Origin of the sequence: Acinetobacter sp. NIOH-H-8 (assembly GCF_046635365.1) — a bacterium.
GTDB lineage: Bacteria > Pseudomonadota > Gammaproteobacteria > Pseudomonadales > Moraxellaceae > Acinetobacter.
The window spans coordinates 1-115343 of the sequence record NZ_JBHDVN010000001.1 but is presented as its reverse complement, the minus strand read 5'-3'; the positions used below and the strand labels follow the sequence as shown (position 1 = coordinate 115343).

Annotated in this window: 86 protein-coding genes, 24 pseudogenes and 3 other annotated features (1 of these 113 running past the window's edge); of the genes and pseudogenes, 45 read left to right on the top strand and 65 right to left on the bottom strand. The window is 39.2% G+C overall.

All coding sequences use genetic code 11. The features are described 5' to 3' along the window. Both ACEWB7_RS00550 and ACEWB7_RS00545 read left to right on the top strand, forming a co-directional pair. Positions 1–938: pseudogene (locus tag ACEWB7_RS00550) on the top strand (arylsulfatase) (it extends 703 nt beyond the left edge of the window). A 224-nt stretch (positions 939–1162) separates the two neighbouring features. Beyond that, positions 1163–1909, top strand: coding sequence for an IS5 family transposase (locus ACEWB7_RS00545; RefSeq protein ID WP_411580329.1), 747 nt, complete (start codon positions 1163–1165; stop codon positions 1907–1909). Positions 1910–2020: 111 nt separating this feature from the next. Here the strand turns inward: ACEWB7_RS00545 and ACEWB7_RS00540 are convergent. From ACEWB7_RS00540 to ACEWB7_RS00500, 9 genes and pseudogenes are all read right to left on the bottom strand, one after another. Continuing rightward, a pseudogene (locus ACEWB7_RS00540) lies at positions 2021–2250 on the bottom strand (hypothetical protein); the annotation flags it as partial. Positions 2251–2805: 555 nt separating this feature from the next. Next, complete coding sequence (locus tag ACEWB7_RS00535) at positions 2806–7854, bottom strand: tyrosine-type recombinase/integrase (protein WP_159124517.1); 5049 nt, start codon at positions 7852–7854, stop codon at positions 2806–2808. Further along, the gene (locus ACEWB7_RS00530) at positions 7851–8522 is read right to left on the bottom strand and encodes a hypothetical protein (protein ID WP_034706010.1); all 672 of its coding nucleotides are present in this window, start codon (positions 8520–8522) and stop codon (positions 7851–7853) included. Before ACEWB7_RS00530 ends, ACEWB7_RS00535 begins: the two co-directional genes overlap by 4 nt. 149 nt (positions 8523–8671) lie before the next feature. Beyond that, a pseudogene (locus ACEWB7_RS00525) lies at positions 8672–8767 on the bottom strand (IS5/IS1182 family transposase); the annotation flags it as partial. A 165-nt stretch (positions 8768–8932) separates the two neighbouring features. Further along, on the bottom strand, positions 8933–11599 hold the full coding sequence (locus ACEWB7_RS00520) for an excinuclease ABC subunit UvrA (protein WP_159124516.1): 2667 nt from the start codon (positions 11597–11599) through the stop codon (positions 8933–8935). Between the two features lie 42 nt (positions 11600–11641). Continuing rightward, positions 11642–12864, bottom strand: a pseudogene (locus tag ACEWB7_RS00515) (IS256 family transposase). A gap of 93 nt (positions 12865–12957) precedes the next feature. Beyond that, entirely contained in the window at positions 12958–13935 is a 978-nt protein-coding gene (locus tag ACEWB7_RS00510; protein ID WP_004647831.1) for an MDR family oxidoreductase, read from the bottom strand. An 82-nt stretch (positions 13936–14017) separates the two neighbouring features. After that, positions 14018–14662 (bottom strand): TetR/AcrR family transcriptional regulator, encoded by a 645-nt coding sequence (locus tag ACEWB7_RS00505; RefSeq protein ID WP_004779976.1) that lies wholly within the window; start codon positions 14660–14662, stop codon positions 14018–14020. A 341-nt stretch (positions 14663–15003) separates the two neighbouring features. Beyond that, entirely contained in the window at positions 15004–15903 is a 900-nt protein-coding gene (locus ACEWB7_RS00500) for a LysR family transcriptional regulator (RefSeq protein ID WP_004779974.1), read from the bottom strand. 101 nt (positions 15904–16004) lie between these two features. Between ACEWB7_RS00500 and ACEWB7_RS00495 the strand changes: the two genes are divergently transcribed. The 6 genes and pseudogenes from ACEWB7_RS00495 (at position 16005) to ACEWB7_RS00470 (ending at position 19880) form a co-directional block, all read left to right on the top strand. Further along, positions 16005–16448: a CidA/LrgA family protein gene (locus tag ACEWB7_RS00495; protein WP_034706843.1), complete on the top strand. Its 444-nt coding sequence runs from the start codon at positions 16005–16007 to the stop codon at positions 16446–16448. Between the two features lie 2 nt (positions 16449–16450). After that, on the top strand, positions 16451–17134 hold the full coding sequence (locus ACEWB7_RS00490; RefSeq protein WP_411580327.1) for an LrgB family protein: 684 nt from the start codon (positions 16451–16453) through the stop codon (positions 17132–17134). Positions 17135–17368: 234 nt separating this feature from the next. After that, positions 17369–17533 (top strand): annotated as a pseudogene (locus ACEWB7_RS00485) (IS1 family transposase); the annotation flags it as partial. A gap of 12 nt (positions 17534–17545) precedes the next feature. Continuing rightward, positions 17546–18180 (top strand): annotated as a pseudogene (locus tag ACEWB7_RS00480) (IS3 family transposase); the annotation flags it as partial. After that, positions 17832–17948, top strand: a sequence feature (AL1L pseudoknot). Its footprint overlaps the pseudogene before it by 117 nt. Further along, positions 18167–18857 (top strand): annotated as a pseudogene (locus ACEWB7_RS00475) (IS5 family transposase). The pseudogenes ACEWB7_RS00480 and ACEWB7_RS00475, both read left to right, overlap by 14 nt. A gap of 65 nt (positions 18858–18922) precedes the next feature. After that, positions 18923–19880, top strand: a pseudogene (locus ACEWB7_RS00470) (IS5 family transposase). A 132-nt stretch (positions 19881–20012) separates the two neighbouring features. Here ACEWB7_RS00470 and ACEWB7_RS00465 read toward each other — a convergent pair. After that, a complete protein-coding gene (locus ACEWB7_RS00465) occupies positions 20013–21185 on the bottom strand; it encodes a replication initiation protein (protein WP_125278535.1) in 1173 nt (390 codons plus the stop codon). A gap of 858 nt (positions 21186–22043) precedes the next feature. Between ACEWB7_RS00465 and ACEWB7_RS00460 the strand changes: the two genes are divergently transcribed. From ACEWB7_RS00460 to ACEWB7_RS00435, 6 genes and pseudogenes are all read left to right on the top strand, one after another. Continuing rightward, on the top strand, positions 22044–22817 hold the full coding sequence (locus ACEWB7_RS00460; RefSeq protein ID WP_001274705.1) for a ParA family protein: 774 nt from the start codon (positions 22044–22046) through the stop codon (positions 22815–22817). Positions 22818–22830: 13 nt separating this feature from the next. After that, positions 22831–23742: a ParB/RepB/Spo0J family partition protein gene (locus tag ACEWB7_RS00455; RefSeq protein WP_034706701.1), complete on the top strand. Its 912-nt coding sequence runs from the start codon at positions 22831–22833 to the stop codon at positions 23740–23742. Positions 23743–24390: 648 nt separating this feature from the next. Next, positions 24391–25056, top strand: a pseudogene (locus ACEWB7_RS00450) (IS1 family transposase). Between the two features lie 253 nt (positions 25057–25309). Beyond that, entirely contained in the window at positions 25310–25663 is a 354-nt protein-coding gene (locus tag ACEWB7_RS00445; protein ID WP_252720869.1) for a transposase, read from the top strand. A 44-nt stretch (positions 25664–25707) separates the two neighbouring features. Then, complete coding sequence (locus tag ACEWB7_RS00440; protein WP_159124470.1) at positions 25708–26067, top strand: transposase; 360 nt, start codon at positions 25708–25710, stop codon at positions 26065–26067. An 842-nt stretch (positions 26068–26909) separates the two neighbouring features. Continuing rightward, positions 26910–27599, top strand: coding sequence for a GntR family transcriptional regulator (locus ACEWB7_RS00435; protein ID WP_004812055.1), 690 nt, complete (start codon positions 26910–26912; stop codon positions 27597–27599). Between the two features lie 227 nt (positions 27600–27826). Here the strand turns inward: ACEWB7_RS00435 and ACEWB7_RS00430 are convergent, their stop codons facing one another. After that, entirely contained in the window at positions 27827–28039 is a 213-nt protein-coding gene (locus ACEWB7_RS00430) for a hypothetical protein (protein ID WP_004812056.1), read from the bottom strand. 309 nt (positions 28040–28348) lie between these two features. On the opposite strand from ACEWB7_RS00430, the gene ACEWB7_RS00425 reads away from it, so the two are divergent. Further along, positions 28349–28495 carry a hypothetical protein gene (locus tag ACEWB7_RS00425; protein WP_171505623.1) on the top strand — a complete coding sequence of 49 codons (147 nt, stop codon included), beginning with the start codon at positions 28349–28351 and terminating at the stop codon, positions 28493–28495. 450 nt (positions 28496–28945) lie between these two features. Here the strand turns inward: ACEWB7_RS00425 and ACEWB7_RS00420 are convergent. Next, positions 28946–30177 (bottom strand): annotated as a pseudogene (locus tag ACEWB7_RS00420) (IS3 family transposase). Beyond that, positions 29785–29902, bottom strand: a sequence feature (AL1L pseudoknot). (Overlaps the previous pseudogene by 118 nt.) Positions 30178–30274: 97 nt before the next feature. On the opposite strand from ACEWB7_RS00420, the gene ACEWB7_RS00415 reads away from it, so the two are divergent. The 4 genes from ACEWB7_RS00415 (at position 30275) to ACEWB7_RS00400 (ending at position 33937) form a co-directional block, all read left to right on the top strand. After that, complete coding sequence (locus ACEWB7_RS00415; RefSeq protein WP_411580358.1) at positions 30275–30436, top strand: hypothetical protein; 162 nt, start codon at positions 30275–30277, stop codon at positions 30434–30436. 63 nt (positions 30437–30499) lie between these two features. Continuing rightward, positions 30500–30979 carry a plasmid replication DNA-binding protein gene (locus ACEWB7_RS00410; RefSeq protein ID WP_159124592.1) on the top strand — a complete coding sequence of 160 codons (480 nt, stop codon included), beginning with the start codon at positions 30500–30502 and terminating at the stop codon, positions 30977–30979. Positions 30980–31914: 935 nt separating this feature from the next. After that, positions 31915–32469: a hypothetical protein gene (locus ACEWB7_RS00405; protein WP_411580326.1), complete on the top strand. Its 555-nt coding sequence runs from the start codon at positions 31915–31917 to the stop codon at positions 32467–32469. A 133-nt stretch (positions 32470–32602) separates the two neighbouring features. Beyond that, positions 32603–33937, top strand: coding sequence for an ISNCY family transposase (locus tag ACEWB7_RS00400; RefSeq protein ID WP_411580325.1), 1335 nt, complete (start codon positions 32603–32605; stop codon positions 33935–33937). A 177-nt stretch (positions 33938–34114) separates the two neighbouring features. Here the strand turns inward: ACEWB7_RS00400 and ACEWB7_RS00395 are convergent, their stop codons facing one another. From ACEWB7_RS00395 to ACEWB7_RS00360, 8 genes are all read right to left on the bottom strand, one after another. Then, positions 34115–34453, bottom strand: coding sequence for a hypothetical protein (locus ACEWB7_RS00395; RefSeq protein ID WP_411580324.1), 339 nt, complete (start codon positions 34451–34453; stop codon positions 34115–34117). After that, positions 34450–35967 (bottom strand): PepSY-associated TM helix domain-containing protein, encoded by a 1518-nt coding sequence (locus ACEWB7_RS00390; RefSeq protein WP_411580323.1) that lies wholly within the window; start codon positions 35965–35967, stop codon positions 34450–34452. Before ACEWB7_RS00390 ends, ACEWB7_RS00395 begins: the two co-directional genes overlap by 4 nt. After that, the gene (locus ACEWB7_RS00385; RefSeq protein ID WP_375726193.1) at positions 35968–36252 is read right to left on the bottom strand and encodes a hypothetical protein; all 285 of its coding nucleotides are present in this window, start codon (positions 36250–36252) and stop codon (positions 35968–35970) included. A gap of 73 nt (positions 36253–36325) precedes the next feature. Continuing rightward, positions 36326–38521, bottom strand: a complete 2196-nt coding sequence (locus ACEWB7_RS00380) for a TonB-dependent receptor (RefSeq protein ID WP_411580322.1) — start codon at positions 38519–38521, stop codon at positions 36326–36328. 405 nt (positions 38522–38926) lie between these two features. After that, complete coding sequence (locus ACEWB7_RS00375) at positions 38927–40375, bottom strand: NAD-dependent succinate-semialdehyde dehydrogenase (RefSeq protein ID WP_411580354.1); 1449 nt, start codon at positions 40373–40375, stop codon at positions 38927–38929. Positions 40376–40391: 16 nt separating this feature from the next. Beyond that, entirely contained in the window at positions 40392–41654 is a 1263-nt protein-coding gene (gene gabT / locus ACEWB7_RS00370) for a 4-aminobutyrate--2-oxoglutarate transaminase (RefSeq protein ID WP_411580321.1), read from the bottom strand. A 281-nt stretch (positions 41655–41935) separates the two neighbouring features. Beyond that, positions 41936–43120 (bottom strand): hypothetical protein, encoded by a 1185-nt coding sequence (locus ACEWB7_RS00365; protein WP_411580320.1) that lies wholly within the window; start codon positions 43118–43120, stop codon positions 41936–41938. Between the two features lie 142 nt (positions 43121–43262). Next, the gene (locus ACEWB7_RS00360; RefSeq protein WP_411580353.1) at positions 43263–44534 is read right to left on the bottom strand and encodes a Glu/Leu/Phe/Val family dehydrogenase; all 1272 of its coding nucleotides are present in this window, start codon (positions 44532–44534) and stop codon (positions 43263–43265) included. A 318-nt stretch (positions 44535–44852) separates the two neighbouring features. On the opposite strand from ACEWB7_RS00360, the gene ACEWB7_RS00355 reads away from it, so the two are divergent. Both ACEWB7_RS00355 and ACEWB7_RS00350 read left to right on the top strand, forming a co-directional pair. After that, on the top strand, positions 44853–46355 hold the full coding sequence (locus ACEWB7_RS00355; protein ID WP_411580319.1) for a PLP-dependent aminotransferase family protein: 1503 nt from the start codon (positions 44853–44855) through the stop codon (positions 46353–46355). A gap of 417 nt (positions 46356–46772) precedes the next feature. Further along, positions 46773–48218, top strand: a complete 1446-nt coding sequence (locus ACEWB7_RS00350; protein WP_411580318.1) for an amino acid permease — start codon at positions 46773–46775, stop codon at positions 48216–48218. A gap of 150 nt (positions 48219–48368) precedes the next feature. Here ACEWB7_RS00350 and ACEWB7_RS00345 read toward each other — a convergent pair whose 3' ends face one another. Further along, positions 48369–48728: an NAD(P)H-dependent oxidoreductase gene (locus ACEWB7_RS00345; RefSeq protein ID WP_411580317.1), complete on the bottom strand. Its 360-nt coding sequence runs from the start codon at positions 48726–48728 to the stop codon at positions 48369–48371. Positions 48729–48732: 4 nt separating this feature from the next. Beyond that, entirely contained in the window at positions 48733–48969 is a 237-nt protein-coding gene (locus ACEWB7_RS00340; protein WP_411580316.1) for a hypothetical protein, read from the bottom strand. A 115-nt stretch (positions 48970–49084) separates the two neighbouring features. On the opposite strand from ACEWB7_RS00340, the gene ACEWB7_RS00335 reads away from it, so the two are divergent. Beyond that, entirely contained in the window at positions 49085–49708 is a 624-nt protein-coding gene (locus ACEWB7_RS00335) for a TetR/AcrR family transcriptional regulator (RefSeq protein ID WP_411580315.1), read from the top strand. A 429-nt stretch (positions 49709–50137) separates the two neighbouring features. Here the strand turns inward: ACEWB7_RS00335 and ACEWB7_RS00330 are convergent. Then, positions 50138–50794, bottom strand: a pseudogene (locus ACEWB7_RS00330) (IS5 family transposase). Positions 50795–51561: 767 nt separating this feature from the next. On the opposite strand from ACEWB7_RS00330, the gene ACEWB7_RS00325 reads away from it, so the two are divergent. Continuing rightward, entirely contained in the window at positions 51562–53637 is a 2076-nt protein-coding gene (locus ACEWB7_RS00325; protein WP_411580352.1) for a TonB-dependent receptor, read from the top strand. 32 nt (positions 53638–53669) lie between these two features. On the opposite strand, the gene ACEWB7_RS00320 is transcribed toward ACEWB7_RS00325, so the two are convergent. Further along, positions 53670–55004, bottom strand: coding sequence for a PepSY-associated TM helix domain-containing protein (locus ACEWB7_RS00320; RefSeq protein ID WP_411580314.1), 1335 nt, complete (start codon positions 55002–55004; stop codon positions 53670–53672). A 242-nt stretch (positions 55005–55246) separates the two neighbouring features. Here ACEWB7_RS00320 and ACEWB7_RS00315 point away from each other — a divergent pair. The 3 genes and pseudogenes from ACEWB7_RS00315 to ACEWB7_RS00305 form a co-directional block, all read left to right on the top strand. Beyond that, a pseudogene (locus tag ACEWB7_RS00315) lies at positions 55247–55386 on the top strand (ISNCY family transposase); the annotation flags it as partial. A 596-nt stretch (positions 55387–55982) separates the two neighbouring features. Continuing rightward, positions 55983–56369, top strand: a complete 387-nt coding sequence (locus ACEWB7_RS00310; RefSeq protein WP_411580313.1) for a diacylglycerol kinase — start codon at positions 55983–55985, stop codon at positions 56367–56369. A gap of 39 nt (positions 56370–56408) precedes the next feature. Continuing rightward, positions 56409–57119, top strand: coding sequence for a phosphatase PAP2 family protein (locus ACEWB7_RS00305; protein WP_411580312.1), 711 nt, complete (start codon positions 56409–56411; stop codon positions 57117–57119). 27 nt (positions 57120–57146) lie between these two features. Here the strand turns inward: ACEWB7_RS00305 and ACEWB7_RS00300 are convergent, their stop codons facing one another. The 9 genes from ACEWB7_RS00300 to ACEWB7_RS00260 form a co-directional block, all read right to left on the bottom strand. Continuing rightward, entirely contained in the window at positions 57147–58460 is a 1314-nt protein-coding gene (locus tag ACEWB7_RS00300) for an ATP-binding protein (RefSeq protein ID WP_288689180.1), read from the bottom strand. Positions 58461–58466: 6 nt separating this feature from the next. Beyond that, entirely contained in the window at positions 58467–59138 is a 672-nt protein-coding gene (locus ACEWB7_RS00295) for a response regulator transcription factor (protein ID WP_411580311.1), read from the bottom strand. A 1-nt stretch (position 59139) separates the two neighbouring features. After that, complete coding sequence (locus tag ACEWB7_RS00290; RefSeq protein WP_288689179.1) at positions 59140–60816, bottom strand: phosphoethanolamine transferase; 1677 nt, start codon at positions 60814–60816, stop codon at positions 59140–59142. A 300-nt stretch (positions 60817–61116) separates the two neighbouring features. Next, positions 61117–62034, bottom strand: a complete 918-nt coding sequence (locus ACEWB7_RS00285; RefSeq protein WP_034705598.1) for a LysR family transcriptional regulator — start codon at positions 62032–62034, stop codon at positions 61117–61119. Between the two features lie 107 nt (positions 62035–62141). After that, a complete protein-coding gene (locus ACEWB7_RS00280; RefSeq protein ID WP_034171263.1) occupies positions 62142–62942 on the bottom strand; it encodes a sulfite exporter TauE/SafE family protein in 801 nt (266 codons plus the stop codon). Positions 62943–62985: 43 nt separating this feature from the next. Continuing rightward, entirely contained in the window at positions 62986–63480 is a 495-nt protein-coding gene (locus ACEWB7_RS00275) for a flavin reductase (protein ID WP_034705604.1), read from the bottom strand. 97 nt (positions 63481–63577) lie between these two features. Further along, positions 63578–64621 carry a methionine synthase gene (locus ACEWB7_RS00270; protein ID WP_004281804.1) on the bottom strand — a complete coding sequence of 348 codons (1044 nt, stop codon included), beginning with the start codon at positions 64619–64621 and terminating at the stop codon, positions 63578–63580. Between the two features lie 51 nt (positions 64622–64672). Further along, entirely contained in the window at positions 64673–65656 is a 984-nt protein-coding gene (locus tag ACEWB7_RS00265) for a putative oxygenase MesX (RefSeq protein ID WP_034705603.1), read from the bottom strand. Between the two features lie 168 nt (positions 65657–65824). Next, positions 65825–66556 (bottom strand): hypothetical protein, encoded by a 732-nt coding sequence (locus ACEWB7_RS00260; protein WP_411580310.1) that lies wholly within the window; start codon positions 66554–66556, stop codon positions 65825–65827. Between ACEWB7_RS00260 and ACEWB7_RS00255 the strand changes: the two are divergent. Continuing rightward, positions 66550–67299 (top strand): annotated as a pseudogene (locus tag ACEWB7_RS00255) (IS5 family transposase). The gene ACEWB7_RS00260 and the pseudogene ACEWB7_RS00255 overlap by 7 nt on opposite strands. A gap of 239 nt (positions 67300–67538) precedes the next feature. Continuing rightward, complete coding sequence (locus ACEWB7_RS00250) at positions 67539–68207, top strand: epoxyqueuosine reductase QueH (RefSeq protein WP_004647714.1); 669 nt, start codon at positions 67539–67541, stop codon at positions 68205–68207. On the opposite strand, the gene ACEWB7_RS00245 is transcribed toward ACEWB7_RS00250, so the two are convergent. The 3 genes and pseudogenes from ACEWB7_RS00245 to ACEWB7_RS00235 all read right to left on the bottom strand — a co-directional run bounded on the left by ACEWB7_RS00245 (position 68204) and on the right by ACEWB7_RS00235 (position 71289). Continuing rightward, complete coding sequence (locus tag ACEWB7_RS00245) at positions 68204–69595, bottom strand: methylenetetrahydrofolate reductase C-terminal domain-containing protein (RefSeq protein WP_411580309.1); 1392 nt, start codon at positions 69593–69595, stop codon at positions 68204–68206. The genes ACEWB7_RS00250 and ACEWB7_RS00245 overlap by 4 nt on opposite strands. Before the next feature lie 169 nt (positions 69596–69764). Further along, positions 69765–69881 (bottom strand): annotated as a pseudogene (locus ACEWB7_RS00240) (hypothetical protein); the annotation flags it as partial. A gap of 193 nt (positions 69882–70074) precedes the next feature. Then, positions 70075–71289 (bottom strand): tyrosine-type recombinase/integrase, encoded by a 1215-nt coding sequence (locus tag ACEWB7_RS00235; RefSeq protein ID WP_341256522.1) that lies wholly within the window; start codon positions 71287–71289, stop codon positions 70075–70077. Between the two features lie 302 nt (positions 71290–71591). On the opposite strand from ACEWB7_RS00235, the gene ACEWB7_RS00230 reads away from it, so the two are divergent. Then, a complete protein-coding gene (locus ACEWB7_RS00230; RefSeq protein WP_159123499.1) occupies positions 71592–72023 on the top strand; it encodes a PPC domain-containing protein in 432 nt (143 codons plus the stop codon). 118 nt (positions 72024–72141) lie between these two features. Here ACEWB7_RS00230 and ACEWB7_RS00225 read toward each other — a convergent pair. The 5 genes and pseudogenes from ACEWB7_RS00225 to ACEWB7_RS00205 all read right to left on the bottom strand — a co-directional run bounded on the left by ACEWB7_RS00225 (position 72142) and on the right by ACEWB7_RS00205 (position 76154). Then, positions 72142–73107 (bottom strand): annotated as a pseudogene (locus ACEWB7_RS00225) (IS481 family transposase). A gap of 202 nt (positions 73108–73309) precedes the next feature. Beyond that, positions 73310–73660, bottom strand: a complete 351-nt coding sequence (locus ACEWB7_RS00220; RefSeq protein WP_004281821.1) for a hypothetical protein — start codon at positions 73658–73660, stop codon at positions 73310–73312. A gap of 150 nt (positions 73661–73810) precedes the next feature. Then, a pseudogene (locus ACEWB7_RS00215) lies at positions 73811–74310 on the bottom strand (IS3 family transposase); the annotation flags it as partial. Between the two features lie 169 nt (positions 74311–74479). After that, positions 74480–75118 carry a glutathione S-transferase family protein gene (locus tag ACEWB7_RS00210; protein WP_159123500.1) on the bottom strand — a complete coding sequence of 213 codons (639 nt, stop codon included), beginning with the start codon at positions 75116–75118 and terminating at the stop codon, positions 74480–74482. A gap of 16 nt (positions 75119–75134) precedes the next feature. Next, entirely contained in the window at positions 75135–76154 is a 1020-nt protein-coding gene (locus tag ACEWB7_RS00205) for an NADP-dependent oxidoreductase (protein WP_159123501.1), read from the bottom strand. A 144-nt stretch (positions 76155–76298) separates the two neighbouring features. Here ACEWB7_RS00205 and ACEWB7_RS00200 point away from each other — a divergent pair, with 144 nt between their 5' ends. Both ACEWB7_RS00200 and ACEWB7_RS00195 read left to right on the top strand, forming a co-directional pair. After that, positions 76299–76907, top strand: a complete 609-nt coding sequence (locus ACEWB7_RS00200; protein ID WP_004281836.1) for a TetR/AcrR family transcriptional regulator — start codon at positions 76299–76301, stop codon at positions 76905–76907. Between the two features lie 111 nt (positions 76908–77018). Further along, the gene (locus ACEWB7_RS00195) at positions 77019–77249 is read left to right on the top strand and encodes a hypothetical protein (RefSeq protein ID WP_001087973.1); all 231 of its coding nucleotides are present in this window, start codon (positions 77019–77021) and stop codon (positions 77247–77249) included. Positions 77250–77332: 83 nt separating this feature from the next. Here the strand turns inward: ACEWB7_RS00195 and ACEWB7_RS00190 are convergent, their stop codons facing one another. From ACEWB7_RS00190 to ACEWB7_RS00180, 3 genes are all read right to left on the bottom strand, one after another. Then, positions 77333–78460, bottom strand: a complete 1128-nt coding sequence (locus ACEWB7_RS00190) for an alkene reductase (RefSeq protein ID WP_159123502.1) — start codon at positions 78458–78460, stop codon at positions 77333–77335. A 200-nt stretch (positions 78461–78660) separates the two neighbouring features. After that, a complete protein-coding gene (locus ACEWB7_RS00185; protein WP_004915316.1) occupies positions 78661–79338 on the bottom strand; it encodes a type 1 glutamine amidotransferase domain-containing protein in 678 nt (225 codons plus the stop codon). Positions 79339–79413: 75 nt separating this feature from the next. Beyond that, complete coding sequence (locus ACEWB7_RS00180; RefSeq protein WP_312317422.1) at positions 79414–80571, bottom strand: iron-containing alcohol dehydrogenase; 1158 nt, start codon at positions 80569–80571, stop codon at positions 79414–79416. Positions 80572–80755: 184 nt separating this feature from the next. Between ACEWB7_RS00180 and ACEWB7_RS00175 the strand changes: the two are divergent. Continuing rightward, a pseudogene (locus tag ACEWB7_RS00175) lies at positions 80756–81090 on the top strand (IS3 family transposase); the annotation flags it as partial. 85 nt (positions 81091–81175) lie between these two features. On the opposite strand, the gene ACEWB7_RS00170 reads toward ACEWB7_RS00175, so the two are convergent. The 4 genes from ACEWB7_RS00170 to ACEWB7_RS00155 all read right to left on the bottom strand — a co-directional run bounded on the left by ACEWB7_RS00170 (position 81176) and on the right by ACEWB7_RS00155 (position 84280). Next, the gene (locus ACEWB7_RS00170) at positions 81176–81478 is read right to left on the bottom strand and encodes a putative quinol monooxygenase (RefSeq protein ID WP_010326125.1); all 303 of its coding nucleotides are present in this window, start codon (positions 81476–81478) and stop codon (positions 81176–81178) included. Positions 81479–81811: 333 nt separating this feature from the next. Continuing rightward, positions 81812–82642, bottom strand: a complete 831-nt coding sequence (fghA, locus tag ACEWB7_RS00165) for an S-formylglutathione hydrolase (RefSeq protein ID WP_159123504.1) — start codon at positions 82640–82642, stop codon at positions 81812–81814. Positions 82643–82870: 228 nt separating this feature from the next. Beyond that, positions 82871–83983, bottom strand: a complete 1113-nt coding sequence (locus ACEWB7_RS00160) for an S-(hydroxymethyl)glutathione dehydrogenase/class III alcohol dehydrogenase (RefSeq protein ID WP_000842149.1) — start codon at positions 83981–83983, stop codon at positions 82871–82873. 21 nt (positions 83984–84004) lie between these two features. Beyond that, the gene (locus ACEWB7_RS00155; RefSeq protein WP_001133624.1) at positions 84005–84280 is read right to left on the bottom strand and encodes a metal/formaldehyde-sensitive transcriptional repressor; all 276 of its coding nucleotides are present in this window, start codon (positions 84278–84280) and stop codon (positions 84005–84007) included. Positions 84281–84747: 467 nt separating this feature from the next. On the opposite strand from ACEWB7_RS00155, the gene ACEWB7_RS00150 reads away from it, so the two are divergent. Both ACEWB7_RS00150 and ACEWB7_RS00145 read left to right on the top strand, forming a co-directional pair. Further along, positions 84748–85743 (top strand): zinc-dependent alcohol dehydrogenase family protein, encoded by a 996-nt coding sequence (locus ACEWB7_RS00150; RefSeq protein ID WP_125278545.1) that lies wholly within the window; start codon positions 84748–84750, stop codon positions 85741–85743. Further along, on the top strand, positions 85733–86749 hold the full coding sequence (locus ACEWB7_RS00145) for a zinc-dependent alcohol dehydrogenase family protein (protein ID WP_159123505.1): 1017 nt from the start codon (positions 85733–85735) through the stop codon (positions 86747–86749). Before ACEWB7_RS00150 ends, ACEWB7_RS00145 begins: the two co-directional genes overlap by 11 nt. Before the next feature lie 50 nt (positions 86750–86799). On the opposite strand, the gene ACEWB7_RS00140 is transcribed toward ACEWB7_RS00145, so the two are convergent. After that, entirely contained in the window at positions 86800–87699 is a 900-nt protein-coding gene (locus ACEWB7_RS00140) for a LysR family transcriptional regulator (protein WP_411580308.1), read from the bottom strand. Between the two features lie 135 nt (positions 87700–87834). Between ACEWB7_RS00140 and ACEWB7_RS00135 the strand changes: the two genes are divergently transcribed. From ACEWB7_RS00135 to ACEWB7_RS00120, 4 genes and pseudogenes are all read left to right on the top strand, one after another. Beyond that, positions 87835–88575 (top strand): SDR family oxidoreductase, encoded by a 741-nt coding sequence (locus ACEWB7_RS00135; protein ID WP_034706153.1) that lies wholly within the window; start codon positions 87835–87837, stop codon positions 88573–88575. 73 nt (positions 88576–88648) lie between these two features. After that, positions 88649–89647 carry a zinc-binding alcohol dehydrogenase family protein gene (locus tag ACEWB7_RS00130; protein WP_411580307.1) on the top strand — a complete coding sequence of 333 codons (999 nt, stop codon included), beginning with the start codon at positions 88649–88651 and terminating at the stop codon, positions 89645–89647. 20 nt (positions 89648–89667) lie between these two features. Then, positions 89668–89952: a putative quinol monooxygenase gene (locus tag ACEWB7_RS00125; protein ID WP_045795876.1), complete on the top strand. Its 285-nt coding sequence runs from the start codon at positions 89668–89670 to the stop codon at positions 89950–89952. Positions 89953–90137: 185 nt separating this feature from the next. Further along, positions 90138–90377 (top strand): annotated as a pseudogene (locus tag ACEWB7_RS00120) (integrase core domain-containing protein); the annotation flags it as partial. A gap of 681 nt (positions 90378–91058) precedes the next feature. Here ACEWB7_RS00120 and acnA read toward each other — a convergent pair. From acnA to ACEWB7_RS00105, 3 genes and pseudogenes are all read right to left on the bottom strand, one after another. After that, a pseudogene (acnA, locus tag ACEWB7_RS00115) lies at positions 91059–93815 on the bottom strand (aconitate hydratase AcnA). 245 nt (positions 93816–94060) lie between these two features. Beyond that, complete coding sequence (locus ACEWB7_RS00110; protein WP_004780103.1) at positions 94061–94372, bottom strand: chaperone modulator CbpM; 312 nt, start codon at positions 94370–94372, stop codon at positions 94061–94063. Positions 94373–94383: 11 nt separating this feature from the next. Further along, positions 94384–95301 (bottom strand): DnaJ C-terminal domain-containing protein, encoded by a 918-nt coding sequence (locus tag ACEWB7_RS00105; protein WP_005237571.1) that lies wholly within the window; start codon positions 95299–95301, stop codon positions 94384–94386. A gap of 232 nt (positions 95302–95533) precedes the next feature. Between ACEWB7_RS00105 and ACEWB7_RS00100 the strand changes: the two are divergent. Further along, positions 95534–95656 (top strand): annotated as a pseudogene (locus tag ACEWB7_RS00100) (ion transporter); the annotation flags it as partial. Then, positions 95652–95891, top strand: a pseudogene (locus tag ACEWB7_RS00095) (ATP-binding protein); the annotation flags it as partial. The pseudogenes ACEWB7_RS00100 and ACEWB7_RS00095, both read left to right, overlap by 5 nt. On the opposite strand, the gene bioD reads toward ACEWB7_RS00095, so the two are convergent. From bioD to ACEWB7_RS00060, 7 genes and pseudogenes are all read right to left on the bottom strand, one after another. Continuing rightward, complete coding sequence (bioD, locus tag ACEWB7_RS00090; protein WP_034705926.1) at positions 95869–96522, bottom strand: dethiobiotin synthase; 654 nt, start codon at positions 96520–96522, stop codon at positions 95869–95871. The pseudogene ACEWB7_RS00095 and the gene bioD overlap by 23 nt on opposite strands. Further along, a complete protein-coding gene (gene bioC, locus ACEWB7_RS00085) occupies positions 96519–97274 on the bottom strand; it encodes a malonyl-ACP O-methyltransferase BioC (protein ID WP_159123509.1) in 756 nt (251 codons plus the stop codon). The genes bioD and bioC overlap by 4 nt, the downstream gene beginning before the upstream one ends. Next, positions 97271–98440, bottom strand: a complete 1170-nt coding sequence (locus ACEWB7_RS00080; protein WP_411580306.1) for an 8-amino-7-oxononanoate synthase — start codon at positions 98438–98440, stop codon at positions 97271–97273. The genes bioC and ACEWB7_RS00080 overlap by 4 nt, the downstream gene beginning before the upstream one ends. Continuing rightward, complete coding sequence (bioA, locus tag ACEWB7_RS00075) at positions 98437–99714, bottom strand: adenosylmethionine--8-amino-7-oxononanoate transaminase (protein WP_034705935.1); 1278 nt, start codon at positions 99712–99714, stop codon at positions 98437–98439. The genes ACEWB7_RS00080 and bioA overlap by 4 nt, the downstream gene beginning before the upstream one ends. Positions 99715–99787: 73 nt before the next feature. Continuing rightward, positions 99788–100513 (bottom strand): alpha/beta hydrolase, encoded by a 726-nt coding sequence (locus tag ACEWB7_RS00070; RefSeq protein WP_034705932.1) that lies wholly within the window; start codon positions 100511–100513, stop codon positions 99788–99790. Between the two features lie 65 nt (positions 100514–100578). Continuing rightward, the gene (bioB, locus tag ACEWB7_RS00065) at positions 100579–101568 is read right to left on the bottom strand and encodes a biotin synthase BioB (RefSeq protein ID WP_004812090.1); all 990 of its coding nucleotides are present in this window, start codon (positions 101566–101568) and stop codon (positions 100579–100581) included. Between the two features lie 147 nt (positions 101569–101715). Next, positions 101716–102327: pseudogene (locus ACEWB7_RS00060) on the bottom strand (IS982 family transposase); the annotation flags it as partial. 253 nt (positions 102328–102580) lie between these two features. On the opposite strand from ACEWB7_RS00060, the pseudogene ACEWB7_RS00055 reads away from it, so the two are divergent. The 3 genes and pseudogenes from ACEWB7_RS00055 (at position 102581) to ACEWB7_RS00045 (ending at position 105481) form a co-directional block, all read left to right on the top strand. Continuing rightward, positions 102581–103522: pseudogene (locus ACEWB7_RS00055) on the top strand (IS5 family transposase). A 258-nt stretch (positions 103523–103780) separates the two neighbouring features. Continuing rightward, the gene (locus ACEWB7_RS00050; RefSeq protein WP_034705466.1) at positions 103781–104053 is read left to right on the top strand and encodes a hypothetical protein; all 273 of its coding nucleotides are present in this window, start codon (positions 103781–103783) and stop codon (positions 104051–104053) included. Positions 104054–104308: 255 nt separating this feature from the next. After that, positions 104309–105481 (top strand): iron-containing alcohol dehydrogenase, encoded by a 1173-nt coding sequence (locus ACEWB7_RS00045; RefSeq protein WP_159123511.1) that lies wholly within the window; start codon positions 104309–104311, stop codon positions 105479–105481. 144 nt (positions 105482–105625) lie between these two features. Here the strand turns inward: ACEWB7_RS00045 and ACEWB7_RS00040 are convergent, their stop codons facing one another. Both ACEWB7_RS00040 and ACEWB7_RS00035 read right to left on the bottom strand, forming a co-directional pair. Further along, a complete protein-coding gene (locus ACEWB7_RS00040; RefSeq protein ID WP_159123512.1) occupies positions 105626–106687 on the bottom strand; it encodes an RNA-guided endonuclease InsQ/TnpB family protein in 1062 nt (353 codons plus the stop codon). 235 nt (positions 106688–106922) lie between these two features. After that, positions 106923–108104, bottom strand: a complete 1182-nt coding sequence (locus tag ACEWB7_RS00035) for a helix-turn-helix domain-containing protein (RefSeq protein WP_159123513.1) — start codon at positions 108102–108104, stop codon at positions 106923–106925. Between the two features lie 201 nt (positions 108105–108305). On the opposite strand from ACEWB7_RS00035, the gene ACEWB7_RS00030 reads away from it, so the two are divergent. Continuing rightward, a complete protein-coding gene (locus tag ACEWB7_RS00030; protein WP_125278538.1) occupies positions 108306–109817 on the top strand; it encodes an aldehyde dehydrogenase family protein in 1512 nt (503 codons plus the stop codon). A 172-nt stretch (positions 109818–109989) separates the two neighbouring features. Here ACEWB7_RS00030 and pnuC read toward each other — a convergent pair whose 3' ends face one another. The 4 genes from pnuC to ACEWB7_RS00010 all read right to left on the bottom strand — a co-directional run bounded on the left by pnuC (position 109990) and on the right by ACEWB7_RS00010 (position 114640). After that, positions 109990–110559 (bottom strand): nicotinamide riboside transporter PnuC, encoded by a 570-nt coding sequence (gene pnuC / locus ACEWB7_RS00025; protein WP_034705460.1) that lies wholly within the window; start codon positions 110557–110559, stop codon positions 109990–109992. Between the two features lie 28 nt (positions 110560–110587). After that, the gene (locus tag ACEWB7_RS00020) at positions 110588–112768 is read right to left on the bottom strand and encodes a TonB-dependent siderophore receptor (protein WP_159123514.1); all 2181 of its coding nucleotides are present in this window, start codon (positions 112766–112768) and stop codon (positions 110588–110590) included. Between the two features lie 40 nt (positions 112769–112808). Further along, positions 112809–114014 carry a phosphotransferase enzyme family protein gene (locus ACEWB7_RS00015; protein WP_159123516.1) on the bottom strand — a complete coding sequence of 402 codons (1206 nt, stop codon included), beginning with the start codon at positions 114012–114014 and terminating at the stop codon, positions 112809–112811. A 299-nt stretch (positions 114015–114313) separates the two neighbouring features. Then, positions 114314–114640, bottom strand: coding sequence for a hypothetical protein (locus tag ACEWB7_RS00010; RefSeq protein ID WP_004779940.1), 327 nt, complete (start codon positions 114638–114640; stop codon positions 114314–114316). Here ACEWB7_RS00010 and ACEWB7_RS00005 point away from each other — a divergent pair. Further along, positions 114627–115343, top strand: a pseudogene (locus ACEWB7_RS00005) (IS3 family transposase); the annotation flags it as partial. The gene ACEWB7_RS00010 and the pseudogene ACEWB7_RS00005 overlap by 14 nt on opposite strands. After that, positions 114639–114755 (top strand) — a sequence feature (AL1L pseudoknot). Its footprint overlaps the pseudogene before it by 117 nt.

Here is a 115343-nt window from a genome sequence, read left to right as displayed (position 1 = left end):
AATGAAGGTCCTGAAGTATTACGTCAGAAGCGTTTAGCTAAAATCAAAGAGCTCGGTTTAGTAGGTAAGGATGTTACGATTCATCCAGTATTGGCAAAAACTAAATTTTGGGACAGCTTAACGGATGAAGAAAAGCAGTTCTCGGCACGTACCATGGAAGTCTACGCAGCAATGGTTGATCGCATGGACCAGAATATTGGTCGTGTGATTAAACATTTAAAACAGACTGGTCAATACGACAATACCATTATTATTTTTCTTTCGGACAATGGGGCAGAAGGTGCGCAGCTGGAAGCATTACCAGTCTTTGGTCCTGATATTGAGACAGTGATTGCCAAATATTATGACAATCGTCTGGAAAATATTGGCAAGGGTAATTCCTATGTCTGGTATGGTGAGCATTGGGCACAGGCGGCCACAGCGCCATCTCGACTTTATAAAGCGCATACCAGTGAAGGTGGAATTCGTACACCGGCATTTATCAAGCATCAGGGCTTTGCACGTCAAAATGGCATCAGTCATGAGTTTTTAACGGTGATGGATCTACTGCCTACTTTACTGGAAACATTAAATATTCAGCATCCGGGACAGCAGTATAAAGGTCGGAAACTGGTGACACTACGTGGTAAAAGCATTCTGCCGTATTTGCAGCAACAGCAGGCCTATATTCATGCTGAAGACCATGTCACGGGTTGGGAACTCTTTGGGCAGAAAGCCTTACGCAAAGGGATTGGAAAGCCTTGTTTATTCCTGCACCGAATGGCCCAAACAAATGGCAACTCTATAACCTGGCAGAAGATGTCGGTGAAACAGATGATCTGGCAGAGCGTTATCCAGAAAAATTACAGGAGCTGCTGGCCGACTGGAAAGTTTATGTACGAGAAAATGGTGTGATAGAAATTGAAGGCGGGGGAATTTTATTAAATAAAACTGCTTGAGCTAATCTTATTAGGGTATCGAATTTCAAAAATAAACGGATATTCGTGAGAATAAACTAAAAATAAAAAACAGGTCAAACGGCCTGTTTTTTTATAAAGCAATAATTTTGATAGAAAGTAAATCTTAATCTGTAAGCTGAATAGTTAGGGTGTGTTGACACTTTTAGCTTAAAAAATAGCGAAGTAGTAAAATCAAATCGCCAAACCCAATTTTACTATTCGCCATGCCTCGTACCATGCTGACAGATCAACACTGGCAAAAGTTGAAAACTATTTTGCGTAATTTATCTATTCATCACAACTCAAACTTACGTAATTTTATTGAAGCTATTCTCTATAGAATTAGAACAGGCTGTCCGTGGCGAGATATTCCTTCCTATTTCGGTCAATCAAACTCTATTTTCAAACGTTTTAATCGTTGGTCAAGCAGCGGTAAGTTGCTTAGATTATTCAAATTATTAGCATCATGCCCCGATATGGAGTGGATTTTTATTGATGGCTCTCACGTACGTGCTCATCAACATTCTGCCGGTATAGCGAATCAATCCATTTCTAAAAGTGTAGGAGGAAACTCCTCAAAAATACATTTGATTGTTGATGCAAATGGCAATCCTGTTGATTTCATGATTACCGATGGAACCACACATGACGTCAAAGTTGCACCTGATTTAATATCAACATTAGACTTAAAAGAGACAAAAGTGGTCTGCGCAGATAAAGGCTATGATTCAGAACCACTGCGTGAACAGGTCAGAAAAACAGGGACTAAAGCGAATATACCAAAGAAAATAAATAGCCAATCGAACAATGATCATATGGACTGGTATTTATATAAAATCAGGCATTTAGTTGAAAATATGTTTTGTAGATTAAAGCAATTTAGAGGAATAGCTACTCGATATGACAAGCTCAAAAGAAATTATCAAAGTGCTGTTGCCTTAGCCTGTATATTTTTATGGCTACCTTTATAGGTTTAATTATGAACAGCAAATGTCAACAGACCCAAATAAGAAATAGTAAAATAAGCTATTGTTTATTAAAAAAAACATAATTTTTTATTGAGAATTTAAGTTACTAGAATATAAATTGATGTTTTGATCTTCTGTACAATCCTCAATAAATTTTGCAATTTCTTGCACGCTCCAATATTCTGTAGAACGCTGGTTATTCGCTTTAAATAAACATTTGATGATTGGATGTTTTTCAAAATCAGTTAGTGCTACTTCAAAATTGTCACGCTGCATTGAAGGTGACATTTCTTCTGCAACATGACTTTATGCTGAATGATATTTAATAATAGCAAACTAAGCATAATAGGCACAAAAAACTGTTAAAGCGGTTTTAATACTTCTGTAGTAATTTTCAGGTTTCCACGCCTGATTACAGATTTTGCTGTAACCTAATTATCAAATGGGTATCTTTTTCTTTGATCAAACCAAATTAGAATTTTTTATTGCTTTGTAAATGAAAAATATAAATAAATAACGTATGGATCAAATTGAAAGCGAAGAAAAAAATCAAATTTGCAGATTTTTAGCGCTTTTAATCACTTATTAAGCTTAGGCTATTTCCCCTAAGGAATCATGTTATATAGCTTCCAGCAGCAGACAAAACACAATAGATAATGCGATGTTTTTTGATTCTGTTGATCCATAAAAAATACTTAAGTCTCTATTATTAAGCTATGAATGAGCAGCAAGAAATTTTCCTAGTCAGGTAAATGATATTCATGTACGCGTAGCTATCTCGAACGAATTCACAGAATTTGGCAGCACTTACATCCAAGTTGTCACTTGAAATTAGCTCAATTAAGGTAGCGCTGTCTTTCAAACCTTTGTGTAACAAAGCTTGCGTAAGTCATATATACTTAGATTCTGATATGATCTCCAATCGCTAAATATCGTACACTCAACCACGCAAGTACCCATCGCACGGCGCTTAATGACGCTTGTTGAGACATAATTCTAAAATAATCATATTTATTATGTTTCATCACTATCGGAAAAAACTGATGTTCTGTAAGGATTGAAAGCATAGGTTCATCCTCTGCCGTAAAATGCATCAATACTTTTGTTACATTACTTTCATACAACCATTTTTTTATTAACCAATTATAAGTTTCTGATTGGTTTTGTTCTAAATAATCAAATCGCTCTAAAATCTCTTGTGCAGAATTAAAATCTACAGCACTGAGTAATTCAGGCAAACGTGCTAACTTTCCTTGTGTCGATAATGGATGTCTTCCTATATTTGAACCACGTTTACCTGACGGAATGTTTGCCATCATAATTAAAGCTTTCTTCCAGGACTCAATATCTAATCGTGGCTGCCCCTGCCCAGAAATAAGATACCGCTCAATATCTTCAAACTTTTGAAATAATTCGTGTTTAATTACTTTTCCAGTCGAATTCCCTCTTTTTTGAGCATAGATGACCCACCTCTGACTTTGTCTTTTTTTGAGTACATATTTTTCGATGGTGTCTCTCAACTCATATTTTAGATTACCATTCTGTTGATGAATCGCTTGGAAATGCCTGAATAAATTACTCCGACTCATGACTCGCTTAAAAAATGCAGTATGTAAATTGGGTTGCTGTTGTTGCATGCTATAGGCATAAGTAGCCAGAAATAAGATATGAACATAATGCTTTAATGTTGTCGATTCATGTAAATGTCCAAGCACTCGACTAATCGCCTTAATCCCTTGCCCAACCTGTCCTTCATTGCCTACTAGCGTATTAAATTGCTCATTCGATGGAATCCAATTTTGTAGCCATGGCAATTCTATCGTGAGCGCTTTAAAATCCACCACTGTTTGCAAACACTTTAAAGTATATGTACTTGCAAACGTATGTCTTAAATGATGTAAGCTGAGATCAACATCTCCAGTGACTTTCTTTAATATTTGAGATATTTGAGCAAAAAAAGGCCTATGCTCACTATTCTCATCAGACATTAATATCGAATATTTTTTATTCTTATAAATATCATTTAATCCATTTTGAATCGTCTGACTTAATAAATTCATCGGAACAACACGTTCTGATCCAAGTGTTTTTAACTGATGCTCACCATAAGGACGAATTCGGAGCATATCCTCATCAATATCTAAGGGCCGTAAATGAAGTGTCTCTGAACGGCGTACACCCATCGCTGCAGATAAACGAAAATGACGCTGAATCTCTAGACGTAAAGCAGCATCATTCACCCCAGATTCTACAGATTGTAATATTTGAACGATCTGCTGCACTTCATTTTTTGAAAAAACTTTAGCACTTGCTTGATGCGCTGTACGCTTGTGTAACTTTATACGATTATCATTTAACTGAATTAAAAAATCTCTAAAGCGATTCCACGCAGCGAGATGCTTGCGGTGTGGAAAATGCTCTTGCGTCAACTCCATCCATTTTTGAAATACATCTTCATCAATCTGGCTATCTTTTGTTAAATCTTCTGAAAACCCCAATATACCTGCACTGACGATGGCCAAATGTAGATGAATCATATTTCGATTCTGTAGACTTAACTCTTCTGCATCACAGCGTAAAATCAGCCATCGCACAAAGCACGTTAATAAATTGACTGAGTAGTGATTCGTTTTATTATTGGCAAGCTGTTTAAGCCAAATGCTTGATCTAGATTCACCTTTTAGTTGCTGAATCATCGCTAAAATATCAGACAAATGTAGTTGCTCATCGTCTATTTCTATTTCACTTTCTGGCTCAGTGCTATCTAAATTTGTGGTTAATTTTTCATATTCGAATAAGCGTAATAATTCATTTATTGAAAGATCTTCAGTCAGGACTTGGCCTGATATATAACCTGCAATCAACGGAGTGCTATTTAACATCACATTTTGCTGTAAAGCTTTCAACCATTGAGCTAACGATAGAGTTGACTTAACCCCTATTTGTTTTAAATATGTATTAAAACACTTTTGCCAAGCCGTTCTTTGTTGATTTCTTGGCTGTGCTAAAATCTCTTTTAATCGGGGCTGTAGATACTGTCGGTCTACTAAAATTAACGTCGAGACATAAGGACTTAACATTACTGTACGGCGTATCTTTGTCACAGATCTATCATTATTCACTGTCAGTTCAACGAGCCGACTATTCCCCATAGCGACTATATGTTGATCAGAAGCAATAAACTCCAACATCGCTTGTAAATGGCTCACTCTGCACAGTTGTGAATACATGGAGAGTACAACCAGCAAACGTCCTATTTCAACATCACAATTTTGATGTTCAGGTAAATGTTCTAAATCCTTCTGAATATGATCAAGTAAGTTTTGTTCAATATAACCCCATGTACTAAAACTATTTTCAGATGTCAGCCATGTACGATTAGCTTTTTGAGGAAGTTGAACGAATAAAGGAATTTTCGTTTTATCGCGAATATAAGCACAATATGCCTTGATCGCTTCTGGCAAATCAATGTTTGTATTTTTAGCTAAATGTGAAGCTAATACATGTCCAAGCTCTAAAGCTACTTGTGGCTCAGGATTTTCCCCAAAAATCAACGGACAATAGGACTTATACTCTGAGTTTTTCAGCCATTCTTTTACATCATTTTCTGAATATTGTATTCTCGGCTTCGTCTCTACTTGAGCTGTTTTAGTCTCTTGGGTTAAAACAAATGTTGGAATATGCTTGATTTTAAAAAAATCAAAACCTTCAAGACATTCGAAACCTAATTGTTTTTGCAGGTTTTCTTGTACATCAAGCCACTGTTGTTTAAAAACTGATACAGGAAATACAGATAACATATCCCATGGATGACGCCCCCGTATCCAGTGCCCAAGTCCAGCATCCTTGAACCGTCCAGGTAACTGATTATGATCAGAGCGAACCAACTTCCGTGCCCAATTTCTAACTAAACCTTCAATCTGATGAGGATCACAAAGTTGCACAGCATAAGATGATAAATCAACACGTGGTTCAACTTGCTCCCCTAGCATTCCCATCAAACCACGTAAACCTTGAATCTGTTTGATCAATGCTTGCGTCAATGGCACATAACGATCGGTTGATTCATCTTGATGATGTTTATCTTGAATCAATGCCCAGCCTTGCTGACTGATCCACTTTGGAAAGGGCTGCTTAATTCCTCGTCCTGCAGTTGCAAGATTCATCCATAATGCTGTATACAATGTTAAGTTATCAAAGAGCGTCTGCCAATCTTTCTGTTCGGCAGCATGATTTATGCTCTTTTTTATTCGTGTAATTTCATTTTGTATTTCAATAATCTTTATTCCAATTGGGCTACCCACCCGCTTATTGGAAGAGTATTTATATTCAGGAATATTAATTTTTATCGTGCTTAAACAAGCAGCCCAGAGTTGCTCAAGTTGCCTCTGTTCAAAAGAGGCATAATGAATCAAGTTATCATAATTTCGACCTGATGCATTCGTCACTGCTTTAACGACAGCTAAATCACCTTGGCTATGATCATATAACAACCGTGGAAGAATATCTCGAATGCTTTTGAGGCTGATTTCTAGCTCTTGAGGTAAACGGTTAATCAGTTCACTCACGTCACGTTCAACTGCCATATGACGTCTTGTAATCCCAAGATTTTTGACTTGACTCACCAAATCATTGAGTTCACTTGGTAAAACCAAATGTAATTCATTGGTCCATGGCACATGAAATTTAGAATGTTCTGGTTTTTTTTTGAGTGTCGGTGTCCCTGCAAACACACTTAATACATATGCAGATAAAGTATGATCATACTGAATAGCAATATTATTCTGATCTGCATTTCGACTAAAACGAGGCGCTGTTAATTCAGTAACCGAACGTCCTGTGAGTAAACTCAATATTAAAGCTAATTTTGCGCGTAAGATTAAGCTGGCATCAGTATGAGATGGTTGACAGAGCCTAAATACTTCTTGAATTGAATTTAAGGACAATCGCGATTTGGTCCAAACTAAACCAACATTTGCAGCTTCAATATGTTGAGAAGTAGACTTAGATGCATAAAGCCCTCGAATTAAATCGGATTGTTCTGCCAAAAAAAATCTAAACAAGGGCTCCAATGGTGTTTCATCTTCTTCAATCTCATCATGCTCAAATACATCAGAGACTAGACCACGATGAATTTCATCTACATCCTCTAAAGGTTGGATAGCAATACTTAATGAACCATATCGTTGCAGGATCAATTTTTTGTGCTTTAACCCTATACAGTGTACAAACTCTGGACGTTTCTTCTTATTTTTTAGAGGATTGTTTTCCCAAATTTGGGATAAAAATAGCTTTAATGGATAAAAAACTTCTTTAAATCGTTTATCTTCAGAACGATCGGACATTGAACGAATCCATTGTTCCGGTCCGTTTTGAGTGATTAAGTCTTTGACTCGTTCTAAAATATCCTCATGACTTGGATCACCCAACAGCCTAATCGCTAAAAAGGCGTTATACACACGAGATCCTTTTTGACCTTTCAGCTTTATGCTTCCATCACCCTTTAAATAACTACTATAAAGCCCTAGGGTATGTACTTTTTTTTGAAAGTGAAAGATTTGGTCTAAAAACCACCTTATTACCGTATTAAAACTCTCATTATTTTGACTTATTCCTGCTTGAATCAATAGCAAGTCACAAATACCACTGTCTCCAGTGTAGGGGCGTAATGGCGTAAGTATATTATTTCTATCTGTTGTTTCTGAGAAAAAATGTGAATATTCCTCAGAATCCTGTAATCTACTAATGATCTTTAACGTATTAAGCTCATCACGAAATTCTGATAATTCATCATCCCCAATCAATGTGAAGATTCGCTGACAAATGACAACAATGCCAGCTAAGCTATAGTGTGCACGCAACAAAAATAATGCTTGGATCAGTTGTTCTTTTTCTATATTTTCATTCTGATTAATACATTCTAGGAGCTGTACCAAATACTCATTCATGAACTACTCCGAATACGATAGACCCATGCCTTCTTCCAGTCTGTTAAAGCTAAAGCAACTTCTGCAGTTGGTGCCGCACAAACAATTTGCTGCTGATGTTTTTGATAAAGTTCCTCCAATTGAGGTAAAAATACAAAAAAGTCAGCTAAATGAAAATATGGTTGCACAGACTTGTCCAGCTCTTTCACTTTAATTCTTTCTAATGGCAAAAGCTTCTGGGCGATATAACCAGCTAAAACATTTTCGATTAAAAAATTACCACTCACCACCGGTGATGCCCAATTAACCAATTCTTGAACAAAGGAAATCGGCAGCTTTTTCAAAAAATGCTGTGTATTTAAAAATAAAATCATTTCTTCTGGATCTAAACTCTTTAGTCGAAGTTGGCCTGCAACCACCATCTTGTCCTGTGCTTTATCCACTTTACCCCAGTGCCTTCTTTTCACACTATCCTTTAGAGTTTTTACCTTACATACATCCCTATCGACAGCAAGCAGTAACTTACGATATATCGCGAGCAGTAGTAAGGCTTGATTTTTAATTTTTTTTGAAGACTCACTGCTCATTTCCTCATTGAGTAACATCATTTTCAAAACTAAAACTGGGCATGGTTTTTCAAACCTACCTTCAGATATTGTTAATGCATCAATGAGCAATGGTGTCATCATTTTTTTCTGCACAGGCAAATTATTTTTAGCGTTACAATAATAGAATAACACAGTCCCAAAATTAACAAAATTAATTCAAATAAATTTTATATTTAATAAAAAAGTATTTGATTTATATGATTTATTTACTAACTTTATTTTTATACTAAATCAAACCAAATGGCAATATTTCCGCGACTCATGAGTGCTCGGTTATATGCGGGCCATTTGGTTGTGCGGTAGATTTTGTGTGTAGGCTTCTTCATTTGAAAATTATATCGCTGAAAAAGCCGTTACAGATAGGTTTGTGCAACAAAGCCCTTAGTTGAAAAAACTTTTAGATTTCATGCTCACACACCACCTAAAACGAAAAATATCTAATTGATTTTACAGGCTTTTAATTTAAGGTTTTATTCTACCCACTCGCAATATCAAAGTTTAGTATCACGACTCACTAACTCATTAACTAAATATGGAGCAGTACGGCTATCTTGATTTTCTGTTATTTGTTTTGGTGTTCCTGCCACAACAATATTCCCACCAGCATTTCCAGCACCTGGTCCCACATCAATCACCCAATCTGCTTGTGCAACGGCACGCATATCATGCTCAATCATAACCACGGTATTACCCGCATCGACTAATCGCTGCAATTGAACTAACAATCGATCTACATCTGATGGATGCAAACCTGTAGTTGGCTCATCAAGTATATACAGTGTATTTCCACGCTGATTGCGTTGCAGCTCGGTCGCCAATTTAATACGTTGCGCTTCTCCACCAGATAGTTCAGTCGCTGGTTGCCCTAAACGTAAATAACCAAGGCCAATTTCCTTTAATAATTGTAGTGAACGAGCAATCGAGACCTCTCCATCAAAAAAATCACGTGCTTCATTGACGGTCATTCCTAATACTTCAGCAATATTACGTCCATTCCAGCGAATTTTCAGAGTGTCATCATTATATCGAGCACCATGACATGTCGGACAAGGGGCATATACACTTGGCATAAACAATAATTCTACACTGACAAAGCCTTCACCTTCACAAGTTTCACATCGCCCTTTAGCCACATTAAACGAAAAACGTCCAGCATCATAATGAGCTTGGCGAGCTTCAGGAGTCCCAGCAAATAACTTTCTAACATGATCAAATAAACCCGTATAAGTTGCCAGATTAGAACGTGGAGTACGGCCAATTGGTTTTTGATCAACCTGTACCAGACGCTGTATAGCCTCCACATCACCAGCCAGAGAACCCTGTGTAACCTCGGTAACCAACATTCCTTCATTTAAAGGATTATTTTCATTATTGTTTTCAGTTTCAGATTCATTGCCTAAATATGAAAGTACTAACTCGGGTAAAGCTTGAGAAACGAGACTAGATTTACCTGAACCTGAAATACCTGTAACTGCTGTAAGTACACCAAGAGGTATACGAGCATCAATATTATGCAGGTTATGTCGGTAAATATTGTTAAGTTCAAGCCAACCAGAGGGTGTACGTCCATAACTTTGAGTAACTGGGATTTTATTAAATAAATAACTTGCAGTACGTGAAGCTGAAATCTCACTTAAACCCTGAGGTACTCCACTATATAAAATATTACCACCTTGCTCTCCTGCATCTGGTCCAACATCCACTAACCATTGAGCACGACGCATGAGCTCTAAATCATGCTCTACAACAAATACGGAGTTTCCAGCGTCTCTTAATTTATCGAGAGAATCATATAATGACTGACTATCTGAAGGATGTAATCCAGCAGACGGTTCATCCAGTACATAAACTACACCAAATAGCATAGAACTTAATTGTGTTGCTAAACGCAAACGTTGTAACTCTCCCGCTGAAAGAGTCGGTGTGGCTCTATCTAATGTTAGATAACCAAGACCTAACTGGCGTAATTGATTTAAACGCCCCACCACACCATTTGCTAAACGCTGGGCAGCAATTTTCTTTTCATCTGAAAGTGCTGACGTACGTCTTACATCTGGAGATACAGAATGCACTGCTCTACCTGTTGTTGCTCGTTCAGATCTATCAAGTTGGGTTACTTTATTATTAGTCTTTTCTCCAGCATCATGAGCGTCGAAATTGCCAAGAACAATGGGCTCAAGCAGGCAAGTTAACTTATCCAAAGAAAGTTGCATAAACTCACCAATATCTACTCCAGCAAAGGTAATAGATAAGGCTTCTGGTTTAAGGCGTTTACCATGACAGGAAGGGCATATTTTTCCTTCCATAAAACGTGAAACACGTTTTTTCATCAACGTACTTTGGGTATTAGCAAAAGTATGAAGGACATAGCGACGAGCACCAGTGAAAGTGCCCATATAGCTGGGTTCTAGTTTACGTTTAAGTGCAGATTGAGTCTCAGCGGGGCTTAAACCAGCATAGACAGGAACTGTTGGGGTTTCTTCAGTAAATAAAATCCAGTCTCTATCCGATTGCGGTAAATCTTTCCATGGTCGATCAACATCATACCCTAGGGTTACTAGGATATCGCGTAAGTTTTGCCCGTGCCAAGCAGGTGGCCATGATGCGATAGCTCTCTCACGAATACTGAGTGTTGGGTCAGGAACCATTGTCGATTCTGTAACTTCATAAATGTGACCTAAACCATGACAGGTAGGACAAGCACCTTGAGGAGTGTTCGGTGAAAAGTCCTCGGCATATAACATTGGCTGATCGGCAGGATATGCACCAGCACGCGAATAAATCATTCGCACGAGATTTGATAAAGTTGTTACACTTCCAACAGAAGAACGGGTATTACTTGCACCACGTTGTTGTTGCAATGCTACTGCTGGTGGTAGACCATCAATAGCATCAACATCTGGTACTCCGGCCTGATCTATTAAGCGTCTTGCATAAGGTGCAACAGATTCGAAATATCTTCTTTGTGCTTCAGCAAAAATAGTTCCAAAAGCAAGTGATGATTTTCCTGAACCCGATACACCTGAGAAAACAACAAGTGCATTTCTTGGGATAGAAACATCTACATCCTTAAGGTTATGCTCACGTGCACCTCGAACTTCAATACAATTATTAGATAAAGTAATGTTATTGTGTTCACCAAAAGAATGTATTTTCATGTTTCTACGAGCCTGTAAATTATTTTGTGTAAGTCTCATTTTTTATAAATGATCTTTTAATCGATCATCGAACTGAATCGTAAACCAATTCATTGCTAAACGCCAATTTTGAATTGGCATGGTCCATTTTTTAGCAGCATTTGAAGTTGCTAAATAAATGACCTTTTTCACTGAATCATCAGAAGAGAAGATCTTTCTCTTTTTAGTTGAATGGCGGATCACGCTATTCAATGATTCAATTGCATTTGTTGTATAAATCGCATGATGTATTTCAGCCGGATAGCTAAAGATCGTTCGGATATTTTCCCAATTTGCCCGCTAGGATTCTCCAATTTTTGGATACTGGTGATTCCATTGATCGCAGAAGATATCTTGGGACTTTAAAGCATTTTCCTCTGTACTTGCCTGATAGATCGCCTTCAATCCTGCTGTTACAACTTTGTAGTCCTTCCAGCTCACAAATCTCAGGCTATTGCGTACAACATGTACGATACACAGCTGGATATCAGTATGAGGGTAGACAGAAGCTATCGCATCAGGAAAGCCTTTTAGTCCTGAGAAGCGCTGCTTCGCAAGGCAGGCTACAAGAATATCTTGCACTCCTCGATTTTTAAGCTCTGTCATGACTGATAGCCAGAATTTGGAACCTTCTGTTTGAGCAAGCCACATGCCAAGAAGTTCTTTTTGGCCATCCAGGTTAATGCCTAATGCTAAATAAACTGATTTATTGATTACTGTTGAATGCTGACGAACCTTAACAACAATGCAATCTAAATAGACAATAGGATAAAGACTATCGAGTGTTCTATTTTGCCATTCTGTCACTTGTTCAATGACAGCATCCGTCACCTTACTAATAAGAGAGGCAGATACATCGGCATCGTACATTTCTTTAAAAAAGCAACAATTTCTCTATTTTTCATTCCTTTCGCATATAACGAAAGAATTTGATCATCCATGCTAGTAATGCGTGTTTGATGCTTCTTAATAATTTGTGGTTCAAAAGAGCCATCACGATCACGAGGGATATCTAAAGCAAGCTGCCCATCTTGTGTTAGAACTGTTTTGGAGCTAAAACCATTACGTGCATTAGATCCTTTCTTAGGTTGATGCTTTTCATAGCCTAAATGTTCAGAAAGCTCAGTATTCAGAGCGGTTTCGATCATGAACTTTTTAAATATGGCTGTCATTTGGTTTAAATCTTCAGGAGTTTTTAAACCTTTAGCTAATTCAGCTGCCATACTTTTGATTGTAGCTTCATCCATGTGAAGTAACTCTTTTTATTATCCTCAGTAGGATAAATGAAAATTAAGTACTTACACAAAATTTAGAACAGTCCCACAAGTCATTTTGTTGAACTATATCTGTACAACAACTCTACCTCGAATTTTTCCATCTAAAATTTCATTTGAAATATTTAAAGCATCTGTCAACTGAATTTCAGTCGTTACTGTTTCTAATTTTGTCTGATCTAATTCTGTAGCCAAACGTTCCCATGCTTCTTTTCTTAATTCGATTGGTGCCATCACGCTATCAATTCCATATAAGGTAATCCCTCTTAGAATAAATGGAGCAACTGTTGCTGGAAAATCCATTCCGCCTGCCAAACCACACGCAGCAACTGCACCACGATATTTTGTACTAGCACATGCATTGGCTAAAGTATGGCTTCCAACAGTATCAATTACGCCAGCCCAAACTTCTTTGTTTAATGGCTTTCCTGGGGAAGATAATTCAATACGATCAATAATTTCACTCGCACCTAGATAAGTTAAATATTCTGACTCTTGAGGTCGACCAGTTGAAGCTGTAATCTCATAACCAAGATGATTCAAAATAATAATGGCAATACTACCTACTCCACCATTTGCACCTGTCACTAAAATTTTTCCATCACTTGGTTTAATACCATGTTTTTGTAAAGCCATGACACACAACATTGCGGTATAACCTGCTGTACCAATAACCATCGTATCTTTAAAAGAAAAAGCAGAAGGTTTTTGTATGAGCCAATCACCAGAAACAGTGACTTGCTCGGCTAGCCCTCCAAAATACTTTTCACCCACTCCCCAACCATTCAGTAGAACTTCATCTCTTTCTTTCCATGCTGGATGTTTTGATTCAATCACAACACCCGAAAAATCGATGCCTGGGGTCAAAGGAAAACTACGCACCACTGGTGAACGCCCAGTAATGGCTAAAGCATCTTTATAATTGAGTGTTGAATATTTGACTTCGACTCTAACCTCTCCTTCTTGTAAAGGCTTTGATGCAATCTCAGTAATTTGCGATGTGTAACCTGCTTCATCTTTAGTAATTACAATACCTTTGTACATAGAACTTCCTCTCCATTTAATTAGACTGCTTGTCTAGAATTAATTAAAAAATAAATACAGACGTCTGCATTTATTTTTTTAATTAACTTTTTACGTGATTTTGTTGTTTTACAGCTAAAGTAAACAAGCGATAAAATGCATCTAAGGGACTTGTTGATTTGACCAAACGTGCTCTTAGAACTGCACCTTCCCACCCAATCCAAAACTGATAAGCAGCTTCATCGCAATCAGCTAGGCTATATTGTGAATTTGACTGATGTAGGCAATCAGAAACTAATTTCTCCCATACCTTAAAGATACTTTCGATTCGGGCAATGATTTCTTGTGGCAAATACGACACTTCTTGTCCTAAGTTACCTAAAATACAACCTCGTTTAAAATCATATTTTTGCATTTTTTCACCCGCATCTTTTACAAAATTTTGCAGCTTTTCTAGTGGGGAAAGATCAGTTTGACTTAAAAACTTATTCAATCGCTTCACAAAATAAAGTTCATAAGCATCTAAGACTTCTAAAATAAAAGCCTCTTTATTTACAAAATAATGGTAGAAAGACCCTTTAGGAACTTGGACTGATTTCATGAGATCGTCCAAGCTCATAGCATTCATTCCACGTTCGGTCAGTAACTCGATACCTCGGTGGATTAAAACTTCTTTAGTGTCTGCATAGTTACAACCGTGTTTGGTTGGTCGACCACGTGGTCTTTTGGGTGAGGAAGAATAATTCATATAATAAAAATAGACTATGTGACTAGAAATAACAACAATAAGATTATTTGATTGAAAATTTTATCTAAACGTCATCTAGTTCTCTTTTTTCACAGTACTTAGTCATTCATATAAATGCTCTTAAAAATCCTATAAGTTCATGAACTAATTTTTTATAAATTTCTATTATTTTTCTTCAAAATATTGAAATTAATAAATATATTGTAAAAATAATTTATAAACTAGATTTTAGGTAAACATAAGTTAAATGGACCTAAATTCCTTAATGCGATAGAACCGATGAATTAAACAGCCAAAACTGATTGTAACGACAATCAAAAACTGGTTGTAAAAGCATTGAACTAAAAGTGAATTTTCTGTTTATGATCTTTTACAATATTTAGCCATGCTCTAGTTGCAGGACTCATTGCTATAGTCGTATTCCAGGCCATACTTAAAGTCCAATTTAAACCTGGATTTTCCAATACGGCAGTGTTGAATTTTTCCTGATCTAATTGCTGGCAATATATTTGAGGAAGTAATGCGATTCCCATATTTGATTCAACCATTTTTGCAATAAAGTCCCATTGACTGCTTTTACAGACAACTTTAGGTTCAAAACCTACTGTATTTGCTGCTTTAATAATCATACTATTCAAAGTAAAGGTATCAGAAAATAATAGAAAGGATTCTTCTTTTAATTCGATCAAGTTTACAGTTTTCCTATTTCTCCACTGTGAATCTTTTATGGATAGTAAGCACATTGCTGAATCAACAACTGGGATTGACGCAAAAGTCGGTCGAAAATTACCAAGTAAAATACCAACATCAATACGTTTATCTGCAATTGCTTCCTCAATACTATTTGAGCCTACCTCTAAAAAACTAAGCTGTATATCCGGATGTTGCTTATGAAATAAGGCAATAAGTGAACTAAATAAGACAGAACCTAATGGTGGTAAACCTAAAGTCAGTTTACCCTTTTTAAGTAACTTAACTTGCTCAATCGTGTTATATATTTTTTCATGTTCTGACAGTATGTTTAATGCATGCTGATAAATCAGTTCGCCTGTATAAGTCAGTACGACTTCACGTTTTCTTCCTGCTTCACCTTTTTTAAATAGTGCTGTTCCCAACTCTTCTTCTAAGCTTTTAATGATCTTGCTTAAAGTCGGTTGCGTCATAAACAAGCGTACTGCAGCTAAACTAAAACTCTGGCTATTAACAGTTTCAACAAAAATTTTAAGTGATTTTAGATCCATAAATTATTCCAATATAGAATAATATTTATAAAATTATTCATTATTTCACATACGTACAGCATATAAAATTACCTTATCTTCAAAATCAAGCTGTGATATTAATGCCTGTACAAATCGAACATCCGACCCGATTCAAATATATCAGTAAAATCATTTTGCAAATCAGTTTATTACTTGCTTTCTGGTGGATTGGCAGCATACTTCAATCCTTATTTAAACTTCCAGTATCTGGTGCAGTGATCGGGCTTTTTATTGTTTTAACAGGTTTATTGACTGGATTTTTTAAACTTGAATGGATCAAGAGTGGCTCCGATTTTATTTTGGGTGAATTGGTTTTATTCTTTATTCCCTGTTTTGTTGGACTAATTAAATATAAACATCTTTTTTTAACAGAAGGCTGGCAATTAATCTTTGCTGTTATTCTGGGCACCATTTGTGTCATGGTGGTTACAGCATATAGTGTACATCTTGGCTTTCAGTTTGAAAATAAAATCAAGAATAATCGCTCCCAATCTCTGCGTAATATAGATCAGGATGGAAAATAATCATGACTTTAATCGCCATTGTTTGTCTGATTTCAACTTTACTTTTTTATACTGTCGTAAAAAAAATCCATCAAAAATATCCTTATCTCATTTTATCACCAGCGATACTACCCCCTATCCTTCTGATTATTTTAATCTTATCTTTGAATATATCCTATGATACGTATATGCAAGATAACCAATGGATTGTCTGGATGTTAGGCCCTGCAACAGTCGCCTTTGCCATTCCAATTTATGAATACCGTGAAATAATCAAAACACATCTACTTTCTATCAGTATGGGCGTGGTGATAGGGATGCTAGCAGGAATGATCAGTTCATTTTATTTGGCTAAGCTGTTTAATTTTGATCAGTCAACGACCTATAGCTTAATGGCGCGTTCCATTTCTACACCTTTTGCAATGGAGTTGAGCAATCATATAGGTGGCTCTGTCGAACTGGTTATTTTGTTTACCATGATTACTGGTGTTATAGGTATGATCATTGGTGATATTGTGCTAGCCGTCTTACCGTTAAAATCTCATTTTGTCATGGGTGCATCTTTGGGCAACGCAGCACATGGATTTGGAACGACTAAAGCCTATAGTCGTGATAAAGAAGAAGGGGTGATTGCCAGCTTAACAATGGTACTTGCTGGTATTTTTATGGTTTTGGTAGGTCCTTTTCTGGTTCATCTGCTTGTATAGTTTGGTTCTGTCCTATTAAGGAATTTAGCTACATTCAAGATAGTGGTGATTATATGAATGCAAAAATGCGAGCTTATACCTCTCATTTTAGTCTTTAATTCACTTTTTCGCTTCGTCATAAACTATGCTATCAGCTCGTTTTCTAACGGTGTTCAGCAAGATAACTACCTAATCATCTTCGGTGGTGTTTCAATATGCTGAAAAAAACAGGTTGGCTTTTGATAAGATAGTGAGATGCAAATAACACTAGAAATCAAATGTCCAACCTGTCTAAGTGACAGTATAAAGAAAAATAGCCTCAAACTATATGGTAAGCAAAAATATCAATGCAAAAACTGCAAGCGTCACTTTATTGGTGATCATGCTCTTAGTTATCGAGGTTGTCATTCTAGTATAACGTGTAGTGTTCCGATGAAAGAACCCAAATATACCCCTGAAATCAGAGAAAGAGCGGTTCAATTATTGATTGAATTCGAAAAAGATTATACATCGAATTGGGCCACAATCACAGCTATTGCACCTGAGCAATACTGCGCAAAGGTTGCACTCCTGAAACACTTCGTATTTGGTATCACAAATATTTAGATCAACAAAATCCTGTCAAAGTACAATAGATATCTGATCAAGAAAAAATGAAGCAAATGGAACGTGAAATCAAAGAATTAAAGCGTGCCAATGAAATTTTACGTAAAGCAGCCGCTTTTTTCGCCCAGGCGGAGCTCGACCGCCCACACAAATAATGGTGGATTTCATCCATAACAATAAAGATCGATATAGTGTTGATGCAATTTGTAGGATTTTACCGATCGCACCTTCAACCTATTATCGAACACTAGATATCGCGGACAATCCAGAACATCGAGCGAAAAGAGATTTACACGATGTGCATCATGCTGAGCAAATCAAACGAATTTGGAAGGAAAGTTCAGGTCGATATGGTGTACGTAAAGTCTGGCAAAAGTTGAAAACGTGAAGGCTATGTTATTGCACGTTGTATTGTGGTTCGCTTTATGCAGAAGCTAGGTATACAAGGTGTTGGGTGTGGTTAAGAATAAACAAAATCTTGAAAATTTTATTGAAGTTATTCTTTTTAGGATTCGTACGGGCTGTCCATGGAGGGATTTACCTGCTGCCTTTGGAGAACCAAATTCCATATTCAAGAAGCTTTCCCCATAGTCAAAAGACAATCACTTATTAAAAAATATTAAAGTTAATTTGATCTGATGCTGATTCGGAATAGGTGTCTAGTGATGCCCGTAATGTGAGGGCTCTGCAGCACGCTACAGGAATCAAGGATCAAGCAATCTCAAAAAGTATCAGTGGAAACAGTTCTAAAATTCATTTGAGGGGTGATTCTAATGGGAATCCTGTTTAGTTTCTAATAAAGGATGGCACAATACACGATATAAAAGTGGCATAGAACTTAGTTAACAACATAGACCTAAATAAGACAAAAATTCTCTATGCTGATAAAAGGTATGACTCTGAGTCATTGAGAAAACAGATAGAAAATACTGGTAATAAAGCCAATATTTCCAAAAAATCTAATACGCTTTCAAATAATGATCATATGGGTTGTTATTTTTATAAAATCAGGCATTTAATTGAGAATACTTTTGCAAGGCTAAAGCAATTTAAAGTAATCACCACACGCTATGATAAATTGGCTCAAAACTTCTTATCAGCGATCTACCTGGCTTCAACAATCATCTGGCTTAATTGATGACACGCCCTAGTAATTTTAGAAATAAATTTACAGATAAGATTAAAAGTTCTAAAACGATTTTGTTGCACGAAACTACTTTACTCTTAAAGGCTTTTTCCAGGACGCCTACATCTAGAATCCACCGTATAACCAATTGGTCCTCGTATAACTAAACTTTAATCAAGCGAGGAAATATATCAATCTGGTTTGACCCTAAGACCCAATGGTATGCACAACCACAAGACAAGCACGAACGAAATCAAACTTATTCCGATAAAGCCATTAAATGCTATTTAATGATCAAATCCTTTTTCAATCTTTTTTTATTCATGGCCACAGGCTTTGTTCGAAGTCTAATTAAACTCTGTAGCTTGAATTGGAGAGTACTAGATTACTGTGTCCTCTGTAGATGACAAAAGCATATTGATATTGCGATAAGCTATTAAAAAATTCGTGATAGGTTACTGATAAGTTACACCTATTCATCGACTCTACGGGCTCAAGATCTTTAGGTGAAGGTGAATGGAAGCGTAAGAAACATCACCCAGAATACCGTCGAATGAGATAAACTTATTGTATAGATGTTGAAACTATGCAAATTGGAGCCGTTCACCTTACGACAAATAATATCAGTGATTCACAATTATTCAGGAGTTTGCTGGATCAAATTCAGTCAGATGAGCGAATAGATTCTGTCTATACCGATGGGGCGTAAGACATAAAATGCTGCAGAGAAGTGATTTCAGACCGATGAGCACATACTGTCATTACTCCAGAAAAAAAAATGCAAAATTCTAAAAAGATCAAACAACAGAATCTTTAGAGAAAAACGAATTATTAAAAACAGTCAAATGTCTAGGTAGAGCTGTTTGGGAAAAAAGCCAGGTTATCACCGATGCAGTTTGATTAAAACCAAGACGCATTGCATTAAATTATTAGGAGAGGAGTTGACGGAAAAACCTTTTTAAAGTCAGGTATGAGATTCATCTACGGGTAGCAGTTTTGGATAGATTTACGAAATTAGGCAAACTTTATACCTAATTTGCCTAACTTAGGAAGGATCTATCTCTAAAGCCTATATGCAATAGAGCCGTTTTTCTTCTATAGTCCTTACCACTTGTATTTTTTAAGAATATATACCTCCAAAAGTGTAGCAAGTTGCTACACTTTTTTCTAAATAAGGTCTTTACCAAAAATATCATTCAGTCTTTCACGAATACTTTGAACGAATTCCGGATTATTTTTAAGTTTATGCTTCATGTTTCGTTTAAAGTCATTCAGCCCTATACCAATTTCAGCAAAATCCATTTGGAATAAAGTATCATTAATGACAATATTTGCTTGAGAGTCAGTGAGACACCCTACTTTTTTAAACCACTTCTTGAACTGCTGATAATTTTCATCATTATTAAAAATATACCAGGAACGTACATTCATATCGAATTTAGCACCTAACTCTTTTACGAATACATTGTCTTCAAATGGAACATCAAGATAGATTTTTTCAATTACTGCCATTTCATCCGGTGCTTTATCAGCGATCCGATGATGCAGTTTAAAAATCACACCTACAATTGGACGGCCTTTCTTAACAGTTTCATACTCTAATTGTAGATCTGTATTTTCATTAATTTCTGCCACTATTTTGTCTAATACATAGCGCCTGAAATCTACCCAACGATCATATTTTGTTTCATTAATATCAATCAGTGCTTTCAAGTTTTCTAAAAGTAATGGCACTTCATAACTCTTCTGGTTGGCATACTTGAATTCGTTTTTAATGAAATAAGTATAAAGACTCATACTAGCAACAGAATCTAGGGCAAAAAGATGTTTTAGCTGATAGGTAGTAAAATTACCCCCAGCCAGTTGAGTGAAATACGGCAACACTTCACTAGTAAAACGAATCTGAATCGCATTTTTAGAGTCATCTTCCCATCTTAACTCACGGATAATGGGAACGACAGAATGTACTTTTTTAGTCTTTCTCTTACCATTATCAGCAGGCTCCTCAATAATAAAATGAGCTACCCGGGATGAAAGCTCTTTATAGATCCGATCTATTGCAACATTAATTGAGTTACGTTTATTTAATCCTAGTAAATCTGCCAAATCATCCTTATACAAATAAATATAAGTTTGTTCGGTAATTTCACCATCTACCCTATTTTTCTCACTATAATTCGCAACCGCCATTGCATATAGAAGTGCCTTATATTCATTGGATGACAACTCGATTGGGCGAATTAAGCGGTTACTGGTACTGACAACGCCATTATGGCGAATGTTGCCTATACAGTAGGGAATATAATTCGTTTCTTCTTGCAATGGTTCAGATTCTGTCATAACCGTGATATTTATAATTTGACTTAGTTTTTATATACAAAAGTGGAAAAACTTTCAAGACTTTCACCACAAGATTCTAAAAGTGGAAGGTCCGTCATCAAAAAAAAGCGTTATTATCCAGTTTTTTGCCTTTAAAGTGGAATTTAATACAGTATTTCCACCCTACAATGACAAACCTTCCACCTTTAGCCCCCGAAATTACAGTTTAGAATGACTATTTTTACTTTTTTCACCCACATTCAGATAGGTTAAGTTAAATAGAAACCCTGATGTGACAAGGCTTCCACCTTTCAGTTAGATTTGGAAGGTATAACTGCACATATAATCATCAGGAAATATCCAATAAAAACAGATTATCCACAGGTCAAAAATACACAGTGACAACCTTTCCACCTTTAAAGCTTATTTACGGGACTTTATTAACAACCTAAATTATTGTTTTTTTAATATATTTTTTAAAAAAATAGCAGTTTAAAAAATAGCAGTGACAAACCTTCCACCCTAGTGACAGACCTTCCACTTTACAGTGACAGACCTTCCACTTTACGATGACAAACCTTCCACCTTAGAGTGACAGACCTTCCACCTTACGGTGACAAACCTTCCACTTTACGGTGACAAACCTTCCACTTTTAAAGAAATAAGTATTTGTTTTATATAATAAAAATATGCTCTTAATTATTAATTAGCTAAATAACTAATTATTCTAATTATTAATTAAGCTAGCCTAGTTAAAGATTTATTTTTTAAGCTGTTTTACATCTGAACAAATAGGATTTATAAATTTAAAAACTATAGTAAGATGAGTGAAAGTTATTTATATTACTAGACATTCAAATACGGAAGCATCTGACACGCATGTCTGCAAAAATTATTACTGTTGCTAACCATAAAGGCGGATGTGGCAAAACAACGACTGTTGTGCACCTCGCCTCAGAACTTGCCAATCTGGGCAATAAAGTTTTAGTCATTGATTTAGATCCTCAAGCAAACGCAAGTTTACATATTGGGATCCAACATCCAAGCGAAATTGTTGTGACTACAGCAGAATTACTGGTGGGCGATATTTCGTTGTTGGCAGATGCATTACAAGAAGAAACGAACTTTGAAAAAGTGTCATTAATTTATGGTTCCTTGAATTTAGGAAAAACAGAAGACCAACTAAAAGAAGAAGCTCCCCGTCCTTCTGAAGAGTTAAATATCAAGCTAGAACTGTTAAAAGATCTTTATGACTTCATATTGATTGATTGTCCACCTAGTCTTAAATTATTAACCAGCAATGCGCTGGCATCTTCAACCCATGTTATTATCCCTATCGAATCCGGATCACAATATGGACTGTATGGGGTAACAGATCTTTTAAACCACCTTGAAAAGATCAAACGTATTAATCCAGATTTAGAGCTTTTAGGCGCTTTACTGATTAAGCATGATGAACGTCAGAATGTTTGTAAACTGATTCGGGATGAAGCCTTGAAACAGGTGGGAAAAATTTTAGAAACCACCATTCCTCAAAGTACTAAAGTCAATCAAGCAGCGATTCTGCAACAATCACTTTTGAAAGTAGAAAAAAATTCAAAAGTACGTAAGGCTTTTGAAAGCCTTGCCAATGAAATTGTAGCGAAAGTTTAAACCTGAGAGCATTATGGCAAGCACCAAGGAGCTTTTAGCTCAGAAACTGAAACAGAATACAGAAAAACACCAGCAAGCACAGAAAGACAATATTAAAGAACTAAAAGAGTTTAGACGTAATGTCCCTATTGAGGATATCAGCCGCAGTCCAAACCAGCCGCGTAAAGTCTTTGAAGAGTCACAGTTAAAGGAACTGGCGGATTCTATTAATGAAATCGGCCTCTTGCAGCCCATTACAGTGCGTAAACTGGATAATCTGAAATATGAACTGATTGCAGGCGAGCGACGCTTACGGGCGCATCAGTTACTCGGTAAGTCTGTGATTGAAGCCATTATCATTGATGCAAATAATGTAGAAGCATCTTTGTTAACCTTGGCAGAAAATTTAAAGCGTCAGGATCTAACAGATTATGAAATTTTTATTGGCCTGAATTCTCTCGATGAGAAATTAAAGAAAAACAAGCAACGTTTAGCCAATTCACTGGGTTTAAATCGCGAAGATATGTACAAGTATTTAGCGTACGAAAAGCTGCCTCAAGCAATTTTAAATGACCTTGATGTGGAACCAGGCCTGCTAGGTCGTACTGCTGCAACTGCATTCAAAAAATTTCTATCGGATCATCTGGAACAACTTTCTGAGGCCGAAACGGCTTTACTCGGGGCTTGGGAAAAAGTAAAAGACAAAAAACTTGAACAAAGCAAAGTTACTGCCTATGCTGAAAAATTATTGAGTCAGGATCCAGAAAAACTGACCAAAACATCTGTGGTTAGAAAAATTGAATATGCAGGTAAGATTGCGGGGAATATCAAACTCAATCAAAAACAGCTTAAGGTTTCTCTGAATATCTCGGAAATTGACGAAGCTAGTCTCTTACAACTAGAAGATTTTTTAAAACAGCTTATTCAGAAAAGTGAAAAAGTGTAGCAAGTTGCTACACTTTTTTATCACCCTTAAACTAATTACATCCTCATGCATTATTGAGATTTATTTTCTTCAGTACACTCATTTGTATTTGATCTTTGAGAGACTATTGCTGCGGCCAGATATTAAATTCTGATGTTCTTCTAGCCGACCAATTTTAATTTTATAGTTATCCGGAAATGTTTTTACATCCTACATATTCATTCCCTATTTTCACGTTCTTATATGAGAATGATCAATCAATATCAGGTTTTTGATGGATAAATTTATATGCTGGTCGAACACAAATAATTTAAATTCGCTTGATGGCGGTCTTTAAATTTAAGTTATTAATGTCAGCTGGAGGACCAGCTAAGCCAAGAACCATGTTAGATAACAGACTACCCGGAAAAAGCTTACAGGATCGAGTCGTAGTAAATTTGGTAAGAAAGATGGCTTGAATCCACTTTAAATTCGGCTAGAGATTTAATGAGAATAAAATAGCAACTAATAATATATAGTTGTTGAAGTTCAGGTTTTAGTTCATTTAGCTGGTAAGTTCGAATGAATTAAATAATTTCTCTTTGATTAAAGTTCAATCCTTATATTCATTTGGTGGTGTCTTAAAAAGTATGCTGAAAAAAACAGGTTGGCTTTTGATAAGATAGTGAGATGCAAATAACACTAGAAATCAAATGTCCAACCTGTCTAAGTGACAGTATAAAGAAAAATGGCCTCAAACTATATGGTAAGCAAAAATATCAATGCAAAAACTGCAAGCGTCACTTTATTGGTGATCATGCTCTTAGTTATCGAGGTTGTCATTCTGGTATAACAAATAAAATACTACACCTGATGGTTAGAGGTAATGGTTTAAGGCATATTGCAGGCATTGAGTAAATCCACTTATCAAATTCCTCTTGAGCAAAAATATTATGAATGTCTGGAAGTTGATGAGTTTTGGACTTTTGTAGGGAATAAAAGAATAAATAATTACTTATTTACGCTTACCATAGAGAAACAGGAGAGATTGTGACTTATTTTTGGGATAAAAAGATCTAGCTACAGTCCAACGACTGAAGGAAAAGTGGAAGCAGTTAGGTATTCATTATACCCGAATTTCAAGTGATCAATGGGATAGTTTTATCACTGCATTTAAAGATTGTGAGTAAAGTATTGGTAAGTTTTTTCACTGTAGGTATTGAAGGAAATAATTGCAAAATAAGGCATCAGATTAGATGTTGCTTTAGGAGAAGTTGTAATTTTTCAAAAAAGCTTGAAAACCACTTTAAAGCTTTCGACTTAACCTTATTTTATATCAATAATGGCTTCATTTAATCTCAGCATACTTTTTGGAACACTACCTATTTATTTAAATCAATAGACCTCTTGCGTTAGTCAAAATTTAATCAGTGATAAACGTTGATTTTTAAATAAATATCAAAGTCTAAAATAGTCAAAATAATACTTTCGCAAGAGGTCTAATATAGGAATTAAAAAGTGTAGCAACTTGCTACACTTTTTAGTAGCGAACAAATCGCAGTAAATGAAATGCTGGCTTATATAGCCAAGTTCTAAAATATTAACTACAATGCAAACTATGGGATATTCAAAAGATTTTAAAGACAAAGTCATTGAAATTATGACTAGAGATAAAATGTCTGTGCGAAAAACAGCACAGCATTTCAGTGTTTCTACACGTACGATCCAACTGTGGCAAAAGTCCACAGAGCGAAAACCTATTCCTGGGCGTCCAGCTAAAATTATTGAAGCACAAATATTGGCAGATATTGAAAAATATCCTGATGATTATCAGTATGAACGAGCTGAACGTTTGGGAGTGAGTACTCATACTGTATTTAATGCATTACATAAAGCAGGAATATCACGTAAAAAAGACGTTAACTCCTCCAAAATCAGATGCTCGTTAACGAGAACAATTTAAAAATTTAATTGAAGATTTAGAACCTGAACTTCCCTTAACTTAATATTGATGAAAGTGGGTTTCAGAGTAATGATACCCGCTCCCACAGCTATAGTCATAAAGGTGCACGAGCAGAAGGTACATTTAATTGGCAAATTAAGAACCGTTGTAATGCCATTGGAGCCTTGATTAAAAATAAGTTACTGACTGTGAGTTTATTCAACTGCTCTATCACGACAGAAGTATTTGAGGGTTGGATTGAGCATGATCTATTGCCGAAATTAAAAGAGAAAAGTGTTCTCATCATGGATAATGCGACGTTCCATAAAGGTAAAAGTCTTAAAAAATTAATCCAAGAAGCAGGCCATTACCTTGTATGGTTACCCAAATATAGCCCTGACTTAAATCTGATAGAAAAAATGTAGGCTCAAATAAAATCAGTTAGGAAAAGACTTAGAATTAAGGATATAGATTTATTATTCAAAGAACATTACAGTAACTTATTTGGAATTTAGCTATAGCTATAGTGTATAGAGGCCTAAAAAATTAATTAATTTATGTCTATGAAAAAATAAAAATAAATTTTCATATATCAAAGATGTATGGTTATTTTTTATAATAAATAGCCTAAGCAATTATTAGTAAATAGATGTTTTTTGGATACGGTATAATTAGCTAAAAATCCAGACATCAGTGGTAAATTAAAATAAATCTTAAAGGATGCCAGCCTTAAACTACAGCTTTAATTTTTGTCTACATACAGCAGTCCAAGACGTTACCCAGTGTCACGTTACGGAACCGCACTCAGTGCGCTTGCCGGATTCAACAGTCTGGAGATCTTAGTATATTGCCCTATAAAGCTCATTTTATTAAAGATAATCTTTAAGAGTCAAAGGCATTCAAATGTATAGATAGGGACTGTGTCAGGAAATGTGCTAGTAGAGGTGGGCAATAATGTCTAGAATCAAGGTACGTGATTTTCTCAGTCGATTATTACGAATAGCCGCCGATTTTGTAGATGCCTTTTAATTAGATTAGACTGTCACCACTCTCCTAGACAAATTTAGTCTATTCTTTTTGCATAAATGAGAACATTATGAGTGGACAACGATATTCTCTCAGAATCACGTATCAATCATGCTGCTAAACATTCTCATTAAAACAAGGGAATGCATCTTTTACTGATCTGTACCTTGTTTTCAATTTTCCTCTGTTCTTTAATTTAGTACTATCTTTATCACTTATGAGCACTCACTGGATTCACTGAATGAAGTATATGGAAATCAGAGATTTGATTGAGGCTGAATTAAAAAATTACAGTTCTAATCAAATGATTCCATCCGAACGGTACTTGGCATTAAAGTTTGACTGTTCAAGGGAAACAGTGCGTAAGGCCTATGAACAGCTTCGTGCCGAAGATAAAATTTTCAAACGGCAAAATCTCGGCTGGTTTGTGAGTAATAAAAAAATTCAATACTATCCAAACTCAATTGAAAATTTTCGTTCTTATATGAAGGCACAGGGTTTTAATGCCAAAACTGAACTGATCTCGACCAGACAGCTGGAGCGATTTGATCACAGTGATCTTTTTAGTGAAGAAAATCGTAAATTGGGCTTTATTGAAATTATCCGTTTACGTTATGCTGATGATGTACCAGTACTTCTAGAATATAATTATTTACCTGTTGCGCTGTTTCCAGATGTGCTGAATTATAATGTGATTACTTCGGTCCAAGACGTCATTAAAAATCACTTTCATTATAATTACACGAGTAGTCAGTTAAAAATTAAAAATACCGGTGTGTCTCATTTTGAGAGCCAGCACTTAGGTATTCCTTTAAGTCAAACCGCCACTTATATTGAACGTATTTCAAAATCAGATGATCTAGTGATTGAATATGACATCGAAATCTGGTCACAGGACAAAATTGAAATGACTTTAGATATTCAAGCATAAGCTTATATTTATATCCTGCCCATTCAAATCCTAAGAAGTTAAATGGTTTTAGGATTTTTTTTATTTTCTTAGATTAGACCTCCTTCATAAATCATTCTTACTCAGTTGCAAATTATAAATTCCAGCAACTAGATTGAATCTCAAAAGAGGGGGGCTTTTAGCTCTATTGCGATAACGTTCTGAAAGCATTTTGAAAGTTTTTAGACTGCCAAATACATACTTAATTTCTATTCTTCTTTATTGATTTCCTGATTATAGATTTTTAGTTCAGGATCCAGTTTACAGCGGCTTTTGGCCTCTAATGGCAACAGGGTATTGGGATACAAAGTATAAATCCTTTGATAACCTCTATCTGTAAGAACAAAGGCTCCTGAAGGGATCTGGTTTAAATTGTGTTTGAACAATTCTAAATCAAGCGTAATTCTCAGCATGACTTTCATATCAGGATGCCAATATCAGTAAATGCCAAGAAACTTAATCCAATATTAGGGGGTATTGGGAAGTGCATTTGATTGAAGTTGAGCAGGAAGGGAAAATTAGACGTTATATCACTTCATTAATGGATCCAAGTTATAGAACCTTGGGTTTATGTAAGAATACTTATCAGATGAGCTTTTTTGTAGTATTGATCGGCCAAATACGGACCGATTTTCTTGAAAATCTTTTATAGGGAATAAAATTTAATGGCAAATTATAAAAAGAGCATAGTAATAGTCAACTACAATAGAATCCAAGAAGACATAAACAATATGAAACTAGGTACGATGAAATGGCTCGGCAATAATATTGAGTTAAATGATATGCAGGGTGTTCATACTTTCTTATTAAGTTTAGAAGAAGAAGGTGGTGTTGATATGATCGCAGTAGGTCATGAGTCTTATACAGGACATCGCTGATACATAAGGTTAAGTTTGAAAAGAATTAGCACCTCCTCTGAGAGATTTTTCTTTACCAGCCCCATCTTTGAAACATCAAGTAATTTTTTGTAACTTTATTGTTATTTATCGTTTACTTTGTTTATCATAGAGAACATGAAAGGTGGAGAATTGAAGATGCTCACTAAGGTCGAAGCCATTGTCATTTCACTAATGGTAATTGCATTAATACTCATTATTTATGAGATGGGACAAGGACTTAATTGGACTTTATAAAGGTTTTCTCAGCTTAAAAAAGTCCTCAATTGATGGCATTAATTTATTTATCAGAAGTTTAAGAATTTTAATCTTACACTTAGCTGACTAAAGATGAATAATATCTATATTGGTGATATTTTTTACCTAGTTTACGGTAGTCATCCAATGATGGTTGAACCGTACCGGGTTTGTCGGAGATTTTTTTTATTTAAGTTAGGCCACCTGACCTAACGGGTTAATCTTATCATAGTACATTGCTTCAAACTCAAAAGGCGATACATAACCCAGTGCACTGTGTACATGCTTTTTATTAAACCAATCTACCCAATTTAATGTCGCAAGTTGTACATCTGCTAAACCTTGCCAATCTGCTTTTAAATATTCAATCATCTCTGTTTTGTATAAGCCATTCACCGTTTCAGCCAAAGCATTATCGTATGAGTCCCCGTTGTACCGATTGATGCTCGTAAATTTGCAGCTTCTAAACGATTGGTATAGCGAATAGAAAGATATTGAACACCTCTATCGGAATGATGAATCACATTCTTTGGCATGCCTCGATCGTGCAATGCTTGCTCAAGTGCATCGAGCACCATATCTGTATTCATCCGTGTAGATACTTTCCATCCAACAATTGCTCGTGAGAAGACATCAATAATAAAGGCGGTATAGACCCAGCCTGAATTTGTTTGAATATAGGTAAAGTCAGCAACCCACAAGTGATTAGGCTGATCAGCTCTAAAATTCCGTTTCACCAAGTCAGGTGCTCGTTTTTGGTCATCTCGGCTACGGGTGGTTTGTTTATTCTTACCACGCCAAACACCTTGTATACCTAGCTTCTGCATCAATCGAGCAACTGTACAACGTGCGACAACATAACCTTCACGTTTCAATTGTTGCCAGACCTTACGCACACCATATCGACCTGAACTTTCTTTCCAAATTCGTTTAATTTGTTCAGCATGATGCTCATCATGTAGATCTCGTTTTGCTCGATGTTCCCTTGCAAAGCGATGCTTTTCATCAACGATCTAGGGTTCGATAATAGATAGAGGCTACGATCGGTAAAATCCTACAAATCGCATCAACACCATATCGATCTTTATTGTTATGGATGAAATCCACCATTATTTGTGTGGGCGGTCGAGCTCCGCCTGGGCGAAAAAAGCGGCTGCTTTACGTAGAATTTCATTGGCACGCTTTAATTCTTTAATTTCACGTTCCATTTGCTTCATTTTTTCTTGATCAGATATCTGTTGTACTTTAATAGGATTTTGCTGATCTAAATGCTTTTGATGCCAGGCACGAAGTGTTTCAGGAGTACAACCAATCTTAGGCGCAATTGCTGTGATTGCAGCCCAATTCGATGGATAATCTTTTTCAGATTCAATCAATAATTGAACCGCTCTTTCTCTGATTTCAGGGGTATATTTTAATTTTGTCATCGAACCTTGCGAAGCAGTGCTTCTCATTCAGAATATTGACTCTCCGACAAACCCGGTACGGTTCAAACTCTTGATAAAAATTTTACAGCAAGCTTACATGTTTGGTAACAAGCTGTCTCGATTACCTGAATTTTCTAATTTAGCTGTAGGAGGTGAAATTTATGAATCTCTCGCTGTCAAAATCAAAGAAATGCTCAGAGATCCAATACAACAAAAGCAATTTTTACCAAATCTAAGAAACTTAGGCTTCAAACCTTGAGTGTATTGGAGAATACACTTATTGTATTCTCCAATACGTATCGTAAATACACAGTAATACACCATGAAAACAAGTACAAAATACAGTGTTAGTGATGCAGCCACACTGTATAAAAAATCTCGTGCTATACTTTATAAAGATATAAAAAATGGGGTATTAAGTCGTGATCATGATGGCTCTATCGACTTCTCTGAGTTACTCCGCGTTTATGGTGAACCTTTTAGTGGAAAACACTCAAAACACACTGATACGTCTCCAACACAAACTATAAATACACCTGAATACACCGACAATACAGTTATTGAACTAAAGAATCAGATCGATTTTCTAAAGAAACAGTTAGAAAAAGCAGAAGATCGCGAAGCTAAAGCAAATTCTCGTATTGATACATTACTTACCCTAATTAAAATGAAGCCAACTCAGGTTCATTCCACACCAACTTCAGATCAAAAAGAAAATAAGCGCATTCTGGTGCCTAAACACATTGAACCAGAGCCTGAGAAAAGAGGCTTTTGGAGCCGTTTTTTTAGACCCTATGATTAACCACGATTGTTTAACCCATATGAATAAAGTCTTGAAACTTTGATTAAATAATAAGCGTGGAACGTGAAAAATCATAAAAAAAAGCCCACCTTGGGGAGGTTGGGCAAAAAAGGAACTACAGCTTTGATTTGTAAGCGGAATTATAACGCATTTCGTATAAGGTGTATTATGTTAATTTTAGAGAAACTTAAACCAAATCGATAAAATGATGAGAAAAAAATCAGCCTATTTCTATTATCTGGATGTTATAGCACCACTATATTATTTTTATCTCGTCCCCCTTGTAATCGCATTGGTCATAGTCAGTTTTGATTTCTCATTTCATGGTTTATTCCCACACACAATTGCCGCTTCAATTTCAAGCCAACATAAATTTTTAAATGACTATTTTGCAATATGTAGTTTTTTCATGATTGGGCTTATTTTTATTAATTACTTAAGATACCCACTGCCTGCTACACAGATAAGACAAATACGTCAGCATTATGCAACATTGAATAAGAATCAGCAGTCTCTCAATGGCTGGCTTGGCATTGTATTTTTCTGTTTTACTTTAGGACTGATCAGCCTAAGTTGGTTTTTAGTTAATGATGAGCCTCTTCCACCATATAAAGAATGGCGTAGGGGCGATACATGGATCTACTTAACTACTTTCGCACATCCATACATTTCTACTTTTGCCGTTAGTCTTCATTATTTAATTATCGTGATAATCACATTAGTGTTTATAAGTATACTGAATAACATAAGATATAGATCGAAATAAAATATTCACCGCTATTTAACATAATGGCGATTATACGAAATTTTTAAATTTCCTTAATTATCATAAGGATAATCTCATTTTTTAAATTTTGTATAACGTGCAGTATGTTAATTTTAGGGAATCTAAACGTTTCTTATTTATTTAAATTTTAGAAAAATGTAGGCTATTTATGTCATTTGACTTCGTAAAAATCTTTAAAGAAATTGATCTTCATAAAAATGATCTAGATATTGATAATTTCATGACAACGATCATCAATCATTGTCATGAAATGCAGCCAAACAAAAGTTGGGACCTATTCAAAGAATTAGATTACACAACAGAAGTTAAAAGTTTAGCAGCCCACGTAATTGACTCTTTAGAAAAAGAGGCTTCTCCCTTTATTGAGCAAGGGTTTTGGTTTGGTCTTTCTGATAATGGATATCTATATTTTGCAGTATCAGATCAATACATTGCAGAAGAAGATAACTTAGATTGGATGTCTGAAGCTAGAACATACTATCCTGAGCAAGGCGCTTTTAGCTCTGAAATTTTACGATCTATTGAAGATTTAGCATATGAAACAGAGCTGGATAATTATGCTGAATATCCTTTGTTCTTAGCTTATGCACTTAAACTGGCACAAGCGTCAATGAATCATTATAAAACCGCTTACCCACAAAGAAAGGTTGGGTACTCTATTGGATATGATTCAGGAGATTTTATTACTGGAGGATGGATCTAATCCTCCCATTTAACATAATAGAGCTTACACGAAATGAGAGTGTTAGAAACCATTTAAAGTGTCTATATTCTCACCAATAAAAATGTCTAGTTTATGATGGTTTTTACCATCATGGACTGGATATAAATTAGAGATGTTGATCACTATATCTGACAAGGAAATTCAACGTCTTGCAGTTCTGCAAGACGTTCGAGATCATCGTATTACCCAGGTCCGTGCTGCTGAAATCCTGAATCTTTCCACTCGTCAAATTACCCGGTTATTGCAGAAACTCAATCAAGACGGTGTTTCAGGTCTGGCACATGCCAGTCGTGGTCAACCTGGCCATCATCGCCATGATGAGTTATTAAAATCAAAATGGCTTTCCATTATTTCTGAACATCTGCTGGCTTTTGGACCTACCTTGGCGCATGAGAAGCTCAGCAGCATATTTGACCTGAATATCCCGGTAGAAACGGTTCGGCGCTGGATGATGGCCAATGACCTCTGGATTCCGCGATCCAAGCGCCTTAAACGTCCATATCAGCCACGTTATAACCGGGATTGCTTCGGTGAGCTGATCCAGATTGATGGCTCATATCATGACTGGTTCGAAGGACGCGCTGCTAAGTGCTGTTTATTGGTGTATATCGATGATGCCACTGGAAAGCTGTTGCATCTACGCTTCTGTGAGGCGGAAACCACCTTCGACTATATGCTTTCAACCCGAGCCTACATTGAACAATACGGCAAACCTCTGGCCTTTTATAGCGACAAACATTCGGTATTCAGAGTTAATCAGAAATCCAGGAAAGACAGCCAGATCACGCAATTTGGGCGGATTCTGAACGAGTTAAATATTGATATTATCTTTGCCAACTCACCACAGGCTAAAGGTCGCGTAGAACGCGCGAATAGAACCCTTCAAGACCGTTTGATCAAGGAGATGCGTCTGGAAGGCATCAGTTCAATTGCCGAAGCCAATGCATGGCTACCCTGCTTCATTGAGCACTTCAATCAGAAGTTTGCCAAGTGTGCGAGAAACTCGAAGAATTTACATCGATCTTTAACGGAATCTGATGCTGAGCTGGAGGATATATTCACTTGGCAGGAACCGCGTAAGGTCACGAAGAACCTAACCATCACCTATGACAAGTGTATTTATCTGCTTGAACCGACAGAGCTGAATCATAAGCTTGTTGGGCAATACATTTCATTTCTGGAGTACCCGGATGGCACTGTGGCCCTCATGCATGAAGGACGGAAGATCAACTATAGCGTCTTCAATAAACTGGCTGGACTACAGCAGAATGAAGTGGTTGAGAATAAAAGATTAGGCTCAGTTCTGGCGCATATCCAGCAACAACATGAAGAGTTGGAGAAACAGAATAAACGTTCCCGTCTCAAGAAAAGTATGCCGAGTCGTAAAGCTCAGAAAGCTGTTATTGAACAAAGAAAGTTAAATCCTGTGCTTGACTCTTGTGGTTAAAAACAGGACATTTCAAATGGTTTATCACATAGACATTTTAATTGGTGAATAACAGGTGCATTTCATATAACAACCATTATGTTAAATGGATAGTGAATTAGTGGAAAATTCACTCTTTCCTTTAAGAAAAACTTACAGACCCTTTTTTAATTTGTATTCTGGACTGCCATCTCTTTACTAAATAAATTTATACATTGAATAAGATAGAGCTAAAAGAACAGAGGACATCCACAGAATAAAGAAATATTCTCTAAATTTATGAAAAAATAAAATATGTATAAAAAATGCTAAAGTTATGACTAGGAAAATCCAAGTCATTATTCCCACTGAAAAACCGTTATCCAGACAGTTCAGATATAAAGACAGTGCCAGAAAAATCACTGAGTATATTTTTAACAAAGGTTGAGAGTAATGAAAGCTTAAAAAAGGATACCCAAGTTTTTTCATTCCACTTTGAGTGGTCATACACAGCTGCATCATTGCAACAATTGCCCACAATATTGCAGCCAGGCTCATTTGGCCACCTCACGAAGCTTTATTTTCTTGAAATAAAAACAGGCAAATATATATCCCATGGCGATGAGCATCAATACAAGATCAACTCCTGCTACAGACCATTGCTGATGCCGCAAGGTATTAAAGAAGAATGTTTGAGGAGCCAAGACGATCGGGCTGAATACTGTCATCCATAAAATAACAGCAGTGAAGATAAAGGCCAAAACTATGGCTTTTTGCATTTTAACCAGCATCGCAATGAATACAATACCCACCCAGCTGATAAAAAATATGCCTAACTCATACTGAATCCGCTGTTCAAGACTGGCCGTTAAAATCCGGTTAGCCAAAAAATACATGGCTGTCGCAAATGGCAAGCCCAGAAAAGTGAAATAGTTAAGGTAAGCAACCACATTATAACTTAAGGTATGTTGTTGTTTAATACGTTTCTTTTGCCACAATAAAGCCCCTGCGACCAGCATGATGCAACCGACGAGACCTAAACTCGCTAGTATCCCCCTCATCCATTGACTGGCGTAATATCCTAAATGAATACCATAAGTTGCTGAGCTTATTTGAGCGACAGGATGCAGATTTCTTTCGGAATTCAGATTCTGTCCGGTATTTGCTGCAAAAATAAATTGCGGATTATTGAAAGTAATTAATTTGTTATATCCATAATTAAAAGTAATTAACGCTTCTGCAGTATTTGGGTTTTTGACTTCAATTTTTTCCAGAACAGCCCCATTACTCCCCTGCTGAGGTAATTGACGAGAAAATACGGAGAATTCTTTTAATTGAATACCTGAATCTTCTGCCGGTTTTGGAACATTGCTATATTGTATTTCACTATAAAACTTTTTTATTCCATTCTGGCCATATTGTTGATTAATACCCATAGGCATGAGCAGATAGAAGAAAATCATGACACCGGTAAAGGCCATAATCAGATAAAAAGGCAGGGTCACTACACCGGTAATATGATGTAAATCCAATAAGGTACGCTGTCCCTTGAAACTCCGGAATACAAAAAAATCTTTAATTATTTTTTTATGGGTAAATATCCCGGTGATTAATGCGATGAGAAATAGAACCCCTACAATCACCACAAGCGTTCTACCCACGACATCAGGCAAAGGATAAAGACTGTAATGTAATTTAAAAAAGAAGTCGCCCCCCAGACTTTCCCGACCCTCTGTTAAAATTAAGCCTGTATTCGGGTCTTGAAGTTTATGGTACTTACTGGCTTGGTCTTGCCATTCCAAAGTGTTAAAAGGCATTCGGGAAGTGGCAAGATTCACTCGCCATCTTTTTGCATCGGGCGCATGGGTATTTAAATAATCATAGGCAACCTGGGCCGACTCAAGGGAACTGGGAGGTGCTTTTAGATATAAAAAATTTTCTGGTTTAGACCAGAGATTGATTTCAGTTCTGAAATAGGCAATAGACCCGGTAAAAAAAATCAGGAAAACTGACCACAATACAACGATACCGAACCAGCTGTGTAAAGTTGCCTGTACCTGGCGAAATTGCATTTAATGTTCTCCCAGTTTCCTTATGATCCAATAGCCCAGCAGTAAAATATAACTAAGATAATTGATTCTCTTTTGCCATAATTTAGAGGGATTACAAGGAACTAAAACAATATAAAAAATGAGAAAAATAAAACTTAGAAGAGCGGATAAATAGATATTTTCAGCTTTTGCAAAGGGCAAATAATCCGGTAAAACCCAAGAGATCCATAGGCTATAGCCATAAGCGGCCAAGCAGATATAAAAAATTTCTTGAATAGATAACCATTCCGGTTTCTGTTTATCCATTGACCTTATCTTTCATCACATATCAGGAAATGAGGAAGTATCTGTACGGCGACAGATACTTCTTGGGTGAGTATTAATAATTAATGGTATAGCTCAGGCCAAAAGTACGACCCTCAGCAGGGATGGCCAACAGGGAGTTGCCATTGGTTACGGCTGCTTGCTGTGCAAATACATTTTTATACTGCTTGTCCCAGACATTATAGACACCAAAATCGACACGGCCTTTCGCTACAGGGAAACGGGCCAAGACATCCATAGTGGTATAGCCTTTAATCTCTGCTGCACTATTACCATCAGTTAAACCCGCGGCTTTTAATGCCTGGTCATCTTTGTAGGCTTCGTCTGTGCCTTTAATGGCTTGCATTTGCGCACGCACACCATAGCCTTCATCATTATTCCATTCAGCAAACAGAGTGCCTTTCACCGGGGAAACAGCAAAGGCATTCAGTTCATGCCAGTGATCTGCGGCATCTTTATACTGTCCCCGCGTATAACCCAAGGTACCACCGACCTTATAGTTTTCCATAAATGGGTAGCTTACAGTCGCTTCTGCTCCATAAATGCGTTGATCGGTATCTACCACATTTACTGAACGGTCAGCGTTGAACTGTACAACTTTATCGGAAGTGTTATAGAAACCCGTTAGACCCAAGTTGAGGCCGTCGTCCTGATTTAAGCGCCAACCCAATTCATAGCTATTGACCGTGATCGGTGCAATACCTGACGTCGTTAAGGTATAGGCGGCTACATCACGCAGCACCCGTTGTACATCGGGATAACTATAACCTTGTGAGAAGTTGGCATAAACTTGCTGCGAGTCTGTTAACTCATAGACTGCACCTAAATTGAACAGGAACTTGTCAGCATCGGTAGAGTCAGCCGCCATTAAAGTAATCGGATTGCGTGCAGTTAAATAACTGTCAGTGTCTGCCTGAACGTACTGATAGCGCACACCAGCCTGAACATTTAGACGATCCGTCAGTGCATAATCCCCTTGTACAAATGTGCCAATATTCTGGATTTCTGTATCCGGTCCAGAACCTTGTTTTTCACCTGTCGGGGTATAGACCAGGCCATTGTGACTTGGCGTATAGAAATCAGCCCACTGATGGTCTTTTTCCCAGTCATAGTCCAGACCATAGGTCAGCTTTAAATCTCGCTCGGCCACCTGCAGGTCAGATTGAACAGTAGAGCGAATTCCTGCATAGTCCACATTGGATTGGCTTTGCTTTACATTCACGCCATCTTTGGAATAACCATACGGTACAAAACGCGCTTTTTCATTACGGTAATACGCTTCAACATTCAAAATTTGTCCCAGGAAATCCTGGTTTTGATACTGGGTATTAAACGCATAGCGTTCTGTAAAGGGTTGTTGATCTAAACTCCACCCTTTAATGGCTTTATAAGAAGGCTGTGTCCCGGTTTGCAGATAAGAATAGTCAGGACCATATTCGGTATCCTGTTCATCATGATAGTATTGTGCACCAAAACTTAAGCTTTGCTTATCGGTTAAATTAAAGTTTAAACGACCATTCACATCAAGCGTATCGGTATCCATCGTGCTGCCCTGCCAAGGGCTTAACGAGATACGGTCGCCGTTACCATCAAACTGCGAACCCCGACTGGTAAAATCTACCCCTAAAAAACCGTCCATCTTGTCATGACTAAATGAAGCAGTCTGCCCCACTTGATAAGCTAAACTGTCACGACGGAAATTATCAGCCGATGTCAGGCCTAACTTGGTCTGAAAGCTGACCGGTTTAGATTTGTCCGCACGTTTGGTAATAATATTAATAATCCCGCCCGTCGCACCTGAACCATAAATACTGGTCGCACCTGAAACCACCTCGATATGATCAATCATATTCGGACTGATGCTGTTGAGCTGACGCGCCACATCGCGCGAACCGGTCTGTGAAACTCCGTCAATCATCACCAGTACATTCCGCCCACGCATGGTCTGACCGTAATTACTGCTGGTCCCGCTGCTTGGGGCCAATGAAGGTACCAGCTGCGCTAAAACATCTGCGACTTTTCGGCTCGCTCCAGCCTGTTGAGCAATTTCTTTACCTTGAATAGTCTGTACAGTTCCTGCAACTTCAGCAATCGTTTTAGGGGTACGGGTTGCTGTGACCACAATAGGAGAAAGCTTTATTGTTTGATCTGAACCTTCAGGCTCCTTCGATGCAGGACCAAACTCTTCTGCGTACAGTTGTGAAGAAATAGCGACACTAAGAAAACACAGACTAAATTGAGATAGTCGCATTTTTAATCCCCTTACACAAATATTAATAATGACGCAAATAATAATCATTACTATTATTAATGTAAATTTTTTATTGCCATATTTACTGTTTTTTATATCCTTTTTCGATTTGCTCTTTATGAATTAAGCTAAATCCCTAACTAGGAAAATCCGAATTTTAAAAACGATAAAAAATGGTGAAGTGTGTCTGGAATTTTGGCTAGGATCAGAAGCATTTTAGCCAATAAAGATGTTTGGCAGAAAATCAATTCCTGTTCTTGCTATAGATAAATTTTGTTGCTTAAAAATATTTTTTAACTGCTGTGTGAGTTAAATTTAAACTATTTTTATTGTATAAAAAACAGTTAATTAAAAATCAGCCCTGAATGGGCAGGGCTGATTTTTAACTGGTTGATGGAGCATTTATTATGAAGATAAATCTACACACAGATATTTCATTTCGAGATATTCATCAATACCGAATTTAGAACCTTCACGTCCTAAACCAGATTGCTTCACACCACCAAATGGCGCAACTTCATTAGAAATGGCACCGGTATTAATTCCGACCATGCCATATTCCAATGCTTCACCCATACGCCATTGACGCGCTGTACTCTGTGTGAATATATAGGTAGCCAGGCCAAACTCGGTATCATTTGCCATCGCCACCGCTTCTTCTTCCGTGTGGAAGCGGAATAACGGAGCCAATGGACCAAAAGTTTCTTCTTTAGCCACTTTCATGTCCTGGGTTACTTCAGTCAGCACGGTAGGCTCAAAGAAAGTGCCCCCTAGACTTGAACGCTGGCCACCAATTTTAATCTGCGCACCTTTGCTCGCGGCATCTGCAATATGCGACTGCACTTTGGCAATTGCATCTTCATCAATTAACGGGCCTTGAGTGGAACCGTCTTGACGGCCATCACCCACTTTTAAATTGGTCACAGCTGCAGTCAATTTCTCAGCCAGCGCATCATAAATGCCATCTTGCACATAAATACGGTTGGCACAGACACAGGTTTGACCGCTATTACGGAACTTGCTGACCATAATGCCCTGAACCGCCTGCTCCAGATTGGCATCATCAAAAACCAGTACTGGCGCATTGCCACCCAGCTCGAGTGACAGTTTTTTGATGGTTGGCGCACATTGCTGCATGAGAATGCGGCCAACTTGAGTCGAACCGGTAAAGCTCAGCTTTTTCACCGTGTCGCTTTCGCACAAGGTTTTGCCCACTTCAATGGCATCGCCACTAATGTGCAGCAATACATCTTGTGGTAAACCTGCCTGCAAAGCCAGCACTTCCAGAGCATAGGCTGTTAATGGCGTTTGCTCGGCCGGTTTAACCAGCATAGAACAGCCGGCAGCAATTGCAGGGGCAGCCTTACGGGTAATCATGGCTGCAGGGAAATTCCACGGCGTAATTGCAGCGGTGACCCCAATCGCCTGTTTGATGACCAGCAAACGCTGATTCGGCAGCGTTGGTGTCAGCACTTCACCGTCAATACGGCGTGCCTGTTCAGCAAACCAGCGGATGAACGAGGCAGCATAAGCAATTTCACCGCGCGCTTCAGCTAAAGGTTTGCCTTGTTCAGCAGTCAAAATCTGAGCCAATGACTCTTTATTTTCCTGCATCAAATTAAACCAGGCCCACAGCACATCAGCGCGTTGTAATGCTGTTTGTGCTTTCCATGCCGTCTGTGCCGTCTGTGAACGAGCAATTGCTTGTTCTACCGACGCACGGTCATGGGATTTCACCCATGCCAGCGTGTCATGTGTTGCCGCATCTTTTACTTCGATGTAATCACCTGTTTCAGGCTGATCAAAATGAATATCTGGATGCTGTAATAAATCTTTATATTGCGCTTGAAGCATAGTCATTACTCTTCAATTATGCTGCAGCAGAAAGTGCAAAACCTTGTTTTAAAATGTTTAAGCCAGCACGGAATTGCTCTGCAGGAATCGTTAAAGGATATAAGAAACGAATTACATTACCATAACGACCGCAGGTTAAAATCAGCAGGCCATTTTGCATGGCATAGTTTTGAATCGCTTTGGCTTGATCAGCCGTTTCCAACTCAACAGCAACCATTGAACCTAAGGCACGAATATCTTTGACAATAGAAGAAGACTGTTTCAGTTCATTTAGAACCTCAACTAACTCTGCACCTAATACATTGGCGCGTTCACACAGACCTTCACCTTCAATCACATCAATAACTGCATGTGCTGCAGCAACGGCAATCGGACTGCCTGCATAAGTACCGCCTAAACCGCCAGGATTCGGTGCATCCATAACTTCAGTACGACCAACCACGCCAGAGATCGGGAAACCACCGCCCAGGCTTTTTGCCATCGTGATCAGGTCTGCTTTGGTTTCGTAGTGATTCATGGCAAACAGTTTACCGGTACGAGCAAAACCTGTTTGCACTTCATCTGCAATCATCAAAATACCATGCTGATCACACAATGCACGTAAACGCTTTAAAAATTCTGCCGGTACAACATTAAAACCGCCTTCACCTTGCACAGGCTCGAGTACAATTGCCGCCACATCATGTGCAGCCACATCTTCAGCAAAAATGTCTTCAATGCTTTGGATGGCATCGTCCACAGTAATGCCTTTTGACTCTACCGGATAGCGTGCATGGAAAACACCCGCTGGCATTACCCCAAAGTCACGTTTGTAAGGGGCAGTCTTACCCGTCATTGCCATGGTCATGAATGAACGGCCATGGAAACCGTTACCAAAAGTCACAATGCCGTGACGGCCAGTATAGGCACGGGCAATTTTAACTGCATTTTCTACTGCTTCAGCGCCGGTAGAAAAGAATGAGGTTTTTGCAGGGCCATCAATCGGTGCACGCTCATTGATGCGCTCAGCAAGAGAGACATAACTTTCGTAAGGTACAACCTGATAGGCGGTATGGGTAAATTTTGTTAATTGTTCAGTAACAGCAGCAATAATTTTAGGGTGACGATGACCGGTATTCAGTACCGCAATACCACCTGCGAAATCGATATATTGATTGCCTTCGGCATCCCAAATTGTCGAGTTCTCTGCTTTCTCCGCGTACCATTGACACATGACACCAACACCACGAGGCGTCGCTTGCTGTTTACGTGCATTCAGTGCAGAGTGTTTACTGTCCATTTTGTATCCTCATTCTTGATTCATACATTGTAAAATTTTGGCATCCATATCATGTGCTTGATGATATGCAAATGACTGATTGATCTTCCTCATTTTGCGCTTTTATCGGCCTGATACGAGAGCCACTTTGAATCAGATAGACAGAGCCAATTCACCCCACCCCGAAGATTTTAAAAATCAAAAAACAGGATAATTATATACAAATCATAAGCTTGAAATTACACCATAAAAAATGGCACCTTTTTTTAAAAGGTGCCATTTTGATAACTAAGAGCAAAAATTTAAAAATTATACATAAACAGTAAATTCAGCAGCCGGCTATGGCCTGCTGCATCTCCTTGCGCCAAAGAACCAGCATCACCACCAATGAATACATCATTTTTACCGGTGATATATTCGGCTGCCAGCGAAAACTGCTTAACATCCAGCTGAGCACCCAAAATATTGCGTGTAGATGTGGCAAAACCGGACTTCTCTTTGTCAAAGACGGTATAGCTGACATAAGGCGTCAGATCGTAATCTTTGTAAAAATCAGTCATTTGATAATCCAGATTCGCCACATAATAATTGGCTTTATTGGCCACATGATACTTCGATTCAAAAGAACCTACCGTGGCATAATCTGGATTCTCTACAGTCTGGGTATCTGCGCGATTCTGTCCGGCAGTCAGGGTCAGGTTTGCATTCTGGTAGTTTAAGCGACCAAACACATTCCATGCATTGCGATGCCCGGTTTGACCATTGCGGTTATTTTCCAAATCTGAATACCAGTAAGAGCCGCCGACATTCAGCTTAACCGGGCTGTCCTGCAGCAGAATCTGCTGATTGATGCGTGCAACCCACATGTTTTTTTCTTCAACGTCATCGGTGCTAGCATCTTCCGGCTTGACATAATTGGCCGCATAACGCGCCGCATCGTCACCAGTGCCGGCAAAACTTCCCCCATCACGCACAAAATAAGCCACATTGACTTTGGTATTTGTACCGAGCTGCTGCTGCCAGTTAATACCCAGATTATGCACATCTTCCAGTCCGGCATTGTCCATTGAACTGCCGTACCAGCTGCTGCTCCAGAAGCGGCCAATACCAAAAGGCATATCTTGCAGACCCAGGGTGATGCGGCTGTCATCATTCAGCTTATAGCCCAGGTTGGCATTCACCAAGGTTGAAAAATCACACAGGGTATCATTTTGATAGCAACGGTATTCCACATCGCCGAACAATGACTTGGCATCATATTTCAGGCTGAGTTTCGCCGCATTAAACTTTAATTTATGGTCACTGTCTGAATAATCCTTATCCTGATAATTCGCTCGTAGCCATCCCGATACGGTCAGTTTGCCTAAATCGGTATCGGCATCTCCCCAAGAGAGCGTATCTGCCTGCACGGTGGCAGATATCGTAATGGTACTGGCGACAAGCGCACAGAACGAAAATGGTTTCACTAAAAAACGTTGCGACATCATAGAAGCCCCAAAAAAGAAATAATAATCTTCAAAACCAGATCGCTGGCATAAGCAAAATTTCTGACTAACTGGAATCAGCAAAGGCGTTAAATATCCAAACTTATGCCGGGTCAAATATTGCATCCTGCAAGAGACCCTACCCTTAACCTGGATAGATGCCGCGCTCTTGGCGAGCCATCAAAATCCGTTCACATGCCAAAATATAAGCTGCGGTACGTAAAGAACATCCGGCCTGCATGGCTTTGAGCCAAACGTCATGCACGGCATTTTTCATGATTACATCCATACGCTGATTGATTTCTTCTTCTGTCCAGAAATAGCTGGCAAGGTCTTGTACCCATTCGAAATAGCTGACAGTCACGCCACCGGCATTGCAGATCACGTCTGGTACAACCGTGATTTGACGTTGACTCAGGATTTCATCCGCTTCAGTGAGGGTCGGACCATTGGCCCCTTCCAAAATGATCTTAGCTTGAATGGTTTGGGCAACCTGCACATCAATCACCCCTTCCAGTGCCGCCGGAATAAATACTTCTGCGGGAATTTGCCAGAATTTTGCCGCCGCGATTTCGTCGCTTGCAGCAAACCCCTGAATCTTGTGATGGGTGTTTGAATATTCCATTAACTTGGGGATATCAATTCCTTGTTCCTGATATAGGGTTGCGGAGTGATCCTGTACACAAATCACTTTGCTGCCATTTTCATGAAACAGCAAGGCGGCTTCGCTACCGACATTACCATACCCCTGCACACACACCCGGGCATCCTTTAAATCCAGGTCAATTTGCTGAGCCACTTCACGTCCGCTAATATACACGCCACGTCCCGTAGCTTTACTGCGGCCTAAAGAACCGCCAAGATGCACGGGTTTCCCGGTCACCACACCGGTAATGGTAGAACCGGCATTCATGGAAAAGGTGTCCATCATCCAGGCCATGATTTGCGGATTTGTCCCCACATCCGGTGCCGGAATATCTTTTTGCGGCCCAATAACCAAATTGATTTCTGCGGTATAACGTCGTGTCAATCGTTCCAGTTCACGCTTGGATAACTGGCTTGGATCAACCCGTACCCCGCCTTTGGCACCACCAAAAGGTAAATTCAGCGCCGCACATTTAATCGTCATCCATGCAGACAGCGCCATCACTTCATCTAGATTGACATCAGGATGGAAGCGTACACCGCCCTTGCCCGGACCGCGGGTCAAATTATGCTGAACCCGATAACCTTCAAAATGCTGAACGTTGCCATCATCCATAATCACCGGAATATCCATAATCAGGCTTCGTTTCGGGCGTCGCAACATATCCAGTCTTTCGCTGAGTTCACCCAGATAAGGAGCCACTTTATCCAGCTGTTTCAGATAATTGTTCCAGGCCGTCGTACCGTGCTCGGTATAGGTGAGCCCCTTCATCATTGTGTTCATTGCATGATCCTGTTTTTTGTATGCAGACGCATTTCCTTGCGGCCGCAAAAATATAAATTTATCTCTGCTTGTCAGCATTTATTGATTCAGGTGTCTAGCCAGCGTGATCTGGGCTAAAACATTCAGCGTGGATTTTTCGCTTTGGCTTTAACCAAGATATGTGTATATTGCCTGCCGTTTACAGGCCCGTATTTACATCCACTGCGCAACAACGGGATACTTTACAATTACTGCCTGACCAGATTATTTTGCACATACCGATATCGCTCTCACGAGAGCCACTTTGAATTTGTAGGAGAGAGCCAATTGCGTAGCTTGCTTGGAGACTATTTGCTGCAGCGATTACAGCAAGATATCGATGGAACATTGCAGCTGCGATTATTTCGCTGCTTGCGCAATGCCATAATTGATGGCGTATTGGCACCCAAGACTCGTCTGCCGGCATCCCGCGATCTGGCCAAAGAGATCAAGGTTTCCCGCAATACGGTATTAAGCGCGTATGAACAATTACAGGCACAAGGCTATGTCGATGCCCGCACAGGACAAGGCACCTGGGTCACAGATAAACTGCCTGAATCCTTTTTAGTCAAGGCGGAAAATAGCAACGCCCCTATTCAAGAAAAAAAATCTCAGCAAAGTTACAGCTTGTCCCAGCGCGGTTCTTACTTAATCGGCTATTCAGCAGCTTCGCCTTATCAATGGGGTGCCTTTGTCCCTGGTGCGCCAGATGTGACAGAGTTTCCGCATCACATTTTTAGCAAAATTCAGACCCGTTTGAGCCGTGAACCAGAAATTACCCGCTTGATTTACAGCAATGCCGGCGGCTGTCTGGAACTGCGCCAAGAACTTGCGGAATATCTGAAAATTGCACGTTCGGTACAATGCGATGCCAATCAAATCATTATTACCGAAGGCACGCATCAGGCGATTGATCTAGTCTCGCGTACCTTGAGCGACATTGGAGATGAAGTCTGGATCGAAGACCCAGCCTACTGGGGCGCCCGCAATATTTTGCGCATTAACGGGGTCAATCTGCGTTCACTACCGGTCGATCAGGAAGGCATTATTCCTGATCTTGATCCGAAAGTACCCCCTAAGCTGATCTTTGTTACACCTTCCCACCAGTATCCCCTAGGTTCACATCTCAGCCTGGAACGGCGCAAACAGCTGATAGCAATTGCCCGGCAGCATAAAAGCTGGATTGTGGAAGATGATTATGACAGTGAATTCAGGTTTTCAGGCCAGCCCTATCCGTCTTTACAAGGATTGGAACCTGATTCCCCGGTCATTTATATGGGCACATTCAGCAAAACCATTTATCCTGCACTGCGTATCGGCTATCTGGTGGTTCCGAAGAAACTGTTTTCCCCGCTGCGCATTGTGGCCTCAGAACTCTATCGCGGTGGACATTTAATTGATCAGAAGGCACTGGCAGAATTTATCCGTGAAGGCCATTATGAGGCGCATATCCGGCGCATGCGCTTACTCTACAGTAAACGCCATGCATTTCTGATTGATTTAATTCACCGCCATTTAGGTGAAGATTTTCTGCACGAATACAACACGGCAGCAGGCCTGCACCTGATTTTAAAACTGCCAAGCAGCAGTGATGATGTCCTGATTGCGTCGAATGCACTTGATCAAGGTATTAAGGTCAGAGCCCTGTCGCAATACTATACCAAGCACTATTCTACCCGGCAGAAAGGATTACTGCTCGGTTTCGCCTGCGTGAGCGAACAAGAAATATTGGTGGCTTTCGGCGTACTGTTGAAATGCTTGCGCGACAATGGAATTCATACTTTAAATTAGTAAAATTTCGATTCTAATTAAAATTTTATTTTTAAAATTAATATATTCTCGGCCTGTTTTTAAACAAGGAGTAAAACCTTTTATGGCCCCTTCATTTTATTTAGTCTTTATTTTTCTGTAAACATTTCTTTCGGTAATTTTCACCTTTTTAACGCAATTGGCTCCCTTCAATAGCTAAAAAATGGCTCTCGTCACCTGATAACAAAAAAGAGAAATTAGCAGCATACATACACAGCATGTAACAGTTTTGTAATCTAAGTGTGATTTTTCCTGTGTTTATAGAAACATCGGTTTTATTAAGTTTAACTTAAAATTAATGAAGTGATTGCGAATTCGGTTACAGTTTCAAAGGATAGATAGTGTACACAAGGTAGAGAGCTCTATTGCTGTTGCACTATGGAGATTAAGGGAAATTATATGGCAGAACATCAACATGTCTCCACGCGCGATTCATCACACGGCTTAAAAAGTGGACTTAAGTCACGTCATCTTACAATGATCTCGATTGCCGGGGTAATTGGTGGCTCACTGTTCATTGGCTCTGGTAATGTAATCTACTCGGCAGGTCCCGCTGCAATTTTGGCCTATGCCTTTGGTGGATTGCTCATTCTATTAATCATGCGCATGCTGGGTGAAATGGCCGTTCTCAACCCGGATAGCGGTTCATTCTCAACTTATGCTGATCGCGCAATTGGCCGCTGGGCAGGTTTTACCATTGGCTGGCTGTATTGGTGTTCTTGGGCATTACTGATGGGCTGGGAAGCGTATGTCGCAGGTAAAATCCTCAACAGCTGGTTTCCGTTTATCCCCATCTGGGGCTACATGCTCCTAGTTATTGTGTCATTGGTTGTCGTTAACTTACAAAATGTCAAAAACTATGGCGAATTTGAGTTTTGGTTTGCCCTGATCAAAGTGATCGCAATTGTTATTTTCTTAGTCATTGGTAGCTTGGCAATTATGCACTTATGGCCGTGGAGCCAAGCAGGTGTGTCAGGTATTACCCATTTAACCTCTGAAGGTTTCATGCCCAATGGTTTCTCTGCGGTAATCACGGCATTACTCGGGGTTATGTTTGCCTACATTGGTGCTGAAATTGTGACGGTGGCTGCCGCAGAATCACAAAACCCTGCACGTGAAATCCGCAAAGCATCTAACTCAGTGGTATGGCGTATCATGTTGTTTTATGTCGGTTCAATGCTTATTACGGTCTGCCTTATTCCACATAACAATCCACTACTCAAAGACCCAACTTGGGGAACCTATAGTGTGACCTTAACTGCACTCGGTATTCCGGAAGCAAAACACATTGTCAATTTTGTGGTCCTCACTTCAGTGTGTAGTTGTTTTAACTCTGCACTCTATACCTGTTCACGTATGCTGTTTTCATTGTCAAAACGTCACGATGCACCGAAAAGCTTTGGTTTAATCAACCGTAATGGTAGTCCTTGGATGGGTGTTCTGGTGTCATCATCATTCGCTTTATTGGCAACCTACCTGACTGCCACTGAAAGTATGAATGTCTACGACATCTTTATGTTAGCGACAGGTACAGCGGCACTTTATGTCTATCTCACCATTGCCTTTTCTCAATTACGTATGCGTAAGAAATTAGAAGCGGAAGGACAAGTGATTGACTTTAAAATGTGGTTATTCCCTTGGCTGACTTATCTGGCAATCTTCTTTATTATTGGTGCCCTGATTACCATGCTGGTTGAAGGAACATATTTCAAAGAAGTGACTTATACCAGCTTGCTTGCGCTCTTTATTGTCGGATTAGGCATCTGTGCACAAAAATTCAATTGGGGTAAAGATTCACAAAGAAAAATTTCACAAAATAGAATAAACTTGAGCGACAATATTTAATGCTCAAGCTGATAAAATAAATCTTGCTGACAGAATCAGCCCGGCTGGTAGGTGAATGTTTAATCTAAATTTTCACCTATCAATCGCAATAAAAAAAATCTTTTATCATTCAAAAACTGCTCTTCTTTGATCAGCAGGCTTTCCAGGCCATTAAACCGCTGCATCCTGTTTGGCATACTTTTCCATTAGTCTTAACCATTTTTCACGTTTTAGCTCACTTGAACCGCGAACAGAACCAATATAAGCCGTCTTGATCTTTTTTATACCGCAGAACGCTAAGGTGGTTTTTTTCAGCTGCCGAGTACTCGGTTCACCATAATACCATTTATAGAACCAGCCCGGCTGGTCCAATGTGGTGATGATTCTGGCTGTTTTATTGAATAAATGCCCTTGGATACGGTGGCTGTTCTCCACATAACTAAAAGCAGTACGAGGCAAAAATACACGGTCAATAAAACCCTTTGTTATTGCAGGTAGTCCGCCCCACCATACTGGAAAAATCCAGACCAAATGATCAGCAAGCTGAATTTTTTTTCCAAGCCTCTTTTAAATCCGGCTCGAGCTCCATTCTCTTTTCATAGCCATGTTTCAAATTAGGATCAAAATGCAAGAGCCCTACTTCAATCAAATCAACCTGTACATTGGACTTTACCAGATAGGATACATAGGCTTCGGTTAAGGCAGCATTAAAACTGGTTTTTGAAGGATGCCCATCAATAACAACGATTTGTTTATCTGTACTCAAACTCATAACAATCTCTATAATTGAACCATATTTTTCAAATTACAAGTGATATCTGAAAACAAGTAGCAAATTTATCGTATAAAATTTAAGATATCAACTGTTATCTCATTTCTTTTATCTTATGAATCCAGCAAAACTTTCACGCGATGAAAAACAGCTTAAAACCCGTCTGGCGCTCATTGAATCTGGATTTTCACTCATTTCCAGTCATGGTTATGGGGCAGTTTCTATTAGAAATATCTCCAAGCATGCCAATTATACTCAAGGGGCTTTTTATTCTAATTTCAGCAACAAAGAAGATTTTTTATTGGAATTAATGCGATTACAGTTTGAAAAGGAAAATATTCAGCTTCAGAAAATAATATCCACAGAAGACTCAAATATTGATCATACTATTGATGGACTCCGGATTTGGCTTAGTGATTTTTTTAATAATTTTGAATGGTTAAAAATATCCATTGAACTGCAATTATATGCAGCTCGTGATCAAGCTTTTGCATTGGAATATCAAAAAATTTGGCAGACACATCAAGATGAAGTCACCAGAATTTTAAGCAGACTCATTCCAGCAACGCAATTGTTCGATCAGAAGCGTATTGAGAATATAACTGTTGAACTCATCTCGTTAAGTTACGGTTTAGCCTTGCAATATATGATTTTTAAAGATGACATTGAAAAATATATAGATATTATTATTAAAAGTTTAAACCGCAGTCTTGAAGTCCTAAATACGGATATAAATTGAAGCCAATGTCTAACAACTGGAAGTAAGCTATATTTTTATAATAAATATATGAAAATAAAAAAGACACTTATGTAAGTGGTTGATTTATAAAAAGAATTTTGGTGGGGTGGCGTCAATTGAACTCAAATCCTAACCTATTAATTCTAAAGTAATTTTATTGAATAAGAAAGTTCACTGACCCAATTTTGACCCAAATTAGATTTAGTGTATTGAATCACTTTAAAATCTTGTTCAAATCCAAATTCAAGATTAGAACTGGTGTACACATTTTAACACGTAAAGACTGAAGATCAAAAGAAATGTTATAACATTGCATTTATTTACTATTCAGTATTTTCTATAGGCCATCTTTTTTCAATCTGTATTTCTGCTTAGAGCTCTTGGTTTATCAGGAATTATTCGTTCAATTAATCTAGGGTCTGTTGACACTTACTGTTCATAATTAACCCTATAAAGGTAACCATAAAAATATACAGGCTAAGGCAACAGAACTTTGATAATTTCTTTTGAGCTTGTCATATCGAGTAGCTATTCTTCTAAATTGCTTTAATCTACAAAACATATTTTCAACTAAATGCCTGATTTTATATAAATACCAGTCCATATGGTCATTGTTCGATGGGCTATTCGTTTTCTGGCGCAACTTTAACATCATGTGTGGTTCCATCGGTAATCATGAAATCAATAGGATTGCCATGTGCATCAACAATCAAATGTATTTTTATGTATTTTTGAGGAGTTTCCTCCTACACTTTTAGAAATAGATTGATTCGCTATGCCGGCAGAATGTTGATGAGCACGTACATGAGAGCCATCAATAAAAATCCATTCCATATCGGGGCATGAGGCTAGTAATTTGAATAATCTACGTAACTTACCGCTGCTTGACCAACGATTAAAACGTTTGAAAATAGAGTTGGAATGACCAAAACAAGAAGGAATATCTCGCCACGGACAACCTGTTCTAATTCTATAGAGAATAGCTTCAATAAAATTGCGTAAATTTGAGTTGTGGTGAATGGATAAATTACGCAGAATAACTTTCAACTTTTGCCAGTGTTGATCTGTCAGCATGGTACGAGGCATAGCGAATAGTAAAATTGGGTTTGGTGATTTGATTTTACTACTTCGCTATTTTTTAAGCTAAAAGTGTCAACACACCCTAATTATTTCTCGACAATAAAATTGCTTCAGGGCTTACACTTGTGTTAGCTTTTCCGCGCTCATAATTTTAGGTGAGATTAGGTTGAGAGTATCTGTGCTTCTCTCTTTTTCGGCGATGCTTATACATGTAGCAGTTTTTCTGCAACCACTGTTACCTGAGAAAATTCAGATTGCTCAAGTATGCGTCACTATTGCTGAATTAGTAGTTAAAGCACAAACCTCTACCAATATTAGCCATCATAAGCATTCCACAATTAAACAAGTATATAAAATAGAAAAAGCACATCACTCAGATTATTTACATAAACATACAGTCGATGATCACTGTATCTTTTGTACAGTCTATGGACATTTGGTTTCCCATCTAAACTTAGGAATCACAGAAGTTTTTCAACGGTTTCAAATTCGTTTACTCACATTCCAGAAAAACTTCAAGCACGTCTTTTTTGTTTTACAGAGATTATTTCTCAATCCTCAGGGGAGAGCCCCACCTTTATTTGTATAAATTCTAAATAATTTTTAAAAGAGAATTTCTATATTTAAGAAATTTTCATGGAATTTTACATATTAAAGGAACTGAAATGGTTCAATTCAAGTTAAACCCTTTTCTTCAAGGAAACGGTGTCATTGTTTTTTCACATACTCAGATTTATATGGGTAGTCGAATATTAAAAATATCATGCGGTCTAATGCTAGGTATTTTAATTTATGGCTTGAATGTACAACATAGCTCGGCTGCTGGAACAGACGTACAGTCAGAAATATCTCAATTACCAATCATCACCATAACTGCTGAAAAGCAGGATGAACGTCATTCTTCTTCTCAAGCGATTACACAGTTCAACCACAATTTATTGGAAGTACCATTTACCAAATCACATGTTTCAAAAGAAGATATTCAAAACCATAATATTCAGCGTATTAATGATGCTTTGTCCTTAGTGAATGGCGTGGTCTATCAAGACAGTTATGGTGGTGGTTTTTGGGATAACTATTCCTTCCGTGGATTTAGCACTGATCCCAATATGGGCACCATTTATATGCGCAACGGTTTAAGTTCTGTGAGTGGAATTCATACTCCGCGAGATATGGTAAATATACAAGCCATTGATTTTTTAAAGGGTCCCATGGCTGCGATGTATGGGCAAGGCGCAATTGGTGGGATCATGAATATCACCACCAAACAACCTGAGTGGCAGAAAAAAGGAAGCTCAAGCTTCAGCGGAAGTTCACTCGAAGAATATCGAGCAGACTTAGATAATACGGGGGCGATTAATCAAGATTTAGCTTATCGTCTTGGGCTTGCTTATGAAAAGAATCAAAGCTTCCGTGATCATGTTGATAATCAGCATTATTACATTGCACCACAATTAGCATGGAAAATTTCTAAGCAAACCCAATTGAATCTTGATACTGAATTTTCAGAGTCTAAAGGCGTTTTTGATCGTGGCGTACCTATGGTCAATGGGAAATTCCCAGTCAACAAGAAAACCTTTTTAGGTGAGCCAAACGACGGTGATATTGAGATCAAAGATCAAATGTATCAACTCCGTTTAAACCATGAATTTAATGATGATTGGAACAATACAACTGCAATCACTTATAACCATGGTGAACGTGCAGGCACATCAACCGAAATTTCGTCCATTGCGTCAGATGGAAGAACGGCAAATCGATTCCGCCGCTCTCGTCAATTTGAGACAGACACGACAAACTTTCAATCTATCTTAAGAGGTAAGTTTGATACTGGTGCAATCAGACATGAACTAGTTACAAATGTCGAAGCGGGGCATTATACGATTGATCAACTGCAACGTCGGAGTGCTGTTGGGGCTTCGAGTCAGATAGATATTTATCATCCTGTTTATGGTCAAAATATTCTTCCATTAACCCGAATAACCAAAGATACAAAAGAAACCCAAAATATGTTGGGGTTTAACGTTCAAGATCAAATTTTCTTGAGTGATCAATGGAATGTACTAATAGGCGGACGTTTTAATCGTTTGGAACAACAAATTGATGATCATCGAACTGGAAATACATCAGAGCAAGCATTTACACCATTTACGCCACGTGCAGGGATAAATTTTCAGCCCACTGAGCAGTTGTCTTTTTATAGTAACTGGGGGAAGGCATTTGAACTTAATACAGGGTTGAATAAGGACAATGAGCTGTATGAACCAGAGAAAACAGAAAGTTGGGAAGTGGGTGGTAAATATAAATTTTTACCTCAAAGTTGGTTCGGTTTAACGTATTTTGATATGGAAAAACAACATCTACTCACTGAAGGCATTACTGATAGCTATGTGGATAGCGGGAGAGTACAGAGCCGGGGGATTGAGTTAGAACTACAACATCAATTCACTGACAACCTACGTGTTAATGCTAACTATACTTATACTGATGCTGAAATTGTAGAAAGTGAAGTTGAGGATAAAGGCGCAAGGCTTAAAAATATTCCAAAGCATACTGCAAATTTAAGTACTGACTATCAATTTGATCTTGTAGGCTACGATGCTGGTTTGGTTGGCAATATTAATTACTACGGTAAACGCAGTGCAAATTATATTGATAATGGAACCAGTCTTCCTGATTTTACTATCGTTAATATTGGGGGGTATTTACAGTTACGACCAGACCTACGTGCGCAACTGAATATTGATAATCTATTTAACCAAGATTACTACGTCGCAAGCTATACCAACTATTGGGTAATGCCAGGTGAGCCGCTTAAAGCAAAGTTGAGTTTAAATTTTGATTTTTAAATAAAAAAAATCAGCATTAACGTCATATATCTCTAGGATTCATGACGTTTTTTACTACTTAAATAATGAATCAGCATTACAGTAAACTGTAGTAACAGCACACTGATGACCCATACAGGTACTAAAAAATAGAGTCCAATTAAAATGCTGATGTAAGTAATCTTTTGGAAGTAAGTACAGCTTTTCCATTCTCTCCATACTTCTTGATTAAATCTTCGCAAGGTATGCAACGGACGTTGATAAGCCCACCATGCTCGATAAGAAAAAACCAATAGTAATAAGATCAGCATGGCAGAAAAAACTAATATCAGTTGATTCACTAAGCCAAATAAAACACCAATATGCAGGTCTACCCCCCAACGTGTCAGCTTTGCAGACAATGGGAAATCATTAAATCTTAAATGGTCAATGATATCGTAATTTTGCATATTTACAGCTAAGGCATCGATCTGAATAGGCCAGCGATGGTCCATTTCTTCTATCGACCATGCACGGTCTGTACGATAACTTGGTTTAATTTGTAATGCTTGTGCACTCAATCCATTTTGATAGGCAATTGCTAAAATGCGATCGAAATCTTTAAGATTTAATGTGTTCGAAACACGCTGTTCTGACATATCGATATGCATATGATGTTCAGCATGAGGGTCCACTACATTTAGAGTTGTTGGCGTTAATGTCAGACTTAAACTTGGTGTGTCGCTATTCAATAAATGCCGGAGTTCTGCAATGTTTGCTCCAGTCCATTTTGACCAAGTTAAGCCTGTGATAGAAAAGAAAAATAGCATCGGAAGTACAGTTAAACCGATAATATAATGCCATTTGATATTAAGGTGCCGTGAGTGAGCTCTGTTATTTTTTTTACGGTAGTTCCACCATTGAATCAGTCCTGTTAAAGCAAATACTCCTAACCAACTTGCTGCAAATTCACTATATACACGACCATATTCACCGAATAATAAACTGCGGTGTAGCTCGTCTAGAAAAGTTCTTAAAGGTAAAACACCACTTGTCCCATAAACAGGAAGCTGACCCTGCACATCCAGAGTATAGGGATTTATAAAGATTGCTTTGGTTATATTAGCCTGGTGGGGTAATTGATAGAGAATACGCGTTGTATGTTCAGGAGTTATGGGCGTTCTAACTGCAAATATTTTTGCATTAGTGGGTAAAATAGTTAAAGCAGATGAAACTTGTTGGCTAAGCGGTAGTATTTTTTGTTTAGGGAAATGTTCTGCAAAAAGCTGTTCTTTATAGATAAAATTTTCAGCTTGAGGTGTTAATGCATAAAGTAACCCTGTTAGAGAAGCAATAAAAATAAAGGGAGCGATTAAGATCCCTAATTGATTATGAAGCAGCCTTAACAATGAATATCCAGCATATGACTATAAAAGTAAATTATATTCAAAAATTCGTACCCGAAATGAAATTAGTTTATACAAGTATGCAAATAATTAAGTTAAAAAGGCATTAACCTTCTCCATTTAACATAATGGTTGTTATGCGAAATTTCTATTGTTAGAAACCATTTAAAGTGTCTATATTCTCACCAATAAAAATGTCTAGTTTATGATGGTTTTTACCATCATGGACTGGATATAAATTAGAGATGTTGATCACTATGTCTGACAAGGAAATTCAACGTCTTGCAGTTCTGCAAGACGTTCGAGATCATCGCATTATTCAAGTTTATGCTGTAGAATTTTTAAATCTTTTGACTTTCAAATCACTCGTTTGATTAAATTTTTAATTATTAGAATTTTTCAAGAATCGTATTGCATTAAGTGCAAAGTGACTCGATTTAAAATATGGTTTGAATCCTACTTTAAGATCTCGAGCTGAGATGCTAATATTTATTAAGTTATTTCTAATAGAAGTATACAAATGAAGGGCAAAATAAGCATTCTTATCATAATAATTATATTAGCTTTAGCCATTAAGATAGAAAATGACAGGGAAAAACAAAGGATTAATGAGTCGATTCTGAATGACAAAAATACTCGAGTACCTTAACCAAATAGCTGACCTACTCCTTGAACAATAGACCTCTTGCGAAAGTATCGTTTTACCTAATTTTTAAATTGGCTAAAACCTTATAAAATGTAGCTCTGGGCTGTTTAAATTTTGACTAACGCAAGAAGTCTAATCATGATATTAGTACTTTTGATGATGTTTAAGAAGATGTGTAATGAGGGATACCTTAGAGCATTTCAAGACATTAAAAACCATTGAAGTGGGTTAAGCCATTTTTTGCGCCAAAACAATCAAATAAACATCCATTTTTAAGGGAGTTTTAAGGTTAAAAATTTAAATTAATCAAATCTCGTCTTAACTGAATCACTTCTATGTCCCCCGATCGTTCACTCTACAAAGGTACTTCCGGAACACAACGTATTTTCAATGCTACTCGTTATTCCGCGACCGGCCTTAAAACAGCCTTCCGAACTGAAGCAGCCTTTCGGCAGATCGTGCTGATTAACCTGATTTTGATTCCTCTTAGTTTTTGGATATCACAGAGTCTAGCTGAGCAAGCACTCATGGTGGCTGTGTGCCTGCTAGCACTGATTGTTGAACTGATTAACTCAGCAATTGAGGCAGTAGTGGATCGTATTTCCCTAGAACAGCATGAGTTATCCAAAAATGCTAAGGATATGGGCAGTGCCGCCCAGTTTGTCGCACTCAGTTTAATTACCGTAACTTGGGGCATCATTTTAATCGGTCATTCGTTTTGATCTCATTTCTGCTACAACGACAAGAATGGAATATTTAAAATGTCGTCCGAACGCTCTCGTTTTTTACTGAATCAAATATTGCTACTGAGTTTCAGTTTTTTGCTTCTCTGGAATTTTTTTGATGTGGGTGGAGTCATTGATTTAAAACTAATCTATCCATTTATCGATGGTCAGGGACAATTTCCCCTCCGGCAAGATTGGGCACTGGCAGAGTTGAATCATCGTTATATCAAAGATCTGTTAATTCTAGTTTATATAGTGCTATTCATTGGTTGGGTGGTCGCACTAAAATGGCAATCTTGGCATAAGAGACGTTGGGAATTAGGTTATTTCTTTATAATGGTAGTGCTTACAACTGGGATAATCGGAATTATCAAATCCCAGTCAGTTCATGCCTGTCCTTGGGATATGGTAACACCTACATCTAATGGGTTTTTATGGGATTTCAGTGCTACCGCTGGACATTGTTTTCCTGGTGGACATGCATCTAGTGGTTTTGCATTAATGACAGGCTATTTTGTTTATCGCACTGTAAACCGTCAGCGGGCTTATTTTTTTCTAATCGCTGCAGCGATCTTGGGCTTCGCTATGGGCTGGGCACAAATGATGCGGGGGGCACATTTCCTGAGTCACAACCTGTGGACTGGCTGGGTGACTTGGTGCATTAATATCATTGGTTATGTTTTATTTAGCCACAAAATGCCAGTTGAAAAAAACGCTTCCTTGCTCGCTAGCATCAAACAGCCTTAAATACCTAAAAGACAAAAGTCTATCTAGTTAGGCTTCGACCAAGGCAAATTTCACCTGTACACACAGACCACCTAAGCTGCTACTTTTTGAAAATTCTAAAGTACCGCCCAAACGTTCAGTTGCTTTATCCACAATTGATAAACCTAAACCACTACCAATTTCAGCATGGTTATGAACCCGATAGAATCTCTGACGAATTTGGTTAAATTGCGCTGGATCAATCCCTGCTCCACTATCTTCTATCTGTAGAATCGCCTGTTGACCTTGCTGCAATATCGATACATTGATCACGCCATGCTCTGGGCTGTATTTAATTGCATTATCAATCAGGTTATAAATAATCGAGTGTAGGGCTGAAGCCTGACCCTGAATCAACAATTCTTGCTGTTGTTCTACTCCTAAATCAATTTCTTTTTGTAGTGCCAGCTGGATCAACTGCTCAATGCAGGCGACTGTCATTTGATTCAGAGACAGGGATTGTACAGGCTCAGTTAAACCTTCTGTGACATCCTGTTTAGCCAGACTTAACAGTTGATTTACCAGATGTTGCATCCTTAAGATGCCCAGACTCAAGTTGTGCAAGGCATCACTTTGTGGAAATTGCTGTAATAAGATCTGCAACTGTAAATTCAAAGCTGTCAGTGGTGTACGTAGTTCATGTGCAGAGTCTGCTACAAATTGACGTTGCTCTTGTTGGGCTAAGGAAATACGGCCAAACAGGTAATTCATTTCTTGAATGGTCGGTTCTAGCTCCAAAGGATATTCTTTCATTTCAATTGGTTTTAATTCTTGAGCCTTACGGCTGGCCAATTCTGTTTTAAAATCAATAAGAGGCTGAAAATTTCTCCGAATTACCCAGCTTAAACCGAATATAGCAAAAGGAAGAAATAGTACATAAGGGAGAAACATATTCACTGCGAGCTCCAATGCTAGATCTTGCCGGACATTTTTTTGCTGGCTTACTTGGATCTGTAATTGGTCTCCAGGAATGATATAAGTTAGCCAGGTCCCGTATGGGGTTTGATGTGTATAGAATCCTGCTTTCTTGACCGATGCAACCAAAACATCCTGTGGATGTAATGTAGTATCTGTATAAGACCAAATATCTACAAATAAATCTTCTTCACTATACTGTTTTTCTAAATCAATCTCGCTTTGTAGCGGTTCAGGATGATTTTCTGCAATGCGCTCTGCGAGACTTTGCATCTGTTTGTCCAAGACTTCATTAATTTCTTCAAGTGCAATCCGGTATGCCGCAAAGATTAGTACACAGCCTAATACTACGCTAAACAATGAAATATAAATAATTAGACGTTTTTGCAAGGAATAGCGTTTTTTCATCATGCTTTACCCTAAGCGATATCCTAGTCCACGAATCGTCCGGATAAAGTCTTTCCCTAATTTGGCCCGCAGATGATGAATATAGACTTCCACAGTATTACTACTTACATCACTATCGAAATCATAAAGTTTGTCTTCTAAATCATTTTTAGAAAAAATTTTGTTTGGATACGTTAATAGTGCGGTGAGAATAGACCATTCTCGATTAGATAATTCGATAGCCTGTCCGTTAAATAATGCGATGTGTTGCTCAATATCCAATTCCAAACCACTGTGTAATAACTTCTTATTAGTATCTTTCTCAATATTTATACTTCCACTTCGACGCATTAAAGCGTGAATACGTGCCAGTAGCTCGTCAAATTCATAAGGTTTAATTAAGTAATCATCTGCCCCATCATTCAGTCCATCTACCCGGTTTTGTAGCTGATCTCGAGCAGAAATAATCAGGACAGGTAAACTTGGGAACTTTTGACGGATATTCTTAAGTACCAGCATACCATCCATCATTGGCAAACCCAGATCTAGCAGGACAATATTATAATGTTGCTGTTGTAGCTGTTTTAAGCCATCAATGCCATTGTTGACCCAGTGCACATCAAATTGATGGAGCTTGAGCAATGTTTTAGTTGACTCGGCAATCATGAAGTCATCTTCAATAATCAATATTTTATGCATCTCAAGCTCTGTTCTTTAATGATGATGAGCATTGTGCAAGCATATCATTTTTAGCTTCAATCACTTGCGTTTTTATACCCAGCAAACTCAATAAACTCGGGAACAGATTATCCTGACTGAGCATCTTACCGGTTTGTGCTTTGAGACAGTTGACCTGCTGGGTATTGTACTGTTGCCAATACTCTGAAAACCACATCAACATTGGAACATGGGTCTGTTGCGTTGGTGCTATGCTATAAGGGGCACCGTGCAGATATAGACCATGTTCTCCGGTAGATTCACCATGATCAGACAGATACCAGAAACCAGTTTGATATTGTTTTTGATCCTGCAACGTTTTGATCATCTGAGCAAGGACATAATCTGTATAGACAATAGAATTATCATAGCTATTTTTTAGCTCATCGGCGCTACAGCCCTGAATGGCATTGGTATTACAGGTTGGTTGGAAAGGTTGGTATGGTGATTTGGAGCGTTTGAAATAAGCCGGACCGTGGCTGCCCATTTGGTGCAGAACGATCAACTGTGGTTTTTGATTATTTTTATCGAGATGTGACAAATAATCTTTCAGACTATCTACCAATATTTCATCAAAACATTCACCTTCAGCATCACACCACTTTTGTTTCAGTTGAGTGGGAATTTGATAATTTTGAATCCGGTTACAGGCACCTTTACAGCCAGAATTATTATCAATCCAAGTCACTTGATAACCAGTACGCTGAGCAATATCTAGTAATCCTTCACGATGGCTAGCCAACTGTTCATCATAGTTTTGACGTGTCATCCCTGAAAACATACACGGTACTGAAACAGCTGTGGCAGTTCCGCAAGAACTGACTTGATTAAAATTTATCACCTGCAGTTTGCTCAGTTCAGGATTTGTATTACGTGCATAGCCATTTAGAGCAAAGCTCTCAGCACGTGCAGTTTCCCCTACTACTAGCACCATCAATTTAGGTTTGCTTTGCATTTGAGTCTGCTGAAGTAGATGTGCATCTTCACCAAAGGTCACCAATGGCAAATTTGCTTTAGGGGCTTTTTTCTTATAATAGGATAATGTAGATGCAATACTGTTTTGTGGGGAGATCATCCCTTTCAGGTCACGATGCTCACGAAAGATGGCAGCATAATCGACATAAAAACAGAATAATAAGCTGAGTATTAATCCGAGTGAAAGTACACTGCTCAAACTTTTATGCAACAATTGACGCCCCAATGATACAGGCTGAATTTTAAGTATCCACACGATAAAGAGTGGGAAAATGACAAATACCAATGTCCAGATAATTAATCGTATTGACCAAAGATCCCGAATTTCACGAACATCAGTTTGTAACATATTCTGGATCTGGTCTGGGGTAATGACTACACCTAGACTATTAACAAAATAAGCACTAAAGCCACCCAGAATGATCAGAATACTGGCTAGTATTTTGGCATTCCACTTCCAGATAAGCCATTGTAATACCAAATAATAAAAGCCAATAACAACCAAGACTGTCGTAGCTAATAATGCCCATGCTTTGAAATTGCTATGGGGCGTCAGTTGATGAATGTTTTGATAAAAAGAAAAATTCAAAACTAATCCCAACCAAATAGCGAGCATCAGATTAAATCTTGCTAAACGAATTGGTTTGATTTGAAGAAGGCTTGGAAAAGAAGTCAGTTTAAGCATTTTTTAAGTTCGAAGACTTTAATATGCTTTAGCCTAAAATTTGAACCTTAAAAATGACTTAAAATAATCTGAGAACTACAAAAACTCAGACATATTTTAATTTCAAATCGGCTTTGTTGCATAAATATGTAAGCATCTGATTTAAATAAATTTAATTTTGGATCAAAAAATAATCAAAAATTTTAAAATCATATAGTTATGAAATCTTTGTGCAACAAAGCCATTGGTGAATAACATACAAATCTACTGTACACTTTTTAGCATTCCTTTGACCCTGAAGTAAAGGAAAAAAGCCTAGATTTAAACATAATAGCTATTTCGTTTCTTAGAAAATCGTTCAAGCTGCTTTAAGAACCCTTCAAAATAGTCTCTCTGTTTTTCATCCGTTCTAAAACCTGCATATAAGGTTCGGCGTAATCCTTCAGGTGAAACACATTCTAGACGTCGTGACGTGACCCAGCCTTTCGCTTCATATTCATTTACTACCCAATCAGGTAGCGCTGCAATACCACGTCCGCTCGCCACAAGCTGAATCAGCATTTGGGTTAAGTCAGTGGTTCGAATGTTTTTAGGTTGAATATTTTCAGGAATAAATAGTTTCGACATGATATCTAAACGATGTTTATCCACTGGATAAGTAATCAGTGTTTCTTCAGCTAACTCTTGAGCGGTAATTTGTTCTACACGTACCAATGGATGGGTTGTTGATAAAACAAGTCGCGATTCATATTCAAATACCGGAAAGTATTCAACACCTTTTAAAGCGATTGGATCTGCTGTAATCAGTAAGTCAAATTCGCCATTTTGCAATAACTCATGTGGATTCGCTTCAAATCCTGATGCAAAGTCTAAATCGACATCTGGATATTGAATACGGTACTGATTTAATAGTGGCATAAGCCAATCGAAACAACTATGGCATTCAGAAGAAAATGTGATTCGACCTGTTTGACCATGCAGAATTCTACTGATATCAGCTTGTGCGATTTGTACTTGTGGCAAAATCTCATCTGCTAGTTTTAGTAGACGTTGACCAACATTAGAAAAAGTAATAGGCCGAGTCTTGCGGTTCACGACCTCAATACCCATCCACTGATCAAGCTCACGTAGCTGATGAGATACCGCCGAAGGTGTAATGCAAAGATCGCTCGCAGCTGCGACTAAAGAACCATGTTCTCTTAAAGCTGAAAGCATTTTTAAGTGTTTTAATTCGATCATCTTGGGAGAAACTCAAATCATTGTCCTTGTAAGGATACATTAAAAGCAAAGATTAAAAGCCCACATGAAGCAGGCTATTTAACATGATGAATGATCATTGCGTAATATCAAATGAATCCTTTCACAAGGAAAAAGCATCCAACAATGACCAATAAAAGGGCAAAGCATTTCTTCAACATTACTGGCGATAAGGCATGTGCAGCCTTCGCACCAAATTTTGCAGTGATGAAACTCATGATACTGATGCCAATGAAGGCATAAATATGAACATAACCAATAGTATTCGGCACATTGATTTCAGCATTCATGCCAAAAAGCATAAATCCTAATGCACCTGCAACCGCAATCGGTAACCCACACGCCGCAGATGTTCCAACAGCCTTCTGCATGACCACACCATAGCGATTCAGATATGGAACCGTCAGACTTCCACCACCAATACCAAAGATTGCTGATGCAACCCCAATCACACTACCTGCAGCAACTTGTTGACCTGATGAGGGTAACGTTTTCGTTGGGTCAATTGCTTTTTTGGCACCTGTAAACATCGTATATGCGACCCAAATCAGAAATAAGCCAACAATGATTTGTAGATGTAATCCTGATATCAAACCAGCAATACCTGCCCCAAAAAAACAACCAATTACCATAGGTGGCGCTAGATTTTTAAAAACAGGCCAAATCACAGCACCAGTTTTATGATGCGCCATCAATGAGCTAATCGAGGTTACAACAATGGTTGCCAAAGATGTGCCTAATGCGAGGTGCATAACCACATCGGGGTCATAGCCCATTTGGGTAAAGACAATAAAAAGCAGTGGTACAATAATCGTACCACCGCCGACACCAAACAGCCCTGCCGCAAAACCAGCAAAAGCACCGATGATTAAAAAGGTTATAAGTTCCACAATAGACTAACTTTTAAAAAGATGAAGGAATTAAGGCATTGGGTTAAACGTGTTCCAATTGACCCACTTGATGATAAGCACGGTTAAAATACACCAGACTTTCTTCTTGATCGCTTTGTTGAACTTTAAGAACACGACACATGAAAACACTGTGTGTACCGACTTGCTGAATATCTTGAATCTCACAGTCAAAACTGACCAAAGCATTTTGCAAAATCGGCGAGCCTGTCTCTAAACCGCCCCACTCGCCCAGTTGAAAACGCTGTTCAGAACTGAGTTTACTTGAAGCAAAGGCATTTGAAAGCTGTTCATGCTGCGAACTCAATACGTTTACAGCCAAGACTTTATTTTCAACAAAATGTGCATGTGAACGAGAGGATTGATTCATACAGACCAATAAGGTTGGCGGGGTATCGGTCACACTACATACCGCAGATGCAGTAAATCCATGCATCCCTGCTTCACCTTTCGTTGTAATGACATTCACTGCTGTGGTGAGTAAAGACATTGCATTTCTAAAGTCTGTTGCTTCAATCATCTCTTTCATCTCAAATGTACATATCACGTGCTCGTGCATAAAGCTGGACAAATGACCTTGCGATGATTTGTTCTGCTTCGCACGAGACTACGTTTGATTAAGCTTCTAGCTCTTTACGAACAATAGCAGCACCTGCGCTTAAAGCTTCAAGTTTGCCACGTGCCACTTGGCGAGATAGCGGTGTCATACCACAGTTAGTTGAAGGATACAGTTTATCTGCATCAACAAATTGCAATGCTTTGCGTAGCGTATTTGCTACTTCCTCTGCAGTTTCCACTTGAGTGGTTGCCACATCAATTGCACCCACCATCACTTTCTTACCACGGATCAATTCGATTAAATCCATTGGTACACGTGAGTTTTGGCATTCAAGTGAAATAATATCGAGCTTAGATTGTTGTAGTTTCGGGAATGACTCTTCGTATTGACGCCATTCATTACCTAAAGTTTGTTTCCAATCTGTATTGGCTTTAATGCCGTAACCATAGCAAATATGAACTGCAGTTTCACACTTTAGACCTTCAAGTGCACGTTCTAAGGTTGGTACACCCCAGTCATTCACTTCATCAAAGAATACGTTAAACGCAGGTTCATCAAATTGAATAATGTCTACGCCTGCTGCTTCAAGTTCTAAAGCTTCTTGGTTCAAAATTTTGGCAAATTCCCAAGCCAGTTTTTCACGGCTCTTGTAGTGTCCGTCAAAAAGTGTATCAATCATGGTCATTGGACCAGGCAACGCCCATTTAATTGGCTGACTGGTTTGGCTGCGTAAAAATTTCGCATCGTCTACAAACACTGCTTTTTTACGAGAAACTTCACCCACAACTGAAGGTACACTTGCATCATAACGATTACGAATACGCATGGTTTCACGCTTTTCGAAATCTACACCTTCAAGATGTTCAATAAACGTGGTTACAAAGTGCTGACGGGTTTGCTCACCATCACTCACGATATCGATACCTGCAGTGACTTGCTCATGTAATGATAATTTCAAAGCATCACGTTTAGCTTCTAATAATTCTTCGCCTTCAAGCTTCCATGCAGACCATAATTTTTCAGGTTCAGCTAACCAAGACGGTTTTGGCAAGCTACCCGCAGTTGAAGTTGGGAGTAAAAGTTTCGGTTGTGTAAGCGCCATGTCTAATCTTCTTTCTCTAAAATTCGTCAGTCTGTGTGTCAATTCGATGTCTTAAGCAGCTGTTTCGACCTTAAAGTTTGCTGCCCATTCATTTAAAATATCTTGATATGGTTTGATGAAGTTTTCTTCTGTCCATTTACCTTGCTTAACCGCTAACTCACCACGTTCCACACGGTCATAGACCACACGTGTAAGTGAATAATCGCCATAGCTCAAGCTTGGTTGATACTCCACACCTGCCGGAGAGTTGGTGTTGTAAATTTCAGGACGATAAATTTTTTGGAAGCTTTCCATGGTTGCAATCGCGCTGATCAATTCAAAATCAGTATAATCACGGACTAAGTCGCCAGCGAAATAGAATGCTAATGGTGCATTACCACCTTCCGGTCTGAAGTAACGTACACGTAAGCCCATTTTGGCGAAATATTCATCGGTACGTGAATATTCATCATTGGTATATTCCTCACCTAAAATAGGATGTACGTTTGCCGTACGGTAATAGGTTTTAGAGGTTGAAACGCTTAAACAAATCACAGGTGGCTTGGTAAATTCTGCCTTAAATACATCTGAATTCACCAAATGTTGATACAATTTACCATGTAGATCTCCAAAATCTTCAGGTTTTTCACCTACACCACAACCCAATTGAGGCAATACTACGCTGAAGTCGTAATCACGCACATAAGATGAGAAGCTATTGCCGATCATGCCTTCAATACGCTCCCCTGTTTTATGGTCAATCACTACACTTTTCAGTGTTTCAATAAATGGGAAAGTTTGACCATTACCTTCGATATCAATTTCAGCAGAAATGATGTCAATCTCAAGTGAATAGCGATCACCTTTCGGGTTATCAACGGTTGCCAAGCTATTAAAACGGTTGTTGATCATCGCAAGGGTACGACGCAAGTTTTCTTCACGACTTTCCCCACGTGCCAAATTGGCAAAGTTTGTGGTTAAACGTGTGCTTTCTGCTGGTGTATAATTCTCATCAAAACGGATACGTTTAATTGAACACTCAAATGCTGTACTCATGGAGATTGCCACCTAAAAATTTTATAAAAAGCTAAATTTCTGAATGGCTTTATTTAAACGTGAATAAGAAAGTGAGTAAAACGATATAAATTCAGCTTAAGATGAGAAATACTCATCTTAATAAATTAAAGATTCTGAGGATTTTTAGTTATTCAGTAAGTTAAGCGGCTATCTAAAATCTTTATCTGAAATTAATAATGTTTTTTGCAACTCTACCAAAGATAATAAATCTCCAACTATCAAGTATGTGTAAATAACATAATGATCAGCTTCTTGCCTAGAAGTAATAATATCATGAGAACCTTTCTGAGCAGCTTTGAAAATAGTATCTAACCGCTCGCCCAAATATTTCATCTGTGAACCAACGATTTCCTCAAATCTTTTAGAGTCTGACTGCTCATCAACATATGCAATAATTCGATTTATATAATTATCCACACCTAATTTAATAATTTTAGTTTTATCATTGTCTAAATTAATAGTCTTATCCTCTCTAGCAGGATAAATCACATCAGCAGTATCTTGAAATATTTGCCTACAACTATGAACAGCATTTGACCAATCCTCTGAATTTTCGGACGTTAAATTCTCATAAACAGATGCAAATTTTTGTGCTGATAATGGTACTAAATCTCCAATTTTTCCGTCTACAAACTTTCTTGTTCTAGAAAAAATATCTGACGTAATTTTTGAATATTTTAGCTCATAATATTTATTAGACGCATATTCGTATACAAAAGGTTGTCGTTTAATTAGAAATTGAGAGTTCGTGCTAATACCATCTCTTAAACTCTTTCTTTCTAAAAAATTACTAGGGCGTGGCCTCATTTGAAGAATTGGTTTTAAATACTTATAATCCTCTTTTAAGCTCTTTTCATTTCTATATTTTTTCAATGGCACGTACTCTTCTCACTGATGATATTTGGCAGCAAATCCAGGATACTATGCGATTACATGGTTGTTACTGTTCAAAAAACAGTAGAAATATCATGGAAGCCATCTTATGGAAACTGCGCACAGGCGCCATATGGCGCGATATTCCTCAAGAATTTTGCCCTTGGCAAACTGCTTACAATCGCTTTAATCGCTGGGCAAGTAAGGGATTATGGGATAAATTTTTTTTAGATTACGAGGCGTCTTGGATCAAGAATGGGTATTCATTGACAGAAGCTACATACGCGTGCATCAACATGCAAGTGGAGCTCGGTATGGTTTCGAAAGAGCAATTGGACAATCACGCGGTGGACAAACAACAAAAATACATCTTGCAACCGACGCGAATGGATTACCGATTGATTTTAAAATCACTGGGGGTGACGTCCACGACAGTCAAGTTGCAAAACAACTGACTGATATTGTAGGCGAGGCAACATATTTCATTGCTGACAAGGGATATGATGCTGAGCACATTCGAATATGTGCTAAGAACAAGAATATGATTCCTATTATTCCATTGAGATCAAACAGTAAGAGATCGAATAAAGAATTTGATAAATATCTATATAAATTAAGATATTTAGTTGAAAACGCTTTTGTGAGATCAAAACATTTCCGTGCTATTGCAAACTCGATTTGATAAACTAGCACGCAATCATAAATCTATGCGTATAGCCTGCATATTTATTTGGTGCAAAGCCAAATGAGGACACGCCTTAATAATTTCTTCACTTAATTTTAAAGCTTCATACAATGATTCTTGATTAACTTGCAATGTTCTAATTCCAAAGCATTATTGTAGTTATTCTCTTATATAATTTAGTTCTTATTAAATTTCAATTAGTGAATTTCTTTCATCTTAACCTTAGAAAATATCAGTATATCAGATCTTTACTATCTAATTAAATCGTTAAAATATAGGGTTTAGATTTAAACCCATATAACTATGTCAAACAAACTTGAACGTCAGAAATTGACTCTCCCAGCAGGTCATGACAAGCTTCTGCTTCACTCCTGCTGTGCACCATGCTCGGGTGAAGTGATGGAAACCCTAATTGAATCAGGCATCGACTTTTCGATCTTTTTTTATAATCCCAATATTCACCCTGTCAAGGAATATGAAATCCGTAAGGAAGAAAATATTCGCTTTGCAGAAAAACATAATATTCCTTTTATTGACTGTGATTACGATACAGACAATTGGTTTGCACGTGCCAAAGGCATGGAAAATGAGCCAGAGAAAGGTATTCGCTGTACCATGTGTTTTGATATGCGCTTTGAACGGACTGCCCTTTATGCAGCTGAAAATGGCTTCAGCCTAATTAGTAGCTCATTGGGTATTTCTCGTTGGAAAGATATGAAGCAGATCAATGATTGTGGGCATCGTTCTGCTTCACATTATGAAGGTATCACCTATTGGGACTACAACTGGCGTAAAAATGGTGGTGCTGTTCGTATGCTTGAAATCAGCAAGAAGGAAGAATTCTACCAACAAGAATATTGTGGCTGTGTATACTCCTTACGTGATACCAACCGTTGGCGTATGAGCCAAGGTCGTGATCGCATCAAATTGGGCGTGAAATTTTATTCGAATGCCATGGATGATGAAAGCTAAGCTTCAGTCGCCAGATACCAATTTTTCCAGGAACTGGTTCCACGGACTTCAATGGGTACAGTTGGAATCAGTTTTTCTTTTAGAACGTCAGTCTGTCCCACGGCTTTGGCAAGTCGGGCTTTCACAGAATGAATGCATTCACGATCTCCAAACTCACAGCGATCCAATGTCGTACCACCACAAGGACCATTCGCCAATCCTTTGGGGCAAGTTTCAGGGCAAATATATAAAGTATCTCCTAACCTACATTGACCACAACTTTCACAACCCACAACCCCTTGCTTAGAGATAAATTCAGTTTTTAACAATGCTTTTGCTGCAGGAGTATTTTCCCAGAGTGAGGCTTTAAAAATAAAATGCCCCACACCTTTGGCAATTTTGGACTCAAATAGAGCCTTGTGCATGAAATGCAATTGCTGATATTTAATAAGCTGGCTAGAGGATGGTTGGCGGGAATAATAAGCTAATTCTGGCACGAGTTCCTTTTTAGTCTCCACTTGCCACAGTGCATTCCAGAGTGCTTCGAGTTCCTGTAAACCATAATGTCGATATTGTTCAATATATTTTTCTAAAAGCTTTTGCTCTTCAGGCTTATGGCATGCTGAAAGATGCACACCTGCAAAACCCAAATACTTACACATCAATATTTGTATAGCACAACGTTTATAAGCATTCTCAGTTCGTCCATCCTGTTTTTCCTGAGCCAACACTCGTAACATGTGTGGTGTAATCACAATTCCTGCGATCTTATGTTTCACCATAAAACTGGCACGTGCCAAACTAAGTGGCATAACACAAGCAAGTATATTTTGTGGGTATCGATGACGATTTAAAAAAGCCTTGGCTTGTTTTAAAGCCTCCATATCGTAACCCAATTGGGTAACGATAAAGTCTGCTCCTGCTTTAATCTTTTTGTGAAGTTTTAAATATTGTGCATCACGTTCAGCTTCAGCATATTTGAAGGGATTAAAAGCTACACCAATATGAAATCCACCATAACACTTTGCGGCCATGACCGCATTTACAGACTCTAAATATCGGGTGCGATTCGTTCCATCTTGACCATTTGTATGCCCTTTTAACTTATCACCTGTGAGAAGCAGTAAATTTTTTTGTCCCGAAGCTTGAGTTAATTTTAAGAAGGTCTCAAAATCAGTAATATCCCGACCTTTCCCTGAATAATGGATGATTTTTTCCACTGATGAAGGAAATGTCTTCGCACATTCAAGTGGTGGCAAATCACTATCGGCATGCACTCGATCTGCCAAAGTGATCGCACATGGAAATTCTGCTAAAGACATTGGTATAGCAATGCCCTTAGCAGAACTTAAATATTCCAACAAAATACAAAACTGATTGTGCTTAAAATGGGAAGCAAGCTGTGACATAAAATAAAGTTCAAATAAAAATGATTAAAGCAGGTCGCTATTATATTCGACCTAACAGAATCAGCCCGATTAATCTTAAACAGGCTGATATAGAAAATTTTAGTCAACAATTATGCAATGAATCTATTCACTACATTCAATCAGGCAACTTTCTCATGAGATTCTCGCTCTAATGTGAAATGAAATGCCTATTTTTCAAGAATATTTGATACGACTTAATGAAGTTCTCTTCTATCCATTTACCTTGCTTAAGATTCAATCGAACACGTTCAACACCGTCATAAACTTTAAGAGTTAAGAGAAATCATTAGATAATGATTTATGGCGGTGAATAGGTTGGTGCAACAAAGCCTATTCTAATTAAAACTTGGATTTCATAACCATTAATTTACAAGACCTCTTGCGAAAGTATCGTTTTGCCTAATTTTTGAATTGGCTAAAACCTTATTAAATGTAGCTTTAGGCTGTGTAAATCTTGACTAACGCAAGAGGTCTACAGTACAACTATCAATAAAATCGCCCCACCATTGCATCATTTCCATACGCTGATTAAAATATTCTGCATGATTATAACTTGCACGGGTTTTATTTTTATCAGTATGAGATAGCTGTGCTTCAATCCAATTTGATTGAAATAAACCGGATTCATTTAATATGGTACTAAATGTCGATCGTAATCCATGAGAAGTTAATTCATTTTTAGTATATCCCATTTTTCTGATAATCAAGTTCAGCGTATTAAAATGAATAGGTTTATTATTATTTCGGGGACTAGAAAACACATATTTTTCGCCATGAGACCAAACGAGTGCTGATTTCACAACTTCAAGTGCTTGATCAGATAGTGGAACAAAAAAATCAGGGATATCATGACCTAAAATAACCTTTCTTCTATATTGTTTAATATGTAAGGCTGGTATTTTCCATATTTTTTTATCTAGATCGAAGTGATGTGGTTCGCAAAGCAATAATTCTCCACCACGGACGCCTGTATATAATTTAAATAATAGGGCTTTTTTAATAATAGGATCTGTATTAACCTGCTTTAATCTAGCTAAGAATCTAGATAGTTCATCTGAGTTTAAATACGGATAATTTTTTTTAATTTTATTATTGATTAATATTTTATGAAGACCATGGGCAATATTATATTCGCAGTAACCCATTGCTACAGCATAATCATAAATCTGATTTAAATAACTATAGGCTTTCTTTACAGGTTCTTTTACATTTCTAGATTCTATATTTTTAATAATCTTAACTAGATCATATCTTTTAACTTCAATAAATGGCATTAGTCCAATATTTGGATAAACATCCTGATCTAAACATTTTTTTGCGAGCTGAATTACACCGCATCGTGGTTCATCTTCAAAGGAATTTTTAATTTTAAATTCTAACCATTCTTCACAAATATCCTGAAAAGTTTTGATGTATTTTTTATGCAGTGGTTTATTTTCATAATTATTAAATTTATATTCATCCCGGACTGATCTGGCCTCTTTCAAGGACATTACAGGATATTCACCCAACTTCATGCGAGGACGTTTATTTGTCCCTGTAAGTGAATAGCGGTAACTCCAAGATTTACGCCCGTTTGGTTCTACTTTCAAACTTAAGCCATCATCATCTGCCAGAAAATAGATTTTTTCCTTTGGTTTAGCTTGACGTACCTTAATTTCAGTAAGACTCATGAATTTTTAACCTAACCACAAATGGCACTGCTCAATTCAATTATAGCAAATTTAAGCGATATTCATATGATGCGTATCATACGCATCACATATTTTTATAAGTAATTGTTAAATAAAATTTATATTTAGATTGGTTATTCCCTAGTAACCAATTAATTAACCATTGATTTTGCAAGTCTTAAATTGGCATTTGAAGTGCAACCCCATGTTATGACTATTCACATTTCTGCTCCATGATTCATGGTTACTTATTAGTTATGTTATTATGTCAAGAGCGATACAAGAATTAGGGTAACCTTATTATGGAAATAGCGAATACGAAATTACTAGCTGGCGCTTTGATAACCCTAACTTTAACTATAGTTAGCCCTGTCGTACTTGCAAATGATAACAATGATATACGGAAGACTATTGTAGTTAAGTTTGCTAAAAAAGCTTACTCTGCAAATTATTACGGAAGGATAGATGGATACAAGTATGATTCCTACAAATTTTATGCTAAAAAAGGGCAAAAGTTAAAAGTGAAGTTGACTGGAGGAAATGTTGAAGCTTACTTATGGGGTAATCAATTAAAAGACTCCATCAATCTTGGAGAATATTCTCCAGAGCTTGATGATAATGGTATTTATATTTTACCTGCTTCAGGTGAGTATGAAATTAGAGTATTACAACCTAGATCACAGGCAAGAAAAGATAAAAAACCTCAATACTGGATGAGTATTGACATTAAATAAAGACTTGCTAGATTTTTTTAAGATTTTATAACAGGGTTCAAAAACTATTGCCAGTTAAACGGGGCGTGATTTTTATTCATATGTTTTTATATTAGTAAAAATGATATAGATACGTAACTCATAGAGATCGTTTCAATTTAACAATCTCTAAATACATCTTGTCATTGGCATGTTGAATCCGTTCATTTGAGGGGTCGTATTGCTTCTGGACTTCACCTAAGAAAGGAGTTTCTTCACATAATTCAAGTACCTTTCCATCGGTGTTTTATCTTTCAAAGCTGAATGTGGTCTCATCCAGTTATAGTAATGCTGCCATTCTGCCAGTTTGCTCTGAATTTCCTCTGAATCGATATCTACAGTAGCGTAGAACTCAGATTCATCAGTCTTTTGTGAGCGCTACCTTGCCATTCAGATGAGGTGAACCCGGTTTATTCGGCCTAAATTTGATCCCATACTGCATCATTTTTTCTGTACTTTTTCAGCAAAGAATTCTCGTCCACGATCGGTCCGTATTCGCTGTATGGGAAAAGGCATTTATTCAATTACACAGTTAAAAAGTCGAGTGTATTCGCAGCTGTTCGGCGTTTATATATCCTTAAAATGCGATATCGTGTGCAGTCATCGATAGATGTGTACTGATATAGTCCAGGACCCAGTTTACAGGTATCCATTTGAATTCTATCGCCTGGTAATGGACGTTCATAACAAATGTAATCCACTTTACGACGGAATTTTTTAATCGGTTTGACTTAATGGGTGGATAGTACTTTATGGATAGTCGCCAAGGACAACGAGACTCCGTGCAGCTCATTAATTCGGTTTGCAAACGTCGAGCACCAAGATTTCTAGCTGAGCGCATTTCCAATATTAAAGCTTCTAGCTCAGCATTGATTTTAGTATTTGGCGATTTCAAGGGACATTTACTATGACTACTTAATCCATCAATACCTTGTTCAGAATATCGTTTCCACCACTTGCGTAAAGTTGGTCTAGAAATACCACATCTTCGACAAACCAGGCCAGCATTATTGGTCTCTTCAAATAATTTAACCCATACGAGTCTTTGTTGAATTTCTCTGTTCATAGACACCCATTATATTGAAGTGATGTCTATGAATCACACAGATTATCATAAGGCTTTTGCAACTGTCGCACCTCATGTTTGAATTCACCCATTAACAGAGTGCGAATTAGTCCTTGATCATGTTTGACCACATTTCAAGGAATAGTGTCCAACTTTCGGTATGTAGATTATGGTGTGGGGTTCTCTTAAAGTTTAAACCTTATTATTTTACTTCAGTAATGCTGATTGGCTGGTCTTTTACAAATTCAACAACCCCTTCACCACGTTTAAAGTGAATTGAAACTCCATTATTATTAGCTAAACGAATACCACTACCAGCAACTGTTTGCTTTAAACGATATACCATGCCTGAGTTATCAGTCATTAAAGCAGTTTCAAAGTTATCCGATGATTTCAGAAAAATTAATAAACCATTTGGACCAGAAAATTTAAGGACCTGCGTATCAGCTGAAGTATTGCTTGTAGCCTTATCTTGTAAAGTTTCAGTCTTTGGACTCGAAGTACACCCAGTCATTGCTAAAACTAACAAAGTTAAACTTAGAAAATATTTCATTTAACTACCTTTTTCATCTGTAAATCATAGGTGTATTTATACTAATTGTTATAATTTAACAATAAAACAGATATTACTTTTTTTTACATAAAAAATCCATAAATCGCATTTTGAACCTTACCGGATTTATCGGAAATTTTTTTATTTAAGTTAGGCCACCTGACCTAACGGGTTAATCTTATCATAGTACATTGCTTCAAACTCAAAAGGCGATACATAACCTAGTGCACTGTGTACATGCTTTTTATTAAACCAATCTACCCAATTTAATGTCGCAAGTTGTACATCTGCTAAACTTTGCCAATCTGCTTTTAAATATTCAATCATCTCTGTTTTCTATAAGCCATTCACTGTTTCAGCCAAAGCATTATCGTATGAGTCCCCGTTGTACCGATTGATGCTCGTAAATTTTCTGCTCCTAAACGATTGGTATAGCGAATGGAAAGGTATTGAACACCTCTATGGGAATGATGAATCACATTCCTTGGCATACCTCAATCGTGCAATGCTTGCTCCAGTGCATCGAGCACCATATCTGTATTCATACGTGTTGATACTTTCCATCCAACAATTGCTCGTGAGAACACATCAATAATAAAGGCGGTATAGACCCAACCTGAATTTGTTTGAATATACGTAAAGTCACTCACCTGAGATACCGTCTTGGTAGTCAATCAATAATTGAACCGCTCTATCTCTGATTTCAGGGGTATATTTTACTTTTTTCATCGGAACACTACGCTTCGCTACGTCGTGCGAAGCAATGCTTCTCATCTCAGGAAAGTTGGTCTCCGACAAACCCGGTACGGTTCAATCTTGCTATTTTTGACTTTTCACACCATTTTGTTCAACTTGTACTGCGGCTTGCCAGCTAGGTAGTTGGCTTAAACCTGCTACGTAACGTTGGATATGCGGATAGTTTTCACCTTGTCCCATATGATAAACTAAAGCATGTAGTCCAAAGCCCATCATAAAGTCAGCACCGGTTAAACGGTCTGCCACTAGAAATTCTTTATCTTTTAAATATTCATTTAAATAGCTAAATACTTTATCGAACTCAACTTGAGTATAATTTTCTAGAAATACCAACTTCGTACCCTGCTTGGTTTCTATCGCATTAAACGTTTTTAACAAAAATGGCAGCATGGCAGAGCTTTCTGAGAAATGAATCCACTGTAGATAATCGACATAGGTAGGTTCATCCATATCTGGTGCTAAATGCGGCGCAAGTTGCTGAATTAATAACTCAACGATTGCGCCTGACTCTGCAATAACTTTGCCATCCCATTCCAATACTGGAGATTTCCCTAAAGGATGGATGGTTTTTAAAGATTCAGGGGCCAAATGCGTGCTTGAGTCACGATAATAGCGTATCAGCTCATAGGGCTGCTTGATTTCTTCAAGTAACCACAAAATGCGAAAAGAACGTGATTGATCTAAATGATGTAGTGTAATCATGATAATTCCTATTTTTTTAAAGTTTTACAACCACTTTGCCAAAGTTTTCGCCCTTCAACATACCATTGAAAGCATTGATCGTGTTATCTAAACCTTGCACCATATGCTCTTTATATTTGATTTTTCCGTCTTTCAACCATTCAGACATTTGCTGATAGAATTCCGGATACTGACTGCCATAATCATCAAAAATAATAAAGCCTTGCATGCGAATACGCTTTTTTAAAAGGGTGGAAATAAAGCCCGGTAAACGGTCTCGCCCTTGTGCTTGCTCGGTAGCGTTATACTGGGAAACCACACCACACACCGGTACACGTGCCGCAGAGTTAAGCAATGGCCATACCGCATCAAACACTTTACCCCCCACATTCTCATAATAAATATCAATACCGTTGGGAGCTGCTTGTTGTAATTGTTCTGTAAAATTTTCATCATGATGATTGATACAAGCATCGAAGCCGAGTTCTTCTACTGCATAACGACATTTTTCAGGCCCACCTGCGATGCCAACCACGCGACAACCTTTAATTTTGCCAATCTGTCCAACCGTAGCACCAACAGGTCCCGTTGCAGCTGCAACGACTAAAGTTTCACCGGCTTTAGGCTGACCAATGTCCAACAACCCCATATAAGCAGTAAATCCTGGCATTCCCAAAATACCCAATGCCCAAGATGGATGTTCAGGTTGCATACCTAAGCTTTGACAGGCAGACCCATTAGAAATTGCGTAGCCCTGCCAGCCATTTCCTGAAAGAACCCACTCTCCTTCTTTGAATTTTGGGTTTTTAGAGGCCACCACTTGACTGACTGTTCCACCGACCATCACTTCGCCAATTTCAACCGGTGCTGCATATGAAGGAGCATCGCTCATGCGACCACGCATATAAGGATCGAGTGACAAGTAAATGGTTTTTAACAATATCTCGCCTTGTTTAAGTTCATTGAGCTCAACTTGTTCAATACGAAAATCGCTGTGTTTTGGCTCACCCACTGGCCGTTGAGCTAAAACGATGCGTTGATTAATAACTGTTTTCACACATATAACTCCATGTTTTATTTAAAAGTATTTCTCTTCATAATCAAAAATTATGATTAAAATTTCTTTACATCCATTGTAGATGAGTTATAATAAAAAACAATACGACCGGTCTATTTTTTTACAATAGAGTAAATAATTAATATGAAGCCTACTCCTATTAAAAAGTCTGAAGCGAAGCGCTTACACATTCTTAATACCAGTTCAGACCTGATTTTGCATAAAGGTTTTACTGGTGTAGGATTACAGGAAATTTTACAGAGCTGTGAGATCCCTAAAGGCTCGTTTTATCATTATTTCCAATCCAAGGAAGCTTTCGGATGTGAATTGGTACAACATTATGTGGATAATTACCAAGTCCGTTTAAATGATGTATGGCGTAGTGATAAATCCCCTTATCAAAAGCTGATTGAGTATTTTAATTTATGGATAGAAGATCCTGAAACACAGTGTGGTTGGGCGGATAGCTGTTTAATTGTGAAACTTGCCGCAGAAGTTGCCGATCTATCTGAAGATATGCGCTCCATTATGTCCGCTGGCGTCGATGATGTAATCCAACGGATTGCTGCTTTAATTGATTTGGGAAAACAGGATCAGTCTATCCAAGCAGATACTGAGGCCTCGACGTTGGCACAAGTACTTTACCAAATGTGGTTAGGTGCAGCATTACTGAGTAAGTTGCAAAAAGATAAAACGCCATTACATCAAGCTCTGAGAGCAACTAAATTTCTATTAAAAAGCGAAGATTCATAAAAATTAAATTAAATATCAACAACATAATTAATGGTTTATGATAGCAACCCAATGATTACTTATTCATGTATTGCTATTAGATCGATTTACAATCAATGAGTATAGCGCGCAATGAATTCTCCTTCTAAAGCCCTCATGACTCGTATTTTAGTCGGATATTTAGGCTTATATCCCACACTATTACTAGTACTCACTTTATTAAAGCCAATTACTCAGCATCAAAGTTTCCCGATGATGGTGTTGATTGAAGTCATAGTATTAGTGCCAGTAACGCAACTGATTTCTTTCCCACTGGCAGGTTGGCTCATTACACAGCTAAAAAATTTTAAGAATTTGTTTTAACAAGAAATTGTGCTGGCAACAGCAATCCTAAGTCCTTATTTTGCCAACCACAAAGGTTGGCAAAATAACTCACTTAGTCGAGATTAATCTGCGTAAGCTGGATAATCAATATAGCCTTTTTCCGTCCCACCATACATAGTGCTTGCATCTACTGCATTCAATGGCCAGCCATTAGCGATGCGATCGGGTAAATCTGGATTCGCAATAAATGGGCGTCCAAATGCAATTAAATCGGCCAGTCCTGCCTCTAAAATTCGAGTCCCTCTTTCTGCCGTATATCGACCTGCATAAATAATACGACCACTGAAAGTGTCTCTGACATCTTTACGAAAATCGTGAGGAAGTTCTGGTGCATTATCCCAATCAGCTTCTGCAATAGATAGATAGGCAATCCCAACTTCTTCAAGTATTTTTATGGCTTCAATATAAGTCACATGTGGATCATCTTCAACCAACCCCATGTACACACGATCTTCCTCTGTACTTTCAAATAGTGGGGCAAAACGCACTCCTAAACGATCTGCACCAACCACCTCAGCAACTGCCTGTACTACTTCACGTAAAAAACGCAAACGATTGTTTAGTGATCCACCATATTCATCTTCACGGTGGTTACTATGTGCAGAGATAAATTGATTTACCAAATAACCATTTGCACAATGAATTTCAACTCCATCAAAACCAGCAGCCAAGGCATTGCGTGCGGCTTGAGCATAGAGTTGCACTAATTCTTTAACTTCTGCATTGCTTAAAGCACGTGGCATTGAAGGATCAGCCAAGGCACCTGCATTGGGCCCGGTCTCAATAAAGACTTTAACATTATTATCAGCCTTAATAGCCGAAGGCGCGACCGGTGATGCATGATCGGGTTGCAAAGATGTATGTGAAACACGCCCAACATGCCAAAGTTGTGCAAAAATAATACCTCCTTTAGCATGCACTGCTTCCGTCACTTTACGCCATCCAGCAATCTGTTCAGGGCTGTAAATACCTGGAGTCCAAGCATAGCCTTGACCACGTGGCTCGATTTGCGTACCTTCGGTGACCATAAATCCTGCCCCGGCACGCTGTTGATAATAGGTTGCCATCAGTTCATTTGGAATATTCCCTGGCTGAGTACTACGCGACCGCGTTAATGGTGGCAATACAATACGGTTTTTCAAAACATAAGGGCCTAAGCTTAAGTTTTGAAAAAGTTTACTGTCTTTCATTTCACTGTGTATCCAAGTCATCATGACTTAATTGATCTACATTAAATACCCATCCTTCCTGTATATAGAAAAATAAAGGAAGGAAAGCTATTCACTCAGGCCCCTCACCATTAAGTGACGGTTATTTTGCTTATTGAGCCAGTTGCTCAGAGTTAGAAGTTTATTCACTACTAAGCACCACAACAGGCACTAGCTACTCTTTATTTCAACAATTGAAGTAATGCTGAGGCAGTTGCAGCAGAAGATGCTGGATTTTGTCCAGTAACCAGCAAGCCATCTACTTGAACATATACTTGCCAATCATCTACTTTAGAATAATGACCACCGTTTTCTTTAAGCATGTCTTCAACTAAAAATGGTACGATTTCAGTCAAACCTACAGCGGCCTCCTCAGTATTGGTGAAACCAGTCACTAATTTACCGCTAACTAAAGGCGCTCCATTACTCGCTTTCACATGACGAAGAACACCTGGGGCATGACACACTGCTGCAACAGGTTTGCCAGACTGAATCGCCTGTTCTATCAGAGAAATTGAAATCGGATCTTCTGCTAAATCCCACAATGGGCCATGCCCGCCTGGATAAAACACTGCATCATAATCAGCTACAGAAATTTCGCTAAGTTTATGCGTCTGTGCCAATGCTTGCATTGCAGTTGGATCAGCTTCAAAACGATGAGTGGTTTCAGTTTGTGCATCTGCTAAATTACTTTTCGGATCTAGTGGTGGCTGCCCACCTTGAGGCGACGCCAACGTAACTTCAGCACCAGAGTCAATAAAGGTGTAATACGGTGCAGCAAGTTCCTCTAGCCAGAAACCTGTTTTCTTACCAGTATTGCCAAGTTGATCATGTGAGGTTAAAACGATTAAAATTTTCATGTTATTTCTCCGATAATTTTCATGATTGAGGAGCATTGTTACAGGGTCAGAGCATGCTAGATACGCGCATTTAGCTTAGATGCTCATCTCGAGAATTTGGCGACTGATCTCTAATGAAACATTTTTATGTTCGCCTAGCTGTGTAAGATTATGTGATTTAAGTTGCGTAATGATGATCTCAATATCTGTCTCCCCCAGTCCATAATCGCTAAGACGAGTCGGCAATCCAAGTTGCTCAAAGAAGGCTCGAGTACGAGCAATAGCAGTATCAATACGTTGTTCTTCATCACCTTCGACAATCTGCCAGACACGAGCTGCATACTGTAGTAATTTTTCTCGCTTCTCTTGACGACGCACTTGTAGATTGGCCGGTAACACAATGGCCAAGGTACGAGCATGATCAATACCATGTAAAGCCGTGAGCTCATGTCCAATCAAATGGGTTGACCAATCTTGTGGTACCCCAGCTCCAATTAGCCCATTCAGTGCCATGCTAGCAGACCACATCAAATTCGCACGCGTGTCATAATCTGCTGAATCTTCAAAGATTTTCGGTCCAATCTCAATCAGAGTTTGCAATAGACCTTCGGCAAAACGATCTTGTACTTGTGCATTCACAGAGTAAGTTAAGTACTGTTCCATGACATGAATAAATGCATCGACCACGCCATTTGCTAACTGGCGCGTCGGCAAGCTAAAAGTTTTATTCGGATCGAGTACGGAAAATTGTGGAAAAACATAGGGACTGCTAAATGACAATTTGGCTTGGGTCGATTTTCTGGTGACTACCCCACCGCTATTCATTTCTGAACCAGTTGCTGGAAGGGTGAGTACACTCGCAAAAGGCAAAGCTTGGGTAATTTTAGTACCATGGGTTTCTAAAATCTCCCATGCATCCCCTGTATAATTGACTGCTGCTGCAATAAATTTAGTACCATCAATTACCGATCCACCACCGACAGCCATCAAGAAATCTATCTTTTGTTCTCGAATCAGCTCTACAGCTTTCATGAGGGTTTCATAACTCGGATTCGGCTCAATTCCGCCAAATTCATGAATTTCTCTTGCACCTAATGCTTCACGCACCTCAGCTAAAGTACCATTCTTACGTGCACTTTCACCACCAAACAACATTAATACTTTTGCTTCTGTAGGCACATAGTCATTGATTTTAGCTATTGTATCGCCACCAAAAATAATGCGGGTCGGATTATAAAAGTTAAAATTCAGCATATTTTTATCCTAGGATGATCAACTAATTGATTTGAAAAACCACCGTTATTCATCAAATAAACTTTAAAAAAATTGGACAACACTGCGGCTTTTGACTGCACCATGTGCTAACTATACATAAAAATAGACCAGTCGTCTATTTTTATAAAAATTATTTCAGCTTGGCGACTTTAGTGATGGTTAAACACATTCAGGCTTGTTCTATACCACTTTTATTATTGATGTATTTTCACGAGCGATTGTTGGATGGAAGGTATCAACATGTATAACTATTGACATGGTCGTGAACGCATTGGCTGAAACAGTGAATGGCTCATACAAAATATCAATGATTAAATATTTTAAAAGCAGATTGGCACGGTTTAACAGATGTACAAATGCGACAGTAAATTAGATAGATTGGTTCAATATAAAGCATGTAAATAGTTGCATTCGTTTATTTACCTTGCCCTGTTCTGGATATTGACCCATTTAAATGATGAGATTAAGCCAATAAATAAAGTAGCCCAACTTGAATAAAAAGCCTCTGACAAACCTCACAGGGTTAAAGTGCTGCCTTTCATTCAAAATTTCAGGCAGCACACTCATACATTTAAGCGTCGGTTTAAGCTGGTAGTTTACTCGCCAAAACATCTACTTTTTCAATAGACGGTGGCTCTGAAAATAGCTCATCGGCCTGAGCCATCAAAGCAGCTGCAACCTTGCCAGATAGATGTGCTTGGCGACCCGCCTCATCAGGAAATGCATCAAATATACCAAATGTTGTAGGTCCAAGACGTAGGCCAAACCACGCAACTGTCGCGGGTTCTTCCATCACAATAGGTAAACCGGCTTTAAGGAAAGCTTCCACTTCGTCTTCTTTACCCGGTTTAGCTTCAAGGCGGACATATAAAGCTGTTTTAAGCATGACTAAGACTCCACAATTGATTAGAATTAAAACGATTCTGACATTGCTAATGGATGCATGTCAGAAAGTTTTGTTGTATAAAAGTTAAAAAAAATTCCCATAGCTGAGCCAAAATCTGGTTTTTTTATTTCGGCATAATGCTATGAATTTATTCAAGTTAATACCATTAACATTTGAATCAGAAAATTAAGATATGAGATGATTAAATTCAATCTTAGTTATATAAGGATCAATTGATTCGCCCTTAGATTTATAAGCTGACCTCTTCATCTGGAAATTATATTGCTCAAGAGGCATTCAAGAACAACATGTACATCCTCATATCTATGAAAGTTATTTAGCTAGGAATTTGCTGTGAAACTCTAGATGTTTCTCTATAAAGCTCGCAATGAAGTAATAGCTATGGTCATACCCTTCTCTTAGGTTAAGTGTAAGAGGATATTCTTGTTCCAAACAAATATCACTAAGAAGCTTAGGCCTTAACTGTTCTTCAAGAAAATCATCAGCTGTTCCCTGATCGACTAAAAGAGGTAAATGAACTTCAGCGTTTTTGATTAATTCAATCGCATCATAGCTTTTCCATAAAGTTTCGGTTTCACCTAGGTAGTGTGTGAAAGCCTTTTTCCCCCAAGGTACTTGGCTAGGTGCAACAATTGGTGCAAAAGCAGAAATACTTTTATACAGCTCAGGGTTTTTTAAACCAATTACTAATGCACCATGACCACCCATGCTATGCCCCATAATGCTTTGGACTAGGTTGGTCGGAAAATTCAGGTCAATCAGATTTCTGAGCTCTTCCACAATATAATCATACATTTTGAAATGCTGTGACCAGGGTGCTTTTGTTGCATTTACATAGAATCCTGCGCCTTGGCCTAAATCATAATCTGCATGATCTGGTACATCCTCTCCACGTGGGCTGGTATCTGGTGCAACAATAATGACTTTATGTTCAGCCGCATACTTTTGTGCTCCGGCTTTAGTAATAAAGTTCTGTTCGTTGCAAGTCAGTCCTGATAACCAATATAAAACTGGCAACCGCTCATCTTTATCATGAGGTGGCAGATATATTGAGAATTTCATTGAACAGTTTAATGCTATTGACTGATGGCGATACACTTCTTGCGATCCACCAAAAGAAGCATGTTTCTCAATTATTTCCATAATCAATTACCTATGTTGAGCAAGACTTCATGAGAAATCGAGTAAACAAAGAGTCTGACATTCTCCACAGAGAATAGTGATAAAGATTTAAAATGTAGGCAGGTTGATTAAACCTATACACGATGCCTGCACAGTTAGATGTGTTTTACAGATAATGTGCCGTTTTAGAGGATTCCATGCATGTCATTCATGATGCACATGCATGGAATCGTATAAGGTCTGACGGAATTATTCGTAATGAATTACAGTACGAATTGACTTACCTTCATGCATTAGATCAAAGGCTTCATTGATCTGATCCAAGCCCATCGTATGTGTCACAAATGGTTCTAATTGAATTTTACCTTTCATGGCATCTTCAACCATTCCTGGAAGTTGCGTGCGACCTTTTACGCCACCAAAAGCAGAACCTAACCATTTACGACCAGTAACTAGTTGGAATGGACGGGTAGAGATTTCTTGACCTGCGCCAGCTACACCAATAATTACGGATTGTCCCCAGCCACGGTGTGCACTTTCAAGGGCTGCACGCATTACATTCACGTTGCCAATACATTCAAATGAATGATCTACACCCCAGCCAGTCATTTCGACAATGACTTGCTGGATTGGTTTATCGTAGTCTTTAGGGTTCAAGAAGTCCGTTGCACCAAACTCTTTTGCCAGCGCAAATTTATCTGGATTCATGTCAACCACAATAATACGCCCTGCTTTAGCTTGACGTGCGGCTTGTACGACTGCCAAACCAATACCACCTAAACCAAAGACCGCAACACTATCACCTTCTTGTACTTTAGCCGTGTTATGTACTGCACCGATACCCGTTGTTACCCCACAACCCAGTAAGCAGACATGTTCGTGATTGGCTTCAGGATTGATTTTAGCCAATGATACTTCTGCCACTACAGTGTATTCACTGAACGTTGAGCAGCCCATATAGTGGTAAATCGGTTGACCATTGTAGGAAAAACGAGTGGTACCATCTGGCATTACGCCTCTACCTTGAGTTTCGCGAACGGAAATACACAAGTTCGATTTTCCAGATTTACAGAATACGCACTCGCCACATTCAGCAGTGTAAAGTGGAATTACATGATCACCTGGTTTGACGCTAGTCACGCCTTCACCAACCTCAACTACAACACCAGCACCTTCATGCCCGAGAATAGCCGGAAAAACGCCTTCAGGATCATCGCCAGATAAAGTAAATGCGTCTGTATGACACACACCGGTATGGGAGATCTTGATTAATACTTCACCTTTCTTCGGTGGTGCAACATCAACCTCAACAATTTGAAGAGGTTGACCAGGACCAAACGCAACGGCAGCACGTGACTTCATGGAATAATTCCTTATACAGATCTATTTTAAATATGATTTTAGAATCTTGGCGATTTCAGCCAATTCTTCTTTTCGTTGTTGTTCTGTGGTTTCACCCGATACTAAAGTGTCTTTTAAATGAACCTCTAACATCTCATTCATTAAACCATTAATAGCACCACGCACAGAGCATATTTGTTGCAGAATTGCACCACATTCCACATTGTCTTCTAACGCTTTTTCAATCGCTTGCGTCTGACCTTTGATCTTTCTGACGCGTAGAAGAATCTTTTTTTTGTCTTCAACCTGATTAGGCATCAGACCTCCTTATTTGCTAGCATAAATACTATAGTACCCCATAGTATAAAAAAAGCAATATTTTTTATAAATCGAAAATCAAAAAGCTCTTTAGCGAAAATTTTCTATCCCTGTTTTTAGTTTTTTTAAATTAACATCATAGAACTTATGCGAAAGTCACAAAAAAAATGGGACTTTTAGCTCCCATTTTTATTTTGGCTCATGTTCTTTGTAATGCTGGGACCTTTTAGAATTATGTTTCCAACTTTTAGCCACTTTGTAGATATTTTGAATATTTCAAGCCTTGAAAATACTACCGACAGTTTAGATTAAACTGCCTTTACAGACTGTACTAGAATATTTTTAGTGAGCGGATGATATTTATTATTCATTATTTAGGAATTATTAAATCCTATAAATATCATTTATTGGATTAATTAACTTTGGTACTGTGCACATCATCCCCCAGTTAAAAATAAGGAACAATTATGAATAAGATGATGAATGCTCTTATCTTAGAAAATTTTGGTGATCATGAATTTAAACGTGTAGAACTCCCTATACCTCAACCAGAGGCTGGGCAAGTTCTAGTACGTATTCATGCTAGTGGTGTAAACCCTATTGATTATAAAATTCGTCTTGGTGAAGCACCATATGCTATGCCAGAGCTTCCTGCCGTGTTAGGAACAGATATGGCTGGGGTTGTAACTGCTATTGGTGAAGGTGTCACTCACTTCAACGTCGGAGATGAAGTTTACGGTCTGATTGGTGGCGTTCGTGGTCTTCAAGGATCTTTAGCAGAATATGTTGTAGCAGATGCTGATCTGATCGCATTAAAGCCACGCAATATCTCTATGCGCGAGGCAGCAGTACTACCATTAACGTTCCTTACCGCTTGGGAAGGTTTAGTGGATAATGCGAAGGTCCAACCAGGGCAAACTGTACTGGTTCAGGGTGGTGCTGGTGGCGTTGGTTATATGGTGGTTCAGCTTGCAAAAGCACTTGATGCAAATGTTTGGGCGACTGGTCGTACAGCTGATCAATCACTGATTTCAGAACTCGGTGCAACACCTCTCGATTACACAACAGCATCTTCCGATGACATTATTGCTGCAAGCCCTGAGAGTCAAGGTTTTAACATTGTTTACGACACTGTGGGTGGTCCAGTACTCGAAGCTTCACTTTCCATGACAACTCACTATGGCCACATTACCAGCTGTGCTGCATTTGGTAATCATAATTTAGCGAGTTCATCTCTACGGTGTGCCACAGTGTCTGGGGTATTCGTCCTAATGCCGATGTTAACAGGCAATCGCCGTGCTCATCATGGTGATATCCTTAAGATCGCGACTCGTCTCGTTGAGGAAGGTAAACTGCGTCCTATTGTTGATCCTCGTCATTTTACTCTAGACCAAGCGATTGAAGCTCATGATGCTGTTCAAGATCGCTCTGCCAATATTAAGGTCGTGATTGATGTCATTTAACGCACTTCAGGCCAAGACTTGGCGCTTCAATAGTATTGGAGATACAGATGTTCTGACATTAGAAACACTTCCTGTGGCTTTACCAGCCGCAGGAGAAGTTCTAATACAGATGAAAACGATCGGACTCAATCGGGCTGACGTAATGTTTCGGCGTGGTACTTATATTCAAAAGGCAGTATTCCCTTCTCGCCTGGGATATGAGGGAGCAGGCATAGTTCTGGCAATAGGTGAAGGTGTACGCCAATTTTCTCCAGGAGATGCAGTATCGATTCTTCCGACTGACAATCTAGCCAAATATGGGACATATGCGGACAAACTTCTGATTCCAGAAACTTTTTTAGTTCACAAACCTGATAGTCTAAGCTGGGAAGAAGCTTCTTCAATCTGGATGCAGTATTTGACGGCTTGGGGTGGTGTAATCCATGCTGGTGGAGTTTCGAAAGGCAAAACGATCTTGATCACAGCAGCTTCAAGTAGCGTAGGACTAGCTGCGATACAGATCGCTGAAGCAGCGGGTGCTAAGGTCATTGCAAGTACACAGACGATAGAGAAAAAGCAACGTTTACTGGATCTCGGTGTTAAAAATGTTATAGCCAGTGAAGATGAACCAGATTTGTATGAGGCGCTTGTTTCACGTTTAGGTGGAGAACATCTTGATGTCGCCTTCGATGCTGTAGGAGGGCCACATATTGAACAGATTGCAAAAGCGATGTCTGTGGGAGGAACGATGGTTATGCATGGTGCGCTTAGCCCGGAGATCACACCATTTCCCCTTAAAGTTGCATTACGCAAGAGCTTAACCATGCGAGGTTTTTTGTTCCTTGAGGTTCTCCATGACCCTGTTCTAAGAGAGCAAGCCAGACGATTTATTCTTAGCAGTATAGGTGCAGGATATCTTCGTCCAGTGATCGACCGTTGCTTTAACTTTGAGAACATGCATGACGCTCAGCGCTATCTTGAATCAAATCAGCAAATAGGAAAAATTGTAGTTACTCTAAATACATGATGGTCTTATCTGATTTCTACTTTCTAGAAAAAAGGTTAGTTCCTTCTGATTCAGGTTTCTATATGGCCCAGCACTTCCGCTAAGTAATCAAACAATGCTCGGATTCGCAAAGGTGTCGGGCCCCGCTGTGGACGATATAAATACAGGCGCCAAACGGGAGAGGTTTCCTCATGAAGTATCTGAATGAGCTTACCACTCCTAAGCCACGGCAAAACTAGAAATCCAGGCATGTGTCCGAATCCAACTCCAGCGAGAATAGCTTGAAATTCAGCTTCTAGATCATCTGTAATAAAACGGGGATTTGATGGCGTAAAGTTTCGACTTTCGGTGAATGTCCATGGCCAGTAACGCCCTGTTTTATGATCGACTAGTGCTGTTAGAGGGTATTTATCAAGGTCAATAATTTTTTTAGGCATTCCGACCTTATCAATTAACTCTGGCGTACCCACAGAATAAAAGTTCACTTTAGCCAATTCCCTTGCCACATATCGATTGTCCGGCAAAAATCCAAATCTGATCCCGATATCTATCCGCTCATCGATCACATCCGAGTGTGAATCTGTTAGCACACAATCCACGACAATATCTGGATAACGTGTGGCAAATTCTGCTAGTGCAGGTACTACCAATTTACGCCCTAACACAGACGACACAGTAAGACGGACAGTCCCACGCATTTCATCTCGTTTTTCCTTGGTGTCTTTTACAAACAAAGCATCGATCGATCCCACCGCAAAACGTGCTTGCTTTGCCAAACGCTCACCATCAGCAGTAATTTTAATTTGTCGAGTACTCCTGTAAAACAGAATCTCTCCACGCTGCGCTTCTAGCTCCTTTATTGCCCGTGTCACTACCTGTGGGGAAATACCCAGCTGAGTTGCTGCCTCTTTAAAATTTCGAGACTCTGCTGCGACACAAAAGATACGCATCATTTCCAATTTGTTATGCATGTCCAATCCTGTGTTATGGCAATTATTCCGTAAATAGGAATTCTGAAAGATAATATTATTCATTTATTATATATAACAAGGCTGTGATACTTAACCCATCAAATATGATTGACAGATAGGTTGAAGGTTACTTGTATGAATAATATCGAAAATAAAGTTGTTGTTATCACTGGTGCAAGTAGTGGTTTAGGTGAAGCTACTGCTCGCTTCCTTGCTAAAAAAGGTGCAAAGGTTGTACTTGGTGCTAGACGTACTGAAAAATTAGAGGCTATTGTTCACGACATTCGTGCAGAAGGTGGTCAAGCTGAATTTATTGGTATGGATATAACCAAACCACAGGAAGTACAAGCACTTATTGAAAAGGCATTAAGCGCATTTGGTCAAATCGATGTATTGGTAAACAATGCTGGATTAATGTCTATTGCACCATTAAGTGAGCTAAAAGTTGATGAATGGGATCGTATGATCGACATCAATATTAAAGGTGTTCTTTATGGTATAGCAGCTACCCTACCTGTTTTCCAAAAACAAAACTTTGGACACTTTATTAATCTCGCATCTGTTGCAGGGATAAAAGTATTTAGTCCAGGAGGTACTGTTTATAGCGGTACTAAGTTTGCTGTAAGAGCCATCTCTGAAGGACTTCGTCATGAAGTTGGGGGAACAATTAGAACGACTACTATTGAGCCTGGTGCAATTGAGTCAGAACTAAAATTCGGTTCTTCTCATAAAGAAAGTTCAGAGTTTGTTACTGATTTCTACAAACAAGCCATACCAGCTGACTCAGTCGCTCGAGCAATTGCTTATGCAATTGAACAGCCTGCGGATGTAGATATTAATGAAATTGTTTTACGCCCAACGAGCCAAGAGTTTTAATTATTGAATAACAAAAAATGGGAGCACCTCGCTCCCATTTTTACTATATTTTTTTAAAGTTGAGGACAAATTTATGAAAGCCGTATCGTATGTTATAAATAACCATGATGATTTTAAAAATTCATTGGTAGATATTGAAAAAGCGAAGCCTACGCTTAAGGAGCGTGATGTACTGGTAAAAGTTCAGGCAATCTCTGTGAATCCAGTTGATACCAAAGTGAGAAAAAATTCGTCTGAAGCAAATAATCGTATTTTAGGTTGGGATGCCGTTGGGGAAATTATCGAAGTTGGCTCAAAAGTTACCTCGTTTAAAGTAGGAGATTCTGTTTGGTATGCTGGCGATTTAACCCGAGATGGTAGTAATGCTGAGTTTCAAGCAGTCGATGAACGAATTATCAGTCTTAAACCAATTACAGTATCTAATGCAGAAGCAGCAGCATTGCCATTAACTGCAATAACGGCATGGGAAATGCTGTTTGATCGGTTTCAAATTTCAGAAACAGAAGTTGGCAGTATTTTAATTATTGGTGGTGCAGGTGGTGTAGGATCAATCGCTATCCAACTCCTAAAAGCAAAAACAAATCTGACTGTTATAGCAACAGCTTCACGTGAAGAAACGAAATCTTGGGTGGAATCACTGGGTGCCGACCATGTCATCGACCATAGCAAAGATTTAAACGAACAAATCGAAGCACTAGGCATTGAAAAACCAAAATACGTATTCTCTACAAATTATACAGAAACATATACCAAGCAAATAGTTTCTCTGATTGCACCACAAGGCAAGCTTGGATTGATCGATGATCCACAAACATTTGATATTATGCCGTTTAAGACTAAATCTATTTCTATCCATTGGGAGTTGATGTTCACCCGTTCAATGTATGAAACCGATGATATTGAAAAGCAAGGTGATCTATTGCAACAGGTTGCCCAATTAGTTGACCAGCAAAAAATTAGAAGTACCCTCAACCAAAATCTAGGCAAAATTAACGCTGCAAACTTGGAGAAGGCGCATAAGTTGTTTGAATCAGGTAAGTCAAAAGGCAAAATTGTACTAGAAAACTTCTAAAACAAATTCAAGGTGAAATAATGACTATTTCAATAATTGCGAACTTTAAGGCAAAGTCAGATCAAAAAGAGACGTTAGAAGCGCTTTTAAAAAGTGTAATAGAGCCTACGCTTCACGAAGAAGGGTGCTTGAAATATGAGCTTTATATTAGCGAAAATGACTCGAGTAGATATTTCTTCTTAGAAGAATGGCGTAGCAGAGAGGATTTAGATATCCATATAGCGTCTGATTATATTCAAAGTTTATTTGGTAATATCCAATCGCTCATTGAATCAAGTGATATTGTAGAAATCAAAAAAATATAGCTGTATTCGGACGTTATGATGAAGTATTCTTCAAATTAACATAGAGACTTAGAAAGTTAATATAAAAATGGGAGCTCTAAGCTCCTATTTTGTACGATTTTTTAATTTTTTAGTAGTAAACCTAGGCTTCAACAAATTATGCCCCTAAGGGGAGCCACCAATACCCTGCATTTTGACAACAATGTCATCGTTTAGAGGCAGCAAATTTACGAGCATCAGTCGGTACGACTGGTGATTCATATGATATTGCTTTGGCTGAGACTGTGAATGACTTATACAAAACAGAGGTGATTGAATACTTAAAAGCAGATTGGCGAGGTTTAGCAGATGTACAACTTGCGACACTAAACTGAGTAGATTGGTTCAATAAAGAACGTTTACATAGTGCGCTAGATTATGTGCCACCTTTTGAGTTTGTGGCCTAACTTAAATAAAAAGTCTCCGACAAACCCGGTACGGTTCAATCACATGAATAGTGCTATTTTGTAGTACCAGTATTTCAATATGATGAATCAAGGTGATATTAAAAGGCTCTCCCTTTGTATATAGAAATCAGTCCTTAAAGCTGCTTAATCAACCGTCTAACTTTCGAGGATCATATCAGGTTCGGCGGACACTTACCTGTCTACACATAGAAATTGCACCAATACCAAGTCCATCAGCGACATCTGCAAACTGTTTTTATATCAGGCATTAATTGGCTACAACCTACAGACAATTGGCGTATAAAACGATGTAGGGTTTTAATTTGAGTAAAGACTGGAATCTGGGTGGGTTGACCAGATAAATATTTTCCGTAGCCTTACCCAACGTAATCTGTACATCCAATCTTTTTAATGCCTCGAAGATCACTGCATCAGCGCCTTCTAGACAGGCTGGTATTATTTTTCTGGTCATTTGGTTTTTTCTTACTTTGGTATAAATACCATAACCCACTTTAATTAGCTCACCTTCTTGAACTAAGTTTCGCAGAGTTCTTTCAATTTGGTCATAATTTGCAATGTCATTAAAATCATAATGTCATTAAAATCATTTCGCATAAATAAGTCAGTAAAACTGCTTAACTGGCCGGCATTGTGGCCGGTGTCGGGTTTTCATCATCCAATTTAGGAAGCGAGCAAATTGCGTAAAACATAGTGCAAGATCCCACCTGCCTTAAAGTATTCCACCTCATTCAAGGTATCAATACGACACAACACCTGAAAATGGCTATATGTACCATCGGTATGTTGCACTTCTACATTCAGCATTTGATGCGGATGAATATCATCCGACAATCCTAGAATTGATAGGGTTTCATGCCCGGTCAGGTTCAAGATCTACCGGTTCTGACCCTCCACAAACTGTAAAGGTAACACCTCCATGCCGACCAGATTAGAACGGTGAATCCACTCAAAACTTTCAGCAATCACTGCTTTCACCCCCAATAGGTTGGTGCCTTTGGCCGCCCAGTCACGTGAAGAACCGGTGCCATATTCTTTCCCGGCAATAATCACGAGTGGGGTTTGTTCTGCCTGATAGCGCATTGCCGCATCATAAATCGAGAGTTTTTCTGCACTTGGAATATGCAGAGTATTGCCACCTTCCTCCCCACCCAGCATTTCGTTTTTGATGCGGATATTGGCAAAGGTGCCTCGCATCATCACCTCATGGTTGCCACGGCGGGATCCATAAGAGTTAAAGTCTTTTGCATCAACCCTCTGTTGCTGTAAATATCGTCCGGCAGGACTATCTTTTTTGATGTTGCCTGCAGGGGAAATATGGTCCGTCGTGACTGAATCTCCCAATACAGCCAAAATCCGTGCCTGTTTGATCTGCTGAATTGGTCGCACCGGCTGATCAATTTCTGCAAAAAAGGGTGGATGTCGGATATAGGTCGATTGTTCATCCCAAGTATAGGTTTGACTTTGAGGAATCTGGATCGCTTTCCACTTGGCATCACCTTCAAACACTTCCGCATATTCTTTATGGAACATCTCAGTATTCAAGTTCTGCAGTGCGGCATCAATTTCCATCTGTGTCGGCCAAATATCTTTTAAATAAACTGCTTGCCCATCAAAGCCTTCACCTATCGGCTCAGCAGTGAGATCAGTTCGAATATTCCCGACCAAACCATAGGCAACAACCAAGGGGGGAGATGCTAACCAATTGGTTTTCACCAAAGAATGCACTCGTCCTTCAAAGTTACGGTTTCCGGAAAGCACTGAGGCTACATTCAAATCGAAACATTGCACAGCTTCTTCAATCGCTTCAGGTAAAGGTCCCGAATTACCAATACAGGTGGTACAACCATAACCTACCAGGTTATAACCCAGTTGATTCAAATAAGGCGTCAACCCTGCTGCATTGAGATAATCGGTAACCACTTTGGAACCTGGAGCCAGTGAACTTTTCACCCAGGGTTTCCGCTGCAAACCTTTTTCGATTGCCTTTTTGGCCAATAGCCCTGCTGCCAACATGACACTGGGATTCGAAGTGTTAGTACAGGAGGTAATCGCTGAAATCACCACGTCACCATGCTGCAACGGATATTTTTTACCCTCAATCATACAAAAAACATTTTCATGGGGCAGGTTGGCCTGTCTCGCTTCAACAGCCGTACCTCCCCCTCCTTCATTTTCCAGACGCTCTTTTTCTTCTTTGACCGGTTTCAAGGTCAGATCCATGAAGGCATCAAAGGTTCTCGGCACTTGTGACAATAGTACACGATCCTGTGGGCGTTTCGGACCTGCCAGACTGGCTTCTACCGTCGACATATCTAAAGCCAGCGTATCTGTAAAGACGGGTTCATCCCCCGGATTGCGCCATAATCCTTGCAACTTGCTATAAGCCTCTACCAAGGCAATTCTTTCCGGCTGACGTCCTGTTAAACGTAAATAGGAAAGCGTCACCTCATCAACCGGGAAAAAGCCACAGGTAGCGCCATACTCCGGTGCCATATTGGCAATCGTGGCACGGTCCGCCAAGGGTAAATCGGCCAGGCCATCACCATAAAATTCGACAAATTTTCCAACTACGCTTTTTTGGCGCAGCATCTGGGTAATGGTCAGCACCAGATCAGTTGCTGTAATCCCTTCTTTGAGTTTACCGGTAAGCTTAAAGCCGATCACTTCCGGAATCAGCATGGAGATCGGTTGGCCTAGCATGGCCGCTTCCGCCTCAATACCACCTACCCCCCAGCCTAACACGCCTAAGCCATTGATCATGGTGGTATGTGAATCGGTACCGACCAAGGTATCAGGAAAGGCAAAGCGCTGCCCATCGACCTCATTGCTCCAGACCACTTGTGCCAGATATTCCAGATTGACTTGGTGGCAAATCCCGGTTCCTGGCGGCACCACGCGAAACTGATTGAGTGCCGCCTGTCCCCAGCGCAGAAACTGGTAGCGTTCGCCGTTGCGTTGCATCTCAATGGTAACATTCTGCTCAAAAGCTTGCGGGCTGGCAAAGTAATCGACCATCACCGAGTGATCGATGACTAAATCCACCGGTGACAACGGATTAATTTTTTCCGGATCACCGCCGGCTTTGGCCACTGCTGCACGCATTGCAGCAAGATCAACCACTGCAGGAACACCGGTAAAATCCTGCATCAGCACCCGTGCCGGACGATACTGGATTTCCTGTTCTGAAGTTCGGTCGTTAAGCCATCCTGCCAAGGCATGAATATGCTCGGTCTTCACCGTGAGCTGATCTTCAAAACGTAATAAATTTTCTAGCAAGACCTTTAAAGATTTGGGCAGCCGGGACAGGTCGCCCAACTGCACTTGCAATTTGGATAGGTTGAAAATCTGATAGTGTTCTGAACCGACGGTTAATGTTTCTAAGGTATTAAAACTATTGATATCAGTATACTTGGCCATCTAGCTTCCCTCCTGCTTGAGCTGTTATTTTTATGATCACAGTCAACCACTTCTTTACTTACTGTATGCTAACTGAGCGGTGGGTTTGTTATTATTTATTATCGGATTGCGCTAGCCAGTTAAATGCAAGGCTGCCAGGGCATTTTTCCAGAGAGTTGCCGACATTTCAAATCTGGCATCAACAACGTTTCTGCCCATCCTAAGGACATAAGCTAAATTGACCAGCGTATTACTTTGTTCTGTGTCTATAAACGTCGAAGTTTCTCTAATTCTTCGATTAAATCCAACATCATGGCTACAGCAGTAAAACTTGCATCAAAATCACGCTGTAAACGATACGCTTTTTGTGCACGTGCCACATCATCCACTAAAAAATATAAATCTGATGCATTTACGCGATTCGGCAAAATATCGTATTCAATCAGTTGCAGAATCCATTCAGGACTTTGACCACAAACTTGAGCAAAACTATTTAAATCATAACGTTGTTGCTCATCTACAACTTCTGCCTGTTGGATATCTTCTAAGACCACCTCATAATATTTAACTGTCGTCATAATTTTACTCCTTATGATGATCTCGGCTTAAATTTGGAGAATGCTGCTGCAAATGCTTCATAAGCCTGTTGTTCTTGTTCGGTTTGTGCAGGTGGTTGCACAATATCGAGGATGAGGAATAAATGCCCTGCATCTTTAGCAGGAATCCCCTGATTTTTTAAACGTAATTGTTGACCTGTTTTGGCATTTTTTGGAATTTGAATATTGAGTTGTTTACCATTGGGTAAGCTTGCCGTAATCGATTGTCCAAGTGCTGCTTCCCATGGACTAATCTTCAGATGATGATAGACATCCGCGTTTTCAGCATAAGTTGAATCTGTAGCTTTGTATTGGATTTCAATATACAGATCACCATTTTCACCCCCATGAATACCCGGTTGCCCCTGTCCGGTTAAACGAATTTTTTGCCCTGCTTTCATGCCTTTTGGAATTTTAATTTTTAAGACTTTACGCTGTACTTCTGCTTGCCCGTACGCATTGATAGTTGGAATCTGTAAAGTGACATTTTGAGTTGCACCATGGAATGCAACATCCAAATCTACTTCTAGAGTCGCGTGTTGATCATCACCTCTATAGGATGCTCGACCCTGATAACGCTGTTCATTGAAACCACCAAAACCGCCACCAAAGCGACCAAACAAGTCTTCAAACCCTGTAAAATCCTGTCCGCCCATATTTGAATAATATTGATGAGCATCCCTACCCTGGCTATTCTGTGGATGGTCTAATTCAAAATCATATTCTGCTTTTTTTTCATCATTACTTAACACATCGTAAGCAATGTTTAACTGTTGCATATGCTCTTCTGCATCAGCTTCTTTACTGACATCGGGATGATATTTTCTGGCAAGTTTACGATAAGCTTTTTTAATTTGCTCAACAGTTGCATCTCGAGGTACACCTAATATTTCATAATAATTCTTGGTCATCTCTGCCCTATTGGTGGTTTATGTTTTATTCATTATTCAATTTTTTTATAGCTAAAAAAACCTTTTAAAGATTTTTCTTGTTATAAATTATTTCTTTTACACAAGAAATAATTCTTTAAAATCATAGGATAATCTATATTTTTCTGACGACAGCCGCTAAATAATCTTGTCTTTTTTGAATTAGCCTGTTCGAAATCATGATTAGGATCAGTCTGCCTTTTGGTAGATAGCGCAAAATGGCTCATTTCAGGCGGTTATTTTTATCCTGCTGATCATGATCATTTTCGCGGCGGCTGGCGCATATGTGGTTGAAAACAAGGCGCAACCGGAAGTCTTTAGCTCCATCCCTGCATCCTGGTTGCCTAGTGATTAAAGATAATGAACAACAACTTACAGCCGAGGATATCCAACATTTAGGACAACGCTTCTGGCGCAAATCTGCTCAGCAGCACGGCCATGGTCTGGGACTGACATTAACCGCTAACCTGTTAAAACAATATGGTTATCTGCTCTCTTTTAATGCCCGACGGCCCTATGGGCTTCGCATTGAAATCAAGTGCGGCGTGTCTAAGCGTGACCTGAAAGCTTAGGAATATCCAGCCATACGGCTGTTGGAAAATACTGGGGCAGATACTCCTTTAAATATTGAATAGTATCCATCGCAATCGTTTGGTCCTGATGGTCATCAGTATGGTTAAATGCCACAGCATGAAGTGTGACTTTACGCTGTTTGAGTAGCTCCAGGCTCAGTAAAGTATGATTAATACTGCCCAGACGGCCTGAAGTTACCAGAATGACAGGATAATCGTGCGCTGCAATATAATCGATTGTCAGCATGTCCCGGGTCAGCGGCACCATTAATCCGCCTGCCCCTTCAAGCAAAACCCGGTCATAACGCTCGGCCAGTATAGTGGCTGCCTGCTGAATTTTTTCGAAATCGATTGAACGCCGATCCAGTTCAGATGCCAGATGCGGTGAGGCTGGATAGCTAAAAATTTCTGGCATGGTCAGCTTGTCATGATCTTCAGGCAGCAGTCCACACCCCATGATCATCCTGTGCTGCTCAATATCTTCTGAAACATCCACATTGCCAGTTTGAATCAGCTTTTGGGTAATGGTTCGAATCCCCTGTTCATTCCAGCTTCTGGCTAAAAAACCGGTGGCATAGGTCTTACCAATAGCGGTATCAATGCCGCTGACAAAATAGATTTTCAAACTCATAGAGCCTTCCGTGCAATCAGGTAAATGGGATGGTAAGTCAAAGGATAACCCTCTGTTTCCGGGATCTGGAATTGAGCATAATGGTGCTCGAACTGCGCAAGTGAGCTTTTGCTCCAACGAAAACCCTGAGCCGTTGCCTGCACACCGGTAGATTTCATGTGTTTTAACACATCTCTAGGCTGGGCAAAGTTGAGTTGGATCCGTTCTTCATTTGCCATCAGCAGTTCAAAGCCCTGTGCCTGCAAGATATTTGCTACAGTTTCCAGTGGTAAATAATCCAGACCCTGTCCTGTTAATGCTTTAATTTCTTTTAAATTGTCTTCTGCATAACTGGCAAAACAGAAGTATCCTGATGGGTTCAAGGCATTGGCCACTTTTCGGATTAAGGCTGGTAGCTCCTGAATCCACTGCAAGGCTGAACAGGACACCACCAAGTCTAAAGACTGCGGTAATGGCAACTGTTCGATATCGCCTATACCCCAGATGAATTGCTCAGTTTCAGGAAAATGCTGTTTCACTTCAGGATAAAGATCATTTAAAAACAACTGATCAACCCCATAATGCTGTAAAAAAGCATGGCTAAACAGACCTGAACCACAACCAATTTCTAGCGCACGTTGCATATGTGGTTGGGGAATAGACTGTTGCATTAAATGAAGTAAATGTTGAGCGACATGGTGCTGTGCTACGGCATGCTGATCATAACTGTGCTGAGCCTGAGCAAATCGTTGTGCAATCAGTGTGTTGTTCATGGCTGATACTGCTCCAGTACACTAAAACAGTGCTGAATTTCCTGATTCTTTATTCCGTGATGCAAACATATCCGCAGTCGTGACGAGTTTTTGGGAACAGTGGGTGGACGTACAGGCAATACATAAAAACCATAATCTTGCAAATAGGCTGCTGAAGCTACGGTCTGATGCGTATCTCCAATAATGACCGGAATAATCTGGGAACTTGACGGACAGTCATAACCCAGATTTTTTACTGCCTGCTGACTGTATTGTGATAATGCAGTTAACGATTGACGTTCTGCCTGTAAGCCCTGTTGATACTGAAAGATAAAATTTGTCCAAGCCATACAGATGGGAGGTTGGGCCGTACTGAAAATGAGCGGGCGCATTGAATTAATCAAATATTCCCGGATTATCGGTTCGCAGACCAAATAGCCACCAACCGAAGCAAGCGCTTTACCAAAGGTACCTACCAGGAAGTCGATATCCTCTATCACATTATATTGCTCGGCACAGCCCAGTCCACGTAAACCGCGTACGCCTACCGCATGCGCTTCATCAACATACAGCATGACTTTAGGATGCTGTTTTTTTAGCGCCACCAAAGCAGTTAAATCGGTTTCATCCCCATCCATACTAAAAATGGATTCTGTGACGACAATGATACGTTCAATCGACTCATCTGAATGATATTTCAATAAAAGTTGTGCCAAGTGATCTAAATCATTATGCCGATATCGCACATAATTCGCTTTAGATAAACGGATACCATCAATCATACTGGCATGAACCAGTTTATCAGCAATGATTTGGGTTTTACTGTCTGCAAGCACAGGTAAAATCCCGATATTCATATGATAGCCGCTATTAAACAGCAGTACCACACGGCCAAAGGCTTGCGACATGTTATGTTCAAGCTGTTCATAAGCGGGAAAATTTCCAGTCAGCAATCGGGAGGAACTGGCACTCATCTGCCGTTCAGAAACAGGAGTCATGTCAAAAAATGCTTCCCGTAAATCCACTTGGCTGGCAAGACCCAGATAATCATTCGATGCCAGATTCAACATGGTTTTGCCGTTGAGTTCAAAATAGGCAGCACTGGTAATGTTGGATTTAAACTCGCGGTATTGCCCTTGTTGCTTTAATACATCAAGTTGCTGTGCAAAATGTTCGAGGTGATTCATGCTGCAAGCTCCAGGTGCTGAATCATAGCGATCATATGTTCCAGCAATGTCTGCAATTCGGCTGTAGAAATAATAAAAGGTGGCATGACATACACCATTCTGCCAAATGGACGAATCCATACACCACGACGAACACATTCTGCCTGGAATTCAGCTAGATTCACTGCCTGATGCAGCTCAACCACGCCAATTGCCCCAAGCACCCGCACATCTTTGACTACAGGATGCCCATCTAAAACATACAAAGTACTTAATTGCTGTTCAATACGCTGGATATTGGCTTGCCAGTCCTGTGCCAGTAAAAGCTGGATACTTTTTACTGCAACTGCACACGCCAACGGATTGGCCATAAAGGTCGGGCCGTGCATAAAAACGCCCGCTTCCCCCCGAGAAATGGTCTCTGCAACCTGCCTGGTGGTGAGCGTAGCAGACAAAGTCATATAGCCACCGGTCAGGGCTTTACCTAAACAAAGTATGTCAGGGATGATATCGGCATGCTCATAGGCAAATAGCTTACCAGTGCGTCCAAAACCTGTCGCAATCTCATCCAGAATCAGGAGTATATCGTATTGCTTACACAAAGCTTTGGCTTGGCGTAAGTATTCAGGATGATAAAAACGCATCCCTCCCGCACCCTGAACAATCGGCTCAATAATCATGGCTGCAATCTGCTCATGCTTTTCTGCCATTAACTGTTTCAGTGGCTGGATATCCTGCTCCTGCCATTCGCCATTGAAGCGACTTTCAGGTGCAGGAACAAAATATCGATTAGGCAGGCTTGAACCGAAGATTTGATGCATACCCGTGACGGGATCGCAAACTGACATCGCGTTCCATGTATCACCATGGTAGCCCGAACGTGTCGTGACAAAATTACTTTTTTCCGGTTGACCTTGGGCATGCCAATATTGCACCGCCATTTTCAAGGCAACTTCTACAGCAACCGAACCGGAATCAGCAAAAAAGACTTTATCAAGCTCAGATGCCGTAATCTCCAGCAGGGTTTTCGCAAGTTCAATGGCAGGCTGATGGGTCAATCCACCAAACATCACATGTGACATCTTATTCAGCTGCTCAATGGCGGCCTGATTCAGCTCAGGATGACTGTAGCCATGAATCGTACACCACCAGGAGGACATACCATCAATCAGCGCCCTGCCATCTTCCAGATAGATCTGGGCGCCGCTGGCGCTAGCGACCGGATAACAGGGCAAGGGTGCAGTCATTGAGGTATAGGGATGCCAAATATGCTCTTGATCAAAAGCGTCAAACACAAAATTCATCCTGAAAAATTGTGGAAATATCGATCTTAGCCTGCTCAGTTGAAAATGCAAATGACTGAACTCCCTATCTTGCTGAAGCAACTGATAAATCATCCAGAAAATCCAGAATAGGTGTTAGCACCAATTCTGTATCGAACAGGATAGCATCATGTGCGGCCTGGATTTCTTTGACTTTGATTAAACTTTGTTGATAAAAGACAGGTTCTATGGAAACTTGGCAAGGAACTAGTGAATCTTGGTTCGAAAATATAAACAGTATCTTCGTTGAACAGGTTTTTAAGATCTTTACCAAATCTAATTGCTTCAAAAGATAAAGATGCTTTTCTTGATGATTTAAATCAATTAAAGACAGTTGGGATTGTAAATATTTTACCCGTTGCCGTGCATCCTTCGCCCCCATACAGACGAGATGACTAAAACGTTTCAATGTCGTTAACATGTCTAGTCGGGCGGCCTGGAGAAACTGTTCAAGATCAGTTTCAGGCATTGCTTGTTGCCAATCTTTATTGGCAACAAAACAAGGATTAGACATACAGGCAATGACAGGCTTTGCTACTCGTGTCTGCTGAAAGATTTCATTGGCCAAATATATGGCCAATTGTCCCCCTAAAGACCATCCCATCAAGACATCAAAAGAACTCGCCTGCCTAACTTTTTCGGCCAAAATACTTTCCACGTTAGGATCAAAAATATCCCATACTTCAACTTGATACTGTTGCCGTAACTGTTCTACAAACGGGGTTAAGACCGCTGTTCCTAGCCCCCAACCCGTAATCATCAGTATCTTCATTTTGTCTGCTCCAATAAAAAGGGACCAATTCAAGTTGAAATGATCCCTGTTTGTTACACGATTAATTAAGCAGGTTGCATCGCATCTACAGCCAATTCTTTAGCTGTTTTCTTGGCAGCTTCAGCTTTTAAGCCTAATTTAGCAAACAAGGCTTTGTCTTTACCTTCACCACTGTTCGGGGCAGTAAGCAATTTATCACCTGAAAATAATGAGTTAGCTCCAGCCATAAATGCCAGTGCCTGATCAGAGTCAGAGAGAGATTCACGACCTGCCGACAAGCGGATATAACTCTTCGGCATAATAATCCGTGCTACCGCAATAGTACGAATCCAGTCAATCACATCCAGTTTTTCAACATCGGCTAGTGGTGTGCCTTCAATAGGAACCAGCATATTTATGGGCACCGAACCCGGGTGAATCGGCATAGTCGCTAGTTCAAATAACAAACCGACTCGGTCTTGTACGCCTTCGCCCAAGCCGACAATACCGCCACTACAGACATTAATTCCGGCATTACGCACATGATCAAGCGTATTTAAGCGGTCATCAAAGCTACGTGTACTGATGACATTGGCATAATATTCACGTGAGGTATCAAGGTTGTGGTTGTAATAATCTAGCCCTGCATCTTTCAGACGTTCCGCTTGTGAGGCATTCAGCATCCCTAGGGTCATACAGGTTTCCATGCCCAGTTTCTTGACTTCCTGCACCAATTCCAGCACATACGGCATATCGCGTTCATGCGGGTTACGCCATGCTGCGCCCATGCAAAAACGGGTCGAACCGGAAGCTTTGGCCTGTTTGGCTTCAGCAATCGCCTTTTGTACTTCTACGCGTTTTTCAATTTCCAGATCAGTATCATAATGTGCAGATTGCGAACAGTATTTACAATCTTCCGGACAACGGCCCGTTTTAATTGAAAGCAGAGTACTGACCTGAACAGTATTCGGTTCAAAGTTTTGGCGATGAATTTGCTGTGCCTGAAACAGTAAATCCATTAAAGGCAAGTCATAAATTTCTTGTATTTCGGCACGTGACCAATCATTACGGATCATCTTGTCTGCATCATCTAAAATTCCATTGAGTAAATCATACGCTGTTTTTTTTATTTTTCTTTAGCGTTTTCTTTCATATTCATTGCCTGCTCAAAATAGCTTTAGTTTATCAAGCTATTTTGAAAGCTTATTTAACTCGAATCCTGCTTAAGCCGATGATTCCTTAATTTGAATTGTTGGCTTATTTTGATGAGTGAGTTGATATGCACATAGTGAGGCGTAAATTCCACTCAGAAACCCATGAAGACTACGTGCTTTACTCGTCACTAAATTATATTGCCCCTTCAATAAACTGAATAATGTTTCTATCTTATTGTGCTGTCTTAGGTGATATTCATCTGATGCACAAAGTTGAATAGCCTGCATATTCTTTCGATGATAAATAATTAAATCAATAACTTGATATTTCAATCTGATTTTTAATTCTTGGTTGATGTAACCTCGATCCCCGTAAAGTTTTGCTTCTACACCAGCAACCAATTGCTCAACCATTTTTATGTCAGCAACATGTTCATTCGATAAAGCAGAACAGGCAATTTCACCAAATTGATTCATCGCAATATGTAATTTACAGCCATAAAATCAGCCCATTGAGCTTCTACCTCGTGATGCAATTTGGACTAATGATTTATGATGCTGAATACGTTGAGTTTTACAAACTGGCAGAGTTGTTGAATCAATCCATAAATATTGTGTACCTTGGCCTTTCATCAGTGTCACATGTAAAGCGTGTAGAGCTAATTCATGCATCGGGACTAAACACTTAGATTCTTGTTTAGTAAAAAATTTCAGTATAAAAAATATACTAAATGTTAAAAAAGGAATTAGTTTTATTAGCTACATTATTGTTAAGTTCACTTTCCTTTATGGCTGTAAATGCTGAAGATAAGTCACAACGAAAATCATTAACTAATATTCTTCAGCCTGCCTCTGATTATCAATATTGTCGTCTCCAATAGGCTTTGTTGCACAAAGCTATTCTTGAAGGCTTCTTCAGCAATATAATTTCCAGATGAAGAAGCCTGCACCTAAAATCTACCGTACAACCAATTGGTCCTCGTATAACCAAGCTTTAATCAAGCGAGGAAATATTTCAATCTGGTTTGATCCCAAGACACAATAGTATGCACAGCCACAAGGCAAGCATGGACGAAATCAAACTTATTCCGATACAGCGATTCAATGCTGTTTAATGATCAAATCCCTATTCCGTCTTTCTTTGCGTATGGTCATTGGCTTTGCTCAAAGCCTGATTAAACTCTGTGGCTGAGCAGCCCCGAATATCAGTGATATTCGTACTCCACCCTCTGTAAACGACAAAAGCATATTGATATTGCGATAAGCTATCAGAAAAGTCGTGATGGGTTACACCTACTCGTCGACTCTACAGGGTTAAAATTTTTAGGTGAAGGCGAATGGAAGCATAAGAAACATCAGCCCGAATATCGTCGCCAATGGCGTAAACTTCATATTGATATAGATGCTAAGACCCTTTCAAATACGAGCAGTTCAGCTCACAACAAACAGTGTGAGTGATTCACAAGTGCTTGATGATTTGCTTAAGCAAATCCCACAAGATGAACAGATTGACTCCGTATATACCGATGGTGCTTATGATACCAAGAAATGTCGGCAGGTGATTTCGGATAGGCAAGCCCATGCTGTCATTCCGCCGAGAAAGAATGCGAAGCCTTGGAAAGATAAGAAATTGAGATCTTTAGAGAGGAATGAATTATTAAAATCAGTCAAACGGCTAGGTCGGTCACTTTGGAAAAAATGGTCTGGTTATCATCATCGAAGTTTAGTGGAAACCAAAATGCATTGCATCAAATTATTAGGCGATAAATTAACAGCAAGGAGTTTTGCTAGTCAGGTGGATGAGATTCATGCACGTGTAGCAGTTTTGAATAAATTCACAGAATTAGATCGCCCTAATACCCAAGTTGTCACTTGAATTTAGCTCAATTAGGGCAGCATTGTCTTTCAAACCTTTGTGCAACAAAGCCCTTCCCCTGATTGATATTTATTATTTAGTTTCCCAGTAATATGTTGATTCTTTTGCGACTTATTGGCCTTTTTTGCGTGTTGAGCTAAGGTTATGAACCTTAGCACTTCTCGCCCTATTGTTACACCAGAAAATTACCCCTATTCAGCAAAAGGCGGTCAATAAAATTCACGCCAAACTAAAAGTTACGCAACAGGAATCATCAACATGATATGGATTGCAGTGATCGGTCTGCTTTGGCTGAGCTGTTTTGGGTTTTATGCGGTAAGTGCAAAGCAGATCCTAAAAACCCGAAAATCTCGGTACGCTTTTTTAGCGAATTTTCCTACGTACACTAAATTCGCAGCAGGTATTTTCTTATTCGTCGCAATGGTTTTATTACGGACCCGGTTTAGCTCCAGTATCAGCTTTGTGGCTCTATGGGTATTTCTAAGCCCTGTACTGTTTATCTTTATCTTAAAAATGAATAAAGCATTTTAGTATTTATTTAAAATCAGAAAGTAGCAAACAGCCTAGTGCGCTACTTACATGCCCTTTATTGAACCAATCTACCCAGTATCTGCTAAACCTTGCCAACCTACTTTTAAATATTTCAGATTCATTATTTTGGCTAGAATCAAAAATTTAAATTGGTAGGTATTTGGTAGGTAGGATTCTTTTTAACTTCATCCAATACTCATATTACGGTGAGGGTCACCGATAAAATAATCAATGAATGGTAGAAGGAATCACGCCATGGCTTTTAAAAATATTTCAGATCAAACTAACGGTTTTTATATTCCCTGTGTTTCACTTTTTGGTCCCGGCTGTGCTAAAGAAATCGGGATAAAAGCACAAAATTTAGGTGCCAAGAAAGCGCTGATTGTAACTGATGCGGGGCTGTTTAAATTTGGTGTTGCAGATGAGATTGCAAATTATTTGAAAGAGGCGGGTGTTGACAGTTATATTTTCCCAGGCGCGGAACCCAATCCAACTGATATTAACGTGCATCATGGAGTTACAGCTTATAATGAAAATGCCTGTGATTTTATTGTATCGTTAGGTGGGGGTTCATCACATGACTGTGCCAAAGGCATTGGCCTAGTCACTGCAGGTGGCGGACATATCCGTGATTATGAAGGGATTGATAAAAGTACCGTCCCGATGACACCACTGATTGCAATCAATACTACGGCAGGGACAGCTTCGGAGATGACACGTTTCTGTATTATTACCAATACCGATACCCATGTGAAAATGGCGATTGTAGATTGGCGTTGTACACCACTCATTGCGATTGATGACCCTAAACTTATGTTGGCCAAACCTGCAGGGCTGACTGCGGCAACAGGTATGGATGCCTTGACGCATGCAGTAGAAGCCTATGTGTCTACAGCAGCAAATCCAATCACTGATGCCTGTGCAGAAAAGGCGATTACCATGATCAGCGAATGGCTTAGCCCGGCAGTGGCGAATGGGGATAATCTGGAAGCACGGGATGCCATGAGCTATGCCCAATATCTTGCCGGAATGGCCTTTAACAACGCCTCTTTAGGATATGTGCATGCGATGGCACATCAGCTCGGAGGCTTCTACAACTTGCCGCATGGTGTTTGTAATGCAATTCTGCTCCCCCATGTTTGTGAATTTAACCTGATTGCTTGTCCTGAACGTTATGCCAAAATTGCGCAATTGATGGGGGTGAATACAGAAGGCTTAACCGTAACTGAAGCAGCTTATGAAGCGATTGGCGCCATTCGTCAGCTTTCGGCTTCAATTGGTATTCCATCTGGGCTGACGGAATTGAATGTAAAAGAAGCTGACTTGGCCATCATGGCGGAAAATGCACAAAAAGATGCCTGCATGTTGACCAACCCACGTAAGGCCAATCATGCTCAAGTGGTGGATATTTTTAAAGCGGCAATGTAATGCCTTCCTGTAAGTCATCTCTCCAATCATCTGACTTACATTTTTAGCAGCCCCTGTTTCGCTTTCTAAGGAAGTATGCCAAGAGAAAGAACCCATTTTTCTGCTCTTGGCTGATCCTTCCCCCTTCTTGACATCCTCTCCCCCTTAAAAGAAGGAGATTCCTACTGCTAGACGCTTATGCCCAAGCGCAAGAATGTTCAATGCGGAATTTAAATCCCGCTGCCAGACTGTACCGCAACTCTGGCATGTCCATTCTCTTATTCTAAGATCAACCCTACCTTGCGGACTACTGCTTGATATTTGCTTGCAGCACGAGCAGATCTGGGTAGTATAGGCTTCATTGACTTCCTCAAACATTACCCCTGCGTTCTCGCATTTATACTTGAGCATTGTTTTAAGTTTTGAAAACCCTGTATCTAAAACCGATTTTGCCATTTTAGTTTTTACAAGCTTTTTAGCACTCAGGTCACCTACAATAATCAGTGCATTTTCCCTCACAAGTTGGGTACTGGCCTTGTGCAAATGGTCTTTACGACAGTTTGCAATTTTGGCGTGTAATGCACGAACACGCTTTTTATTTCTCGCTCGTTGAGCAATTCCTAATTTCTGCTCGTACTTGCGATAGAACTTGGGATTGGAAATGACTGTACCATCAGAACAGGTCGCAATATCTTTTAAGCCAAGATCAATACCAATCGCTTTCGTTACGGTTGGTTTGGCTTGCTTAGGTGAATCCACCACCAGGCAGACATACCAGCGACCACGACTATCCTCAAAAAATGAGCCTGTTTTAATGCGGTATTGGCTTAATCCGTAGCTGTCCCATAGCTTGAATTGGTGCTTACCGTATTGAACAGATCCATCAGCAGATTTGATGGCTACCTTTTTAAAGGGTATCCAACCAAGAGAGCGCCTTGCTGATTTCTTGTTACTTACACGCCATTTTAGCTTTGCTTTTTTGAATTGCTTGCGTCTTGTTACTAATTCTTCTGTCACAGCCTGAATGGTTTGACTATGTAGGTTGCATTCTTTAGATGCGCCTTTTGTGTATTTCGCTACATCGTAAGCTGATAGAAATTCACCTTTTCTTTTTAAATGTTTAAACCCTAAATCATTGACATAATTCCAGACAAAGTTTACCTCAGATGCTAATTGGTCTAGCATCTTGCAATGTTTGTCTCTTATACGTAATTTAAGTGTTTTCATGGGCTTATATTAGCTCATGTTAAATTAAAGGTGTTGATTTTAAAAAAATCCAACGACATTTCATGTCGTGTCGCTTATCTCTCTGCCCTGAAGGACAGCACTTTACACTCCATTTGATAAAATTTTAAAATCGGATTCAGGCTAAATTGATAAGCTAACCCGCAGTAAGCAAAGATGATGCTCCATATTCCAGGATTTTGCTGTTTTAGCCTTCTACCGATCGATGCTCCGGCTTTTAAAGATTTTTATATTTTAACAGGGTTTGATGGACAGGATGGGTTTTGGGCATCAGCTCAATCAGGCGTTCTACCGCATCAATAGCTTCAGGGAAATGTGCCACATGTTTCAGCAACACATCGGTTTCATTTGCTTTGAAAATAGCATCACTTAAACGTGATTCCAGACAATCGCGCCAAGCACATAAAAATGGACTTTCTGTTTTGGCCAGAAATACACCGGTACACAACTTCAAGGCGGAATCAATATATCCAGCATCCAGAGATTGCTCTGTCAGTAAAAAGTCAGCCTCTACATGCGCCAGTAATCGATAAGGTCTAGAGCCAAGCATGCCACCCAATATATCGCGCAGCTGCGACATTTCTGCTTTTAGAGTACCGATACTGACTTTACGTTCACCATATAAGGCCTGATGCAAGGTGTCCAGACTCAGACCCTGCGGGCATAAGGCTAGAATAGTCAGAATTTCAATCTGGCGAGGAGTAAGTACTAAAACTTTACCATTAAACAGTACTTGTGGCACTGTAAAAGCCCGGATAAATAAGCGCTGTTTTTGACATTCCTGCAAGGCAGACTGAATGATTGTGGCACAGCGCTCAGCAGCCAACAGTGCCAAACTATTATGCTTTTGCCAAGTGGTAGAAAGGTCAATGACACCTAAAACCTGTTTTGAATAGGGATCAATAATCGGAGCGGCGTAACAAACCCAATCATGAATCGAGGACATGTAATGTTCACTGGAAAAGACACAGCTAGATTGTTGAGTTTTTAAGGACAATGCCAGTGCATTAGTTCCGACTAGCTCTTCACGCCATTGCCCTCCTTCAATAAAGTGTACACTTTCTGCAGCACTTTGCATTTGTGGGCTAGAGGCTGCCCAAATGATGGTACTGCCGATATCTCCAACCGCCAGCACCATAGATGACTGTTCAGCAATATGTTTTAAATCCTGTGCACAATGGCGAAGTGCGTGGGCTAAAGTTGAAGAAGAGGCAGTCTTTTTTACATCTGTCAGCGGTGCTGCTAAACGACTCTTAGGGATTTCGGCCGAAGATGAACGTTGCCAAGAGCTGGCAATACTTTGTTCCAGTTGCTCTGCATGCAAGGGAGACAAACTGCTGCTTTGCCGAAACTGATCAGCATCGCGCCTTTTCTGCATCAAATCTTGTTTTGTCATCATTCCTTATTCTCACAACAATTCATGATTTACATCCGCTGTAATCGTTATTTTTTAGATGGATCGAAAAGAGTGTAAACCTGCTTCACTCCAACCTTTCTCCAACCTTATACCAGTTATGTTAATCAAATAGCGTACATAAGTACCTTATACCAAAGCTGTAGAAGCAGTTTGGTCACACGAAAATAAGCAAAGGAAATACATATGCGTTACGTCGATCCTAATCAACCTGATTCAAAAGTTCATTTTAAAGCACAATACGATAATTTCATTGGTGGCGAATGGGTCACTCCGGTCAAAGGTGAATACTTTGACAACATCTCTCCGGTAGATGGCAAAGTCTTTACCAAAGTTCCGCGTTCTTCTGTAGAAGACATTGAATTGGCCCTGGATGCAGCGCACAAAGCCAAAGAACAATGGAACAGAGCATCGCCGACCACCCGCTCCAATATTCTGTTGAAAATTGCCGACCGTCTGGAACAAAATCTGGAAATGTTGGCTGTAGCAGAAACCTGGGACAATGGAAAACCGATCCGTGAAACGCTGGCTGCCGATATTCCACTGGCCATTGACCATTTCCGTTATTTTGCCGGCTGTATCCGGGCTCAGGAAGGTGGCATTTCCGAAATTGATGAAGATACTATCGCCTACCATTTTCATGAACCGCTTGGTGTAGTCGGACAAATCATTCCCTGGAACTTCCCGATTTTGATGGCCGCCTGGAAACTCGCGCCAGCCTTGGCTGCAGGCAACTGTATTGTGCTGAAACCTGCAGAACAGACTCCGGTCAGTATTCTGGTGCTAGCTGAACTGATTCAGGACATTTTGCCGCCGGGCGTGTTGAACATCGTCAATGGCTACGGGGTCGAAGTCGGCCGTCCACTGGCGACCAATCCCCGTATTGCCAAGATTGCCTTTACCGGCTCGACTGCCGTCGGCCAAATGATAATGCAGTATGCAACTGAAAATATTATTCCGGTAACGCTGGAACTTGGCGGTAAATCACCAAACTTGTTCTTTGCCGACATTATGGATCAGGAAGACGATTATCTGGACAAAGCTCTGGAAGGCTTTGCCATGTTTGCCCTGAATCAAGGTGAAATCTGTACCTGTCCGTCCCGTGCCTTGGTACAGGAAAGTATTGCCGATGAATTTCTGGCGCGTGCAGTAGAGCGGGTGCAACGGATTAAGACTGGTCATCCGTTAGATACCGACACCATGATTGGTGCGCAAGCCTCACAGGAACAGCAGGACAAGATTCTGGGTTGTATTGCCACTGGCCGTGAAGAAGGCGCACAGATCCTGACCGGTGGTGAAGCACGTCATGAAGTGGGTCAAGGTTTCTATATTGAACCGACCATCTTTAAAGGCACCAATGACATGAAAACCTTCCAGGAAGAAATCTTCGGGCCTGTACTGGCTGTGACCACCTTCAAAGACTTCGATGATGCGATCAAGATCGCCAATGATACGATTTATGGACTCGGTGCCGGTGTCTGGTCACGCTCAGCGCATACCTCTTACCGTGCAGGCCGTGCTATTCAGGCAGGTCGGGTCTGGACCAACTGTTATCACATCTACCCTGCCCATGCGGCTTTCGGTGGTTATAAAAAATCAGGGATTGGGCGTGAGAATCACAGAATGATGCTGGATCATTATCAGCAGACTAAAAACTTGCTAGTCAGCTATTCGACCAAACCAGCCGGGTTCTTTTAAGAAGTGAAATAAAAGCGAACTTCGGTTCGCTTTGAATGTATGGTAGCTAGCTTTCACAAAATATCAGCAACATCTTCAAGCTGCGACCAATTCAAATAAAGTTTTTAGTCTATAAACACTTTTTTTAAAGGAAAGAGCATCACCTCAAATTTCTATTTGCAATAGTGTCATTTCAAGATAATTTCACTCTATAAAGATTTCGCCACATCCTCCAGCCATTTAGTGCAAGAAGAATAAAGAGAAAATAGAGTACGGCTGTTAAATACAATGATTTATGGGTGTACATACCGACATAAATCACATCTAGAACACACCACAAGCCCCAGCTTTCAATATATTTTTTTGCCGCCCAATAACTTGCCACCAAGCTAAAAGAGGCCAACATGGAATCCAACCAAGGGAGTGATGCTGTGGTGAAATGAGCAAATAAGGCGCCAATCACCAGACCGGCGACAATACCCACAATCAGGCTATATACCCAGATTTTTTTATTCAAATAGCCAATCTGCACGGTGATAGCCTGGTCATGATTTTTCTTCGACCAGCTATACCAGCCATACAGTTGCATCAAGATAAATACGGCTTGTAATGCTGCGTCTGCAAATAAATTGACACGATAAAAAATAATCATATATAAAAATACAGCGACAATATTCACCAACCAGCAGACTTTATATTGTTTGGAGGTCAGCCAGACACCTAAAACGTTTAAAATGAACGCTGCAATTTCTATATTTTCCATAGCAATATAACCTGATTAAGCAGCCAATTTAGAAGTTCAGATTGAATGACAAGGTTGCTGTACGCGGCGAACCCAAGAATAAATAATCATCACCCAAAAATTCACCTGCATCACGCCAGTATTTCTTGTTGAACAGATTATTAATATTCAAGCGCAGCAATGCATCGGTCGTATTTAGCTTAAATTGATAAGCAGCGCCTAAATCAACCACACTATAACCTGCAACTTTCGCAGCACCCTCTTTGTTGGCATATTTGCTGGAACTGTATTGACCACCTGCCAGAATAGTGAAACCTGCAATGCTCGGTACGTTATAGCGAAGATGTGTTGCGAAACGAGCTTTTGGCACGTTTTGCGCCTGATGATTACCATATTCAACCGCTTCCACATTTTCTAAACGGGCTTTGGTCAAGGCTAAAGATGAAGTTAAGGCCAGATGGTCGGTTAATGCACCATTCAGTCCTAATTCCAGGCCCTGACTATGCTGTTCGCCTTCCGCAATAAAATAGCGAAGTCCTGAAATCGGCTTGCTATATTGATTGTCCTGACGTAAATCAAAAACGGCTGCAGTCAACAGGAAATCATGGATCTGTTGTTTGAAACCAATTTCATATTGCTCTGAATAGATCGGTGCTAGAGTTTCAGCCGCATTCTCTGCAAACCAAGGCGCTGTTTTTCCATCTGACAGGCCTTTAGCATACGAGGCATAGACGGTAGTCGATTCCAAGGGGCTATAGCTGATCGCAAATTGCGGTAAAAATTTGCCTAAATCAGTATCGCGGACTTTTACCCGATCTGCATCATATGCTTGTTCATCCAGCTCGATCCATTTTCCGCCAATCAAAGTGGTCCAATGTTCATTCCATTCAATACGATCAAGAAACGTCAATGCAGTTTGTTTACTGTCTAAAGCTTTAAAATAAGGACCTAGATTTCCTTCTTCTGGGATCCTGTCGTAGGTATCTTGGTAAATATTACCAACATAGTCTTCTGAATTTATGTACTGGTTTATACCGTTGTAACGATTTCTAGATTTATCGGTGTAAGTCAAATCAAAGTTAAGGTGATGTTGTACCCAATTGGTATCAATCACCCCATCCAATTTGACTTTAAATTGATTGGTTTTAAAGGTGTCATCCGGATTACGAAAATCATAAATATCATACTCGCCAGCTTTACCAAACGTGTTACAGGAATACTCTTCCAGACAGCCTTCCCGATAATAACCATAAGCAAAGCTTGAATAGTCATCAACTCTGGATTTACTGTGTGCTGCAACGAGTCCCAGGTTCCAGTCACTATTCAAAGCATAGCTATATTTTAAACTGCTATTCAGACTATCGATCGTGACCGGTTTGCCCCAAGTCTGATAACCCAGCAATCGATCCCATTTCACATTTTCTGGGACTTTGCCATCGAGTAATTGATAACCTGGCACTGATTTTTGTTCGGAACGCTGTGCTTCAAGATCAAGTTCTACTTTGGATTGCGCTGATATCTTCCAATCCAATGCCAATGCCGCTAAATAGCGTTCACCCTCCACATGATCGACATAAGAATCCATCTGTTCATTCACCAGATTGATGCGATATCCGAATTGTTGCTCATCACCCCAAAAACCACCTAGATCAGTTGCCACTGAAAACTGTCCATGTTGATCAGCAGAGAATGTCAGGGCCTGGATATCTTTAGGTCGCTTGGTGACATAATTGACCACACCACCCGGGGTCGACATACCACTTTGAATCGCGGAAATGCCTTTTAAAATTTCCACACGTTCTTTGTTTTCAAGTGCAACATTTTGTTCACCACGAATCACATTGCCATTAATGAGGTAGCTTGACGCCAAATCGAGTGCAAAGCCACGCGAGACAAAGTTTGGATAATAGCCAATTGCAGCATAGCCCTCACCGATGGCTGCATCATTTTTTACCACATCGCTCAGCACACGAGCATGTTGTTCAGCAATGAGATCGGCAGTCAAGATAGAAACTGATGCAGGTATTTTTTGCAAATTCTCCGTACCAAAACCTTCAATATTCACTTTGGTACTCGAGTAAGGAATGCTTTGATCGGCTGTGATAACAATCGTGTCAAGCTTTTGAACATCGTCTTCAGCATAAGTCAGCGGGACTAAACACAGCTGCGACAGAATGATCATATTTAAAGATCGGATTAATACATTCTGTTTGAGTTGACGAGTGTTCATACGAAACCTTATGTCTGTGAAGTGGGTGATGATGCTGGGTTTAGAGAGAGCATTGAGAAGATTGCAATTCATCTTGAATGAGCCGGGTTAAGGTCTGGGTAAATTGTTGACCTTGTTCGCCAAAGAACCAGTCCACATGACCGATAATCCAGTCGTAATAAGCAGCATCTGCATGTTGCTGGTTTTGAGTAATCCCAACAAAATACTCCAGCTCTGAAAAAGCGAAATCCAAATGCACGATTTTCAGTAGTTCTGGCAAAATACTAAAATCTTCTTGTGGATGTACTTCAGAAAAATAAGCATGTAGAAAGGCAGTTAAACCAGCTTCATCAATCTGAATATGTGGGCTCTGCTCTAATTCCAACCAATCAATGAAATTACGTTCAATCGTCACAGCCAGATCATAAAGTGCAGAGTTTCGGTCAGATAAACCAAAATCAATTACGGCAGTAATTTCAGCTTTGGCATCCGGCGCTGACCAGAATAGATTAGAAGCGTGTAAATCGTTATGGGTCCAAATTTTGCTTGCCTGTTGCAATACAGGCTGAATACGCTGGTGAACCTGTAAGATTCGATCTAAAAAGTAAGGATCTAAATTTTTATCGGCAAAATAACGGCTTAATTCTGAACTGTTTGCAATGCGCCGTTGAATGGCTGTAATGATATTTTCACTGTCTAAAAGCTGCTGATTGGAAACCAAATAAGATGCTGATCTGCCCTGCTGTTCGGGAAAATCCTGCATCGCCATATGTAACCTTGCCAGTAATTGCCCCGCTTTCGCAGCATGTTCAGCATAGAAAAAAGGTTTCCAGGATTGCTGATCTGCATACAGATCTAAGCCGACTGCTTTTGCATAGACTTCATAGGTCCAGTCACCTAGCTCTAAAGCAGTCAGACCTTGATTTGAGCTAATCAAGGCTGCAACAGGAATTTCTTTGCTAGCTAAATGCTGAAGAACAGCATGCTCCTGTAAAATATCGCGGGCACGACGAAAGGAACAATGGCTGCGCTTAATCAAATACTGATGCGCGACTGCTTCATCCCTGATCACAAAATCCTGCTCCACCTTGACCAGAGCCGCAGATGAAAATGGCCGGGGACTATACCACAAAATCTCAAAATGACCTTGTAAACAGGAATAGTGCTGCTGCAGGCTTTGTAATTCTGGATCAGAAATATGTGCCCAGTCTTTATTTTCCCAGGCATTGCCCATACCATGACCTAAATCATTGGTAATTATGGTCATCATCACTATTCCTGAGCTAGATCATTATCTAATAATGGAAAATCATCGTTTAGGCGAACATGCAAACAGTATTTTTAAATACATTTAATATTGAAGACACGCCTTAAAATTAAGTGGTACATACCAGTATTAAATTGAAGGCAAGTTTAGCCTTATAAATATAAAAATAGAATAGATCTCTCGCATAAATCAAAAAATGATCTTCTTTTTGGTTAATATTCGAACTACAGATTTCTTAGCATTCGCGCATAATCTGCGGATGAAATATATCGATTCAAACAAGCTTTCTTATCCTCAGTTCAAGCGATAACGTAGTTTTGAAATGTACCGTAATTCATTTTCATGACTTCACTAAGTAGCTCTTTAAATCCCTGTTTATCAGCAGCAAATTCTACCAGTGATTCATTGTTCAGATCAGTAACACATGCCATGGTCGAAATGACCTGTACACTATGAGCTTTGAATAACCCTCTCAAAATTTCATTTGAATGATTTTGGTCTTTAATGAAGTTCTTTAACGGCTCAGCAGGGATTGCCCAAGTATCGAAGTCTTTCATCTGTATCTGACGAACTTCAATGTCATTGATTTTGATGCTCCGATTCGTTTCTAGAAAAAAATCATTCATATTTTTTCGCCCAGGCGGAGCTCGACCGCCCACACAAATAATGGTGGATTTCATCCATAACAATAAGGCGTTATATGGTGTTGATGCGATTTGTAGGATTTTACCGATCGCTGCTTCAACCTATTACCGGACTTTAGATCTCACAGTAAATCCAGAACATCGAGCGAAACGAGATTTACATGAGGTGCATCATGCTGAGGAGATTAAGCGAATTTGGAAAGAAAGTTCAGGTCGATACGGTGTGCGTAAGGTCTGGCAACAACTGAAACGTGAAGGCTATGTTATCGCACGTTGTACAGTTGCTCGATTGATGCAAAAGTTAGGTATACAAGGTGTTTGGCGTGGTAAGAATAAACAAACCACCCGTAACCGAGATGATCAAAAAAGAACAGATGATTTAGTGAAACGTAATTTTAATGCTGATCATCCTGACCCTTGCGAAGCAGTGCCAAGGTCGATGACTTCACGTATATTCAAACCAATTCAGGTTGGGTCTATATCGCCTTTATTATTGATGTCTTCTCACGAGCAATTGTTGGATGGAAAGTATCAACACGTATGAATACAGATATGATACTCGATGCACTTGAGCAAGCATTGCACGATCGAGGCATGCCAAAGAATGTGATTCATCATTCCGATAGAGGTGTTCAATATCTTTCTATTCGCTATACCAATCGTTTAGAAGCTGCAAATTTACGAG

Coding starts and splice junctions, on each gene's coding strand:
- ACEWB7_RS00545 (WP_411580329.1), top strand. CDS start 1,163: ATGCCTCGTACCATGCTGACAGATCAACACTGGCAAAAGTTGAAAACT.
- ACEWB7_RS00535 (WP_159124517.1), bottom strand. CDS start 7,854: ATGAATGAGTATTTGGTACAGCTCCTAGAATGTATTAATCAGAATGAA.
- ACEWB7_RS00530 (WP_034706010.1), bottom strand. CDS start 8,522: ATGATGACACCATTGCTCATTGATGCATTAACAATATCTGAAGGTAGG.
- ACEWB7_RS00520 (WP_159124516.1), bottom strand. CDS start 11,599: ATGAAAATACATTCTTTTGGTGAACACAATAACATTACTTTATCTAAT.
- ACEWB7_RS00510 (WP_004647831.1), bottom strand. CDS start 13,935: ATGTACAAAGGTATTGTAATTACTAAAGATGAAGCAGGTTACACATCG.
- ACEWB7_RS00505 (WP_004779976.1), bottom strand. CDS start 14,662: ATGAATTATTCTTCCTCACCCAAAAGACCACGTGGTCGACCAACCAAA.
- ACEWB7_RS00500 (WP_004779974.1), bottom strand. CDS start 15,903: ATGGATCTAAAATCACTTAAAATTTTTGTTGAAACTGTTAATAGCCAG.
- ACEWB7_RS00495 (WP_034706843.1), top strand. CDS start 16,005: ATGCCTGTACAAATCGAACATCCGACCCGATTCAAATATATCAGTAAA.
- ACEWB7_RS00490 (WP_411580327.1), top strand. CDS start 16,451: ATGACTTTAATCGCCATTGTTTGTCTGATTTCAACTTTACTTTTTTAT.
- ACEWB7_RS00465 (WP_125278535.1), bottom strand. CDS start 21,185: ATGACAGAATCTGAACCATTGCAAGAAGAAACGAATTATATTCCCTAC.
- ACEWB7_RS00460 (WP_001274705.1), top strand. CDS start 22,044: ATGTCTGCAAAAATTATTACTGTTGCTAACCATAAAGGCGGATGTGGC.
- ACEWB7_RS00455 (WP_034706701.1), top strand. CDS start 22,831: ATGGCAAGCACCAAGGAGCTTTTAGCTCAGAAACTGAAACAGAATACA.
- ACEWB7_RS00445 (WP_252720869.1), top strand. CDS start 25,310: ATGCAAACTATGGGATATTCAAAAGATTTTAAAGACAAAGTCATTGAA.
- ACEWB7_RS00435 (WP_004812055.1), top strand. CDS start 26,910: ATGAAGTATATGGAAATCAGAGATTTGATTGAGGCTGAATTAAAAAAT.
- ACEWB7_RS00430 (WP_004812056.1), bottom strand. CDS start 28,039: ATGAAAGTCATGCTGAGAATTACGCTTGATTTAGAATTGTTCAAACAC.
- ACEWB7_RS00425 (WP_171505623.1), top strand. CDS start 28,349: ATGAAACTAGGTACGATGAAATGGCTCGGCAATAATATTGAGTTAAAT.
- ACEWB7_RS00415 (WP_411580358.1), top strand. CDS start 30,275: ATGTTTGGTAACAAGCTGTCTCGATTACCTGAATTTTCTAATTTAGCT.
- ACEWB7_RS00410 (WP_159124592.1), top strand. CDS start 30,500: ATGAAAACAAGTACAAAATACAGTGTTAGTGATGCAGCCACACTGTAT.
- ACEWB7_RS00405 (WP_411580326.1), top strand. CDS start 31,915: ATGTCATTTGACTTCGTAAAAATCTTTAAAGAAATTGATCTTCATAAA.
- ACEWB7_RS00400 (WP_411580325.1), top strand. CDS start 32,603: ATGTTGATCACTATATCTGACAAGGAAATTCAACGTCTTGCAGTTCTG.
- ACEWB7_RS00395 (WP_411580324.1), bottom strand. CDS start 34,453: ATGAGCCTGGCTGCAATATTGTGGGCAATTGTTGCAATGATGCAGCTG.
- ACEWB7_RS00390 (WP_411580323.1), bottom strand. CDS start 35,967: ATGCAATTTCGCCAGGTACAGGCAACTTTACACAGCTGGTTCGGTATC.
- ACEWB7_RS00385 (WP_375726193.1), bottom strand. CDS start 36,252: ATGGATAAACAGAAACCGGAATGGTTATCTATTCAAGAAATTTTTTAT.
- ACEWB7_RS00380 (WP_411580322.1), bottom strand. CDS start 38,521: ATGCGACTATCTCAATTTAGTCTGTGTTTTCTTAGTGTCGCTATTTCT.
- ACEWB7_RS00375 (WP_411580354.1), bottom strand. CDS start 40,375: ATGCTTCAAGCGCAATATAAAGATTTATTACAGCATCCAGATATTCAT.
- gabT (WP_411580321.1), bottom strand. CDS start 41,654: ATGGACAGTAAACACTCTGCACTGAATGCACGTAAACAGCAAGCGACG.
- ACEWB7_RS00365 (WP_411580320.1), bottom strand. CDS start 43,120: ATGATGTCGCAACGTTTTTTAGTGAAACCATTTTCGTTCTGTGCGCTT.
- ACEWB7_RS00360 (WP_411580353.1), bottom strand. CDS start 44,534: ATGAAGGGGCTCACCTATACCGAGCACGGTACGACGGCCTGGAACAAT.
- ACEWB7_RS00350 (WP_411580318.1), top strand. CDS start 46,773: ATGGCAGAACATCAACATGTCTCCACGCGCGATTCATCACACGGCTTA.
- ACEWB7_RS00340 (WP_411580316.1), bottom strand. CDS start 48,969: ATGAGTTTGAGTACAGATAAACAAATCGTTGTTATTGATGGGCATCCT.
- ACEWB7_RS00335 (WP_411580315.1), top strand. CDS start 49,085: ATGAATCCAGCAAAACTTTCACGCGATGAAAAACAGCTTAAAACCCGT.
- ACEWB7_RS00325 (WP_411580352.1), top strand. CDS start 51,562: ATGCTAGGTATTTTAATTTATGGCTTGAATGTACAACATAGCTCGGCT.
- ACEWB7_RS00310 (WP_411580313.1), top strand. CDS start 55,983: ATGTCCCCCGATCGTTCACTCTACAAAGGTACTTCCGGAACACAACGT.
- ACEWB7_RS00305 (WP_411580312.1), top strand. CDS start 56,409: ATGTCGTCCGAACGCTCTCGTTTTTTACTGAATCAAATATTGCTACTG.
- ACEWB7_RS00300 (WP_288689180.1), bottom strand. CDS start 58,460: ATGAAAAAACGCTATTCCTTGCAAAAACGTCTAATTATTTATATTTCA.
- ACEWB7_RS00295 (WP_411580311.1), bottom strand. CDS start 59,138: ATGCATAAAATATTGATTATTGAAGATGACTTCATGATTGCCGAGTCA.
- ACEWB7_RS00290 (WP_288689179.1), bottom strand. CDS start 60,816: ATGCTTAAACTGACTTCTTTTCCAAGCCTTCTTCAAATCAAACCAATT.
- ACEWB7_RS00285 (WP_034705598.1), bottom strand. CDS start 62,034: ATGATCGAATTAAAACACTTAAAAATGCTTTCAGCTTTAAGAGAACAT.
- ACEWB7_RS00275 (WP_034705604.1), bottom strand. CDS start 63,480: ATGATTGAAGCAACAGACTTTAGAAATGCAATGTCTTTACTCACCACA.
- ACEWB7_RS00270 (WP_004281804.1), bottom strand. CDS start 64,621: ATGGCGCTTACACAACCGAAACTTTTACTCCCAACTTCAACTGCGGGT.
- ACEWB7_RS00265 (WP_034705603.1), bottom strand. CDS start 65,656: ATGAGTACAGCATTTGAGTGTTCAATTAAACGTATCCGTTTTGATGAG.
- ACEWB7_RS00250 (WP_004647714.1), top strand. CDS start 67,539: ATGTCAAACAAACTTGAACGTCAGAAATTGACTCTCCCAGCAGGTCAT.
- ACEWB7_RS00245 (WP_411580309.1), bottom strand. CDS start 69,595: ATGTCACAGCTTGCTTCCCATTTTAAGCACAATCAGTTTTGTATTTTG.
- ACEWB7_RS00235 (WP_341256522.1), bottom strand. CDS start 71,289: ATGAGTCTTACTGAAATTAAGGTACGTCAAGCTAAACCAAAGGAAAAA.
- ACEWB7_RS00230 (WP_159123499.1), top strand. CDS start 71,592: ATGGAAATAGCGAATACGAAATTACTAGCTGGCGCTTTGATAACCCTA.
- ACEWB7_RS00220 (WP_004281821.1), bottom strand. CDS start 73,660: ATGAAATATTTTCTAAGTTTAACTTTGTTAGTTTTAGCAATGACTGGG.
- ACEWB7_RS00210 (WP_159123500.1), bottom strand. CDS start 75,118: ATGATTACACTACATCATTTAGATCAATCACGTTCTTTTCGCATTTTG.
- ACEWB7_RS00200 (WP_004281836.1), top strand. CDS start 76,299: ATGAAGCCTACTCCTATTAAAAAGTCTGAAGCGAAGCGCTTACACATT.
- ACEWB7_RS00195 (WP_001087973.1), top strand. CDS start 77,019: ATGAATTCTCCTTCTAAAGCCCTCATGACTCGTATTTTAGTCGGATAT.
- ACEWB7_RS00190 (WP_159123502.1), bottom strand. CDS start 78,460: ATGAAAGACAGTAAACTTTTTCAAAACTTAAGCTTAGGCCCTTATGTT.
- ACEWB7_RS00185 (WP_004915316.1), bottom strand. CDS start 79,338: ATGAAAATTTTAATCGTTTTAACCTCACATGATCAACTTGGCAATACT.
- ACEWB7_RS00180 (WP_312317422.1), bottom strand. CDS start 80,571: ATGCTGAATTTTAACTTTTATAATCCGACCCGCATTATTTTTGGTGGC.
- ACEWB7_RS00170 (WP_010326125.1), bottom strand. CDS start 81,478: ATGCTTAAAACAGCTTTATATGTCCGCCTTGAAGCTAAACCGGGTAAA.
- fghA (WP_159123504.1), bottom strand. CDS start 82,642: ATGGAAATAATTGAGAAACATGCTTCTTTTGGTGGATCGCAAGAAGTG.
- ACEWB7_RS00160 (WP_000842149.1), bottom strand. CDS start 83,983: ATGAAGTCACGTGCTGCCGTTGCGTTTGGTCCTGGTCAACCTCTTCAA.
- ACEWB7_RS00155 (WP_001133624.1), bottom strand. CDS start 84,280: ATGCCTAATCAGGTTGAAGACAAAAAAAAGATTCTTCTACGCGTCAGA.
- ACEWB7_RS00150 (WP_125278545.1), top strand. CDS start 84,748: ATGAATAAGATGATGAATGCTCTTATCTTAGAAAATTTTGGTGATCAT.
- ACEWB7_RS00145 (WP_159123505.1), top strand. CDS start 85,733: ATGTCATTTAACGCACTTCAGGCCAAGACTTGGCGCTTCAATAGTATT.
- ACEWB7_RS00140 (WP_411580308.1), bottom strand. CDS start 87,699: ATGCATAACAAATTGGAAATGATGCGTATCTTTTGTGTCGCAGCAGAG.
- ACEWB7_RS00135 (WP_034706153.1), top strand. CDS start 87,835: ATGAATAATATCGAAAATAAAGTTGTTGTTATCACTGGTGCAAGTAGT.
- ACEWB7_RS00130 (WP_411580307.1), top strand. CDS start 88,649: ATGAAAGCCGTATCGTATGTTATAAATAACCATGATGATTTTAAAAAT.
- ACEWB7_RS00125 (WP_045795876.1), top strand. CDS start 89,668: ATGACTATTTCAATAATTGCGAACTTTAAGGCAAAGTCAGATCAAAAA.
- ACEWB7_RS00110 (WP_004780103.1), bottom strand. CDS start 94,372: ATGACGACAGTTAAATATTATGAGGTGGTCTTAGAAGATATCCAACAG.
- ACEWB7_RS00105 (WP_005237571.1), bottom strand. CDS start 95,301: ATGACCAAGAATTATTATGAAATATTAGGTGTACCTCGAGATGCAACT.
- bioD (WP_034705926.1), bottom strand. CDS start 96,522: ATGAGTTTGAAAATCTATTTTGTCAGCGGCATTGATACCGCTATTGGT.
- bioC (WP_159123509.1), bottom strand. CDS start 97,274: ATGAACAACACACTGATTGCACAACGATTTGCTCAGGCTCAGCACAGT.
- ACEWB7_RS00080 (WP_411580306.1), bottom strand. CDS start 98,440: ATGAATCACCTCGAACATTTTGCACAGCAACTTGATGTATTAAAGCAA.
- ACEWB7_RS00070 (WP_034705932.1), bottom strand. CDS start 100,513: ATGAAGATACTGATGATTACGGGTTGGGGGCTAGGAACAGCGGTCTTA.
- bioB (WP_004812090.1), bottom strand. CDS start 101,568: ATGATCCGTAATGATTGGTCACGTGCCGAAATACAAGAAATTTATGAC.
- ACEWB7_RS00050 (WP_034705466.1), top strand. CDS start 103,781: ATGATATGGATTGCAGTGATCGGTCTGCTTTGGCTGAGCTGTTTTGGG.
- ACEWB7_RS00045 (WP_159123511.1), top strand. CDS start 104,309: ATGGCTTTTAAAAATATTTCAGATCAAACTAACGGTTTTTATATTCCC.
- ACEWB7_RS00040 (WP_159123512.1), bottom strand. CDS start 106,687: ATGAAAACACTTAAATTACGTATAAGAGACAAACATTGCAAGATGCTA.
- ACEWB7_RS00035 (WP_159123513.1), bottom strand. CDS start 108,104: ATGATGACAAAACAAGATTTGATGCAGAAAAGGCGCGATGCTGATCAG.
- ACEWB7_RS00030 (WP_125278538.1), top strand. CDS start 108,306: ATGCGTTACGTCGATCCTAATCAACCTGATTCAAAAGTTCATTTTAAA.
- pnuC (WP_034705460.1), bottom strand. CDS start 110,559: ATGGAAAATATAGAAATTGCAGCGTTCATTTTAAACGTTTTAGGTGTC.
- ACEWB7_RS00020 (WP_159123514.1), bottom strand. CDS start 112,768: ATGAACACTCGTCAACTCAAACAGAATGTATTAATCCGATCTTTAAAT.
- ACEWB7_RS00015 (WP_159123516.1), bottom strand. CDS start 114,014: ATGACCATAATTACCAATGATTTAGGTCATGGTATGGGCAATGCCTGG.
- ACEWB7_RS00010 (WP_004779940.1), bottom strand. CDS start 114,640: ATGAATGATTTTTTTCTAGAAACGAATCGGAGCATCAAAATCAATGAC.